This is a genomic window from Psychrobacter sp. H27 (genome assembly GCF_059072655.1).
In genome coordinates, this window is record NZ_JCACRX010000001.1 from 692,056 (window position 1) to 807,398 (window position 115,343).

86 protein-coding genes and 1 tRNA gene (1 of these 87 running past the window's edge) are annotated in these 115,343 nt (G+C 45.3%); 37 read left to right on the plus strand and 50 right to left on the minus strand.

Annotated elements, in window-relative coordinates:
* Positions 1–72: 72 nt before the first annotated feature.
* From AC5JPY_RS02680 to AC5JPY_RS02695, 4 genes are all read right to left on the minus strand, one after another.
* Positions 73–9,939: an Ig-like domain-containing protein gene (locus AC5JPY_RS02680; protein ID WP_493852020.1), complete on the minus strand. Its 9,867-nt coding sequence runs from the start codon at positions 9,937–9,939 to the stop codon at positions 73–75.
* A gap of 47 nt (positions 9,940–9,986) precedes the next feature.
* On the minus strand, positions 9,987–10,538 hold the full coding sequence (locus AC5JPY_RS02685) for a hypothetical protein (RefSeq protein WP_493852021.1): 552 nt from the start codon (positions 10,536–10,538) through the stop codon (positions 9,987–9,989).
* 1,147 nt (positions 10,539–11,685) lie between these two features.
* Positions 11,686–12,369 (minus strand): cupin domain-containing protein, encoded by a 684-nt coding sequence (locus AC5JPY_RS02690; protein WP_493852022.1) that lies wholly within the window; start codon positions 12,367–12,369, stop codon positions 11,686–11,688.
* A gap of 241 nt (positions 12,370–12,610) precedes the next feature.
* Positions 12,611–13,474 carry a universal stress protein gene (locus tag AC5JPY_RS02695; protein ID WP_493852023.1) on the minus strand — a complete coding sequence of 288 codons (864 nt, stop codon included), beginning with the start codon at positions 13,472–13,474 and terminating at the stop codon, positions 12,611–12,613.
* 236 nt (positions 13,475–13,710) lie between these two features.
* Between AC5JPY_RS02695 and AC5JPY_RS02700 the strand changes: the two genes are divergently transcribed.
* From AC5JPY_RS02700 to AC5JPY_RS02730, 7 genes are all read left to right on the plus strand, one after another.
* Positions 13,711–14,244 (plus strand): DUF2058 domain-containing protein, encoded by a 534-nt coding sequence (locus AC5JPY_RS02700; protein WP_319052171.1) that lies wholly within the window; start codon positions 13,711–13,713, stop codon positions 14,242–14,244.
* 475 nt (positions 14,245–14,719) lie between these two features.
* Positions 14,720–15,124 carry a hypothetical protein gene (locus AC5JPY_RS02705; protein ID WP_319052170.1) on the plus strand — a complete coding sequence of 135 codons (405 nt, stop codon included), beginning with the start codon at positions 14,720–14,722 and terminating at the stop codon, positions 15,122–15,124.
* 335 nt (positions 15,125–15,459) lie between these two features.
* Positions 15,460–17,556 (plus strand): dihydrolipoyl dehydrogenase family protein, encoded by a 2,097-nt coding sequence (locus AC5JPY_RS02710; RefSeq protein ID WP_493852024.1) that lies wholly within the window; start codon positions 15,460–15,462, stop codon positions 17,554–17,556.
* Positions 17,557–17,682: 126 nt separating this feature from the next.
* Positions 17,683–18,981: an ABC transporter substrate-binding protein gene (locus AC5JPY_RS02715; protein ID WP_493852025.1), complete on the plus strand. Its 1,299-nt coding sequence runs from the start codon at positions 17,683–17,685 to the stop codon at positions 18,979–18,981.
* A complete protein-coding gene (locus tag AC5JPY_RS02720; protein ID WP_493852026.1) occupies positions 18,978–20,741 on the plus strand; it encodes an ABC transporter permease in 1,764 nt (587 codons plus the stop codon). Before AC5JPY_RS02715 ends, AC5JPY_RS02720 begins: the two co-directional genes overlap by 4 nt.
* A gap of 85 nt (positions 20,742–20,826) precedes the next feature.
* Positions 20,827–21,471 (plus strand): ATP-binding cassette domain-containing protein, encoded by a 645-nt coding sequence (locus AC5JPY_RS02725; protein WP_493852027.1) that lies wholly within the window; start codon positions 20,827–20,829, stop codon positions 21,469–21,471.
* A 166-nt stretch (positions 21,472–21,637) separates the two neighbouring features.
* Positions 21,638–22,267 (plus strand): CDP-alcohol phosphatidyltransferase family protein, encoded by a 630-nt coding sequence (locus AC5JPY_RS02730; protein WP_493852028.1) that lies wholly within the window; start codon positions 21,638–21,640, stop codon positions 22,265–22,267.
* A 17-nt stretch (positions 22,268–22,284) separates the two neighbouring features.
* Here the strand turns inward: AC5JPY_RS02730 and AC5JPY_RS02735 are convergent, their stop codons facing one another.
* From AC5JPY_RS02735 to speB, 9 genes are all read right to left on the minus strand, one after another.
* Positions 22,285–22,896, minus strand: coding sequence for a TetR/AcrR family transcriptional regulator (locus tag AC5JPY_RS02735; protein WP_493852029.1), 612 nt, complete (start codon positions 22,894–22,896; stop codon positions 22,285–22,287).
* A 257-nt stretch (positions 22,897–23,153) separates the two neighbouring features.
* Positions 23,154–24,665 (minus strand): aldehyde dehydrogenase family protein, encoded by a 1,512-nt coding sequence (locus AC5JPY_RS02740; RefSeq protein ID WP_493852030.1) that lies wholly within the window; start codon positions 24,663–24,665, stop codon positions 23,154–23,156.
* Between the two features lie 152 nt (positions 24,666–24,817).
* Positions 24,818–26,224 carry a YjiH family protein gene (locus AC5JPY_RS02745; protein WP_443526374.1) on the minus strand — a complete coding sequence of 469 codons (1,407 nt, stop codon included), beginning with the start codon at positions 26,222–26,224 and terminating at the stop codon, positions 24,818–24,820.
* Positions 26,208–27,998: a D-lactate dehydrogenase gene (gene dld, locus AC5JPY_RS02750; protein ID WP_493852031.1), complete on the minus strand. Its 1,791-nt coding sequence runs from the start codon at positions 27,996–27,998 to the stop codon at positions 26,208–26,210. Before dld ends, AC5JPY_RS02745 begins: the two co-directional genes overlap by 17 nt.
* A 59-nt stretch (positions 27,999–28,057) precedes the next feature.
* Positions 28,058–29,794 carry a 5-guanidino-2-oxopentanoate decarboxylase gene (locus tag AC5JPY_RS02755; protein WP_493852032.1) on the minus strand — a complete coding sequence of 579 codons (1,737 nt, stop codon included), beginning with the start codon at positions 29,792–29,794 and terminating at the stop codon, positions 28,058–28,060.
* A gap of 140 nt (positions 29,795–29,934) precedes the next feature.
* Positions 29,935–30,678, minus strand: coding sequence for an MBL fold metallo-hydrolase (locus tag AC5JPY_RS02760; protein WP_493852033.1), 744 nt, complete (start codon positions 30,676–30,678; stop codon positions 29,935–29,937).
* A complete protein-coding gene (locus AC5JPY_RS02765) occupies positions 30,675–31,487 on the minus strand; it encodes a carbon-nitrogen hydrolase family protein (RefSeq protein ID WP_493852034.1) in 813 nt (270 codons plus the stop codon). The genes AC5JPY_RS02760 and AC5JPY_RS02765 overlap by 4 nt, the downstream gene beginning before the upstream one ends.
* Positions 31,484–32,830 carry a purine-cytosine permease family protein gene (locus AC5JPY_RS02770; RefSeq protein ID WP_493852035.1) on the minus strand — a complete coding sequence of 449 codons (1,347 nt, stop codon included), beginning with the start codon at positions 32,828–32,830 and terminating at the stop codon, positions 31,484–31,486. The genes AC5JPY_RS02765 and AC5JPY_RS02770 overlap by 4 nt, the downstream gene beginning before the upstream one ends.
* Positions 32,831–32,961: 131 nt before the next feature.
* Complete coding sequence (gene speB / locus AC5JPY_RS02775; RefSeq protein WP_493852036.1) at positions 32,962–33,930, minus strand: agmatinase; 969 nt, start codon at positions 33,928–33,930, stop codon at positions 32,962–32,964.
* Between the two features lie 250 nt (positions 33,931–34,180).
* Here speB and AC5JPY_RS02780 point away from each other — a divergent pair, with 250 nt between their 5' ends.
* Positions 34,181–35,083 (plus strand): LysR family transcriptional regulator, encoded by a 903-nt coding sequence (locus tag AC5JPY_RS02780; RefSeq protein WP_319052155.1) that lies wholly within the window; start codon positions 34,181–34,183, stop codon positions 35,081–35,083.
* A 14-nt stretch (positions 35,084–35,097) separates the two neighbouring features.
* On the opposite strand, the gene AC5JPY_RS02785 is transcribed toward AC5JPY_RS02780, so the two are convergent.
* The 3 genes from AC5JPY_RS02785 to AC5JPY_RS02795 form a co-directional block, all read right to left on the minus strand.
* Positions 35,098–36,891, minus strand: coding sequence for a potassium/proton antiporter (locus AC5JPY_RS02785; RefSeq protein WP_493852037.1), 1,794 nt, complete (start codon positions 36,889–36,891; stop codon positions 35,098–35,100).
* Positions 36,892–37,095: 204 nt separating this feature from the next.
* Complete coding sequence (locus tag AC5JPY_RS02790) at positions 37,096–37,431, minus strand: GlpM family protein (RefSeq protein WP_319052153.1); 336 nt, start codon at positions 37,429–37,431, stop codon at positions 37,096–37,098.
* 190 nt (positions 37,432–37,621) lie between these two features.
* Positions 37,622–39,292, minus strand: coding sequence for an alpha-keto acid decarboxylase family protein (locus AC5JPY_RS02795; RefSeq protein ID WP_493842966.1), 1,671 nt, complete (start codon positions 39,290–39,292; stop codon positions 37,622–37,624).
* Between the two features lie 259 nt (positions 39,293–39,551).
* Here AC5JPY_RS02795 and AC5JPY_RS02800 point away from each other — a divergent pair.
* Positions 39,552–39,626, plus strand: a tRNA-Gly gene (locus AC5JPY_RS02800).
* Between the two features lie 366 nt (positions 39,627–39,992).
* A complete protein-coding gene (locus tag AC5JPY_RS02805; protein WP_319050448.1) occupies positions 39,993–40,304 on the plus strand; it encodes a DUF1244 domain-containing protein in 312 nt (103 codons plus the stop codon).
* A gap of 75 nt (positions 40,305–40,379) precedes the next feature.
* Here the strand turns inward: AC5JPY_RS02805 and AC5JPY_RS02810 are convergent, their stop codons facing one another.
* Positions 40,380–40,823, minus strand: coding sequence for an SRPBCC family protein (locus AC5JPY_RS02810; RefSeq protein WP_443526352.1), 444 nt, complete (start codon positions 40,821–40,823; stop codon positions 40,380–40,382).
* Between the two features lie 69 nt (positions 40,824–40,892).
* A complete protein-coding gene (rluF, locus tag AC5JPY_RS02815; RefSeq protein ID WP_493852038.1) occupies positions 40,893–41,888 on the minus strand; it encodes a 23S rRNA pseudouridine(2604) synthase RluF in 996 nt (331 codons plus the stop codon).
* 444 nt (positions 41,889–42,332) lie between these two features.
* Between rluF and AC5JPY_RS02820 the strand changes: the two genes are divergently transcribed.
* Complete coding sequence (locus AC5JPY_RS02820; protein ID WP_493852039.1) at positions 42,333–43,133, plus strand: alpha/beta fold hydrolase; 801 nt, start codon at positions 42,333–42,335, stop codon at positions 43,131–43,133.
* Between the two features lie 113 nt (positions 43,134–43,246).
* On the opposite strand, the gene AC5JPY_RS02825 is transcribed toward AC5JPY_RS02820, so the two are convergent.
* The 5 genes from AC5JPY_RS02825 to AC5JPY_RS02845 form a co-directional block, all read right to left on the minus strand.
* Entirely contained in the window at positions 43,247–43,951 is a 705-nt protein-coding gene (locus AC5JPY_RS02825) for a hypothetical protein (RefSeq protein ID WP_493852040.1), read from the minus strand.
* 302 nt (positions 43,952–44,253) lie between these two features.
* A complete protein-coding gene (locus AC5JPY_RS02830; protein ID WP_493852041.1) occupies positions 44,254–45,426 on the minus strand; it encodes a CaiB/BaiF CoA transferase family protein in 1,173 nt (390 codons plus the stop codon).
* Positions 45,419–47,620 (minus strand): 3-hydroxyacyl-CoA dehydrogenase NAD-binding domain-containing protein, encoded by a 2,202-nt coding sequence (locus AC5JPY_RS02835; RefSeq protein ID WP_493852042.1) that lies wholly within the window; start codon positions 47,618–47,620, stop codon positions 45,419–45,421. The genes AC5JPY_RS02830 and AC5JPY_RS02835 overlap by 8 nt, the downstream gene beginning before the upstream one ends.
* 71 nt (positions 47,621–47,691) lie before the next feature.
* Positions 47,692–48,900: an acetyl-CoA C-acetyltransferase gene (locus AC5JPY_RS02840; RefSeq protein WP_493852043.1), complete on the minus strand. Its 1,209-nt coding sequence runs from the start codon at positions 48,898–48,900 to the stop codon at positions 47,692–47,694.
* Positions 48,901–48,956: 56 nt separating this feature from the next.
* Positions 48,957–50,108 carry an acyl-CoA dehydrogenase family protein gene (locus tag AC5JPY_RS02845; RefSeq protein WP_493852044.1) on the minus strand — a complete coding sequence of 384 codons (1,152 nt, stop codon included), beginning with the start codon at positions 50,106–50,108 and terminating at the stop codon, positions 48,957–48,959.
* 355 nt (positions 50,109–50,463) lie between these two features.
* Between AC5JPY_RS02845 and AC5JPY_RS02850 the strand changes: the two genes are divergently transcribed.
* The gene (locus tag AC5JPY_RS02850; protein WP_493852045.1) at positions 50,464–51,102 is read left to right on the plus strand and encodes a TetR/AcrR family transcriptional regulator; all 639 of its coding nucleotides are present in this window, start codon (positions 50,464–50,466) and stop codon (positions 51,100–51,102) included.
* 221 nt (positions 51,103–51,323) lie between these two features.
* Here AC5JPY_RS02850 and AC5JPY_RS02855 read toward each other — a convergent pair whose 3' ends face one another.
* Positions 51,324–51,959, minus strand: a complete 636-nt coding sequence (locus AC5JPY_RS02855; RefSeq protein ID WP_493852046.1) for a hypothetical protein — start codon at positions 51,957–51,959, stop codon at positions 51,324–51,326.
* A 563-nt stretch (positions 51,960–52,522) separates the two neighbouring features.
* Here AC5JPY_RS02855 and AC5JPY_RS02860 point away from each other — a divergent pair.
* From AC5JPY_RS02860 to AC5JPY_RS02870, 3 genes are all read left to right on the plus strand, one after another.
* Positions 52,523–53,722 (plus strand): sugar transporter, encoded by a 1,200-nt coding sequence (locus tag AC5JPY_RS02860; protein ID WP_493852047.1) that lies wholly within the window; start codon positions 52,523–52,525, stop codon positions 53,720–53,722.
* A 331-nt stretch (positions 53,723–54,053) separates the two neighbouring features.
* On the plus strand, positions 54,054–55,316 hold the full coding sequence (locus AC5JPY_RS02865) for an MFS transporter (RefSeq protein ID WP_493852048.1): 1,263 nt from the start codon (positions 54,054–54,056) through the stop codon (positions 55,314–55,316).
* 366 nt (positions 55,317–55,682) lie between these two features.
* Positions 55,683–57,566 (plus strand): autotransporter domain-containing protein, encoded by a 1,884-nt coding sequence (locus tag AC5JPY_RS02870; protein ID WP_493852049.1) that lies wholly within the window; start codon positions 55,683–55,685, stop codon positions 57,564–57,566.
* A 169-nt stretch (positions 57,567–57,735) separates the two neighbouring features.
* On the opposite strand, the gene arfB is transcribed toward AC5JPY_RS02870, so the two are convergent.
* The 6 genes from arfB to AC5JPY_RS02900 all read right to left on the minus strand — a co-directional run bounded on the left by arfB (position 57,736) and on the right by AC5JPY_RS02900 (position 63,778).
* Positions 57,736–58,149 carry an alternative ribosome rescue aminoacyl-tRNA hydrolase ArfB gene (gene arfB, locus AC5JPY_RS02875; protein WP_493852050.1) on the minus strand — a complete coding sequence of 138 codons (414 nt, stop codon included), beginning with the start codon at positions 58,147–58,149 and terminating at the stop codon, positions 57,736–57,738.
* Between the two features lie 61 nt (positions 58,150–58,210).
* Positions 58,211–59,065 (minus strand): HpcH/HpaI aldolase/citrate lyase family protein, encoded by an 855-nt coding sequence (locus AC5JPY_RS02880; RefSeq protein ID WP_493852051.1) that lies wholly within the window; start codon positions 59,063–59,065, stop codon positions 58,211–58,213.
* Positions 59,066–59,172: 107 nt separating this feature from the next.
* Entirely contained in the window at positions 59,173–59,937 is a 765-nt protein-coding gene (locus tag AC5JPY_RS02885) for an SDR family oxidoreductase (protein ID WP_493852052.1), read from the minus strand.
* A gap of 207 nt (positions 59,938–60,144) precedes the next feature.
* Positions 60,145–60,939 carry an SDR family NAD(P)-dependent oxidoreductase gene (locus AC5JPY_RS02890; protein ID WP_493852053.1) on the minus strand — a complete coding sequence of 265 codons (795 nt, stop codon included), beginning with the start codon at positions 60,937–60,939 and terminating at the stop codon, positions 60,145–60,147.
* 3 nt (positions 60,940–60,942) lie between these two features.
* Positions 60,943–61,950 (minus strand): NADP-dependent oxidoreductase, encoded by a 1,008-nt coding sequence (locus AC5JPY_RS02895; protein ID WP_493852054.1) that lies wholly within the window; start codon positions 61,948–61,950, stop codon positions 60,943–60,945.
* A gap of 22 nt (positions 61,951–61,972) precedes the next feature.
* Positions 61,973–63,778, minus strand: coding sequence for an acyl-CoA dehydrogenase family protein (locus tag AC5JPY_RS02900; RefSeq protein ID WP_493852055.1), 1,806 nt, complete (start codon positions 63,776–63,778; stop codon positions 61,973–61,975).
* 182 nt (positions 63,779–63,960) lie between these two features.
* Here AC5JPY_RS02900 and AC5JPY_RS02905 point away from each other — a divergent pair, with 182 nt between their 5' ends.
* Positions 63,961–64,983: a GlxA family transcriptional regulator gene (locus AC5JPY_RS02905; protein WP_493852056.1), complete on the plus strand. Its 1,023-nt coding sequence runs from the start codon at positions 63,961–63,963 to the stop codon at positions 64,981–64,983.
* Between the two features lie 95 nt (positions 64,984–65,078).
* Here AC5JPY_RS02905 and AC5JPY_RS02910 read toward each other — a convergent pair whose 3' ends face one another.
* Entirely contained in the window at positions 65,079–66,353 is a 1,275-nt protein-coding gene (locus AC5JPY_RS02910) for an LD-carboxypeptidase (protein WP_493852057.1), read from the minus strand.
* Positions 66,354–66,616: 263 nt separating this feature from the next.
* Here AC5JPY_RS02910 and AC5JPY_RS02915 point away from each other — a divergent pair, with 263 nt between their 5' ends.
* A complete protein-coding gene (locus AC5JPY_RS02915; RefSeq protein WP_493852058.1) occupies positions 66,617–67,129 on the plus strand; it encodes a YkvA family protein in 513 nt (170 codons plus the stop codon).
* Between the two features lie 159 nt (positions 67,130–67,288).
* Here the strand turns inward: AC5JPY_RS02915 and AC5JPY_RS02920 are convergent, their stop codons facing one another.
* Positions 67,289–67,594 (minus strand): hypothetical protein, encoded by a 306-nt coding sequence (locus AC5JPY_RS02920; RefSeq protein WP_319050473.1) that lies wholly within the window; start codon positions 67,592–67,594, stop codon positions 67,289–67,291.
* Between the two features lie 100 nt (positions 67,595–67,694).
* The gene (locus AC5JPY_RS02925) at positions 67,695–68,240 is read right to left on the minus strand and encodes a hypothetical protein (protein ID WP_493852059.1); all 546 of its coding nucleotides are present in this window, start codon (positions 68,238–68,240) and stop codon (positions 67,695–67,697) included.
* A gap of 391 nt (positions 68,241–68,631) precedes the next feature.
* Here AC5JPY_RS02925 and dnaQ point away from each other — a divergent pair, with 391 nt between their 5' ends.
* From dnaQ to nudC, 3 genes are all read left to right on the plus strand, one after another.
* Complete coding sequence (gene dnaQ / locus AC5JPY_RS02930; protein ID WP_493852060.1) at positions 68,632–70,242, plus strand: DNA polymerase III subunit epsilon; 1,611 nt, start codon at positions 68,632–68,634, stop codon at positions 70,240–70,242.
* A 259-nt stretch (positions 70,243–70,501) separates the two neighbouring features.
* Entirely contained in the window at positions 70,502–72,184 is a 1,683-nt protein-coding gene (locus AC5JPY_RS02935; RefSeq protein WP_319050476.1) for a hypothetical protein, read from the plus strand.
* A gap of 136 nt (positions 72,185–72,320) precedes the next feature.
* The gene (gene nudC, locus AC5JPY_RS02940) at positions 72,321–73,241 is read left to right on the plus strand and encodes an NAD(+) diphosphatase (protein ID WP_493852061.1); all 921 of its coding nucleotides are present in this window, start codon (positions 72,321–72,323) and stop codon (positions 73,239–73,241) included.
* Positions 73,242–73,293: 52 nt separating this feature from the next.
* Here nudC and AC5JPY_RS02945 read toward each other — a convergent pair whose 3' ends face one another.
* Complete coding sequence (locus tag AC5JPY_RS02945; protein WP_493852062.1) at positions 73,294–74,223, minus strand: DMT family transporter; 930 nt, start codon at positions 74,221–74,223, stop codon at positions 73,294–73,296.
* A gap of 93 nt (positions 74,224–74,316) precedes the next feature.
* On the opposite strand from AC5JPY_RS02945, the gene AC5JPY_RS02950 reads away from it, so the two are divergent.
* The 7 genes from AC5JPY_RS02950 (at position 74,317) to AC5JPY_RS02980 (ending at position 80,364) form a co-directional block, all read left to right on the plus strand.
* Positions 74,317–75,207, plus strand: a complete 891-nt coding sequence (locus AC5JPY_RS02950) for a LysR family transcriptional regulator (RefSeq protein ID WP_443526309.1) — start codon at positions 74,317–74,319, stop codon at positions 75,205–75,207.
* Positions 75,208–75,615: 408 nt separating this feature from the next.
* On the plus strand, positions 75,616–76,503 hold the full coding sequence (locus AC5JPY_RS02955; protein ID WP_493852063.1) for an RnfABCDGE type electron transport complex subunit B: 888 nt from the start codon (positions 75,616–75,618) through the stop codon (positions 76,501–76,503).
* 91 nt (positions 76,504–76,594) lie between these two features.
* Positions 76,595–77,290: an endonuclease III gene (gene nth / locus AC5JPY_RS02960; protein WP_319050481.1), complete on the plus strand. Its 696-nt coding sequence runs from the start codon at positions 76,595–76,597 to the stop codon at positions 77,288–77,290.
* Between the two features lie 154 nt (positions 77,291–77,444).
* Positions 77,445–78,041, plus strand: coding sequence for a DJ-1/PfpI family protein (locus AC5JPY_RS02965; protein ID WP_493852064.1), 597 nt, complete (start codon positions 77,445–77,447; stop codon positions 78,039–78,041).
* A 162-nt stretch (positions 78,042–78,203) separates the two neighbouring features.
* On the plus strand, positions 78,204–79,370 hold the full coding sequence (metK, locus tag AC5JPY_RS02970) for a methionine adenosyltransferase (protein ID WP_319050483.1): 1,167 nt from the start codon (positions 78,204–78,206) through the stop codon (positions 79,368–79,370).
* A 75-nt stretch (positions 79,371–79,445) separates the two neighbouring features.
* Positions 79,446–79,805, plus strand: coding sequence for a DUF3144 domain-containing protein (locus AC5JPY_RS02975; RefSeq protein ID WP_493852065.1), 360 nt, complete (start codon positions 79,446–79,448; stop codon positions 79,803–79,805).
* A gap of 214 nt (positions 79,806–80,019) precedes the next feature.
* Entirely contained in the window at positions 80,020–80,364 is a 345-nt protein-coding gene (locus AC5JPY_RS02980) for a hypothetical protein (RefSeq protein WP_493852066.1), read from the plus strand.
* Positions 80,365–80,493: 129 nt separating this feature from the next.
* Here AC5JPY_RS02980 and AC5JPY_RS02985 read toward each other — a convergent pair whose 3' ends face one another.
* The 8 genes from AC5JPY_RS02985 to AC5JPY_RS03020 all read right to left on the minus strand — a co-directional run bounded on the left by AC5JPY_RS02985 (position 80,494) and on the right by AC5JPY_RS03020 (position 93,214).
* A complete protein-coding gene (locus AC5JPY_RS02985; protein ID WP_493852067.1) occupies positions 80,494–82,146 on the minus strand; it encodes a BCCT family transporter in 1,653 nt (550 codons plus the stop codon).
* A gap of 229 nt (positions 82,147–82,375) precedes the next feature.
* The gene (locus AC5JPY_RS02990) at positions 82,376–84,019 is read right to left on the minus strand and encodes a BCCT family transporter (RefSeq protein WP_493852068.1); all 1,644 of its coding nucleotides are present in this window, start codon (positions 84,017–84,019) and stop codon (positions 82,376–82,378) included.
* Between the two features lie 166 nt (positions 84,020–84,185).
* Positions 84,186–85,451: a PQQ-dependent sugar dehydrogenase gene (locus AC5JPY_RS02995; protein WP_493852069.1), complete on the minus strand. Its 1,266-nt coding sequence runs from the start codon at positions 85,449–85,451 to the stop codon at positions 84,186–84,188.
* A 203-nt stretch (positions 85,452–85,654) separates the two neighbouring features.
* Positions 85,655–88,252, minus strand: coding sequence for an ATP-dependent chaperone ClpB (gene clpB, locus AC5JPY_RS03000; protein ID WP_443526300.1), 2,598 nt, complete (start codon positions 88,250–88,252; stop codon positions 85,655–85,657).
* Between the two features lie 216 nt (positions 88,253–88,468).
* Positions 88,469–89,050: a L,D-transpeptidase family protein gene (locus AC5JPY_RS03005; RefSeq protein ID WP_493852070.1), complete on the minus strand. Its 582-nt coding sequence runs from the start codon at positions 89,048–89,050 to the stop codon at positions 88,469–88,471.
* A 111-nt stretch (positions 89,051–89,161) separates the two neighbouring features.
* Positions 89,162–89,968, minus strand: a complete 807-nt coding sequence (locus tag AC5JPY_RS03010) for an SDR family NAD(P)-dependent oxidoreductase (RefSeq protein ID WP_493852071.1) — start codon at positions 89,966–89,968, stop codon at positions 89,162–89,164.
* 71 nt (positions 89,969–90,039) lie between these two features.
* Positions 90,040–91,758, minus strand: coding sequence for an AMP-binding protein (locus AC5JPY_RS03015; protein WP_493852072.1), 1,719 nt, complete (start codon positions 91,756–91,758; stop codon positions 90,040–90,042).
* A 325-nt stretch (positions 91,759–92,083) separates the two neighbouring features.
* The gene (locus AC5JPY_RS03020) at positions 92,084–93,214 is read right to left on the minus strand and encodes a DNA topoisomerase IB (protein ID WP_493852073.1); all 1,131 of its coding nucleotides are present in this window, start codon (positions 93,212–93,214) and stop codon (positions 92,084–92,086) included.
* Between the two features lie 188 nt (positions 93,215–93,402).
* Between AC5JPY_RS03020 and AC5JPY_RS03025 the strand changes: the two genes are divergently transcribed.
* Positions 93,403–93,855 (plus strand): GNAT family N-acetyltransferase, encoded by a 453-nt coding sequence (locus AC5JPY_RS03025; protein ID WP_493852074.1) that lies wholly within the window; start codon positions 93,403–93,405, stop codon positions 93,853–93,855.
* Between the two features lie 92 nt (positions 93,856–93,947).
* Here AC5JPY_RS03025 and ppnP read toward each other — a convergent pair whose 3' ends face one another.
* From ppnP to AC5JPY_RS03045, 4 genes are all read right to left on the minus strand, one after another.
* A complete protein-coding gene (ppnP, locus tag AC5JPY_RS03030) occupies positions 93,948–94,232 on the minus strand; it encodes a pyrimidine/purine nucleoside phosphorylase (protein WP_057760713.1) in 285 nt (94 codons plus the stop codon).
* Between the two features lie 77 nt (positions 94,233–94,309).
* A protein-coding gene (gene prfB / locus AC5JPY_RS03035) for a peptide chain release factor 2 (protein WP_493852075.1) occupies positions 94,310–95,405 on the minus strand; the annotation gives its coding sequence in 2 pieces (ribosomal slippage) (positions 94,310–95,332 and positions 95,334–95,405; 1,095 coding nt in all).
* Positions 95,406–95,529: 124 nt separating this feature from the next.
* Positions 95,530–96,231, minus strand: a complete 702-nt coding sequence (locus AC5JPY_RS03040) for an HAD family hydrolase (RefSeq protein ID WP_493852076.1) — start codon at positions 96,229–96,231, stop codon at positions 95,530–95,532.
* A 158-nt stretch (positions 96,232–96,389) separates the two neighbouring features.
* Positions 96,390–96,926 carry a gamma carbonic anhydrase family protein gene (locus AC5JPY_RS03045; protein ID WP_493852077.1) on the minus strand — a complete coding sequence of 179 codons (537 nt, stop codon included), beginning with the start codon at positions 96,924–96,926 and terminating at the stop codon, positions 96,390–96,392.
* Between the two features lie 262 nt (positions 96,927–97,188).
* Here AC5JPY_RS03045 and AC5JPY_RS03050 point away from each other — a divergent pair, with 262 nt between their 5' ends.
* The 8 genes from AC5JPY_RS03050 to AC5JPY_RS03085 all read left to right on the plus strand — a co-directional run bounded on the left by AC5JPY_RS03050 (position 97,189) and on the right by AC5JPY_RS03085 (position 108,994).
* A complete protein-coding gene (locus AC5JPY_RS03050; protein WP_058025191.1) occupies positions 97,189–97,737 on the plus strand; it encodes a phosphatase PAP2 family protein in 549 nt (182 codons plus the stop codon).
* A gap of 284 nt (positions 97,738–98,021) precedes the next feature.
* Positions 98,022–99,263 carry a glutamine-hydrolyzing carbamoyl-phosphate synthase small subunit gene (gene carA / locus AC5JPY_RS03055; protein WP_493852078.1) on the plus strand — a complete coding sequence of 414 codons (1,242 nt, stop codon included), beginning with the start codon at positions 98,022–98,024 and terminating at the stop codon, positions 99,261–99,263.
* A gap of 153 nt (positions 99,264–99,416) precedes the next feature.
* On the plus strand, positions 99,417–102,671 hold the full coding sequence (gene carB / locus AC5JPY_RS03060) for a carbamoyl-phosphate synthase large subunit (protein ID WP_493852079.1): 3,255 nt from the start codon (positions 99,417–99,419) through the stop codon (positions 102,669–102,671).
* 342 nt (positions 102,672–103,013) lie between these two features.
* Positions 103,014–103,490: a transcription elongation factor GreA gene (gene greA / locus AC5JPY_RS03065; RefSeq protein WP_057760725.1), complete on the plus strand. Its 477-nt coding sequence runs from the start codon at positions 103,014–103,016 to the stop codon at positions 103,488–103,490.
* 551 nt (positions 103,491–104,041) lie between these two features.
* On the plus strand, positions 104,042–104,944 hold the full coding sequence (locus AC5JPY_RS03070; protein WP_493852080.1) for a hypothetical protein: 903 nt from the start codon (positions 104,042–104,044) through the stop codon (positions 104,942–104,944).
* Between the two features lie 304 nt (positions 104,945–105,248).
* Positions 105,249–106,517 carry a putative DNA modification/repair radical SAM protein gene (locus AC5JPY_RS03075; protein WP_493852081.1) on the plus strand — a complete coding sequence of 423 codons (1,269 nt, stop codon included), beginning with the start codon at positions 105,249–105,251 and terminating at the stop codon, positions 106,515–106,517.
* Between the two features lie 90 nt (positions 106,518–106,607).
* Positions 106,608–107,480, plus strand: coding sequence for a TIGR03915 family putative DNA repair protein (locus AC5JPY_RS03080; RefSeq protein ID WP_493852082.1), 873 nt, complete (start codon positions 106,608–106,610; stop codon positions 107,478–107,480).
* A gap of 149 nt (positions 107,481–107,629) precedes the next feature.
* On the plus strand, positions 107,630–108,994 hold the full coding sequence (locus AC5JPY_RS03085) for a glycosyltransferase (protein WP_493852083.1): 1,365 nt from the start codon (positions 107,630–107,632) through the stop codon (positions 108,992–108,994).
* A 132-nt stretch (positions 108,995–109,126) separates the two neighbouring features.
* Here AC5JPY_RS03085 and AC5JPY_RS03090 read toward each other — a convergent pair whose 3' ends face one another.
* The 3 genes from AC5JPY_RS03090 to AC5JPY_RS03100 form a co-directional block, all read right to left on the minus strand.
* Entirely contained in the window at positions 109,127–110,569 is a 1,443-nt protein-coding gene (locus tag AC5JPY_RS03090; protein ID WP_493852084.1) for an APC family permease, read from the minus strand.
* 292 nt (positions 110,570–110,861) lie between these two features.
* Positions 110,862–112,121 carry a 4-aminobutyrate--2-oxoglutarate transaminase gene (gabT, locus tag AC5JPY_RS03095; RefSeq protein WP_493852085.1) on the minus strand — a complete coding sequence of 420 codons (1,260 nt, stop codon included), beginning with the start codon at positions 112,119–112,121 and terminating at the stop codon, positions 110,862–110,864.
* Between the two features lie 136 nt (positions 112,122–112,257).
* On the minus strand, positions 112,258–113,721 hold the full coding sequence (locus tag AC5JPY_RS03100; RefSeq protein WP_493852086.1) for an NAD-dependent succinate-semialdehyde dehydrogenase: 1,464 nt from the start codon (positions 113,719–113,721) through the stop codon (positions 112,258–112,260).
* A gap of 221 nt (positions 113,722–113,942) precedes the next feature.
* Here AC5JPY_RS03100 and AC5JPY_RS03105 point away from each other — a divergent pair, with 221 nt between their 5' ends.
* Positions 113,943–114,713, plus strand: coding sequence for an IclR family transcriptional regulator (locus tag AC5JPY_RS03105; protein WP_493852087.1), 771 nt, complete (start codon positions 113,943–113,945; stop codon positions 114,711–114,713).
* A gap of 50 nt (positions 114,714–114,763) precedes the next feature.
* Here the strand turns inward: AC5JPY_RS03105 and AC5JPY_RS03110 are convergent, their stop codons facing one another.
* On the minus strand, positions 114,764–115,343 hold the 3' end of the coding sequence (locus AC5JPY_RS03110; protein WP_493852722.1) for a CaiB/BaiF CoA transferase family protein. It continues 629 nt past the right edge of the window; 580 of the gene's 1,209 nt are visible here — the last part of the coding sequence; the start codon falls outside the window, past its right edge; it ends in the stop codon at positions 114,764–114,766.

Below are 115,343 nucleotides of genomic sequence, written 5' to 3' on the forward strand. Positions count from 1 at the left end.
ATCTATAAAAACGTCGTAAAAAACGCCTCCATTTTGGAAGCGTTCTGTGCATTAAAATAAGATCAGCCAGTCTTAGATAATATTGACGATGTCAGTATCAATATGAACCTGTGTCTCATTAGATGACTGCCATACGTTATACATCTCACCTTCTGAGGTAGTCTGTCCAGTATTGGTCCAACTATCACCTTCTAGATTGACTGTATCATCGTTATCACCTTTGACATAGATAGTGGCTTCAACATCTTTGTCTGCTATATTTAAAGTATTCGCACCAATACCGCTAATATCAATGATATCAGGCTGCATCATGTCAGAGAGGCTAATGATTTGACCTGAACCCTCAAAGCTTAGAGTATCGATCCCTTCGCTCGAAGTGGTTAGTAGCGTATCAGATAATTCTATAGTGTCATCGATGGCAAGTGTGAAACTTTCATCTAACGATATGCTCCGTGCAGCAAACGTTCCACTATTGGTACTGTAATCGAGCGTAATATCCAGATTTGCAGTAGAAGACTCACCATTCTCTGCAGTGATCGTATACTCAAAGCTATCTACATCACCATAAGTGCCTGTAAATGTCGCGTCAGCAACATAATTATAACTACCGTCTGGATTGATAGTAAGTGTGCCATATATACCATCAATGGCACTACCACCAACCTCGACAGGCAAACCATCTACTAATGAGACAACGGTACCAGAAGTAATCGTATCTGCACCATCAGAACCTATGTCAGTAATAACATTTCCACCTATGAAAGCACTGACTGTATCAGGCGGCGTATAGTTGGTAATGACATCAGAGGTGGTACGAATAGTAAGGCTACTTAATAATGAAGCATCTAAAAGTCCGCTACTGTTACCTAGCGTCACATAATATGTGCCACCATCTTGAAACTCTGGTAAAACTAGATCATCTGCGCTCCACCTAGCGGGCAAGACACCTGAACCCTGAAGCCAATTCTCCTGCGTAAAGGTTAGCGTAGCCTCAGAGCTGTCTTCTTCTACTCGATAGACTAAAAGATCAAAATCATTATCTCCAAGAGCCAAGAGATCAAAAAGTCCACCTAGACTCAGTGTAGCAGACCCACTGCCATCAACGGTTACTTGGCGAGTGGTATTGTCAGCCATAGTGAACGACAGCGCGTTATCAACGCTCAGTAAATCTACGTCAATGGTATCTGCGAGCACGCCGATATTGAGAAGCCCTCCCACTTCAGTACTTTGTAAAGGTGCATTGGTGGTAGATGACTCAAAACCTATATCTAATGTCACCTCATTATCGAACGCTATTGGTACAGTCGTATCAACAGTAATAGTAGCAGTCGCGGCGGTGCCCGTATTTCCAGCAGGGTCTGTTGCGGTAGCACTCAATTGCTCAGCACCCTCACCCATTGCCCTTACTTCTGCCTCATCGACATTGATACTCCAGTCACCAGCTGCGTCGACAATAGCCGTACCTAAGATATTGTTTGAGCCGTCAGTCAACGTAATTGTGTCGCCTGAAACCCCCGTACCTGTTACAGCAAAACTTGCTGCGGCTTCGGTACCATTAACAATATTGTCGCCAGCGATAGGCTCATCAATCGTTGGGGACTCTGGTGGCGTCATATCAACGACCGCATCAAGATTAATCACCAGCTCTGCTGTATCACTAATAACGCCATCAGAAACTGTATAAGTAAATGTCTCCGATTGACCTGACGACGCAAAATCACCATTTGCCGTATACGTATAGTCGCCATTTTCATCAATAACTAAGACACCATACTGACCTTGTATCGTAAACACCGTTGTACCATCGACTACCGCAGAGGTAGGTTCCGATTGGCTATCGTTACTATCGATATCAGTCAGTACTGTATCCACTGTTACCGTATCTTCGCCCAACTCACCTGAGCTCGATACATCAGGATCAATCACATTACCAGTAATGACAGTATCATCGGCATAATCAAACTCAGTTACTGTCGCTGTAATATCTGTGGTTTCAAGTAGGGTTAGGGTATTGCTAAGAAGCACAGCAGTAATGTCATCAAGTAATGGGTCTAAAACACCTAATCCTAATACATTATCTTCCAGTATATCTACTACAGCATCGAGACCTAAACCTTCATCCCCAGCCGCAGTTAATGCAATATTGAGAAGACCATTAACAGTGCCTCCTAAAACTGGACCTAATGCATTATTGATTGTGGTAAAAACAACTTCTTGGTTATCAGGACCCAGTACAACTCCTGCTTCACCCAACTCGGCTAAGGTAAGACCATTGACTAAAGCCCCTAATGCGCTCTCACTATTTCGCACCACAATAGTATATTCATCTGGTTCTAAACCAGAAACTGTCGCAGTCAATGTATCATTGCCAGTTAATCCCAATAACTCGATTCCAATAACATTACCCACCAATGGCTCACTACCAGTAGTGCCAACGTAAACAAGCTCATTGTTACTATTATAAACCTCTATATTAATTGCATCCGCTACTGTCACTAATGCCGTCTGACTAACTTCGATACTGACTGTGCCATTTGTACCTGCACTCACGGTAAAGCCAAGACTGCTATCGGCACCACCAGTACCTTCAGCAACTCCCAAAACATCTAAGTCAGATTCACTGATCGGATCATAGTACGTAACTTGCAACGCTCCTAAATCAAGATCATCCAGATCATCACGGGCAGTAAAGGTCGTATTAAGATCGAATTCGACAGCAGCACTCGGAGCACTGACATTTTCATTTGCATCTGTCACCGTAGCAACTACCGTATAGGCACCATTATCACTGATACCATCAACGCCATTTGGAATCGTGATTTCAGCAATGCCATCTCCATCATTAACATCAAGGTCAGCTGCGGTCACTTGATATTCGACGGTAATAGGGTTACCAGCATCAGGCGTCACTGTTAAGGTCACCGTGTCGCCTACAACAGTGCCAGGTGGTAGGGTCACTTGGGTTTGAACGCCATCTGCAAACTCTTCCGCATTGACACCATCAAGTGCTTCAGGAATCAATACCGCAGGTGCCGTGGTATCACCAACTGTAGCACTGTCGCTACCTATCGGACCAGCGTTCCCCGCCTGATCAGTCACATTCGCGTTAACTGTTAGTACTGCCCCTTGTTGTGGAACTTCAACCGCAAAGTTATACCCGTTGTCTAGCATATCTTGAGTAATCAAAGTCGCCATACCATCGACCGTTACAATGTCATCAACCTCAGCGTTGTCTGGTAAGATCACAGTAACCTCAACTAACCCATCGTCGTTTAAGTCAAAGCCGTTAACTAAATCATCACCATTACCAATGACCACGGTTGGTTGACCTGGCGCTGTGGTGTCAACGGTAAAGCTCACCGCGTTACTAGGCGCACTCACGTTACCAGCCGCGTCGGTTACGGTGGCGGTCACACTATACTCACCATCGGCAGTGATGCCATCGTCTGCATCATTTGCAATGGTCACGTCAGCAATACCGTTACCAGCGTTGGCATCAAGGTCATCTTCAGTCACTTCGTACTCAACGGTGATCGGATCGCCACCATCAGGGGTTACTGTCAAGGTTACTGTATCGCCTGCAACGGTGCCAGATGGCAGGGTCACTTGGGTTTGAACGCCATCTGCAAACTCTTCTGCATTGACCCCATCATCCGCTTCGTCGTCAATGACCACGACTGGTGCTGCGATAGCGGCATCTGCTTCGCCGCCAGGAGCCACGGTATCTACCGTTATGGTGGTCGCAGGAGACGCGGCACTCACGTTACCGGCAGCATCTGTAATGGTGTAGCTGATGTCATAGGTGTCATCAGCAAGTGGGGTGTCAGGCGTTAGGGTGTTATCCACTAAGGTGGCTGGTACGGCCTCGCCATCGACCAACAATGTCGGTGTGCCGTTAGCCAATTCATCATCTGGTATGACCACACCTGGGGTGTTGTCGTTGGTGATGCCATCATCAGGGATGGTTTCGGCAGGATCAAGCAAATCGCCATTGCCATCTACGTTGTCGGTGATGACTGGCGCTGCAAGCGGTGTGTCAGGCGCTGTGGTGTCAACGGTAAAGCTCACCGCGTTACTAGGCGCACTCACGTTACCAGCCGCGTCGGTTACGGTGGCGGTCACACTATACTCACCATCGGCAGTGATGCCATCGTCTGCATCATTTGCAATGGTCACGTCAGCAATACCGTTACCAGCGTTGGCATCAAGGTCATCTTCAGTCACTTCGTACTCAACGGTGATCGGATCGCCACCATCAGGGGTTACTGTCAAGGTTACTGTATCGCCTGCAACGGTGCCAGATGGCAGGGTCACTTGGGTTTGAACACCATCTGCAAACTCTTCTGCATTGACCCCATCATCCGCTTCGTCGTCAATGACCACGACTGGTGCTGCGATAGCGGCATCTGCTTCGCCGCCAGGAGCCACGGTATCTACCGTTATGGTGGTCGCAGGAGACGCGGCACTCACGTTACCGGCAGCATCTGTAATGGTGTAGCTGATGTCATAGGTGTCATCAGCAAGTGGGGTGTCAGGCGTTAGGGTGTTATCCACTAAGGTGGCTGGTACGGCCTCGCCATCGACCAACAATGTCGGTGTGCCGTTAGCCAATTCATCATCTGGTATGACCACACCTGGGGTGTTGTCGTTGGTGATGCCATCATCAGGGATGGTTTCGGCAGGATCAAGCAAATCGCCATTGCCATCTACGTTGTCGGTGATGACTGGCGCTGCAAGCGGTGTGTCAGGCGCTGTGGTGTCAACGGTAAAGCTCACCGCGTTACTAGGCGCACTCACGTTACCAGCCGCGTCGGTTACGGTGGCGGTCACACTATACTCACCATCGGCAGTGATGCCATCGTCTGCATCATTTGCAATGGTCACGTCAGCAATACCGTTACCAGCGTTGGCATCAAGGTCATCTTCAGTCACTTCGTACTCAACGGTGATCGGATCGCCACCATCAGGGGTTACTGTCAAGGTTACTGTATCGCCTGCAACGGTGCCAGATGGCAGGGTCACTTGGGTTTGAACACCATCTGCAAACTCTTCTGCATTGACCCCATCATCCGCTTCGTCGTCAATGACCACGACTGGTGCTGCGATAGCGGCATCTGCTTCGCCGCCAGGAGCCACGGTATCTACCGTTATGGTGGTCGCAGGAGACGCGGCACTCACGTTACCGGCAGCATCTGTAATGGTGTAGCTGATGTCATAGGTGTCATCAGCAAGTGGGGTGTCAGGCGTTAGGGTGTTATCCACTAAGGTGGCTGGTACGGCCTCGCCATCGACCAACAATGTCGGTGTGCCGTTAGCCAATTCATCATCTGGTATGACCACACCTGGGGTGTTGTCGTTGGTGATGCCATCATCAGGGATGGTTTCGGCAGGATCAAGCAAATCGCCATTGCCATCTACGTTGTCGGTGATGACTGGCGCTGCAAGCGGTGTGTCAGGCGCTGTGGTGTCAACGGTAAAGCTCACCGCGTTACTAGGCGCACTCACGTTACCAGCCGCGTCGGTTACGGTGGCGGTCACACTATACTCACCATCGGCAGTGATGCCATCGTCTGCATCATTTGCAATGGTCACGTCAGCAATACCGTTACCAGCGTTGGCATCAAGGTCATCTTCAGTCACTTCGTACTCAACGGTGATCGGATCGCCACCATCAGGGGTTACTGTCAAGGTTACTGTATCGCCTGCAACGGTGCCAGATGGCAGGGTCACTTGGGTTTGAACACCATCTGCAAACTCTTCTGCATTGACCCCATCATCCGCTTCGTCGTCAATGACCACGACTGGTGCTGCGATAGCGGCATCTGCTTCGCCGCCAGGAGCCACGGTATCTACCGTTATGGTGGTCGCAGGAGACGCGGCACTCACGTTACCGGCAGCATCTGTAATGGTGTAGCTGATGTCATAGGTGTCATCAGCAAGTGGGGTGTCAGGCGTTAGGGTGTTATCCACTAAGGTGGCTGGTACGGCCTCGCCATCGACCAACAATGTCGGTGTGCCGTTAGCCAATTCATCATCTGGTATGACCACACCTGGGGTGTTGTCGTTGGTGATGCCATCATCAGGGATGGTTTCGGCAGGATCAAGCAAATCGCCATTGCCATCTACGTTGTCGGTGATGACTGGCGCTGCAAGCGGTGTGTCAGGCGCTGTGGTGTCAACGGTAAAGCTCACCGCGTTACTAGGCGCACTCACGTTACCAGCCGCGTCGGTTACGGTGGCGGTCACACTATACTCACCATCGGCAGTGATGCCATCGTCTGCATCATTTGCAATGGTCACGTCAGCAATACCGTTACCAGCGTTGGCATCAAGGTCATCTTCAGTCACTTCGTACTCAACGGTGATCGGATCGCCACCATCAGGGGTTACTGTCAAGGTTACTGTATCGCCTGCAACGGTGCCAGATGGCAGGGTCACTTGGGTTTGAACACCATCTGCAAACTCTTCTGCATTGACCCCATCATCCGCTTCGTCGTCAATGACCACGACTGGTGCTGCGATAGCGGCATCTGCTTCGCCGCCAGGAGCCACGGTATCTACCGTTATGGTGGTCGCAGGAGACGCGGCACTCACGTTACCGGCAGCATCTGTAATGGTGTAGCTGATGTCATAGGTGTCATCAGCAAGTGGGGTGTCAGGCGTTAGGGTGTTATCCACTAAGGTGGCTGGTACGGCCTCGCCATCGACCAACAATGTCGGTGTGCCGTTAGCCAATTCATCATCTGGTATGACCACACCTGGGGTGTTGTCGTTGGTGATGCCATCATCAGGGATGGTTTCGGCAGGATCAAGCAAATCGCCATTGCCATCTACGTTGTCGGTGATGACTGGCGCTGCAAGCGGTGTGTCAGGCGCTGTGGTGTCAACGGTAAAGCTCACCGCGTTACTAGGCGCACTCACGTTACCAGCCGCGTCGGTTACGGTGGCGGTCACACTATACTCACCATCGGCAGTGATGCCATCGTCTGCATCATTTGCAATGGTCACGTCAGCAATACCGTTACCAGCGTTGGCATCAAGGTCATCTTCAGTCACTTCGTACTCAACGGTGATCGGATCGCCACCATCAGGGGTTACTGTCAAGGTTACTGTATCGCCTGCAACGGTGCCAGATGGCAGGGTCACTTGGGTTTGAACACCATCTGCAAACTCTTCTGCATTGACCCCATCATCCGCTTCGTCGTCAATGACCACGACTGGTGCTGCGATAGCGGCATCTGCTTCGCCGCCAGGAGCCACGGTATCTACCGTTATGGTGGTCGCAGGAGACGCGGCACTCACGTTACCGGCAGCATCTGTAATGGTGTAGCTGATGTCATAGGTGTCATCAGCAAGTGGGGTGTCAGGCGTTAGGGTGTTATCCACTAAGGTGGCTGGTACGGCCTCGCCATCGACCAACAATGTCGGTGTGCCGTTAGCCAATTCATCATCTGGTATGACCACACCTGGGGTGTTGTCGTTGGTGATGCCATCATCAGGGATGGTTTCGGCAGGATCAAGCAAATCGCCATTGCCATCTACGTTGTCGGTGATGACTGGCGCTGCAAGCGGTGTGTCAGGCGCTGTGGTGTCAACGGTAAAGCTCACCGCGTTACTAGGCGCACTCACGTTACCAGCCGCGTCGGTTACGGTGGCGGTCACACTATACTCACCATCGGCAGTGATGCCATCGTCTGCATCATTTGCAATGGTCACGTCAGCAATACCGTTACCAGCGTTGGCATCAAGGTCATCTTCAGTCACTTCGTACTCAACGGTGATCGGATCGCCACCATCAGGGGTTACTGTCAAGGTTACTGTATCGCCTGCAACGGTGCCAGATGGCAGGGTCACTTGGGTTTGAACACCATCTGCAAACTCTTCTGCATTGACCCCATCATCCGCTTCGTCGTCAATGACCACGACTGGTGCTGCGATAGCGGCATCTGCTTCGCCGCCAGGAGCCACGGTATCTACCGTTATGGTGGTCGCAGGAGACGCGGCACTCACGTTACCGGCAGCATCTGTAATGGTGTAGCTGATGTCATAGGTGTCATCAGCAAGTGGGGTGTCAGGCGTTAGGGTGTTATCCACTAAGGTGGCTGGTACGGCCTCGCCATCGACCAACAATGTCGGTGTGCCGTTAGCCAATTCATCATCTGGTATGACCACACCTGGGGTGTTGTCGTTGGTGATGCCATCATCAGGGATGGTTTCGGCAGGATCAAGCAAATCGCCATTGCCATCTACGTTGTCGGTGATGACTGGCGCTGCAAGCGGTGTGTCAGGCGCTGTGGTGTCTCGAATAGCGTTGGCCGTTACAGCAGGGGAGATATTACCAGCCGTATCTTCGATCCTGACAGAAACCTCTAATGCAGCTCCTTCCTCTGGTGCAGGTATTTCCACCTCAACATTACCAGCTTCAATATCGTCATTAGACAAAACTTTTTCGACACCGTTGACAATCACGGTATAACCAACACTCGAACTCTCTGGCAAATCAACAATAACATCTACCTGATTGCCCTCTATCTCGTCAGCTGTGATAAAGACATCTCCGTTACCGATAGCTACACCGTCTGGCGCTTCAGGCGCATCATCTGTGTCTCGAGTAGCATTAACTGTAACAGCCGTCGACTCGTTTCCAGCTATGTCTGTGATACTGGCAGTGACTTGCAGTGATTGACCTTCTAGTGGTGCATCAATAGTTACGGTTGCCATACCATTTACGATGTCATCATCGGTTATTAGCTGGTCGATACCATTAACAGTAACAGTGTCACCTACAGAAGCACTATCTGGTAAACCAATAGAGACAGTGACTTGATCATCACTAATCTCATCAGCGGTGATCAAGGCGTCACCATTACCAATATCAATACTTGGAGCATCAGGAGCATTAGTGTCGGGGGCGTTTACTGGATCAGATTCTACTGAGGTATTACCTGCCGCATCGGTAGCAATGGCATTAATCGTCTCACCATTGGCAAGCGGTGTATCAAGAGTTACCTCGTAGGCACCTGTGGTAGCATCTGCTATTGCTGTACCAATAACATTGTCATCTGCATCTAAGATGTCTACGCGACTGCCAGGCTCAGCACTACCTGTGACGGTCGTACCATCGAAAGCATCAATACTTGGGGCATCAGGGGCGGTAGTGTCAGGAGCATTTATTGGATCAGACTCTGCTGAGGTATTACCTGCCGCATCGGTAGCAATGGCGTTAATCGTCTCACCATTGGCAAGCGGTGTATCAAGAGTGACCTCGTAGACACCTGTGGTAGCATCTGCTGCTCCCGTACCAATGATATTGTCATCTGCATCTAAGATATCTACGCGACTGCCAGGCTCAGCACTACCTGTAACGGTCGTACCGTCGAAAGCATCAATACTTGGGGCATCAGGGGCGGTAGTGTCTACTTCTGAATTATCATCGTTATTATTACTACTCCCTCCTCCTAAAGCCGCTGCTGCGGCTCCTGCCCCTGCAAGACCAATGAGCCATGGTAGTACAGCAAACCCTTCAGCATCCGCTGCCCCTATCCACCAAGGACTTGAATACGCATTTCCGCCCAGAGAGTGACTTTGCACCTCGCCTACCTGCATCTCAGTAACGTAGTCAGTCACGTCACCTGTATCAGGAAGGTAATAATAGTAATTTCCATTTCCAGCAGCACCGACGAGCGCGCTGTCAATATCGTAGAACCCTTCAATAATCAGATCAGGGTTCTGGCTATTATTCTCAAAAGAAACATGTAGGTCTTTACTCACACGCTTAGTGACAATATTACTGGGCGCTCGTCCAGCTGCTACATCAAAAATCTCATAATTCGTTTTGTCAGTAGCTTGTATGACTGTGGGTATATTGTTTTGTGTGATCACAGTGTGTTCAGCAACTGTCCCTACTTGATTGTTGGCCTTAACGGTTATAGTTTTCATAGAATCATCCTTGATTAAAGAATTCTAAACTAGGTTGCAATCTAGAATCATAAGTGAATTTTGTTGTCCTTAATTTTTGATAGCGATAGCTGGATAATGGTTTGGAAGACATGCTCAGTATCACCAGTAGTGATTGACATAGCATTGATGCAACTCATGATACTGAGGTGCATAGCCTCTACGTCATCTCGTTTTACTAAGATGTTGTCAGCATGAAATTGAAAGAGATTGGGTTTGTGGCTTTTGGTTTCTTGGCTGTATGGTGTTTGACCATATATAGACTTATTCAGAACAGTAAATATACTACAGAGACCACCGATGATGGAGTGAGCCACATTTTTTAATAACATGTTCTTATCAGGTGTTGTGCGCTGGACGATAGAGGGCTTTACTTTGGGTAAGTAAACCTGCAAGTGCGGTGTTATACGAGGGATATATTGATGCTCTTTGGAACGAAGAGCGATGTTATCGGTTACTATGCTAACTAACGTTAGCGAAGGAGTAATGCTACAGGCAAACAGCATTTGAGCAGCCTTGATAATCTGGCAACCTACTAAATTGGCTGGTTTAGCCGATAATAGTACGGTTATGCTATTCATAGCAATTGACCTCCTATAGATAAATCACTTAATTTATTAACGTTTGATTTTTAAGATAAACTTTCAAAATCATTATATGTTTGTAGAAATATTATTAAAATAATCATTCTTGTTATAAAAAATATTAAGCCATAAATTTTGTACTACTGTTACCATATTAGCTTTTTATATATACATATCAACACTTATATTTTTATCTAAATGTAAACAATGTTTCAGCATGTAAAAGTCACTGCTAAGTATTTATAATCATGACAGTTCTACTCCCAAGTGAAACGCCTTCTCAAAGTAAGGAAAAATCGAGTTGACGCATTTCTAGTTACAAAATCCCTCTAAGTGCCTGTATCTTTTATGGATTTTATCATACTCAATCTGAAGTTTTCTAACTTGACACAAATATATATCCTATAATCCTCATTATAAAGCTCTTAACTTTTGATGTTTTTGATGCTATCTAGATGTGGCTAACTCTTTGTATCAGCACACTTAATCATTATAAAACTAAAAATAAGTACTGTTTATGAATACGCATAACTATTTTTAACTTCTATTAAATAATGCGAATTTTTTACAATTTTTTCTTGAAAATAAATTTTATAAATCAAATACTCATTAATATTCGGTTATTTATTCAAGATATAATCAAATCTATTTATTTCAACGAAAAGCCTATAGGATTTTTGGAATGATGCCATAAATACTAGCCGACACAAGTAGGCTACTTTCAGATGGTATTTATTCCTTGTCTGTTTTATACCTATAAGTATTTTTAAAACACTGATAGGCGTCTTAGACTATTAGTAGGGTCTGATGTGCTCAACGGCATGGGATACTATATGGATGGCTTATTTTTGCAAGACGATAGTAGGCCTATCTTATTTCAGATATTGCTGCTTGATAATTTGTGAATGTGCTGGAGTGATATTGAACAGAGCGCGAGCTAGAGAAACTGTAGTTATGACTGCAGATAGAGGGGCTGATACTACTATACGAGGAAGTGTTTTATCGACACAGAGTTATGAGTACAAAGTCGATTTTTAAGACATCGCTTGCCGTATAGTTGACACATCAAATATAGAAAATTAGTGTGTCAACTATTTTGCTCGCTGGTCGTTTATGTGGGTAATATGCTTCCAGAACGATTTTTTTAGGTATTGTCTATTTCTGAACCCACCACTTGGCTAAGGTGCCCCATCTTTAGATATATCGTAGCACCCTTTGGTCCTGCCTTGGTCTGTGCATATTTGTCTGTAGGTAGACGTATCCACCCATCACGCTGATATACTTGTCCCTCGTCTAGCAGCTCACCTGCCAACACTAACAACTCTGCACCGCCGCTGACAAGATCAGTAAATAGCAACTCGCCAGCGTCTATACGTAGCAAGCTCACCTGCTCAGTCCCATTTGAAAAAAGAGGACAGACATCACGGTTGCCTTGTCGCTGCCAATTGGTCCTATCTTGAGTGTCGATAGCCACATGATTTGATTCATCAGATGTCATTTGTCGCAGTTTAACAAAGATCACCGCGCCTTCATCGCTATAGGGTTTGTGACCTGAGTTTGGCGGGTTACGTAAGTACCACCCTGCTGGATAATGTGTGTCGTCTGCAGAAAATGTTCCTGACAGTACTAGAATCTCTTCTCCGCCCGGATGCATATGATGCGGAAAATAAGAGTTCGGTGCATAGCGCACAAGACTGGTTGCACGGGCTTTTTCTTCACCCACGCGGTCTAGCATGACACGCTCTACGCCGCTCTGAGGCGACTGTACCCATTGATGGTTTGCAGGTGTAAGGGCAGCACGGCATGAGAAATCTGCATTGATACGCATAAAGTATTCCTAGGATAATGTGAAGTTGCTGAATCACTCATCATCCAACTCAAGCGGTTATCTGGCGCGCTAGATAACCGCTTATGACAATGAATAGTGAACGATGACACTATGTGCGTAGACCATATGTGCTTAGACCAATAGCCTAGCAAAAGCTTGTGTGAGCTTAATCTAGTGTCTCGCTAATAAAGAAACAAGCAGCCTAACAAAAAAAAGCAGCAAGGACTTACTGACATACCAATTAACGCACTAAAATGACAGGTGACAACGTACTGGCTATGATTTCTGTCGTGGTGCTCCCAAGGAATAGCTGCTGCCACTTAGAGTGTCCGTAGGCACCTACCACCATAATATCGATATTATTATCCACTTGAAATGATAATAACCCATCAACAGTGTCAGCAGCAGATGAGTGATGTGCTTCAACCACAAAGCCTGCGTCCTCTAGCTCAGCCGCGGCGCCGCTCATACTTTGCTTGGCAGCCTCATTATGATTACCCACCATCACGATATGACCTTTCAAGCCTTTTAATAAAGGGCTTTTTGCTACCATCCATGCCGCTTTGATGGAGGTTTTACTCCCATCAAACGCAATCATATAGGACTTGGGTATCTCAAAGGTCTCTGAGCAGATCAGTATGGGTATGTCCGATCCACGAGCCACCGTCTCGATTTGGCTACCAATATTGATTCGGCTGTTTTTATGATCTTCACCGCGCCGTCCCATCACGATTGCACGGTTTTCTGTTTTGAAGTGTTCAATACTAGGCAACAGCTTACCGTGGCGCTGATACACGCGCACATTGACATCGGCGAAGTGATTTTGGATATGACTTTTTGCGTCTTGTACCAAGGCATTGCTATAGCTATTAACGACCTTTGCTCTTTGCTCATCTAATTGCGACAACTCTTGTAGCAAAAACTGGCGGCTGTTTACCCCTATCGCCCCTGACAAGTCACGTCTGACTGAGGCGGGTACATCGCTGACATGTAATAGCCCAACAGGTAGGTTCAGTCTGCTGGCATACCATGCTGCATAGTCACAAACTGATTCGGTCACTGCTGAGCCGTCAATACAAGCTAAAATATGCTGTGAGGTTGTCATAATCCATCCTTAGATTGTGTTATTTATTCTTATATAGCTTGGCATATACCGCCAACCTACGCCCTGTATACGTGAGAAAGCGTCAAGAACGCTATCCCTTAATTCGATGATAACCAATTTGGACGGTTTCAGCCAGTGCGTAACCACAAGCGCTACTAAAGTTTGCTACAATACCTCCTTTAGTATTTATGATTCAGCATTTAAGACTTACGTATCGTTATTTAGGTGATTAAATTATGGCAAAAAACGCCCTACAGGCTCAACTATTAAAGGCTGGATTGGTCGATAGTAAAAAAGCCAAAAAAATCAGCAAGCAAACTCAGCATGCCAAGCGTACTGGCGACTCAGAAAGTCTAGAGACCAAAAAAGCGCTGGCAGATGCCCAAGCAAAAAAGCTTGAAAAAGATCAGCAGCTCAATCAACAAAAACAGCAAGCGCTAGAAGAAAAAGCATTAAAGGCTAATATCATCCAAATGATTAAGCAGCATCAAATAGCGGATACAGATGGTGAGGTCAGCTATCAGTTCGTCGATGAGTCTAAAGTAAAGAAAATTGCTATCACACAGAAGCTGTATGATCAGATCGTAGCAGGTCATGTCGTGATCGCACGACTAGAAGACAGCTACGCCCTACTTCCTCGTCCATTGGCAGATCGCATCGATACAAAAATGGAAGGCTTCATGGTCGTGTCTAATGACACCGCTGAAGAAGTACTAGAAGAAGATGATCCTTACGCCGCTTATGTGATTCCAGACGATTTGATGTGGTAGGTATCTTTTTACTGCTGTACTGCTTAGATAAGTTTATAGTCAAAACCCCTTCATAGAATCATTGTTCTATGAAGGGGTTTTGCTATCTAGAGTCAGGTGGCGTAGACATTCGCTTACCAAACTGCTTGGAAATGCATTGTCTACAATCAAGAAAACAGCACCTATAAGTGGTTATACTTCTTTAAGCGACTATTGCTGGTTTGGTCGAAAAAAGTAACCAAGCCCTATAAATACCATATTATGAATGTATAAGCTTGAACAGTCATTCAATAACCACTACAATGCGATTTTAAGGTATTCAGCGGTAATCTTTTATTTATATTTGAGTAATCACTCAAATATATAAGTATGTCGACTATGTCTATTGACATGTAATAGCAGATATTTGCACTGTCATCATCTACGTAGATTACCTATATAGCTGTGTTTATATCGTTTTTAATTCACTTTCACCCTTTCTCAGAAGAGATCACTCATGCCAAAACACTTACCTCTCTCATTACTATTACTTCGACTGGGTGTTTTTATTGTCTTTCTTGTTTGGACACTAGACAAATTCGTAAACCCTGAGCATGCTGCCAATGTATTTGCTAAGTTTTACGCTCTAGAAAACTTGGGCACTAGTATGGTTTATGCGGTTGCTAGCTTGCAGATCATTCTCATATTGTTATTTGTCGCGGGTTTATTCAAAAAATGGACATACGGTATTATTTTATTGCTCCATGCTGCCTCGACCTTTGCCACCTTCCATCTTTATCTTCAACCCTTTGACAACTTGCTGTTCTTTGCCGCATGGCCGATGCTAGCTGCTTGCTTGGTACTGTTCTTGATGAGAGACTATGACACTTGGACACTGGGCAAAAACGCTGCTGTGGCATAATTTTTGGTTGCATCTGCTGTTAGACTCTATAATTACCAAATAATATAAATACCAGACAGCAGGTTGCAGGTCATATACTATAGTTCTGAGGTTTTACGTTTTGTCTCAGGCATACCAGTAAACCGTTCAGCGCAGTAGCTCTATACAATTACTACCATCACGTCATGACACTACTCATAGTGCAATGACGACGACTTTAGCCTTCGCCACACTATTGGGCCGGATCACTCATGATTAAGAGAATATTTTTAATACTATTAATATTGATACTAGCGGCAAGCTTTTTTTATTTTGACCTCAACCAATTACTGACGCTTGACGGCTTAAAAGGGTCGATGTCTCAGTTCAATGAGTATAAGGCACAGTCCCCGTTACTGGTTATCGGTGGGTTCTTCTTACTCTATGTAGTCGTCACTGCCCTATCCTTACCAGGCGCTGCTATTTTAACTTTAGCAGCGGGAGCACTGTTCGGCTTGGTTCAGGGCTTACTGATTGCCTCATTTGCCTCTACTATCGGTGCAACGCTCGCTTTTTTGACCTCACGTTATCTGCTGCGCGATACCATCAAGCAGCGCTTTCCTGAGCGCCTGGCAGCAATTGATAAAGGCGTTGAAAAAGAAGGCGCGTTTTACTTATTTACCTTGCGATTGGTACCGATATTTCCGTTCTTTTTGATTAATCTGTTGATGGGCGTTACCGCTATCAAGTCATGGACTTACTATTGGGTTAGCCAAATCGGTATGCTTGCTGGTACTTTTGTTTTTGTAAATGCAGGGACACAGTTGGCACAAATTGATAGTCTATCAGGGATCTTATCATTCGATTTGATCCTCTCATTTGCGCTATTGGGCTTGTTCCCATTGATCGCAAAAGGAGTGATAAATATGTTCAAAAAAAGACGCGTCTATAAGAACTACAATAAGCCCAAAACATTCGATCGCAATATGATCGTCATCGGTGCAGGTGCAGGCGGTCTAGTGACCAGCTACATCGCCGCGACCGTCAGGGCAAAAGTCACCCTGATTGAGGCAGGAGAGATGGGCGGGGACTGCTTGAACTATGGCTGTGTCCCAAGCAAGGCCATTATTAAAAGTGCAAAAGTCGCAGAGCAGATGCGTGATGGTGAGAAGTATGGTCTTGAGAACACCACGCCGCATTTTTCATTCAAAAAAGTCATGGCGCGCGTGCACGATGTCATCGCGGAGATTGCACCGCACGATAGCGTCGAGCGCTACACTGATCTGGGCGTTGAAGTTCTAAAAGGGTATGCCAAACTGATCGATCCATGGACAGTAGAGGTCACCCTCAATGATGGTGGCACTCAGACGCTCACGGCACGCACTATTGTACTTGCCACTGGTGCACGTCCCTTTGTCCCGCCGCTTCCAGGTATTGAGGAGACAGGTTATGTCACCAGCGATACTTTGTGGGAGAAATTTGCAACGCTTGATGAGACACCCAAAAAGCTCGTTGTGTTAGGTGGTGGTCCTATTGGCTCTGAGCTGGCACAAGCATTTGCGCGTCTAGGCTCAGACGTCACCCAAATCGAACGCAGCACACGTCTTATGAAAAAAGAAGATGAGGAAGTCTCCGAGTTTGCTCAAAACGCACTAGAGGCCAGCGGTGTCACGGTTTTGACATCACATCAAGCGGTTCGCTGCGAGATTCGTGATGGCAAAAAGTACATTATCGTTCAGCAGCTGGGTGATGAGGATCAAAGCAGTCAGCAAAAAGGCCTACAAGAAAATCTACAACCAGAGATGGCGCTTGAGTACGATGAGCTACTGTGTGCAGTCGGTCGTAGCGCCCGTCTTGAAGGTTATGGACTAGAAGCACTCGGTATCGAGACAGATCGTACGGTGGTTACCAATGAATACCTAGAAACGCTGTATCCTAATATTTATGCAGCAGGCGATATTGTTGGACCTTATCAGTTCACACATGTCGCCTCACATCAAGGGTGGTATGCTGCGGTCAATGGCTTGTTTGGTCACTTTAAGAAGTTCAAAGTTGATTACCGAGTGATTCCATGGACGACCTTTATTGATCCAGAAGTCGCTCGCGTGGGTTTGAACGAGCAAGAAGCAATCGATAAAGGCATTGATTTTGAAGTGACGCGCTACGACTTTGAAGAATTAGATCGTGCGATCACTGATAGCGCTGCCAAAGGCTTTATTAAAGTCATTACACCCAAAGGTAAAGACAAAATCCTAGGGGTTACGATAGTGTCCGAGCACGCTGGTGATTTGATGAGCGAATTTGTACTCGCAATGAAACATGGCTTGGGACTGAACAAAATACTTGGTACTATTCACACCTACCCAACATGGGCAGAGGGTAACAAATATGTTGCTGGCGAATGGAAACGCAACCACGCCCCTGAAACCGTATTGAACTGGTTAGAGAAATATCACACATGGCGTCGTGGTTAGCCGCCTGTATGGCCATTGAATGACCTAATTGACAAAACAAGCCTGAGATCATCTGGTTGAGCTAGGGCGCGTCCCTAATAGTTTTTATCAGCTCAACTCAGACATATAAGCATAATGGAAGCTTCAATGGACCCAACCTCTTCTCTACTGATGCTAAGACGCTTCACAAGATGCAGTGCTTATGCAGCGATGCTTGGCATTTGTATTGGTATTTCTGCCAGTACCGCATCAACCAACAGCACCACGAGTGACCAAGCGTTATCGCCATGGCAACAAATAGAGGCGCAAGGTAAGAACCAAGACGTTTATTTTTATGCGTGGGGCGGCGATCCACAGATCAATGCTTATTTACAGTGGGCGGCCAAGCAGGTTGATGATAAATATGATATCAACTTAGTCCATGTCAAACTGAGCGATACCAGTGAGGCTGTCAGCCGTGTACTCGCAGAAAAGTCAGCCAACAATAACGATCAGGGCAGTGTTGATCTGGTATGGATTAATGGCGCTAACTTTGCCACCATGAGTGAAAACTCATTGTTACTCAAGCAATGGGCAAATAAACTGCCAAATTTCTCATTAACCGATCCCAATAATAATCCGACAGTCAATTATGATTTTGGTGTACCAACCGATGGTATGGAAGCCCCTTGGGGACAGGCGTCACTAACCTTTTATTATGACAGTCTTTCTGTCAATACACCGCCGACCACCCTTGATGAACTCAGCACTTGGACAGCACAGAATCCTGGACGCTTTAGCTACCCAAAGCCGCCTGATTTTTTGGGTATGAGCTTTTTAAAATATGCGTTGGTCATGCTCCATGAGCAGCACAATGCTGAGACCGGTCAAAACACCAAAGCACAATTAAACCTGCCTGCCACTGAACAAAACACCGCGCTTGTACTAGATCCGCTATGGGCATTTTTGAATGACTTTCATCCAACGCTGTGGCGTGATGGTGAGCAGTTTTTACAGACAGGGGCACAGATGCGCCGTTTGGTCGATGATACCGAGCTGAGCTTAGCCTTTACCTTCTCAGCGCCTGAAGTGCCTGCCGCCGTCCAACGGTTTGATCTGCCCAAAAGCATACGCAGTTACGCCATGAGTGATGGTAGCTTGAGTAATACGCACTTTGTTGCCATTCCCTATAATACAAGCCACCCACAAGCCGCGCAGCTGGTCGCTAACTTTTTGATGAGTCCAGAGGCGCAGGCACATAAGCAAACCCCTGCCGTGTGGGGTGACAAAACGGTATTGGTCCAGTCGACGCTCAGTCCTGAGCAACAAGCATTGTTTGATAGTAAGCAAACACACCCAAGTGCCCTACCCTTTGACAGCATCACACGTACGGTAAGTGAACCGCATCCAAGCTGGGTAGATGCCATTATGCAAGGTTGGCAAATGCGTTACGGGGTAAGCCCATGAGTCAGGGTTTTGATAAAATGGCAAAGACGCAAGCGCGCGCCAAACCTATTGTCCTTGAGCAAACAGACTGGTTTACACGTATTGTGACGTTGAGTCCGAAACTCTTGGTTTTGATATTGATACTACCTGTATTGGGCGGTCTGATTGGTGTGGTGTTGCCTGCTTTTGGCTGGGTGCCTGCGCTCGATAGAACCACGCTTAACTTACAGGGGTTTACTGAGCTTTGGCAAACGCCAGGACTTACTCAGATGGCAGCCTTGAGCGTTGCTACTGGACTCATCAGCACCCTACTTGCTTTTATTCTCGCACTGATGATATTGGCAGCCTTTTTTAACAGTATTTGGCTACAACGTATTGAGCACTTACTAAGCCCTATCTTAGTCATCCCTCATGCCGCAGCCGCTATTGCGGTAGGGTTTTTGATTGCGCCGTCTGGGATGTTTGCAAGGCTCATCTCTCCATGGCTCAGCGGCTGGGCGTTGGCACCAAACGGTATATTGCCACATGACCCTTATGGCATCAGTATCGTATTGGGCTTGACCTTAAAAGAGCTACCATTTTTGTTATTAATGGCGTTAGGCGCGTTAGCACAGCCTGAGCTTGGTAAAAAGCTACGACAGCAATATAAAGTCGCACTCAATCTCGGCTACTACCCGATCACTGCTTTTTTTAAGGCGGTATTTCCTCTGTTATACCCTTTTTTACGTCTGCCCATATTGGCGGTACTCGCTTATGCCAGTGCAAGCGTCGAGATGCCATTGATACTCGGTCCTAACACCCCGCCCACGCTCGCCGTCTCTATCATGAACTGGTTCAATGATGTGGATTTGACCTTGCGTATAAAGGCCTCTGCTGGGGCACTATTACAGCTAGCATTGACGGCAGGACTGGTCGCTTTTTGGTTGGGCAGTGAAAAAGCCATCAAAGCGTGCTGCGGTGCTTCTTTGATAAATGGCAAACGCCGATATGCGGATACGGTATGGCAGAAAATTACTGGTGCCCTTACTGTCTTTGTTATCGGTTTTATGCTGCTCTCACTTATCGGTCTGGCATTATGGTCTATCGCTGGCTATTGGCGATTCCCAGCGATGCTACCAGAGCAGCTTGTCTGGTTGCATTTTGATAGTGCCTTTGCACAGATGGATACGCCACTTTTTAACACCTTAACTATCGGTCTTGTCAGCACTGCATTTGCGATTGTACTTGCCCTATTGTGTTTAGAAGCTGAGCAGTTGCGTGCAAGGCATCTTTCAAACTTGACCAGTTTGATTATTTACTTACCACTACTGGTGCCAAGCATTGCTTTTTTGTTTGGCTTGGTGTGGATGCAGCAATTACTCAATTACCAATCAGCATTTTTCAATGTCGCCTTTGCGCATGTATTATTTGTCTTACCTTATGTGTTTTTGTCACTTGCCAGTAGCTATCGACGTCTAGATCCTCGCTTTGCCCATGTGGCAGCCAGCCTAGGTGCAGCACCAATTAAGGTATTCTTTCAAATCAAACTGCCGCAATTGTTTGCGCCGATTTTGATTGCTATCGCACTTGGTCTAGCGATTAGTTTTGGTCAGTATCTACCAACATTACTAGCAGGCGGCGGTCGTATCGCCACAATAACGACAGAAGCAGTCACGCTCGCGAACGGTGCCAGTAGGCGCACCAGTGCCGTTTATGCCATCATACAAATGGCGCTGCCGCTCATTGGTTTTATACTGGCTTGGATATTACCAAAGTTATTTTTTAGAAGTGGCGCTCGCTAGCAGTCTGATCGTTCATAAAAACGGTCATCAAAAACAATATTCATGAAAAATATTAGTCGTTAAAAACGCACATAAAGGGTTCTCAATGCCATCAACTTTACAGATAAAAGACTTGCAGCTGTTTCGTCAAAACGAGCGATTACTCAGTATGGATGAGCATATCGCTGGTGGCGACATACTCACCGTGATGGGGCCTTCTGGTAGCGGGAAGTCAAGCTTACTGAACTGGCTGACAGGATCATTATCCAAGGATTTTACGGCAACTGGTACGGTATGGCTAAACGACCAAGACGTTACTCACCTGCCAGCGCATATGCGCGGTATTGGCGTACTGTATCAAGATGCGCTGCTGTTTTCGCATTTGTCAGTGGCAGGCAATATTGCTTTTGCGATGCCAAAAGACAATAAAAATGGTGGTAAGAAGCAACGACTCGAAAAAATAGAGCACGCGTTAGCACAAGTGGGTTTGGAAGGTATGGGAGATCGGCATCCTGATAACTTATCAGGTGGTCAACAAGCACGCGTGGCATTACTAAGGACCTTACTTGGCACGCCCAAAGCCATACTACTTGATGAGCCCTTTAGCAAGCTTGATACCCAGCTGAGAAAAGACACACGCCAGCTGGTGTTTGAGCAAATACAGACGTATAAGCTCCCTGCTATCATGGTGACACATGATGAGAGCGATGCCGAAGCAGCAGGCGGCAAAATCATTCACCTTGATCGATAGCCTTGGATATTATGCTCAAACGTCCAAACACAGTATAGTTAATCTAATTTAAGCGTGGTACAAGGCAACCGAGTGCAGATGTATGTGTCATACTTCAAGCGAGGTTAACGCTGTAACGCTTTTATATTGGATTGACTATATAAGCAAAATACAAAAGGCAGATCGCATGCTAGACAAATTTATTACGCCTATTATCAAACCGATATTGAGTCCTGTCGTCGTGATCTTGCACCAACGCGGTGTCACCGCAGATCAGTTGACAGTCGCTGGGTTCTTGATTGGGATGCTAGCATTGCCACTCATTGCCTTTGGGCTGTGGTATGGCGCACTAGCAGCCATTATTGTGAATCGACTCTTTGATGGTCTCGATGGCGCATTGGCACGTCATGCACAACAAAGCTCCAGCGCAGGTGGTTATTTGGATATTACGCTCGATTTTTTATTTTATGCAGCCGTGCCACTTGGGTTTATATTGGCCAATCCTGCACAAAACGCTATTGCAGGCGCGTTATTGCTAGCGGCGTTCATAGGAACTGGGTCGAGCTTTTTGGCATTTGCGATTGCCGCAGAAAAATTCAAATTGGATAAACCTCAGTTTAAGTACAAAAGCTTTTACTATCTAAACGGCCTCACTGAAGGCACCGAAACCATCGCGCTATTTATCGCTTTTTGTATTTGGCCACAGCATTTTGTGCTACTTGCCAGTATCTTTGCGACTGCTTGCGCGATTACGATCTTTACCCGCATCCATGGCGGCTACCACACCCTTAGGCAGTTAGAGGCTTCGAAGCGATAGAGAGGTATAATCCACTGCTAGGCTTTTAACGAATGATCGAGTCGCAGCGCTTCTATAGATGAGGCCATATCCTCAGCAAGATTATGAATCGCCGCACTATCGACATCACGCTGTGCGAATGCACGCAGACCCATGACCTCCGCCTGTAGTCGTCGTCCTAGCCTCACTGCATCAAGCTGACTGTCTATCTCACCTATCTGCTGAGCCTTTTTAAAGCACTCTATAAATCGCGTCTCCATCCCTACCAGTAGCAGCTCAACTTTCTCTAGTGCCGCCTGCTCACGAGCGCCTAGCTCTAACAAGCTTTTGACCAGCATACAAGCACGGCTCGGCAATGCTTTATCACGAATACCGCCCAGCTGCCTGATATAAGCGGCCAAACCTGATAAAGGCGTTTGATGATGGCTCAATACACGCTCAAGCTCGGTCAGTCCTAGGCGGGCATAGTATTCTAGCGCCTCTTGAAACAGGCCATCTTTACTGCCAAAAGCAGCATAAATACTCCCTGGACGCATATCGAGCGCTTGTTCGATATCTTTTAGGGAAGTGGCATGAAAGCCCTTTTGCCAAAAAAGCTGTAATGCTCGCTCCAGAGCGTCTTGACGATTATAGAGTGCGCTGCGTGACATACTATGCCCCATGTAAAAAGCCGTGACATCATATGAAAATGAGCACGGCGATAAATTTGAATGATTGCTCAATTTTATCCTGAATGAGCCCTCCAGTAAAGTTAATGCCTTTTAATAACGTTAACAACCTTGATATAGTAAACAAATTAGTCAATAGAACATAAGATGCTAATGCCCCTAGCTATCAATCACCATATAGCTAGGGGCACGGCTCTAAAGTATCTTATAGAAGCATAAGCAATCTAATCAGTGAGCATTCATTGTGTCAGCAGTACGTGCTTGCTCTTTTGGTAAGCAGATAAACCATCGCCGCCCAGCTCGCGGCCGATACCGCTTTGCTTAAATCCGCCCCAGCCCGCTTCTGGCAACACGATTTGCTGCTCATTAATCCAAAAGTGACCTGCTTGGATTTGTAGTGCCATTTCTAGCGCTACAGTCTCATCGGCACTCACGATAGTCGCTGCCAAGGCAAATTTGCTATCATTGGCTAAGCGAATGGCTTCTGACGCTTCGGTAAAAATTGTACTGACCAATACAGGACCAAACACTTCCTCTATCCATAACTGACTGGTCGTTGGCACGTCTGTATAGATGGTTGGCGTCGCAAAATATCCTGCGCTATCCATGATCTTGCCACCCGTTAAGCACGTGAGCTGCTCGGTCGTGGCAATATCAACGTATTTTTTGACTTGGTCTAGTTGCTGCTTGCTTACCAGTGGACCCATTTGCGTATCGGTATCAAAACCGTCACCGATTTGTAGATTTGTCGTTTTTACTTTTAAGGTCTCAAATAGCGACTTGGCTATACTTTGGTGAACGATCAGGCGTGAAGTTGCTGAACATATTTGACCCGCGTTAGTAAATATACCGCCAATAATCAAATCACAAGCGTGATCAATGTCAGCATCTGCGCATACCACGATGGCAGATTTTCCGCCCAGCTCTAGGCTGATGTCTTTGACGTTTTTGGCTGCTTGATTCATGACCTTTTCGCCCACCGCATTACTGCCGGTAAACGAGACTTTATCAATCCGTGGATGACTGCTCATAGCAGCGCCCACTTCAGCTGCTCCTGGTAAGATATTTACCACACCTTTGGGCAATCCTATCTGGGATAAGATGTTGCCTAACATCAGCTCTGGCAACAGTGTCACCTCAGACGGCTTTAATAATACCGTACAGCCCGCTGCTAGCGCCGGTGCTAGCTTCCAAGCTGTCGTCACCATCGGGAAGTTCCAGGGGGTAATCAGCGCACAAATACCCACAGGCGCGTACGTCTTTAGCAGCCTGATGCCCGACTCGATCGTGGATACCTCAGACCATGTGGCCTGATCGGTGATGAGATCGGCATAATAGCGATAGCAAGCAATCGCATCACCAACATCTATCTTGGCCTCCTCAATTGGCTTGCCGTTGTTTAGCACCGATAGCCCAACCAATTTATCAAACTGCTGCTCCATAGACGCTGCAATCGCGCTTAGATAACGGGCGCGTACGCTCACATCACTCTGCGACCAGCTAGTATAAGCTGCAGCAGCGGCACTGACTGCTGCATCGACATGAGCGCTAGTACATAAGCGTGTCGTTGCAATTATTTCGCCTGAGTTGGGGTCATATAGGGCATGGCTATTTTTATTATCAGAATCGGTAGTGAGGCTGTCAATAGCGATCCAGTCGCCATTAATATAAGCGGCATTTAATACCACTTCTTCTTGGGCGACCTGTTGGGCCTTTTGTCTGGTTAGGTATGTAGCGTTTGCTGTATTCATGAGTATTCTTACCTCTTATTTTTCACGGTGTTTACTTTACTGATGATGGTTATAGGCATCCTATAACTAATGGCGACCTACACACTTATATCAAAATAGCAGGACCACCAGTTGCCGTATCGTTTAGCCAAACCTCATCGTAACGTATCTGTCTAATACAATAGATGCGCCACTGAGGTAATCACTACCAAGCTAATAAGCGTACGCAGCATAAAAATAAAAAACAGCTCTAATACGTTGAGTTTGATATTTGATTTTAAGATAAGCGCACCGACTTCAGACATGTAGATAATCTGAGTGATTGAGGCCGCACCAACGATAAATCTTGTCATCTCACTCTCAATACTCTTGCCAACCAGTGCTGGCAAGTACATATCTGCAAAGCCCATAATCATAGCTGGCGCGGCTTTTGCGGCCTCCGGAATCTGCAACCATTCAAGCAATGGCACAAGTGGGGTCGCAAGCCAATTAAAGACAGGCGTGTACTCTGCTAATCCAAGACCAATGGTGCCGATAGCAAAAATAACAGGAATCAGTCCAAAGTAGATATCGAACAAGTTACCAACGCTGCGTTTGAACACATAACCCAAGCTCGGCATAGAGTGTGCACGCGTGACGGCGCGATTGATCGCCCACTGATAAGTGGTGTACTGTGCAGGAATACCTTCGTCCAGCATGCTTTTGCCAGCATGATAGGTATCGGGTTTTAGTGATAGTGGCGGTATACGCGGCATAATGATTGCAGCGATAAAACCAGTCAGCGCAATGGTTAGATAAAAGTAGACAAAGTTATTGTCCACGCCGATGGTTTTGGCAACAACATAGGTAAAGGCGATAGAGGTCACTGAAAAGGTAGTGGCGATGATGGCTGCTTCACGCTGACTATAAAAGCTCTTATCATACTGCTGCATGGTGACCAGCAAACCAATAGACGCCGCTCCAAACCAAGAAGACATGGCATCGACAGCTGAGCGACCCGGCAATTTAAACAGCTTTATAAAAATCTTACTGGCTAAGGTGCCCAAAAACTCCATCAAACCAAAGTCAGTCAAAAATGGCAGTGATAAAATGGCAAAGAAAAACAACGGAATGAGGATAGGAATCAAATCTTCAAAAATGACGCCGCCGGTATTACGATTGATAATAAATTCAGGACCGATCTGTAGATAAATCATCCACACAAATAGCATACCCAAAAATCGGGTGGTCAGCCAAAACCAATCAACATCAAAAAGATTTTTTATCAGTGAGTCTTCAGGCAGATTGGGTTTTAGCACCTTGACTGCCAGCGCGCCCAGCGCAGAAATGGTCACAATTGCCATGGCAATATAAACCACAAACCCGCCTAATACTGCTTGCAACGTATCGGTTAACACGCCCAATAAAATCGTGACCTTACCATCCCACTCAAACGGTATGATAAATAGGGCAATACCCAATGCTGAGAACAATAGAAATTTCCACATTGCTGCGCGCCACTGCCCTGCCTGCGGCGTTTCTGGGTCGACAGTATTGTTCCCTAAAATCGGCTGCTGCGATTTATCAATAGCATTCGTCATTTAACTTCTCCTTAATGGGCGATGATCGCCAGTTTTTCCATTTTTCTGTCTGACCGATACCTGGATTTAACGAGTTGGTTGGATCCAGTTTTTTATAAAATTGCTTTAATTCAGACTTTGCGGGATACATGTGCCCGACATTATGTTCAGCAGGATATTCAATATGACGCTGGTCATAAAATGCTAAGAGCTCTTCCTTGAACTGCTTGGCATTAGTAGTTGGGTGTAACAAGTAATCTTGATGCAGGACATGACAAAAAAAATGTCCCAGATAAAAGGTTTTGCTGACTTGTTTTTGTAAGTATTCAGGTAGAGTCTCGTCCCAATCTACAGCATTTCTAGGTAAGGCAATGTCGGTCGATAACAGCTCGCCAAATTCGTTTTGATTTAAATTGTGATAACGGAACATAGCAGCCGTGGCGGCGCTGCGAAAAACCAATAGCGCTTGTGATTCAGTTTCTGTACACGTATGTACTGTGCCTTGATACTGCTGCATGTGGTGTTGCAAAAACGCTTGTGCAGTGGCAATGTTATTGTCATTATTTTTGCTACGGTTACTATCGATGCCATTTGCCACCTTAATAATCAAATGGTACTGATATGAGCGCGCTTGTGTGCTCAACGAGGCAGGTAATGATGGCGGCATAACCCTAGAGGTCAGTTGCAGTACCCGATCAGGCAACGTCTTTGGCAGATGCCACTTGTCCAGATAATAGCCAATAGTTGCTTGCAGTCGATACAGCGACCCTATCTTGCTAGTAGGTAGTTTGCGCATACTTAGACAAGTGTCACGACCATAATCTAGCGTAATATCGTTGTAGTCTTTATGCATATATTCCGCCAAGACAGGCAGAGCCAGCTCGCTTTTTAACCACTGCTGCCTGAGTGCCGTCAAAGTATCTGCATCATCGGACGAAATATAAAAGGTTTGCTCTTGCTTGGGTTTGGCAAATGTCGCCACTCTAACCGCAAATATAATAACCTTGCCCGCTGAACCAGATGCTTCATATAGACCGCTCGCATCATTATTAAATCTAGCTGGCGTATTCGCGTCGCAATCACGCACTTTATGTTGATAGTGCTGGTTGCAGGCTTTACCGCTCGTACTATCTGACTGTTTTTGAAACCTGCCTGTTTGCAGGTTCTCAAGTATCTCTTCTGGATGCGTGCCCAGATCCAGCCCTAAATGATTGATCAGCTCAAATACTCCTGAAGCACTGCGTCTGGCAAATAACGCCATCTCAGTATAGGCAGGGCCACGCTGTACCAGCATACCGCCTGAGCTATTGCAGATACCGCCTATCACTGACGCCCCAACACAGCTAGAGCCCAGTACAGAATGTGGCTCACGCCCTAATGGCGCAAGCGTGGTCTCTAACTGCTGCAAAGTAGCGGCTGGCAAAGCAACCAACTCTGCTGCATCATTGAGCAAGTGCACGCCGCCCAATAACCGCATAGATATCACGACTAGTGGTCGATCATACTCTCCATTTGGGGTTGAGCCACCTGTCAATCCTGTATTGGCCGCTTGCGCGATAACAACAATGTCAGCCGCGGCACAGATATTAATAGCGCGCCATAGTGCCACAAGTGAGGGCGGTGTCACAACAGCCACGGTAGCATCCGTCACCGCCTCAATCGCCCCTTGCACATAGGGCTGCTGCTGGCTGCGGCTGGTCAACACATTGCTCACGCCAACCACAGCCGTCAATTCTGCTAACAAGCGCGGTATTCGCTTCTGTCTATTTTCCGACAAGTTGTTGGCATTTGGCATTATTGACGTACTTCCTTGAACAATCAGTTTTATTATTAGTAGCGCTAATATTGATAGCGTTAGCTAAAATAAGTGACAGTTTTCCCCATTTCTTTTAAAAACTCATCCGCTTCATCAATCTCATAGATGATTGGCTGCTTGCCTTTGATGTCTGATTGCAACGACTCTAACAGCTGTTGCTTATCGGTAATTCTGCGATAACCAGCGCCAAACCCTGCAGCTAATGGCTCAAAGTTTGGTGTTTTGATATTGACACCGATCAGTGGTAGACCACCCTCTTCCATATAACGACGAATCTCACCATAGCCTTGGTTGTTCCACAGCAGGACAATCAATGGCAGTTCAAGCTCGGCGGCACAAATAAGTTCCGCAATGGTAAATTGAATACCACCATCTCCGATTAAGCTGACAACTGGTAGGTTTGAACCAACCATAGCCCCGATCGCAGCGGGCAAACCATAACCTAGCGTGCCAAAACCCGTTGAGGAGTTAAACCATTTGCGCGGTGCCAATGCTTCAAAACCAAGGTTGCCGCTATAGACAGGCTGGGTTGAGTCGCCCACAAAAATCACGCCCTCTACCTCATCCCGAATCAGTTTTAGCAAGGCATTTTGACCGGCAAAGTCTGGGGTTGTCTCTTCTATGAGCGCTTGTTTTGCAGCATTCACTCGTGACAATGCCTGATGGTCAAATACCTGCCCGTTTGATATCCGAGTTTCTAAACGATTGCATAGACCACTGACAGCCATCTGTGCGTCAGACAATACCGCGATATCCGCTATAAACGGACGCTGCAATTGCTCAGCATCGCAGTCGATACGCACTAGTGTGCCATTGATTTTGAACTCACCATTAAAGAACACATCGTAATCGGTTTCACCAAGCTCCGTACCAATGGCGAGCACCCAATCTGCCTCTGTAATCACCGCTCGACCCGCGTCTAATGACTGGTTACTGCCTAGACTTAACGGATGGCTAGGTGGCAGTAATCCTTTAGCATTGATGGTCAAAAACGTAGGCACATCGATCAGCTCTGCCAGTTGTTGCGCATCGTGATCGACATCGACGCAGCCACCGCCGTAAAGCAGCACTGGGTTTTTTGCGGTTTTTAATGACTCGATAATCAGATCCAATTGCGCAGGGTTTGGCAGTGGTCTTGTCACTTGTGGCTGGGTAAAGCTGTTCTTGTCAGCTTGGCTATTAGCTACACCCTTTATACTAGGCGGCTTGGCAACATGGCTGGCATCAGCGGTAATAACATCAATAGGCAGCTGAATATGGACTGGTCCTGGACGTGCGCCATTAAATAACGCAAAAGCTTCGGCGATAACTTTGGGTAATGACTCAGGCTGCCAGATGGTTTTGCTCGTGAGCGCCACCTTACTGACCATGCCCTGCTGATCGTGCAACTCATGCAAGTGCCCCTCCCCGCTTCCCGTGTCTTTGATTTTATTGACACTAGAGATCACCAGCATCGGTATAGAGTCAGCCAATGCCTGCGCCATCGCCGTCATGATGTTGGTCATGCCAGGACCCGTGATGATGAAGCACACACCGATCTTGCCAGAAGCACGGTAATAACCATCAGCCATAAACCCAGCGCCTTGCTCGTGACGCGGGGTCACATGACGAATATTGGTATTAGGTAGACCGCGATACAGCTCTACTGTGTGTACCCCCGGTATGCCAAAGACGGTCTCTACTCCATAGTATTCTAGCCACTGGACGAGCAACTCGCCGCAGGTTAGAGGCTGGGTGTCAAATGCTGAAAGAGATGTTTGTGTCAATTGGGTCATGAGTCAGTCATCCTAAAAATTTAATAAGTATTAAGTTAGATGTTTTATTTGAAATAGCTTTTTATTTAGCGTCGTTATTTTTTTAGTAGCTATTTATTTTGAATAGCAATTTGTTTTAGATTCTAGCTAAATGCAATAAATCACAAATCATGATGGCGTAACCAGTCATCAATCATCACATGCAAACGCTTGCCTGAAAAACTGGGAAAGTGACCGCCATGGACGACTCGTACAGGCAGCGCATTGAGACGGCGCATGCTTTTGGCATAGTCAGCCATGTCGCTGTGCCATGTATCTTCTATCAATGGACCGTCATAGATAAGATCGCCAGAAATGAGCGTTTTGCTGGCCGCTTCCCATAAAGCAATGCCACCTGGTGAATGACCCGGCGTATGAATCACCTCAAACTGCCGATTACCCAGATCGATCATATCGCCATCTTCTAATGTCATAATTTTGGCAGGTGCAGCAATTTTGTAGCCGCAATGAGCGTAAGGCTCGGGCGGTAGCGCATCAAACATCTCGTCATTGACAAACATATCTGCCAACGTACGGGCATTGTCTGGCTCAGCGAGAATATGCGCTTCAGCAGAATGCACGTGACAGCAGTCAAACTCGCTGGCAGCACCAATGTGATCAAAATGCGTATGACTGGCAACGCCCACGATATCGCGATCCGTGAGTAAAGCGACATGACGACGCAGCGGTACTGCCCCTAATCCGAAATCGACTAATAAATCGCGCTGACTCCCGCGCACGTGCCACAGATTGCAGCGAAAAAACGGCTTAATCCACGGCTCATCGATGAGCGTAATACCATCGCTATGCGCGGTGGTGCGATACCAGTTCTCTGGATTGATACGCGCTAGTGATTGTTCACTCATAAGTTAGCTCCATTAGAGATATCCAAGCGGCTGAGATTTAAGTCACTGGTATTTAAGTCACTAAGATAATCTTGGTGCGTACGGCTTTCATCAATACGGGCAAGATCGATATCAACGATCATCGTGCCAGCCGCTAAGCCAAGTCTGCCGAGCACCTCACCATCTGGACCAGCGACGATGCTATTGCCACAGTACTGAAGATTACCTTCCTCACCCGAGCGGTTGATACAAGCGACAAAGCATTGATTGTCCATGGCACGAGCGCGTATTTGGAGCACCTGACGCTTTGCATTTGGCAGCATATTGGCCGTCGGTGACAGGATAATTTGTGCCCCTGCTTGTGCCAACTCTCTTGCCACTTCTGGGAATTCGTTGTCATAACAAATCATCAAACCCAATTTACCAAATCGCGTATCGACGACGCAGGACTTTTTGCCTGCTGTAAAAAACTGGTGTTCGCGATCCCACAAATAGCGCTTATCATAAGTCGCAAGATGCTTGCCGTTATCATCTATCAAGATGGCAACATTACTCAGCTCGCTATTAGGTCGGCGCTCAGCAAGCCCAAATAACACATGCAATTGGTATTTATTAGCAAGTCTCGCCACCTCAGTGACAATGGGGCCATCGATCGCTTCCGCTAAATCATCAAGGCGCTCAAAGATGTTGTAGCCTGTAAATGCAAGCTCTGGTAGTGCGATCAGATTGACTTTTGCCTCCACAGCAAGGCGGCAAAGCGACTCTAGTGCGTCTAGGTTGGCGACTGGTTCAGCCCATAAAGGATTGGTTTGAGCCATCATCAGTTTCATAATGCGCCCTCCTCTTGAGCTGCAGTGACAGCATCACTCTGACGGGTAAACAACGTCGCACCTAACCAGTAGAGACCACCTGTAATGATAAAGACAGGTAATGATGCACCAAATGACGGCGGCGCAATCAATGTCCAGTAAGCTGCTAAAGCCGCACCAATCACGTAAGCTGCAATCGCAATCTTTGCAGTAGGACGTCCCAATTGATGTGTGGCGTCAAGTAGCTTTGCCGTATAGCCTTCTTTACTAACAAGGTAATAATCGACAATCATGACTGAAAATGCGGGGATAAATAGCGCGCCTACGATCAGCAGGAAGTTTTGGAATTGATCCAAAATACCCGGAATTAGCGCGCCAAAAATAGTGACCAAGCCAATGATAAGGGCAGGCTTCCAAAAGCTCATATTAGGTTTAATGTTCATACAAGAAAGCGTTGCGCTATAGACTGCCATGACATTGGTGGTCATGACCGAGAAGAAAATAACCAAGGCGGCTGGCAGGCCAAAACCAAAGTCAGCAAGCAAGCGCGTCGGATCATAAGTCTGCTCCATGCCATACATGATAGAGAGACCTGAGATGGTCGCGCCCAACCCCATGGCAACGATGGCTGCCACAATATAGCCAAAATACGTACCCCATATGGCAACTTTTGGGGATTTACAATTGCGATTATAATCGGCGGCAGACGACATCCACGAAAATGCTGTGGCGATGACAATATCAAAGGCAATACCTAAGGTAATACCATTACGCGACTCAACAGGCATCTCAAACAGTCTTGAGACATCGTAATGTTGATTTAGCTGATAAAGCACTATAACGGTAAGCGCAGCCATTGCCAATGCAGCCCAGCGTTCAACCAGCTCGATGCCAAGGTGACCACGTAGCACGATGAGCACTACGACGGTCTCGCATAAAATAACAAACAGTGGCAGATTGCTATAACCTGTAGTGGCTTCGATTGCGTAGTCCAGACTCATACCAGCCAGCAACGCTTGAATACAACTCCACGCAATCAGTACCCCCATATTCACTAACGAGATCAACTGACTACCAACAGGACCATAAGCACGGCGCGTCAGTGCCATCGAAGGCAGTCCGGTACGCTGACCCATCAAACCCACCAATAGCAGCGGGATCGCCCCAATCAATGAACCAATGAGCACGGTAGTGATAGCCGTACTAAACCGTAGGTCAGGTACGAGTAGCATGCCCGTCAAAATAGTCGTCACCACAATATTGGCGCCAAACCATAACGCAAACGTACCAATCGAGCCTAAACTGTGTCCAGCCTCATTTGGAGAGAGCGTGTCTTGACCAAAAAACGAAGAGGATTTACTCATTGGGGTCTTCCTTAACCAAATTGCATTCATACCAGCTGCTCAAAAACGCTGATAACCATGTCCTTGTCTACTCACATACCCTATTCGGATAGCTGTCCTATGTGCTAACTCTAGCCAATAAGCGTCTGCTTTTAGTAGACGGCTTTTACCTTATCGTCATAGCGTACGCCTGGTAAGATACATAGCATCTCAAACAGTAAGTTCGCAGCCAGTACAGAGGTGTTGCCAAATGGATCATACGGTGGTGATACTTCGACCAAGTCGCCACCGACCACATCAAGACCGCGCATGCCGCGAATGATTTCGATGCCTTGCGTGGAGGTCAAACCACCGATCTCAGCCGTGCCCGTACCCGGCGCAAACGCAGGGTCAATACCATCAATATCAAAACTTAAATAAACAGGACCATCGCCGAGATTTTCGCGTACTTCTGCCATGAGTGGCGCAAGCGACTTATACCAGCACTCTTCAGCAGGCACGACGCGAAATCCTTGCTGGGTTGACCAGTCAAACTCTTCGGCGCTATAACCTGTACCGCGCAAGCCAATTTGTACCACACGGTTGCCATCGATGAGGTTCTCTTCGACAGCGCGGCGGAACGGTGTGCCATGAGCGATTTTTTCGCCAAACATGTCGTCGTTGATATCAGCATGAGCATCGATATGCACCATACCGACAGGGCCGTGTTTTTTGGCAAGTGCACGCAAGATAGGTAGTGCAATGGTATGATCGCCGCCCAGCGTGAGCGGAATGGCACCATGCTTAACGATTTTTTCTGAATAGAATTTTTCGATGATATCAACGCTTTTTAGCAGGTTGAATGTATTGATAGGCACATCGCCGATATCAGCCACTTGTAGTGACTCGAAGGGAGCCGCACGCGTGGCGACGTTATAAGGGCGAATCATTCTTGACTCATCACGAATCTGTCTAGGACCCAATCTAGCACCGCTACGGTTCGAGGCGCCAATATCTAGAGGCACACCAACGAATGCCACATCTAACCCTTCGGCATCAGCCTGAGTTGGCAGACGCATCATAGAAGCGAAACCGCCAAATCTTGGCATGTCGTTACCGCTTAATGGTTGATTGAATGTCATAAGTTACTTCCTTGTCTGTTTTGTTTATATACACAATTTGCTACATACGATTGACAATACATAAATATAAGGGAAGGAACCATGGTAAAATTTAGAAGTAAACTTTTGGTTTTTCGTAGTAAAGTGTCTTTATCGGTTATTAACAGAAGTGTAGAAGCGATAATACTGATCAGATACCAGCGGCTAAAAAGATACATCGTCGAGGCAGGACAACGTTAAGACAGTACGTCATTGAAAAAAGGAATCGATTTTGATATTAGATGAGCTGATAAAAATAGACATCAAAACACTACGTAGCTTTATGGCTATCGTGGAGTGCCAAGGCGTGACTGCCGCTCAATCACGTTTGAGTGTCACAACCTCGGTGATCAGTGGTCATCTCACTCATTTAGAAGATCGTTTGGGCATGACATTATGTCACCGTGGTCGAGCAGGGTTTAAGCTAACGGAGGACGGTGCGGCGGTCTATGAGGCATGTTTGGGTTTTACCGAATCAGTCGCAAGTTTTCAGCATCAGCTGCATTACATTAAGCAATTAGATTCAGTACACGGTGGCCATATCAGGCTGTGCTTGATTGATCAGATGCCCAAGTTTTTTTATGACGCGCTTAGACAGCGTCTTGCCAGCAGCTACCGTGATAACCCACTGATTCACTTTTCTATCGACGTACAAAGTCCTGAGAGCATGTTAGAAAAGCTCGTAAGTAACGAGAGCGATATCGGTGTGGGTTATTTTGGCAGCTTTCCACCGTTACTGACATTTCAACCAGCATTTGTTGAAAAGCAAGTGGTCTGCTGCGGACGCGAGCATAGGCTTTTTTATAACTCAGATGATTTGACACTTGAGGATTTAGAGCAAAATTATCCATGGATAAAAAGAGGCTATGTGGTTGAACATCATATTAATCACATCCGACCCAAAACCTTGAGCGCCACCACTTACCATATGGAGGCGACGGCGCAGCTTATCCTTGCAGGCCATCATGTTGGCTACTTACCGCGTGATCTGGCGAGGCGTTACGAAGGTATGGGACTGATGAAAATACTCCTACTCAATGAAGCAAGCTACGACGTCGAGCATCACTGGGCGTACCGGGAAAACCAGCCCAAGCAAGCAGCTGACTTCTTAAACAAGATGATGAACTTGCTATAAAAATAGGATGACTATCACATCTCTGTAGTAGACGGTTGTTGGTGCTTTAGGCCGATACTTCTTAGCTTACCTTTATCACCCACTTCTTTTATGATCAACGACCACTCGTCATTTACCACAATGGTATCGCCTGATACTGGTGCGGTACCTAAGTGTGATGTCACATACTCGGCGACCGTCTGCTCCCACATGTCATCTTGGCTATTGGCATCTGTCTTTTTCAGCTTTTTTACTAGGGTATCGGACGCCATAACTTCTGCAAAAAATGGTAAATCACCGAGCTTAACACTGGGAGATAGTAGCCAATCGCCATAAAAATCATCAATCGCCTTACGATCTAGAGTCGTATCATTGAAAATTTTGGCGATTTTACTCGCATGATTGCCTCTCATGGCATACCAGACGCTATCGCCAAATTTTAGCTTTGTGTTTTCGTCCACCACAACAATTTGCTGTCCCCGCACTAGTGCAAAGATGCTGATCTCATCGGGGTTGATGCTTCTAGATATTCCCATAGGATGACGGCCAATGGCAAATGCGCCTGATTGCGCTTCAAACTCGTATAAAGTAATACTCGCCTTATCTGATACCCAGACCTCGTGTTCTTCTTTGGGATCTTTATTGGTCGGAATACGTACCTTAAACAAATTTGCCATAGTAGGAATGGTCGTGCCTTGTAATATGAGCGACAACACCACAACCCCAAACGCAATATCAAACAGCATAAAGGCATTATCTATACCCGCCATAACAGGCAAAATAGCAAGGGTAATAGGTACCGCACCGCGCAGTCCGACCCAAGAGATAAATCCAATCTCGCGGTCTTTAAACTTGAATGGCTTCACACTCGTATAGACCGCGATAGGACGGGCAACAAATATCATAAAGACCGCTATCGCCACCGAATAATGCCAGACATTAAGGACGTTTGATGGCGTGACCAATAGCCCCAATACCACAAATAGTACCGCTTGTGATAGCCAAGCAAAGCTGTCCATCACGCGCATCACATGCTCGGTTGAGCGTACCTTGTGATTGCCTATTAGCACCCCTGTCAGATACACTGCCAAAAACCCACTACCGCCAATCAAGTTGGTCGCGGCAAACACTGCCAAGCCTGCTGATAGTATCAAAATGGCATACATACCCTCTGCCAGATGTATCTTGGGCAATAGCCGAGATAATAAATAACCAAAGATCAAGCCCATTCCCAAGCCAAAGCCTAACTGCTCCAACAGTAAAACTAAAAAACCAAAAACCGTCTGCCCAGCGGGATCAACGTTCAAGGCAATGAGACCTGTTACCAATAATATAGCCAAGGGATCATTGGCACCAGACTCTAACTCGAGCGTGGCTTGGACACGATCGTTGAGCTTGACGCCGCCGTTACGCAGTAGAGAGAATACCGCTGCCGCATCGGTCGAGCCCACAATCGCCGCCATCAATAGACCAAAACGCCAATCGACATCGAGTAGCCATGTGACAAACACCCCGAGCACCAGCACGGTGATCAGCACGCCCCATGTCGCTAAGGTAATCGCAGGTTTTAGACCGACCCGAAATGATTTAAAGGACGTACGCAAACCACCGTCTAATAGAATACAGGCGAGCGCTGCTTGACCCACAAAGTTGGCAATCCCATATTGAGAAAACTCAATACCCAAGATACCCTGCTCACCTGCCAGCATACCGACGATTAAAAATAGTAATAGCAATGGCACACCTAAGCGTGCCGACAATGTGCTCGCCATGATACTGGCAAAGATTAGCACTGACCCTACAAGGTATAGGATATTTAAGGTATCCATTTTTGAAGCCCTATTTTTATCGTTGTTATATTAGTATGTGGTGCAGCATAATAGTAATCGATTGCCAAAATATTTGCGTTATTCCACTGTGAGCAAACATCACGCCAGATAATTCTAGATCATGAGCCTTCTGCTTGCCTATCTATACTTCCTCTATCTTATCCAGCACCCCTATTCTCACAGAATGCTCTCTATCATAAAACTCTACGTCTGAATATACTGCCATGCTAATACCAAAATTGCCGCTGCAATCAGCCAAGCGACGACGCCTAATAGAAGTGCTTTATACAGTCCGATATAACTGATGCTAAAAAATACGGCAAAGGTATAAATCAGGTGCGGTATGACCCCCAGCATACTAAATATCAACGCGACCTTTAAATCTGCGGGACTACGCTCAGTACCAACAATAAAGTGACTGATCAATGTAAATGTAGGAAACAGTGGCGCAAGTGCTGCCAAATAAAAGAACCGAGTTTGTGCAAATAATTGAATAGCCAGTACCATCAACGCACCAATAAGCATTTTTAACCAAATCACGACGGGGTTATCTCCTATTGAATATAAAGGCCAAACGTAGCCCAATCAGCCATGATACTAGAGTCTACAAATTGACATAAGAGGCATCGCTGATTAATTGACTAGTGTGATAAAAAAATGCAAAAAACCCCATTTAGCCATGTTACTAAATGGGGTTTTCGCTTTTATTAAGTAAGCTTTTACAAGTTACTTAATCCTTCTTTGGTTTTAGTGCGGCGCTAATATCGGCTAGCAATGGCGGAATATCATGCTTATCAGCGATGACTTCTATCATTACGAGCTTATCGGTAGTCGCGGCAGCTTTATTTAAAGCCGCTTTTAGCTCGCCTGCTGTTTCTGCTTTGAGCAATACACTATTCGCTTCAGTGGCGCCAAACGCTTTTGGCATGATCTGCCAATCGCATTTAGGAATATCGTTGTAGTATTGGTTCTCGCCATGGATGGCGCGCTCCACCGTATAACCATCGTTATTGATTAGGACGATTACTGGATTGATACGCTCTTGAATCATAACCGCCAGTTCTTGGATAGTAAGTAGTGCTGAACCATCACCAATCAATAAAACACTGCGCTTATCTGGCGAGGCAACCGCTGCACCTAAGCTGGCTGGCAACGTATAGCCGATCGACCCCCACATTGGCTGCCCATATGACGTCACGCCCTCTGGCAGACGCACATCACTGATACCAAAGTATGCTGTTCCTTGCTCAGAGAACACTAGATTATTACGATCTAAGCAATCAGCAATGATATGCCATAGGTCGTCTTGGCGAATCGCCTCATTATCCCCGCCTTTTTGTTCATGCGGCTTAACTGGCTCACAGAATGGTTTTGGTACGATATTGATGCCAGAGGTCATGACTTCATGCAAGGCCTGTAACGCATCTTGCAAGGCAATCGGTGCAAAGTTCTTTCCACTGATAGAAGCACGCTCATAATGCAAGTCGACTACTATACTCTCGTCAATATCTTGGCTAAATCCTGCGGTAGTGGTGTCCGTATATTGCACCCCTACTTTTATGAGACATTCGCAGTTTTCTACCGCATCTTTGACAATAGGACGTGAGGCAACACCTGCATAAGTCCCAGCCCAGCGATCGCTGTTTTCATCAAGTAAGGTCTTACCCCAAGACAGCGTGGTATAAGGAATATCGGTGTCAGCGATTAACGCTTTGAGCTGTGGTTGTAAGCCCAAACGATGCACCATCAGATCTGCCATTAGTGTGGTGGTCTTATTTGGCAAGAATTCTGTTAGCGCTTGCTTAAAGTCCGATAATGCCGCTTGACTGGTGATATCTTCTTGACTATCGATCAGCTTGGTCGTTGGTGGATAGATAGGCTGACGCGCGACGTCTGGTGAAAGCAGTAGGTAACCTGGACGATGCTTTTTGAGAATCAGTCGAATGACTCTATCAATTTCTGAGGCGGCATTTTCAGGGGTAATCTGCGCTCGTGCTACCGTCACAGGCTCGACCATCTTAATAAAATGATTGAATACGCCATCGCCCAGCGAATGATGAATACGGCGCTTTGAATCTTGCAAAGCGGTGCTTGGTGCCCCTACGATATGCAATACAGGCGCGTACTCGGCAAAAGAACCTGCCGTCGCATTAATAGCGGATAACTCCCCTACGCCAAAAGTCGTCACCATAGCGGCAAACCCACGCTCGCGTGCATAGCCGTCGGCCGCATAGCCTGCATTTAGCTCATTGGTGTTACCTACCCAGCGTAGCTTATCAGAGGCAAGTACATTGTCCAAAAAAGTTAAGTTAAAATCACCTGGTACGCCAAATATCTCAGAAGCACCTGCTTCTGCAACACGATCAAACAAATAATCAGCGATGGTATACTGTTGACTCATTTTTTATCCCTATGACTTATCTTTATAAGTATTGATAACTGTGAATGTAATTAAAGCGAAATTATAAAATGCGTTCCAGCTTATTTATATATGCAAAGCTTTTGGAATACATATTATAATAAACCGTTATAACATACATTTGTGGGCAGAGGACATGCCTATTTTAATAACTTTAATTTTTTTCGTCATAGGTGTTGACACCCAAAGAAAACTGCGTATAATACGCCTTCATCAACTGACGATAGTTAATTGATAATTAGCGGGAATAGCTCAGTGGTAGAGCATAACCTTGCCAAGGTTGGGGTCGAGAGTTCGAATCTCTTTTCCCGCTCCAAATATGGCTTGAAAGAGCACTAAAACCCTCATTTCTTACATAAGAAATGAGGGTTTTTTTTGTCTCATTTTTGGCGATTGTAGCGATTTTTAGTATGGACTAAACAATCCAGTTGCTACACAAATAGGGCTACTAAAGAAAATCACCGTGAATAGAACGTAACCATTTCAAGCTAACTTTTTAAAGCGGAAATCTCATTTCAACTATTAAAGTTATATTATAATTAGAAAGCTTTAAGCTGATAAACGGCTGCTATGATTGAGTTTATTTTGCGCGTTTTTGATACACCAACACAGGTTGCGCAATGTTTATATCATTAGTATCATCTAGTTTTAAAATAGCTCACCGACAATTAGGGAAAACCTTATGGCAAAACTAGAATCAAATATCGAATTAGAAGCTGCGGCATTTCGTCGCTTATTGGCGCATTTGGATGAGCGTAAAGATGTACAAAATATCGAGCTGATGAATCTTGCTGATTTTTGTCGTAATTGCTTGTCTAAATGGTATAAAGCTGCAGGTGAAGAGCGTGGTATTGACATCGACTACGAAGATGCGCGCGAGCTCGTTTATGGGATGCCTTACGCTGAGTGGAAAGAGAAGTATCAACAAAAAGCCACGCCAGAGCAGTTAGCGCGCTTTAATGAGATTGAAGCTGCCAAGAACAAAACCAATTAAAGCCAACGGGTAGCGGCTCAAATAAAACAGCCACTACCCGTAAGTTACATCAGACGAGCTCATATGACTACTAGATTAGCGGTTTTCTATAGATTTGAGTATACTACTAAACCCTATGGTTCCTTGTTTTTGCATTTGACGGTCGAATAGACGACCAACTAGTGGCAATGGTACCGTCAATCGACCCTCAGATACCCACGTCACGTGTGTGGTGCCATCACCCAAGTCTTTTAGGTCAATGACGCCTTTGTCGTGTCGCATCTTGATAGGTTTAGATTTTTCGATTTGGTATTGCATATGAGTAGGACGCTCAAACGCTGTAATTCGCTCCCAAAACTTAACGGGTCCTGTCTTAATGGTGCGTAAAGCGCCAACGCCATTACGCTCCTCATCACCTTCAGTGACTAACTTAGCTACTCCTACCGCTTTAAATGATCCATAGCTCGCATGGTCACTCAAGGCTTCAAAAACGTCATCGATTGGTTTTTTGACAATACGCTCTACTTTTATTTTAAACATAATAGTGTCTCGTTAAGGTTAGAATTATTTAGCTTACTGGCATTTCAAAATAAGTAAAGCAATCAGATGTTAACGTGAAGAGCGCTTAGCCCCGCGACCTTTTGAGGGACGCTTACCGTTTGTAGTGGGCTTACCATTGCCGCCAGCATTCTTGCCGCGACCAGTGGGACGTCCATCTCTGCCTTTAGACCCTGCGGGCTTTCTGGCATCATCCTTGGCATGTTTGTTACGCCCTTTTGAAGCGCCCGCCGATTTTGAAGATGGTTTTGACTTGGATGAGGTATCGTTATAAGGCTTTTTTCTTGGTGCTTTACGAGATTTTTTGCCTGAATGATTATCTTGTGACGAAGATTTTTCTACAGCTTTAAGCAAATCAGTTAACTCCTTTGGCGTGAGGTCTCGCCAATCGCCTACAGGGAGTCCTTTCAGACTGACATTCATAACTCGTGTACGTTCAAGCTTGACGACGTCATAACCAAAATGCTCACACATACGGCGAATTTGGCGGTTCAGACCTTGAATGAGTGTGATATTGAATATGTTGGGCGCAACCTTAGTTACGGGGCATTTTTTCGTCATTTTGCCTAGCATCGGCACGCCACCTGCTAGCCCTTCAATAAAGCTGTCCGTTATCGGCTTATTGACCGTAACCAGATATTCTTTTTCGTGGTTGTTACCAGCACGCAATACTTTATTGACCAGATCACCATTGTTGGTCAAAAAGATCAGTCCTTGAGAGTCTTTGTCCAGTCGACCAATAGGGAAAATACGAACCCCATGTCTAACAAAATCGACAATATTGTTTTTCTCAGAGCTTTCTGTCGTGCTCACGATACCCACGGGCTTATTCAAAGCGATAAATACAAAATCATCAGGCTCTCGCGGCTCAATCAACTGTCCGTTTACTTTTACGGTATCGCCAGCGACCACTTGATCACCGACCGCCGCACGCTTGCCATTGATGTATACGTTACCCTGCTCCACAAAGCGGTCAGCGTCACGCCGTGAGCAAATACCACTTTCACTGATATATTTATTTAGACGAGTCGAGGAAGCGTTAAACATAAAGCACCGTTTTACCTGATAAGAAGTATTTTTACTAAGAAAGTCTACATTGAATGGGACGTCCATAACGAGACTGCTGACATTATATAGGAAATCCAGTAACCCTTTGAGCAGAGATGGGCAAAAACCTAGAAATATATACAGAGTCGTGTAATCGTAAATAGCGGTAAGGTGACTTATTAATGATAGCGACTCTCAGACAGGCGTATACGGAGTCATTCGTAGTGTACCTTTTATAATGACAATGGTACTGATGCAACCCATCAACTTTGATGCTTACTTCAGTAAAAGACTACCTTACCATTCATCGCTTTCAATGACCAAAGAACTCTGATACAAATAATAAGGTTAAAGGATTAACACAGATATCACACAACGTAGATATGACGCCCTATTTATTATGCGTGTTATCAGACTCAATAGTGTTCACACAAGGAAAAGATCATGCCAAATATTAATGTCAACGGAACCACCCTGTTCTATAGCGATGATGGTCCCAAAGATGCACCAGTATTGGTACTAAGTCACTCGCTATTTTTTGATCACAAAATGTTTGTTCATCAGATAGAACAGTTATCTAAAACCATTCGCATTATAAGTTATGACGATCGAGATCAAGGTCGAAGTGCGCGTTCAGAGCTTGTAAGCGTTAATATGGATACCCACACCAACGATGCTATCGCCTTGATTGAAGCACTTGAACTAGGACCTTGTTTCTTCGCTGGTAACTCTATGGGCGGATTTATTGCGCTACGTTTAGCCGCTCGCCGTCCAGATTTATTAAAGGGTTGTATTGTACTTGGATCTAGCGGAGAGCTTGAGTACAAACTAGCCGATTTTTCACCTTTGGTAGAAGGATTAAGTGCACAAGGTACTGAGCCATTTATAGACACACTTATGTACATAATGTTTGGCGATGATTACTTGGCAAATGCCTCTCGAGCAAGCGAGCGTGAGTACTGGCGCGAACATATGCTAAAGCTAGAACCAGACATTGCGCGTAGTGCCGATGGCGTTATTCATCGTACGGGTATACTAGATGAGATTGAGGGCTGTCAGGTACCTATGCTGGTATTGGCAGGTGAGCAAGACCATGCGTATGAAGTACCTCTGTCAGAAAATATTGTTAAAAAGGTAGCAGATGGCAAAATGTTTGTCATTCCAAAGGCCGGTCACTCGGTAGCACTTGAGCAGCCAGAAATCGTTAATAATTTTATTGCCGATTTTATCTCAGCACATTCGTAATGATATGAGAGGCACTTAACCATAGCAATCAAAGGGCGCTTTAGATCTATAATCTAGAGCGCCCTTTTATGGTGTGCCAAATGACTACTCATCTTACAAGATAGTGCTTCACCCTACTCGGCATCATCTAAAAGCCTATTTAACTCATCTACCATGGCATCATCTATGATGCTGTTTTCTACATAGCTGACCATTTCATCTATAGTTGTCAGGTCCATTGCACGAATACCTAACTCAGCCAGTTGCTTATTGATAGACGCTAAGCTGTCGTTGTCTTCAGCCTCATCTAACAAGTCTTCTTCGAATCGACCTCTAACGAACCAATACATCTTTTCGAGTACCGTGTCTTTTTTGGTCAATGTAGAATAGCCATCACCGTAGATAAATAGATTGAAATGATAAGGTATCTCTACATCATTAATAAAAAATTTACGCTGGCACTCTAACGTGTAGGCTTGGATCTCTTCACCTTCCGCACTATCCGCGCTTGTATCGTCTTCGTCATATTCAATCGCTTCCTCTACCAACCCGCCCAGCAGTTGATAGTCGCCTACTTTGATTTTGTGATTATAAATAATAGCAGAGTCTGCGATTGCATCGAAAATAATAGCACTAACATCTAACGTATGATTATCAATATCATAAAATGCTTTGAGCGCTGGCAGAAACTCTGTCAGCTTATCTTCGGGTACTTGAATAAGGAACTGCTGCTCATATATTTTGATCATATCTTCAGGAGCATAGGTATTGGCAGTATCGTTCTCATTTCTACCAGTAGGTTGCAAAGGTAGGAAATTATATGGGTTATTTGTGGTCATTCAGAACGGCCTTTTTGCTTAAGTTAATGTGTTGAATGTCTGTATTTCTCAGTCTCTAAGAGCCTTTGAACGTGATACTATTTTTCAGTACCGTAAGAATTTAGGACTTATGAGTGTATTGTCTCTTATTCAGACAATTTTAGATAGACAGTTATAAATATACACGTTCAATCACTTTACTTTAGACAGGCAGTCTAAATGGTACAGACTAAAGAGACGATACTAGCCAGCAGCGGCTTGGTATCGCCTTCAATTACTAATCCAACTTTCACTTTTCGCTAAAGCTACCTACATACTAGTCGTTAATAGATTCGCTGCCACCCAGGCGTTGTATGATGCTCGTCTTGATGTGCAAATAATGGATGCGCTTTAGCTTCATATAAATTCAATACAGGCGTCACACAGACATCCGTTGCTGCAAATACGCCCTGCCAATGCTCAAGCGTCTGACTGGCAAATGTCTCCGCCATTGTTTTGGTGGCTGTTTGACTTTCAGGCGTAGTTGGCATGACCCCAAGCTGCCAATGTATGTCTTTAAGGGCAGGCAAATCCAAAACCTCGCATAAACCTTGCCAAAATTTTAGCTCCAATGCACCAACGGCCATATAGCGTAGGTCAGCGGTTTGGTACAGTCGGTAACATGGCAATGCGCCACCTAAAAAATCGTGCTGCGGCATAGGCGGCGTTGCTGAAGTATCACCTGACAAACGATTGATTAACTTGCCGGTTACCTTTGGCATGACCATATGATTATAAAGGCTATGCGTCATACTAATAGCAATATGTCGTCCTTTGCCGGTACGCTGGGCGGCAAACACAGCAGCCAGTAGCGCAATCACTGCTGTATCACTACCACCTGCCAAGTCCGCAAACTGGATGTTGGGCATGGCCTGCCCGCCCTCTGCTGTTTTTAACTGATCAAGCACACCGCTCATAGCCATGAAATTGATATCGTGACCGGCCTTGTCAGACCAATGATGAGTTACTTGAGAGTTATCTTTTAAGTGGGCGTCTTCTAAGTAAGCACCTTCTAGATGCACACCTTCTTTTCCGTGAGACTCTTCTTTTGTGTCTTTGCCTGCCACACCATAACCAGTAATCGACACCATGACTAGCTTTGGGTTGATAGTATGAAGCGTCTTGGCATCTAGTCCGATGTCCGCAAGGATACCTGGACGAAAGCTGTCTAGCATCACGTCAGCATTTTTAAGATGTGCTTTTATACTATCTATCGCTTTAGAATCATGAAAGTCATGCTTCTCAGTCGTCTTACCATGGTTTAAAGCCGCAAATAGCTCACCAAACACGCGAGCAGGATCGCCTTGTTTGGGTTCTATTTTGAGGATGTCTGCCCCTAGATCTGCAAGCAGGCGCGTGGCAAAGGGCCCTGGTAGGTTACGAGTCAAATCGACGACTCGTAACCCTTGTAGACAATCTGCCATTTGACCATGATTTGATACATGTACATCAGTCATCAGAGAACGCCTCGCCTTTGGCTGCCATGTCTAACAATATCTGGGCAGGCTCGAATCGTTCGCCGTATTTGGCCGCCAGCTCGCGACTACGCTTGACGAACTCACTGACACCCATTGCATTGATAAACTGTAGCGTCCCGCCGTGCTGTGGGGCAAACCCCCAGCCAAAGATAGACCCTATATTGGTATCGGCGACCGAGCGTACGACGTTTTCTTCATAGCATCTCGCAGATTCATTGGCTTGAATAAACATTAAGCGATCAACTAGGTCCTGCTGTGAGGGTTGCTCTGACTGTGGTGGATACAAGTTGATAAGCTCAGGCCATAAATGCTTATTACCGTTTTCTGGATAATCATAGAACCCTTTGCCATTTTTTTTGCCTTCGCGCCCATGCTCATTGACCAGTGTCTTTAGTATCTCGTAAGAAAGGCGCACAGTGACAGATTTGCCTTCGGCTGCCATATCCACCTGCTGCTGCTCGCTGACATGTAACGCTAGACTCAGTGACACTTCATCTTGCAATGCCAGGGGCGGCATAGGCATGCCCGTTCTTAATCCAGCGACTTCGATACTACGCGGATGGACACCCTCGCCCAGCATCGCGATGCCCTCTGATACATAGGTACCAAATACTCTGGAAGTATAAAATCCATGGCTGTCATTGACGACGATAGGCGTTTTGCCGATTTGCAAAACATAATCGAACGCTTTGGCGAGCGTCACATCGTCGGTTTGCGCGCCTACGATGATTTCGACCAGTGGCATCTTGTCTACTGGTGAGAAAAAATGCAGACCAATAAATTGATTTGGACGAGTGCTGGCTTTTGCCAGTCCTGTAATAGGTAACGTTGAGGTATTAGACGCATAAATAGCTGTGCTTGGAATCACTGCCTCACTCTGCTGGGTACACTTGGCTTTGATTTCTCGGTTTTCAAATACTGCTTCGATGATGAGATCACAATCAGCCAAATCATCGTAAGAGACGGTTGGCGTGATACGTGTTAAGAGGGTTTGCTTTTTCTCTTCGGTAGCGCGCTTTCGGCTGATGGCTTTATCCAAAATGTTAGCAGAATACGCTTTGCCTTTTTCAGCATTCGCAATATCTGTATCCAATAGCACGACATCTATACCTGCTTTAGCAGTGACATAAGCGATGCCTGCGCCCATCATACCAGCCCCTAAGATACCGACTTTTTTGGTCGGTGTCCGCTCAAACCCTTGAGGGCGAGACTGACCTTTCTTGATATTATTCAGCTGCGTCCATAGGGTGTTGATCATGTTTTTTGATTCAGTCGACAGCACACAAGCGGCAAAATAACGCGACTCAATTTCAAGTCCCGTATCGATATCTACCAAACAGCCCTCAAACACACAAGACATAATATGAGTAATCGCTGGATAGTTGCCGTGAGATTTTTGATTGGCCATAGCTGGGGCGATGGAGAATATAGGCACCACTTTGGGGTGTTTGCTATCACCACCAGGGATTTTAAAGCCTTTCTTATCCCATGGCTGCTGCACGCTTAGATTATTTTGAATCCAGTCCTTAGCCTGCACCAGCATATCTGCATGATCGATAGCTGTCGCATCAATCAGACCGATGTCTTTCGCCGCAGCGACGCGCAACTCTTTGCCTTGCGTCATCAGCTCTAGTGCCACTTGAATACCGACCAATCGCGGCAAGCGCTGCGTACCGCCGCCGCCCGGCAGCAAGCCCAATTTCACCTCAGGTAGACCAAGCTTAGCCTTCGGCGTATCAATGGCAATGCGATAATGACAGGCAAGCGCCAACTCTAAACCACCGCCCAGCGCCGTTCCCGTCATCGCAGCGACCACAGGCTTGCCTGAGGTTTCAAGCTGACGCAAACTCCCTTTGAGCGCTTCAGTTAATATAAATGCTTGCTCTGCTGTCTCGATCTTACCCAATTGGTCGATATCTGCGCCAACTACAAAGGTGTCTTTGGCAGAAGTGAGAATCAAGCCTTTGGCTGAGTCATCATTGATAACGCTATCGACCATTGTGGCGAACGACTCCGTAAAACCGTCACCGATGACATTCATTTTGCGTTTGCTTTGGTCAATTGTAACGGTGACGATGCCATCGTCATCACGCTGGGCGGAGAAGTTTTCTAATGCTTTAATGACTGTCACGCTATCTGTTGTCTGGTTAGCTGCCTGGTTGTTTGTCATCATTTTTATCCCTTAAATGATTCTTTATCTATTGTTTTTTGCCTACTTGTTTTTCATTTTATTTGAGAAAGAAGTTAAACGCGCTCGATGATGGTGGCAATGCCCATACCACCGCCCACACATAGCGTGATCATGGCGGTCTTGAGGTCACGGCGCTCTAACTCATCGAGGACGGTCGTCATTAGCATCGCACCCGTTGCCCCAAGCGGATGACCCATGGATATTGCACCACCATTAACATTGACAATATCAAGCGAGATTCCAAAATCATCAGCGGTATTCATCGGGACAGCAGCGAATGCTTCGTTGATTTCCCACAGGTCTATATCAGAGGCTTGCATGCCCGCTTTATCGAGGGCTTTTTGGCAAGCTGGCGTTGGACCTGTCAGCATGATGGCAGGTTCTGAGCCAATAACTGATGCCATCGTGATTTTGGCGCGTGGTTTTAGACCTGCTTTTTGACCAGCAGCAGCACTACCGACCAAACAAATCGCGGCCCCATCAACGATGCCTGAAGAGTTGCCCGCATGATGCACATGGTTGACGGTTTCAATCGTGGTATATCGGTCCAATATCACGCTATCAAAACCCATCTTGCCTGGCATAACAAAGGAAGGTTTAAGACCCGCTAAAGTCTCGACATTGGTATTAGGGCGGATGGTTTCATCTTTATCCAGTAGCATCATACCGTTGAGATCGGTGACAGGGACGACAGATTTGTCGTAATAGCCCTTCTCCCATGCCTGTGCAGCGCGGCGATGCGACTCGGTGGCAAAAGCATCGACATCACTACGACTAAAGCCTTTGAGCGTTGCGATGGTGTCTGCACCCACGCCTTGCGGTACGAAATGCGTCGCGTCATTGACGCGTGGATCCATGTACCAAGCGCCGCCATCAGAGCCCATCGGCACGCGGCTCATGGACTCAACGCCGCCCGCCACCACCATATCCTCCATTCCTGACATGACTTTAGCAGCCGCCAAATTGATAGACTCTAGACCAGAGGCACAAAAGCGAGACAAGGTTACTCCAGCCACACTTTGTGCCCAACCAGCATCAATGACGGCAATACGTGCAATATCCGAGCCTTGTTCACCCACTGGCGTCACGCAGCCAAGCACAACATCGTCGACCAGACTGGTATCCAAGTTGTGTCGTTGTTGCATCTCCTTTAATAGAGTACGCGTTAGCCAAATCGGTGATGCCTGATATAAGGAGCCGTCCTTTTTTCCTTTGCCACGTGGCGTACGGATAGCATCGTAAATATATGCAGTCTCAGTCATAAAAAATCCTTTTTTATTTTTAAATAAACCATCATTTCAATCAATAAGCGACACGCCTACATAAAGCGTGAAGCCAGCTCTTTCATAATCTCATTGGTACCGCCATAGATTTTTTGTACGCGGGCATCAGCGTATAGACGTGCGATAGGATATTCTGTCATATAGCCATAGCCACCAAACAGCTGTACACATTCATCCAGCACTTCACATTGTTTTTCGGTAACCCAGTATTTGATCAGTGATGCATGCGGTACAGATAGTTTATTCTCAAGCATGGCATCTACTGCCGCGTCACACATGCTGCTAGCAGCAAGATAATCGGCATAGCACTCTGCCATCTTGAAGCGGGTATTCTGAAACTTCCAGATGGGCTTGCCAAAAGCTTCGCGACCTTTTACATAATCTAGGGTCAAGTTGATCGCTAGCTTCATCGACCCAATACCTGATAACGCAATGATCAGACGCTCACGTGGCAACTCCTGCATCATTTGTATAAAACCCATACCTTCTACCGTACCTAAGAGGTTGGTTTGTGGCACACGTACATTACTAAAGAACAGCTCTGAGGTATCTTGCGACGTCAGACCAATCTTATCGAGATTGCGTCCACGCTCAAACCCTTCTACTTTATCGGTTTCTACGATAATAAGAGAAACGCCTTGTGCGCCTTTTTCACGGTCTGTTTTGCAGGCTAACAAAATCAGATTGGCATGCTGACCGTTGGTGATAAAAGTCTTTGAACCATTAATGATGTAGTCATCACCGTCTTTTACTGCATAGGTTTTGATGTTTTGTAAATCAGACCCTGTACCAGGTTCGGTCATAGCGATGGCGCCAATGTATTCGCCTGTTGCCATCTTGGGTAGCCATGTTTGTTTTTGTTCCTCAGTACCGTGGTCTAAAATATAGGGCGCGACGATACCTGAGTGCACCATGCCGCCAAATCCTGACTGATTGGCCTCAGTCTGTGCGTAGATAAGCGCCGCCTCATGACCAAAATCACCACCGCCGCCACCATACTCGCTTGGTATCGCCGCACACAGAAACCCCATTTCTCCCGCCTCTTCCCACGCATCGCGATCAATCATGCCGTTTTTGCGCCACTGCTCGTCTTTGGGATCCCAAGATTGAAACATTTTTAGGGCACTGTCGTGCACCATCTGATGCTCTTCGGTCATCCAGTTCGGAGTGAATTTTTCGATACTCATAATGTCTATCCTTGACAAGGTTAAGTGAACAACAACGATATCTACGTTATTTTAGTAAAGAGACAAATTACGGTAATTTATATTACCATTAGCTATAGGCTATAAATTCATTGTATTTGCTGATAACTGAGTCTTATACTAGGTGATGAAAAATAAATTCGCAATCAAATGAGTAAAAATGGTAATTATCGTTACTCATTAAGTATAGATAAAATAGGCTTTTATCAATCAGGCTATATCATCAGATATCTAGCAAGTGCTATGCATGAGATAGACCATGACTTAACGTAGTGATAAATAATCGATGCTGAATAGGTAGTGATAAACAGGCAGTGATAAATAAGGAATGATAAGTATGACCGTCGCCAATCAGTTAGATGATGCCAACCCAACTCGAGCTCTAGCCTCTCTATCCGATATGCGGCCTGCAACTTTGGAGAAAATTGAGAAGGCGGTTCGTCAAGATTTTGCAGGATTTGACGCAAATGAGGTAACGATGGCACAGATTGCAAAATCTGCAAATGTCTCATTGCAAACGCTCTACAAGTACTTCGGCGACAAACAAACGCTGTTTTATACCATTATGGATATTGTGCTGGGCAGATTGGCTGCTCGTATCATGGATCATCTGCAAGGTATTGATAGCGTCCAAGATCGTCTGCGAAAAACGCTGTGGGTGTGTTTTGACTTTGTCGACTCGCACCCAGATGCAGTGATGGTGCTCTCATCTGTATCGGCATCACGGATACGTAATATCGCAATCTACGAAAACAAAGAGCTGATCGGGGCGTTTTTGGCGGTACTAGAAGATGGGCAAAATCGTGGGGTACTCAATGATACCGTTCCCTTACATATACTCTTCGATGTGTTTATGGGCTTTATCAGTCGTCTTGGACTCATGCATACCATTCGCCAAACAGAGACACCCATAAATGCAGAGTTTGATGCACTATTCACTATTTTGTGGCGTGCTATCTCTAAACCTGAGGTTTAATATGATACTTGTACAACGATTCTTATGCCTCAATGTTTAGCACAAGAAGGTATTCAACACACTAACCGTAATTAAAAAAACCAAAAAGCCCCACGACAAAGTGAGGCTTTTTTCTGTCTTTTAAAATTTTTTATTTTTTGAAACTATTTGTCTTTTAAAATCAATCTGATTATTCAGTCAATATAACTAATCAGTTAAGCTGATTGTATATTCACAGTATTTCAGATGCTACTAGATTTCGGCAATCCGTACTCTATATGTTCGATCCTGTGATTGGGTTTCTCGATAGTCAGCTGATAACTTTTTATAACCCCATCATATGGCAAATGGCTCTCATACTGCTGATAGTGCTCACAGATACACTCTTCAATCGCTGACTTACGTGCAGCATCGTCTAATTTGGCAAAACCATTAGGCAGATATACTTGCGCAAAACGCGACGCTGCATCGCGAGACATCCAGTTTGTGCTACTGACAAAGGTAAAACCCACATCGGCACGCAAGCTATATTTGGGTAGTGTATTGGAATGGTTCGCTACATCATCCTTAATCTGAGCGATGTCTTCTGCGAATGGCTGATACGGTATCTCAAGCACAGCGAACAGTGCTACCAAAAATTCATCTGCCGTAAAGTATTTATCCATATAGCTGCCATCGAGTCCGAGGTGCTTGTTCGATAGCACATGGCGCAGGCGGTCATAGGCGGGTATGGTGTGTTTGAGAGGATAGCCCATTTGCTTGACGATATCTTGCGGGCGCAGCTCAAGCGACTCTATTTGATTAATTATATACTGCGCTAGAGAATGGCGTGGATGATAACGACGGGTATATTTAGATGGATTAGTAATGTGGCTCATGATATTGAACACCTTAGACTCCTGTAACTCCGACAAAAAAGGTTGAGATATGCCAATTAGGCAAAAAATCAGGCACAAATGAGGGTGTCGGAGTACAGGCTCATGCGCTTTACCAGAGTTGTTTTATATCGTGCTGGAAGTTGCAAGGTTTGAATGCTGTCACAAGGTTTGCCTCATGATCGGTCAGTCAAAACTGTTAAACCCACGATAGATCGTTCAACGATGATAGCACATCAGATGACAGAAAATAAATACTGATATGTTTACTTATTTTGCAAATATCAGCAGCTGCTGTTTTGGGTTATAAGTATGTCTTAATATTCGTTATGGTACGTTGCCTCATCCATCCAAATGATAGAATTAAAGCGCTCTAATATCATTGCCCAATAGCGCTGTATGCCATGCACTCCTTTAGCAAAGTCTACGTAACATCTCTTATCAGAAAACACCTATGACAATCCTCTTTGACTTGCTATCTTGCACCGCGACCCTTGTATTACCAAATGTCTGCCCCACCTTGAGTTATCACTCGTAGTATTAGCACCTGCTTTGTATTGGATCTTATGACACATAACCTTGAGGCCAGCGCAAACGCTCGCCGAACTCAGTATTTTCAAGTATTTTTGATGGGCGTTAGTGCCTTCATTATGAACACTACAGAATTCGTTCCTGTGGCACTGCTCAGTGATATTGCCCAAGACTTCTCTATCACTACGGCGGAGACGGGATGGATGCTGACACTCTATGCTTGGATTGTCGCAGCGATGTCATTACCGCTGATGCTACTGACCAGCCGATTTGAGCGCAAACGACTGCTGTTGGGAATTTTTGCGGTATTCATCGCCAGTCATGTGCTGTCTGTATTTGCATGGAGTTTTGACGTGCTGCTCATTAGCCGCGTCGGTATTGCACTATCGCATGCGATATTTTGGTCCATCACAGCAGCTATTGCCATACGCGTGGCTCCTGAAGGCAAAAAAGCGTTGGCACTCAGTGTACTGGCGACTGGCACTTCATTGGCAATGGTATTGGGTGTGCCGCTAGGTCGCTTGGTCGGTCAATGGTTCGGTTGGCGCGCCACTTTTGGCGGTATTGGTTTCATTGCGCTGGTGGTATTTGTGCTACAGGCGAGGCTTTTGCCCACGCTGCCCAGTATGTTTGAGGGGTCTTTTAGAAAAATTCCAGAATTACTCAAAAACCCACTATTGGTCTGCTTATATTTGCTTATCTTATTGGTCTTTACCGCCCACTATACGGCGTATTCTTATATAGAGCCGTTTATGCGTCAGGTTGGTGACATCAGCGAAAACGCAGCGACTTTTGTGTTGCTGCTGTTTGGCGCGGCAGGTATTTTGGGCAGTATTATATTTAGTCGTTGGGGCGATAGGTTCAATACTCAGTTGATGCTGATGTCGACGATATTGATACTGGTAGCGATGTTGACACTATTGTTTGTCGTGACCTCAGTATGGGCGCTTAGTATCAACGCCATACTGTGGGGTACGGCGCTCATGCTACTGATCATCTCGATGCAGGCCAAAGTCATCATGGTGGATGTCAACGCCCAAGACATGCTCATGTCGATGTTCTCAGGTATTATTAATCTGGGAATCGGTACGGGTGCGCTATTTGGCGGTTATGCTGTCACCCACATCTCGCTGTCTAGCGTCGGCTATGCGGGTGCTGCGATTGCCAGTCTTGCGCTACTTCTCATGCTATTTATGATAAAACGTTTTCCTGAGCTGAGTCGGCGACTGGGTTAATCAAAAACACTATCAAAAGATAGTCATTAAAAAATAGCAGTAAACATGCCAGCCATATAAACGGGCTGGTATTTTTTTTGTCATTGTCTCTTAGTTCATTGCAAGAATTTACTTAAACTTTCATTGAACGAACGTTCACGTATCGTTATACTGATTTCTATTGGACAAAAGCATGCTTAATCGATAAGCATACTTAATAAAAGATCGACAAGGATTGAGCACACAAGGATGCGTGTAAAATGAATGACACTAAAAACAGGGACGCTGTCGTCTACGCTCTGCCTTTAACGGCATTGAATATTGCCAATTTTCAGCTTGTTGGAGGTTGGTGATGTCGAACGGATCAAATCAACGAGAGAACCAGAACAGCACCGCACCGCTTAGACTAGGCAATGTGCATTATGCTTGGATCGTCGCTATGACTGGGTCTGTGGCAATGTTCTGCGGACTAGGATTGGGGCGATTTGCCTTCGGTATGCTATTGCCCTCTATGTCATCTTCTTTGGGGCTGAATTACACCCAAAGTGGCCTATTGGGATTTACCAACCTAATAGGCTATCTCGTCGCCGTACTTCTGAGTCCATTAGTGCTACCGCGACTTGGCACTCGCAATACTGCGACAGCCAGTCTGCTCCTTATTGCAGTTTCTATGCTTGGTATGGCTTTTACGACAGGGTTTCCGGCATTATGTGCACTCTATGTGCTGACAGGTATCGGTAGCGGCGGTGTGGTTTTACCAATGATGAGCGTCATGTCACATTGGTTTTTTCCATCGCATCGCGGACTTGCCTTAGGACTCGTCATGGCAGGCCCGGGATTTGGCATTATACTATCAGGTTTTGTGGTACCCAAACTTGTGCCCCTTTTAGGCCTACTATCCTGGCAGGCAGGCTGGCTCATTTTTGCTGTTATCAACGTGGTAGTGGCTTTGCTGACTTTTACTTTGATTCGCAACCATCCAGATGATGTGAGGCAAGACCCTTTTGGACGCACCCCTACCTCACCTGTCAAAAACAAAAAAAAGCTAGAACGCAGCAATATCAAGCTACTCGTACATTTGGGTATCATCTTTGCGATTTATGGTGCCACTTATATGGTTTACGTCACCTTTATCGTCACTAGCATGGTCGGCGCTTATCAACTGAGCGAGGCGACTGCTGGTGGCATTTGGGCATGGATTGGACTGCTTAGCATGTTTTCAGGCATGTTGTTTGGTTGGATCTCTGACCACATTGGCAGACGCCTTGGTCTTGCCTTGGCTTTTTTCTTCTTGGCTATCGCTTATCTGTTGGTCGGACTCACTGATTGGCAGTTAGGGCTGTATTTATCAATTGCCTTGTTTGGCATAGTGGTGTGGAGTGTTCCTGTCATCATGGCTGCCTCTGCAGGCGATTATTTTGGAGCGGCAGCCGCAGCAAGTGCGCTCGCGGCACTGACGTTTGCTTTTTCAGGTGGACAGGCGCTTGGACCTGTGCTGGCAGGTTATCTTGCAGAGATTACTGGGGACTTTAGTATCAGCTATCTACTATCTGGCATCGCAGCTTTTGTGGCACTTGGACTGTCTCTGTTGTTGCGTCCACAAAAATCAACTTGAGACTGCTATACGTACACTGATACTCCTAGCTATACGGGCACTGTTTTTGATAGCGCTTTTTCTGTAATGCCTTATATATCGCACTACTCTCTACGCTATGTATGATTAGAAATGTGTTGGGTTAAATATAGAGATGGCTCAGTTAAAATAGCTGATCTAAAAAGTTGCAATCTCCATATGCATCATATACTTACCGCTTCTCTATAATAGAGGACCATAATTAATTGCTACAGATTTTTTAAAGCTTTGCAACTGATATTTTGACCGCTATGTTCTTTTATTTTTGCTATCAAAAGGATTGATAGCTTGCCCAAAAGCGGTTACACTCGGCTGACAAACTATTACATTTACGACAAGGAAGTCGCTATGTCTCGTCATACCCTTCTCCCCGCAGTCAGTCAGACTACGCTCAAAACGCTCACCAAAAGCATGTTAGCCATTACGCTATGTACAGCAGGATTTGCTCACGCTAATGATTATAGTAGCGTGACTTTTTTTGGTGATAGCTTGACCGATGGCGGCTACTTTAGCCAAGTTGTGCCAGGTCCTGCTCAGTTCACTACTAACCCTGATAATACCTGGGCGACCTCATTTGCTGAACAGCTAGGTACAACTGCTACTCCTGTTGTTTTTGGTAGTCCTCAAACTGGTAATAACTATGCTATTGGTGGTGCAAGAGCAGGCGAAGATGAAGTGTTCCCTGGTGGTGTTCCCATTGCTTCTGCCAATAGCCAAGTCAGTAATTACTTAGCTGATAACAACGTCGATCCTAATGGACTCTATGTCGTTTGGGCAGGGGCAAATGATTTGCTGGCGGCGGGTGAAGACTCTGATAATGCTCAAGCTACCATACTAGGCGCAGTAGCCAGCCAGATTGATACGATTAATACTCTAAAGGATAATGGCGCAAACTACATTTTAGTGCCTAATATTCCTGATGTTGGCCTGACGCCTAGATTTCTTCCAGATCCAAGTTTAGAAGGACAAGAGCTCGCAGACGCTTTAGCCGCCCAAGGGGCTGCAACTGGCGCAACTGGTCTATATAATCAATTTATGCTCAGTGGCGTGGCGGGTACTGGGGCTAATATCATACCCCTAGATATGTTTAGCTTGTCACGAGAAATCATTGCATCACCTGCTCAGTATGGCTTTACCAATGTTACTGATGAAGCCTGCGGTGACAATAATAGCTCTCTAACTTGTGGACCTGATGATCTTGTAGAGGTAAACGCCAACGAAAACTACTTCTTCGCTGATGGTATCCACCCCACAGGACGCACGCATCAATTGATTGCCGATTATGCAAATGCGGTTGTCACGGCACCAAGTCTAATAGGCGTTTTACCTCATATTGCGACGACCACTGGACTGGCAACCAATGAGCGCTTGCAGTCACACATCAATCAAGTCCAAAATAGCGCGCAAAAACCTGCCCGTGCTCTATGGGCAGTCGGTGAAGTTGCCAATCAAGAGATTGCAGGGTTTGACGGTGACAATAACACTCAGGTATTGCTTGGTGTAGATTTTGCTCATCCAAACTCAGCCAACGCGGTGACAGGTTTATATGGCCATATCACCCAAAAAGACTTTGAAGACTCCGATGTCGGTACTGGTTTGAGTGACATTGATCTTGGAGAGGTTGGTTTTGGTGTCTACCATAGCAACAACCTTGGCGGTTTGCAGCTCAATGGTGCTGCAGGGTTTGGCAACATGGATGTCGATGTCACACGTAATGTCACACTTGGTGGCAACCGACAACAGTTTGAGTCAAATGCTGATGGCAAGCGCTTCTATGCTAATGTACAGGCAGGCTACCCTATGCAAGTCAGTCGCATTGCCATCACCCCTTATATCGGTGCGACAGCGAGCCGCGTAAAAATCGACGGACTCAAAGAAAAAGAGATGTCTGGCATCGCCATGCAGTTCGATGAACAAAAATACTCTACGACATATGGCAAGCTTGGGCTGAAAGCCAATCATACTTTGATGGAAAACCTCAACGTATTTGGTGATATTCATTATCGAAAGCAGCTGAGTGACAATCGCGATGCGGTGACTGCACGTTTGAATACGCTACCGAACATCAGCTTTGAGACGCCTACGATCGAAACTGATGATGATAACGTTGCTATGACACTTGGCCTGTCTAGAAGCTTTGGCTTGTTGAACGCCAATGCTGGCGTCACACACTCACAAGGTGATGATGACGACTCAACCAGCTTATTTGTTGGTCTTAGCGGTGCATTCTAAACAACTAGCGAATCTGTAATAATGGATTGCGGTATAGGTGATAACTAATCTCCTATACCGATTTTCATTTTAAAATACCTATAATAGCTTTTACCGCGTAATATCTTCTAATGCAATTATCTTCTACTGAAAATATGTCTTAACAACAAAATCTAATATAGCAAACCTTCTAAAAATCCACTTTACCGCGTAAGGCTTTTGTTTTACCACGCTGGGTTTTTTGGTCTACGCGTTTGCGTTTGGCATTTCTACTAGGCTTGGTCGGTTTTCTGGTTTTATTGACGTAAGTGGCTTTTGTGATAAAGCTCTGCAGTCGCTCAAATGCGTCAATCTTATTACGCTCTTGCGTACGAAACTGCTGCGCTTTTATGATGAGCACACCTTCTTTGGTGATGCGGCTATCTTTGCTGTCTAGCAATCGCCGCTTGTATTCGTCGCTCAGACTTGAGGAATGAATATCAAAACGCAGATGAATGGCAGAGGATACTTTGTTGACATTCTGCCCGCCTGCACCTTGTGCGCGTATCGCACTGATTTCAACCTCGTTGTCATTGAGGCTGATACGGTTGTTGATAAATATCATAGTATGCTTTTATAAAGTATGGATAGATGTCATCCATGATATCGTATTATAGATTTGCCTGCTACTTTGCCAGTAGCTGGTTCAATAGTTGACGACTGCGTGCAATCACTGGTGCATCCACCATTTCTCCCTCTATTTTGAACACTGCCCGCCCGCTGCGCTCGTACTCATCCACCACACGCTGAGCAAAGGATAGCACCTCAGCTGCTGGCCGTAATGCCTGCTGGACGACATCCACTTGTTTGGGATGAATACATAGCATTCCTGATAGGCCCATCTGTGACCAGAGCTGCACTCGCGCGCTCAGCCCTATTTCATCTTTAAAATCAGGATAAATAGTATCGATAGGCGGTGACAACTGATGTACTGTTGACGTTAGAATGAGTTGATAACGAATCTGATTGGCGATAGTATCCGCAGCAGCTGTCCCTACTTGCACCTGCAGATCATTACACAAATCTAAAAACCCATAGCTAAATGCCACTAACCCAACTGCCTTTGCCATGCTATCGATTTGGTATAACCCAACAGCACTCTCAATCAATGCGATGACAGGTAAGCTTGTGACCTGATGTACACTATTAATGTCTTCTGCTTTCTCAGCTTTGGCTAATACCACACCTGCTAAGTGTGGCATTAGCTGACACAGTACAACATCTTTGAAGAACGCTTCACTGCCTGCCTTGTTGATACGTACCCAAATCGGCTGATAACCTGCACTATTATGATATTGCCGTAATGATTCACGTGCGAATGCTTTATCCTCTGGAGCTACCGCATCTTCTAAATCTACAATGACCGCATCTGCACCACTAGTAAAGGCTTTGTCTACTCTATCGATTCGAGTCGCTGGTACAAACAACCATGTTTTGTTTTGAGAAATGGCATGTACACGGTCATTGTTCATCGATCCCATACTGCACTCCTTTTATAGTTCATCAAAAATTGAATGAGAAAAACCGCATGAGCATTAGTCTCATACGGTTTTCGATAGTAACAATCTTTTGACTGACGTCATGTTAATTAAGCCAGCATACCACCATCGACAACAATAGTTGCACCAGTCGTATAGCTTGAAGCATCCGATACCAGATACAGTACTGTACCTGCCATCTCATCAGGGTCAGCCACACGTCCGAGCGGAATCGAGTGTAATGCCATTTTCAAGACTTTATCGTTAGTCGTCAAGGCCGAGGCAAATTTGGTATCGGTCAAGCCTGGCAATAACGCATTGACACGGATATTGAGTGGACCACATTCTTTGGCAAATGCTTTGGTCATACTAATGACTGCGGCTTTGGTGATTGAATAGATCCCTTGCTTGTCCCCTGCTACTAAGCCGTTGACGGATGCTGTGTTTAAAATCACACCGCCGCCCTGCTCTTTCATCATTTTGCCAGCAGCCGTTGACATAAAGAAGTAACCACGAATATTCACTTCAACGGTTTTGTCAAAAGCGGCTAAATCTGTGTCTAAGATATGACCATAGTATGGGTTGGCTGCGGCGTTATTGACCAAAATATCGATTTGACCAAACTCGCTTTTGATATGTGCAAACGTCGCGTCGATTTGCTCCATATCGCCCACATGACAAGCAAAAGCGCTTGCTTTATGACCATCAGCGACAATGCTATCGGCGACTGCTTGGCAAGCGTCGATTTTGCGACTAGAGACGATGACATGCGCGCCTCTAGAAGCCAGTAAGCGTGCAATAGATTCACCAATACCACGGCTAGCGCCAGTTACTAGGGCAACCTTGCCTGTTAAATCAAATAAATCTTTCATCATTATTCCTTATATTTTTAGATATTTTATACGTGTGAGATTCACTGCTATACATAACTGTTATACCTATTAGTAGCTAAAGTCATTTAGTTACTGAGCTTGTATGTTTGAGCTTATATATTCAAGCCTCATTCACTGAACGCAGATAATCGCTGTCATACATAACAGCGATTATTGAGCACTGATGAGCAAACCACAAGCGCTCAACGATTACGCTAGCATACCACCATCTAGGGTGAATGCATGACCGTTCATAAAGCTACTCTCATCACTAGCAAGCCACGCAATCGCACTAGAGATCTCGTCAACGTTTCCTAAGCGGCGCAGTGGACTCGCTTTGATAGTTGCTTGCTGCGTACGCTCATCCATAGACGCCATAGTATTGCGTACCATGGGCGTATCGATGAAGCTTGGGCAGACCGCATTAAAACGAATATTGGCGCGAGCGTATTCATGGGCTGCTGATTTGGTGAGACCCATAACTCCGTGTTTGGCAGCACTATAAGCTGAAATCATAGGTGCTGAGCGTAGACCTGCAATAGATGCTACGTTAATCACATGGCCACCGCCACTTGGTAACATACACTTAACCGCGGCACGCATACAGTGCCAAACGCCTTTTAGGTTTACAGCAATATTACGATCAAAATCATCATCACTCAGCTCATGCATCGGTGATGGCTTATGATCGATGCCAGCATTGTTTACCACCACGTCTAGACCACCAAGCGTTTCCATAGCAAAGTCAAACAACGCGCGCACTTCATCACCGCTAGTCACATCTACTTTTTTGAAGACAATACTATTGCCAGCGTCTTGACCTTGCTGCGCAACAGCAGCGCCCATCTCTTCTGCCATATCTCCGATGACCACTTTTGCGCCGCGACTGGCTAACAGCAATGCACTTGCGGCACCAATTCCTGAGGCACCACCCGTTATCAAAACTCGCTTTCCAGCTACATTACTAGCTACGTCTGATGCAATTCCATTTGTATTTGGTGTCATGATCTATCCCTCTACCTTAAGTACTAGTTTGCCGAAGTTTTCACCGTTAAAGAGCATCATAAGCGTATCAGGGAACGTCTCGATACCCTCAACAATATGGTCTTTTACTTTCATATCGCCTGACTGAATCCAGCCAGCAATTTCTTTCATAGCGATTGGATATTCTTTGATATTATCGAACACCACGATGCCTTCCATACGAGCACGATTGACCAATAATGACAGATAGTTCGATGGCCCTTTTACTTCTGTGGTGTTGTTATATTGGCTAATGGCACCACAAATAACGATACGAGCATGTAGGTTAATTTTGGTCAGCACATCATTTAAAATATCACCGCCAACGTTGTCAAAATAGACATCAACGCCATTTGGACAGGTTTTCTTCAGTGCTTTTTTTACGTCTTCGTTTTTGTAATCAATCGTCGCATCAAACCCAAGCTCATCGACTAAGAATTTGCATTTCTCAGCACCACCTGCGATACCAACGACGCGGCAGCCTTTAATCTTGGCAATTTGACCGACCAAGCTACCAACGGCACCAGCGGCACCTGATACCACTACCGTCTCACCTGCTTTTGGCTGACCCGTCTTTAGCAGACCAAAATACCCTGTCATACCTGGCATACCGAGCACGCCCAGGTAATAGGACAACGGCGCTAGGTTGGGATAGACTTTGTGCAAACCAGTACCATCACTTACCGCATACGACTGCACGCCATTATGTCCTGCCACATAGTCACCGACAGCGAACTTTTCATGTTTGCTCTCGATCACTTCACCGACCGTACCACCGCGCATCACATCACCAATCTGTACCGGCTCGATATAGGATTTTGCATCATTTAGCCAGCCGCGCATAGCAGGGTCGATAGAAATATAGTCAATTCTAATCAGTAATTGACCGTCACTGATAGTCGGTATTTCTGTTTCGGTATAATCCCAAGTCTCAGCGCTTGGTGCACCAACAGGTCTTGCTTTTAGGCGCCATTGTTTGTTTATCGTTGTCATGTCTCTTTCCTTAGAGTTGTTCTTAGAACCAATCCGCTTGCATATCAGTACAAACAGCGTTGGTGTTGGTTAAAATCTCGATATCACGCTTGATTAATGGCAGCTCCCAATCTATGAAATACTTAGCGGCTTGTATCTTGCCCTTATAAAAGTTCTGCTGCTCAGTATCTTGGGTAGTGCTTAATAGCTGCTCAGCCTTACTGGCTTGGCGAATCCAAATCCAGCTCAATACGATTGAGGCAAAGATATTCATCAATGCTTGGGCATTACCAGTAAGCGTTAATGCGTCTTCTGTCTGCAACACTTTGCTTAGATGTACCAGCACTTCGTGTAGATGACCCATATAAGGTGTCAGTTTACCTGCAAGCGCTGCACTCTCAGGCGTGGTGATGCTCTCTAGGTCTTGGGTGATTTCACGCTTTAGGATTTGAATACCCAAACCACCTTTTTGCCACAACTTACGAAATGACAAATCTAAGGCCTGTACACCATTTGTGCCTTCATGAATCGGATTTAGGCGATTGTCACGCCAAAACTGCTCAGCATGATATTCACGCGTATAGCCTGCGCCGCCCAACACTTGGATACCCAAATCATTAGCTTTAGGACCATACTCAGATGGCCATGCTTTTAGTACTGGCGTGAGAAGATCTAACAATTCGGTTAGCTCATTTTTTAGCGTTTCGTCTGCACAGGTATTGATACGGTCGATTAGGTTTGAACCGTATAGGCAGAGAGAAATACCACCCTCAGAATAAGCTTTTTGTGCCAGTAGCATGCGTTTTACATCGCCGTGCTGAATGATAGCAGTCGCATCATCTTCAGGCTTGTTATTCGGTGCAATCCGACCTTGGGTACGGTCTTTGGCATAATCTAGCGAATACTGATAGCCGCGATAGCCGATCATCGACGCACCAAAACCAACAGCGATACGCGCCTCATTCATCATCTTAAACATATAACGTAGGCCAAAGTGCTCATCACCAATCAGATAACCATAGCACTCGCCTTCATCACCGAAGCTCAATGCCGTAGAAGTCGCCCCTCTATACCCAAGCTTATGAATCAGTCCTGTCAGATGCACATCGTTACGCTCGCCAACAGACAAGTCATCGTTCAAGCGATATTTCGGTACGGCAAATAAAGAGATGCCTTTGACCCCGCCTGGACCGCCTGGGATTTTGGCCAATACCAAATGCACGATATTGTCAGACAGTTCGTGATCGCCGCCTGAGATATAAATTTTGCTACCTTTGACTCGATATGAGCCGTCGTCTTGTTTGACTGCGGTGGTCTTGATATCAGCAAGTGATGAACCAGCATGTGGCTCTGTCAGCGCCATGGTTCCAGTGAACTCACCTGTTAGCATACGCGGCATAAAGGCAGCTTTGATCTCTTCGCTAGCAAAATGGGAGATAACGTTGATTGCGGCAGTGGTCAAAAATGGATAAGCCGTTGTCGACGGGTTTGCTGCCATAAAGTAGCCTGCCACGGCAGTCATGACGGTTTCAGGCAATTGCATGCCACCATCTTCGAAACTATAACGACCGGCGATAAAGCCAGATTCGCGAAACGCATCAAAAGCAACTTTGACATCGCTTATCATGCTGACTTTTTTGCCATCGAACTGCGGCTCGTCTTTGTCTGCAATATGATTGTGCGGCAAAAACAAATCGGTTGCGATTTTGTTTGCGGTCTCTAATACTGCGTCAAACGTCTCGCGGCTATGTTCTGAAAACTTTGAGTGCTCGGTGAGTGTCTCAGTACCTAGTACGTCATACAACTGGAACGGTAACTCAAAATCATTGAGGAGGGTATCTGCTGCCATAGTATTCTCGCTAACGAATTAAATGTGGTTATCAATTGATATTAATCTAATTTAACCTGCCTCCGTATTGTCATTTATGACATAATTATGGTCAAATAAGACAGATATGGCGTACACAGTTGGACAAAAACACCAACCAAACGGCTGTTTTGGTACATATATCAATGGAGAATTAGTGACTGATGCCTTACTTCAAACCTTTTAAAATGATTATCCTCGGCTTCGATGGCGTACTTGGTAGTGTCCTCTCTGGCGCATTGGATTTATTTTCGTTTACAGGCGTCAGCTGGCAACGGTTCTCAAATGAGTCTGTAGAGCCTCGGTTTAACGTGCAGATAGCAAGTCTAGGCGGCGGGGATATCAGATGTAGTAACCGTTTGATCATGCAAGCTCACTGCGATATTCAAGATGTGACAGAGTGCGATTTATTGCTCGTCCCTACTATTGGAGATTCTATTGACAAAGTATTGACGCAAAACAGCGAGCTGCTGCCACACCTAGTGCGGCTTGCAAATACCAATGCTGATATTGCGAGTAATTGTAGCGGGGCGTTTTTTTTGGCAAAGGCAGGATTATTGGACCACAAGGTAGCCACCACTCATTGGGGCTATGCCAACAAATTTAAAGCAGATTTTCCACTGGTCGATTTGCAAGAAAACCAGTTTGTCACACAGTCAAGAAGTCAGTCGAGTACTCAATCAGGCAATATATTCTGTGCGGCAGGTGGTAGTGCTTTTTATGACCTAGGGCTTTTACTAATAGAGCGCTACTGTGGCCGTGAGATGTCTACGCAAGTGGCAAAGACCCAAATTATCGATAGTAAAAGAGGCAGTCAAAACAGCTATACCAATGTGACTTTGCACAAACCACATTCGGATCATTTGATTAAACAAGTCCAAGACTACATAGAAGAAAACTTCCGCCAACCGTTACAGATTAGTAGCCTAGCTGCCATGGTCAACATCACACCGCGGACGTTGAACAGACGCTTTCAGTCTTGCGTCGCGATGCGACCGATTGAGTATATTCAGGCTGTCAGAATCGAACAGGCCAAACGCTTACTAGAATTGGGTGATGTCTCAATAAAATCACTGGCCTATCAAGTTGGTTATGAGGACATCTCGTCATTTACCCGACTATTTAAACGTGCAACAGAGCTCACCCCCAAAGAATATCAAGATAAGTTCTCGCGACTGGCGATTTAGTAATGCTAATGACTATTGGTTTAAAGTTAGTAGTGAGAGACTAATGCCCAATGCTTAGTATAAATACTAAGTACTTAGTGCTGAGCGCTCAAGGTTTAAGCAGGCTGCCATAAGCCCTCTACATGAATAGCGTCAGCCTTGATAGTTGGATAGTCGCTAAATGCCAACTGATAGCCACCATCTGTATCAGGGCTGAGCTGGCACGTGGCACCAAGTGGGAAGCTGTGCTTTTGACCGATATGACCAAAACGCATACCACTATAAACCGGCAATCCTGTTAGTTCATGCAATTGGCGAATGACTGTGGCAACATCATAGCGCTTGTCATAACTGTCCTCGCCTGCACCAGACAACGCCCCAAATACAATCGCTTGTTGATGTTTAAAGACACCTGCTAGGTACAAATCATACAACATACGCTCAATACGATATGCCTGCTCCCCCACGTCTTCTAAGAACACAATACCACCATCAATGTGAGGCAGATACTCACTACCTGCCAATGCAGATACCACGCTCAAATTACCACCCCAGATAGTACCCGTTATTGGTTTTGGCTCACCGCTAGCTAAGATACTAGGCAAATTCTGACTGGTCAAAGATGCGTCTTGTATGCTGATGGTTAAGCGAGGATTGATTAGCGCTTCGGCAAACTGCCGACAACTGACGTGGTCGGGCGCTGATTTGCCAAACTCACTATAGAGCATGGGGGCCGCCAGCGAGCTCATTGACCCTTTTGCCAGTAATGCACACTGAAGAGCTGTCACATCGCTAAACCCTGCGAGTATCGTGCCGCGCTCTTTTGTGATACGCCCAAGTGTTACCCAATCAACCATGGGCAATAGTCGCATCGCACCATAACCACCGCGGACACCAAGTAGGAGTTTTGGTGCCGCTATCGCACCAGTGGCTATATTTTGAAAGTCACTTGCCCGCTGAGAGTCTGTACCCGAAAAGCGCAAATACTGACGATTGGTAATGGTAGGGTTGTTTACCTTAAACCCAGCACAAGCCATACGATCCAATGCCAACTGGTTGCGATCGCTACTGCCGCCCACATTGGAGCTGGCAAAAATTCGTGTCTCAATGGTTGGGGTAATACAGCGCGTTTGGGTTAGTGACGACTGTGAGGGTAATGATGGCTGCTCACCCGATAATGCCATCGGTAAATCATCTTTGGTCAGCTGCGATATATTATTAGCATCGGCAGTACTCGCGGCAAGTACTTGAGAGATGCCTTGAGTCGCTAATGCTGCTGTGCCTGCACCGATACCCACGTGACGCAAAAACTGCCGGCGGTTTAATCTGGTGCTGATACTAGTCGCTAGTTTTGAGCGCTCATTTTTAGCTAATAGAGTGTTTGAACCCATACGTTACTACTGCCTATATACTTTTATTTTTGTTGTTTATCTATGCTGTGCGATTTTGTACTGATATATATTTATCGCAAGACATACTTATGTCCATACCCGTTACTATAGTCGTGCGCTCATATTGTAACGTATCTCACCAGCAGCCAAGTTGCCCAACCTTTACCTATATTTACTTTTTCGCTACCGAGACACACAATATAGGTCGATTGGATTTGTTACTGTAAATACGAATTCATCGAAAATAATAAAAGGCAAAATTTATGTTTAATAAAAAAACAGACAAAAACAAAGCGCTTGACTCTAATTTGGAATATTTACTCAGTAAAGAAAGCAAACTAAAAGAAAAGCTAGAAGACAGCGGATACCTTGAACCTTTTAGTGATGATCTAATGCTATTTATGAGTCTTGTCAAAGATTATTATAAAGGTGATTACCGTAAAATTCCTTTTAAGACCATTTCAGCTGGCGTTGTTGGTGCGATATATACGCTAAACCCAATTGATTTGATTCCTGATTCTATTCCATTCATCGGTCATATCGATGATGCACTGGTACTTAGATTTTGCTTAAAACAAGCCAAAAAAGATCTGCAAAAATACAAAGAATGGAAGCAAGAACAATCAGATGCCAAAGCTAAATCAGAGGCCAAAAAATACGCCGATAAAAATAGTAACGATGAGGCTGGTACTGATAAAGAAACTAACAGTGATAAGAAAGATGGTGACAAGAAAGACAGTGATGAAAACAGCGCCGACCTAAAAAAAGCCTCATAACTGTTAATCAATTAATCCAAGCAATCAACCGATCAAGTTTTACAGCGTACTAAACGCTTATAAGACTGTAGTATCGAATAAGCTGATAAACCAAAGCCACGACCGTTCATCTAAGATTCGGTCGTGGCTTTTTGCTGCCAGCCCACCTACTGGCATGCTTTAATCAGGGACATCGTATCTCGCTTTCTCTGGATTGAGTCCGAACGAATAGACAAAGGTCGCCACCAAACTATTGATAATAATAAAAGGTAAATCAATCAAAGCATGACCAAGTGCATAACGACCAATCAACCACGAAACAATGAGCATAATGATAAAAAACCCACCCAAATATGCCAAAATAGCAGGGTGCTTTAGATTATAGGGCTGTTCAGGTGTCGGCTGTTTTTCTAATACATAGGTTCTTATCGCCCAACCCGCTGCATAAGAAAACCCGCCTAACACGACATAACTGAAAAAATTCATATTGCTTAACTCTAATGGTATGACTGTTTATAGCAAAATACGGTTTTAAGATACGATCTAAAAATACTGTCTTTAATCAATAATGCTGATGGAAACCGTTTTAGATACTCTCATTGACATTATCGATAATAATATCAGCATGGGGATTGCCTAAAATATCCGTATTGATATCATCACACTCTACTCGGTAGATAGTGTTGGCACCTCGGTAAATATAAGACAAGTACTCACTGTCTAACAGCGGGTCGATATTTGCATAGGAGGACTTGACATGGGCCAGTACCAGCACTCGATCAGGACGACCAATGACTGCATCGACATTATCGGGATCAATAGAGAAAAACTGCGGTATATTACTATTGTCAATCACCTCTAATGTCTCAGGATTATCCCAAACACGTTTGGCTGTGGCCGGCTCTTTCATCTGCATCACCCAAGCGCCTTCTTGTTGACTAACCTTTATCTGGGCAGGCTCGTCTTGGCTCACGGTATAGCAACCCTCAAAGACAGACAGGTCTGTCGCAACCTCACTATCTGCTTGAGTACTGCTATCATTACAAGCACTCAAAAAGAGCGCGCTACTGGCAGTCACACTGAGCATCAGATACGTCAGTCTTTTATAAGAAATGTTTGAGCGTAAGGACATAATAGGGTTACCCTGCAGTTATGTATTAGAAGCTGTCTTTGAGCGAATCATTATTGCATAATCATCAAAGCAACGTTGTCAAAGCAGTACCAAGGAGCCATCTAGAATCAGTTACCTATAACTGGTTCTAGGTAACTTGATTTCGCTACTTTTTGCTATGGCGCTTTTGTGTGATGTTGCTGGCAGTACGCTAATGTTATTTTAACAGAAAACAATCAGGTTACTATTATGTTGTGAGTAGACAGAAGGGTTTTGCGATTTTGTGCGTGGTGATTGCCCCTATTTATTATAGATTTGCTATACTCACAACGTCAGCACTTGGTACATATAGCATGAACAAGATGCTTTAGCACAATGCTATGCCCATCCTTTATCAGGTCAATATTCTTTTATGTCAGACAACGGTAGTAACCCTATGCCATCCATCACAGACAATGCGACCAATCCACTAGCCGCCAAAGCAAATACCACCGTCGCCTATACTGATGGCGCCTGCAAAGGTAATCCTGGCGCTGGCGGTTGGGGCGCGCATCTCATATTCAGTGATGGCAATACACAAGACCTATATGGCGGCGATAAAGAAACCACCAACAACCGCATGGAGCTAATGGGTGCGATACAGGCCCTAACTCATAGTCCGCATGAGCAGAGGCTTGAGATTTGGACAGACTCCAGTTATGTCCAAAAAGGCATCACCGAATGGATTGAAGGTTGGAAGAAAAAAGGCTGGAAAACAGCCAGCAAAAAGCCCGTCGCGAACAAAGACCTATGGCAGCAACTAGATAAACTGTGCCAGATGCGCGATGTGAGCTGGCACTGGGTCAAAGGTCATGCTGGACATGCAGGTAACGAAAAAGCAGATGAGCTGGCAAATTTAGGAGTCACATCAAATAGCGGTCATACAGCAATAGCCGAATCGGACAGCACTAAAAAAAAAGACCACGTGACGTCTGTTAAGACCCAGAACTCATCTAATGATGATTGGCTGAAGTTCGACCCATTGGGTTTAGATATGGCAGACGATGAGTATGAAGAAGACATATTAGAGGATGAGTCGCAGGTTTATGACTCCCATCAAGCTACTACCACAAATAAAGATGATCGTGCGCTGGCTACGCATCATCACAGCAATATCAACACCAATACCCCGACGATTATCAATGATATGCCAGAGGTCAAAACATCTATGACTGATACCACCATAAATAGCGAAACGATGAGTATAGATCCTGATGCTCCTAAGTTTGATGGGGATACGAGCCGTGCCAACCCTCATTTCAAACCGCTGCTACCAAAACCAATACATCGTCATGAGGCAGATCGCCAGCTCATTATGGATACGGAGACCACAGGACTTGATGCCCTAAAAGGTGACCGAGTCATTGAAGTGGGTATCGTAGAGATGGTTGGACGTAAATTCACTGGTGAGAAACTACACGTCTACATCAACCCGCAGCGCGGTATGGATGAGGAAGTCATTCGTATTCATGGTATCTCTGAGGCATTCTTGACCGATAAGCCTACTTTTGATCAAGTGGCACAGGCCTTATATGATTTCATGGATGGCGCTGAGATTATCGCTCATAACGCCACGTTTGATATGAACTTCTTAAATATGGAGTTTGCGAAAGTTGGTTTGAATGACTTTGCCAATCGGGTACAAGTCACTGACTCTTTGGTCATGGCAAAGCAGCAATACCCAGGGCAAAAAAACACCCTAGATGCCCTAGTGCGTCGCCTAAACGTTGGCAAGCAAGACCGTACCTTTCACGGTGCCTTACTGGATTCAGAGATTTTAGCCGAAGTGTATTTGGCAATGACAGGTGGACAGGTCACCCTCGCCATTGAAGAGGACACTCAAGCAGATGGTGGACAGACCGCTCATGCAAATTTCGCTGATTTGGCAAATTTATTGCTAGCATCATCTACAGACGAGACCGCCAATCAAAGCTGGTATAGCGCTTTGGCAGAAGACTACCCTGCACTCAACGCCAATCTCTAGCTGATGTCTAGTTGACGTTTGGCAGCTGATGGTCGTTAACTCAGCGCAAACAAATATAGGCAGTCAAGTGCCGAAGCACGATGCATACTGTAAACAAAATTGTCTAATATTCTGTTGCCGTCGACTGACTCCACATCGACAATTGTACAATATAGTCTTGATTATTATTAAATAAAACGTTAAAACATCACTAACAACTATTTTATAATTCGAATTTATACCATTGTTATTCTCATCAGTACATTATGGAAAAATACTTATGGACCAGTCTGCGCAAATGAAGTTAACCGCCCCTACGCTTAGTGTTACTGATTTTAATCTACCCTCCCTTCATTTGTTGCATGATGAGGTTGTCGCCACACTTAAGGATACTGAGATTCACTTAAGTGAGTTCAACGACGATAACAGTCAAGCCCCTTTATTATTAGACTCTATTGGTGTCCTAAAACAGCTGTCCCGTATTTTTAAACTGATCTCTTTAGTCGGTGCAGAGCTGTTGAACGATGCCATCGTTGATGGTCTACAGCGTCTTTATGATAGTGGCGATAATAATGATGTCGATCTAATCATGGATCTATCAGAAGCCATCATGACGTTGGATCGCTATATCGAGTTTGTCCTACTAACTGAATCGGTAGAGCCGACTTTATTATTACCCGTGGTCAACAAGCTTAATGCTCACGGGCAGAAACCGCCTATGGTGGTCGAAGACTTTGCTGCCTTTGGCAGCAGTAGCGTCATTATCGCCAATCCGGAACAAAATTTCGAACCGCTCAGCTCACTTAATTTGGATACAGAACTACTCACTGATGCGTATCGCAGTGGTCTTGGAGTAGCGCTACTGAATCAAGATGGCGATATCGATGCCAACGAGCAGCAAAGACTCGATGCGATGAGCGCTGCCTGTGCATTGATAGCGTCACAGACCAATAGTTTATTTTGGCAAGCAGCGACGACTGCTGTTACTGATCTTGCAGCGGTTATGCCATTAAGTTTGAGCCAAAAACATACGTTAATTTATTTAGAGCAGCAATTTCACAGCTATTTACCAGTGATGGACACACGCTTTGCTGATTTGGTTAGCTTTGCCTGCCAGCGTGATAGCGCAGCGGCACAGCACTTGCGTGAGCAGTATGCAAGTAACCATTTAGAAGGTACTCAGCTTGATGAAATGAAGCGTTTCTTGTTTGGTCCCAATCGCGCGCTTACCGATACCTTAAATACTATTATTCAAACGCAGATTGGTTCGATCAAAGAAAATGTGGACAGCTATGCACGTGGTGACTCGATCAATCCAATCGATATGCATACCGCACAGATAATCGAAGCTTTGACTGAGCTTAGCTCAGCGCTACGTCTGCTTGGACTGTCAAATGCTGCCAATAGCCTTAGCACCGCAGCAGACGCTGTCAGTCATTGGCAAGCGCCGTCACCAGATGATTTTGACCATTTATTATTGGCATTAATGCATGCAGAGAACGCAGCCATTGCAATGGCAGAGATGCATACACCAGGGGCGATTTATCTACCGCTAAACAACCCTCACATCTCATTGCATCAGCTCAATACAGCCAACGATACGTTGATACAAGAGAGTCGTACTGCTATCGCAAGTGTCGAGCAAGCCATCAATGACTACTTGGCAGAGCCTGAGCGTGATATGTTAAATATTCAAAACGTCCCTGGCATGATGCGTCAAGTCGCAGGTGCAGTACGCTTCTTACAGCTGCCTACTCCTGCTAGTATGCTGAGTCAATTGGCTAACTATATCGAGCAACGTATAGAAAGCGAACGACGCATTGAAGACAGCACATTGGCCTGCATCGCTGATGTCATTATGGCCGTCGATCATCATTTAGATGGCTTTGAGAATAACCGTCCTGTTAGCAAGCAAGCCCTTGATATTGGTCAGCAAAGCCTGAGCCACTTACTTGCTGCGTGATAAAGTGGTCTGAATGTCATGGTTATAACGTTACCGCCATGACATTTATCTTAACTATCATCGATAAGATCATTTACTTTAAATAAGTCTGTATCTAAGCCGATGCAGGTTTATCTCAAACTGTTTGGAAAACTTTATGGCACATGCTTTCGTACTGAGTGGCGACACTGTTCTATGTCGTCAAATGCCAGATGGCTGGTGGCCGTGGCAAATTGAACTGCCCTCAAGTCGCAATAACTCAGATGAGCCTGGTTATCAGGTTGGTCATATCACGCTACACGAAAGCCTGTCGCCGCATCATTGGCTGTCCAACAGTACTGCTGATAACGAAGACGCTCAAACCTTTACTGCCCAAGCAACAACTGCCATGACTTATGATTATGCAGTCGCGCACGGCGTAACGCTGCCTATCATCGCTGAAAGCAGTGATAGTGTATTTGTTCCTTATCGCCAGCTGATGACACATTTGCCAGTTGCTTTGTCAGATCAGATTAGCCAAGCCATACAACTATTGAGCTGGCAAGCAGATACACAATTTTGTAGTCGCTGCGCTAGCCCTACGGTGCATGCCAACCAAGGCGAACGTGCTATGGTTTGTCCTATATGTAGGCTGCGCCAGTATCCTCGCGTACAGCCGTGCGTCATTACTGCTATTACTCGCCCAAACCCAGTGACCGGCGAGCTACAAATCCTATTGGCTCATCACCATCGCCATGGACAGCAAAAACTGCCACCCATGTATGGTTTGATCGCAGGATTCGTAGAAGTTGGAGAGAGTCTAGAGCATGCAGTCGTCCGCGAAGTGGCAGAAGAGGTGCATATTAGCGTTTCAGACATCCGCTATGTGAGCAGTCAACCATGGCCGTTTCCCTCCAACTTAATGCTAGGGTTTCGCGCGTCTTATGCCGATGGTGATATCATCATTCAAGAAGAAGAGTTATCACATGCTGACTTTTTTGATCTATCTAATCTACCCAGAATCCCGCCAAAAGGTAGCATCGCTCGAGATTTGATCGATCAAATTGCTACCGAGCAAGGCGTCTTACTATTAGATTAGAATGCGCTGATATCAGCGTGATGCTGCATTATATTGGGAGTTCTGTAGTGGCTCATGCATTGCGCAAGCCCACACGCTGATACTGCCACTCTACCAGTCTAGGTATCAACAATCCTGCAATCACGATCGCCATGCCTAACAATTGCAAAGCAGTCACTTGCTGACCATAAGCAAACGCGGTGAGCGCGGCAAATACAGGTACAAAATTGAAAAATAGAGAGGCATTGGTAGCGCCTACTTGCTTAACACCAGAAATCCATAGTAGATAGCCACCAACCGTACCAAAGATACCAATGAACATCAGGTCACCAAAGACACTGCGACTGATCGCTAGGCTCTCTTGTATAGGGTGCACATCTGCGCTAAACAGCACCATAAGTGAGATCACTCCAAGCCCTGATAACATACCAACCAAAGTATAAGGAATCATTGGCATCCAGCTACTGATACCTTGGGTCAGATAGGTATATAGACTCCAGCACAACATGCCCAAAAAGATAATTTGATCACCATGATTGAACTCAAACCCTAATAGTTTGGCAAATGCGCCATCGGTCAGTACCAGTAATACCCCAGAGAGACAGACCACCAAACTAAACAATGCGCCTCTCGTAGGGAACTGACGCTGTGCCACAGAACCAATCAAAGAAGTAACCAACGGGCTCAGCGCCATAATCAAGGCGCCGTTGTTGGCATTGGTCTGCGCCAGGCCTGTGAATAGCCCCAAGTTTAAGCCGCCAACACCGATGATAGAGACACCAATCGCCCATGCCCATTGTTTTGGTGTGAGCGTTGGCAGTGGCATGTGCTTGTATTTTGCATAGAGGTACAGACATACCGAGGCAATACCAAAACGCCATACGACCAAAGTCAAGGCATTGACCTCATTCAAAGCGTGTTTGCCAACGGGAAAACTTGCGCCCCAAAAGAACGTGCACAGTAGCAAACACAATACGGCGGTGGTATTCGCTGAACGGCTCATATGACTTCCAAAAAACTTGCGAAAAGATAAGCACCAGTGTATATATTTTAAATACGGTATAAACAAGCAATAACGAGAGCATAGATTCCGAATATGAAATTTAACTACTCCCTTGACGATATGCGCAGCTTTTGTGCGGTTGTACGCTATGGCAGCTTTCGCCAAGCCTCAGTGATGCTTGATATGCCACTATCCACCTTGAGCCGCCGCATTGCCAAATTAGAGACCGATCTGGGACTGAGATTGCTAAATCGTGATGCACATCGTGTTCAGCTGACCCATGCAGGGCAACAATATTATAAAAGCAGTGCTCATCTCTTTGACGAGCTAGAAAATATCGCATCTTGCTTGCTACAAGATAAAGACCAAGCCAAAGGTACTATCAGAATCAGCGCCCCTGTCAACTTTGGTAGTGATATTTTAGCGCCGCATTTCAACGCCTTTTTGAAGCAATATCCAGATATCAACTTAGATTTACGTTTGTCCAATCAAACCATTGATATTGATGCGCAGGCAATTGATATTGCTTTTCGTATTGGTGAGCATAGTGCCGATCATTGGATTGGACGACAGTTGACCCATATTCGTTTTATGATTTGTGCCGCTAGCAATATCGATGTGTCTGATATTCAAGTGCCTAGCGATTTGGCGAAGTATCCTACGGTACTGTGCACGCCTATGTCGACTTGGCATCTACAACATCGTATGACTGGAGAAGTACACACCTACCAGCCCATGAACGATGTACGTCTAAGGGTTGATAATATCAGCCTATTAACTGGAGCTATTGCTGATGGTATCGGTCTAGGCTTTATTCCTGATTATGATGCAAATCCTTTGATTAACTCAGGCAGTTTGCAGTGGGTACTACCTGAATGGAACAATCAGCCAAGAGGCTGCCAGATGCTCTATCGTGACCGTGATAACATGCCTCATCGTATGCATTTATTAATTGATTTTATCCTTAAACGTTTTGGCAAATAAGCGCTACGCAAACACTCGTTTTGTAATACCTATTAGCATTATTAGGTTTGAGCCGATGGCATTAAATTATCATCGTTAGGTTTGGGCTTATACTTTTTGAGGATGCTGTGGCTTTAAGGCAGTGCTGTTTTTTTGGTAATGCTGTCTTTTTAATGTTGCTATCTTGGTATTTGATCATGATGTTTTACGACTGCAAATATGTTAATCTTTTGCGGCGCAAGACAAGAGCGATTATTATAGATTGTGTAGATAAACCGTATAGATAGACTGGTTAGCTATTAAACGTATGATACTGCTAGTTAGACCTGTGATATGTCTATAGCACATCCGGCAAGTCGTTACTTATCTAACTATTGATTCCTATCAGTGACACTACTGATAATGACTGACATTAAGGCCAGTAATACCATGTCTCAGACCGACGACTATCCGCAAGCAGTATCACGTGTCGCTCAACATGCTGAGCAGACACGCTTGGTAGACTTACCGATTTTGTTTAAATCACTACATATCGATACCCTGCCCGCTGAGATACAGACAAAAATTGCACGCGTGGATGCTTGTCTACCGCAAACACAATGCGGACTTTGTGAGCATCCAGACGGATGCTTGCCGTATGCAGCTGCTATCGTATTAGAGGGAGAGGCGTACAACAAATGCGTGCCTGGTGGTCAGCCAGTGACTGACGCGATTGCTCAGACGATTGGGGTAGACACTCAGAGCCATGCCCTGAACGCTGCGCCATCACAGTGGCCGATAGATATGACATCTGGTCGTCCAACAGAGGTTCGTGCGGTCATCCGTGAGGACGACTGTATTGGCTGCACCAAGTGTATCCCAGCGTGCCCAGTCGACGCTATTGTCGGTACGGGCAAACACATGCATACGATCTTTACCGATTTGTGTACGGGCTGCGAGCTGTGTATCGCGCCCTGCCCTGTCGACTGCATCGATCTAGTCACTATTGATCGCGAAGTATCTGCACCTGAAAGACTGGCCGAGCAAGAAGATTTGAGACAGCGCTACCACACGCATCTCAAACGTGTGACAGAGCAATTGGCTGATACCAGCAATAGCAGACCTGTGGTCAGTATGGTCGAGGCCAAACTGAATAATGCAGCGAGCCAGTCTCTAAACATCAGCGAAGCACAAGCAAAAAACACCATTGCAGCTGCCAAACTACGTACCAAAATCAAAAAGTTAGAGAAACAGCTTAGCGTCCGTGCTAATGACAAAAAGCAAGTAGAGCTTGAGGCGCTACAAGCAGAACTCGACTCACTGCAAGTAGCCCTATGATTACGTGATTGATACCTTAATAAGCAATATAACTGGTCTCACTATCATATAATTTTGCATACTCACTTCATTAGATAATAGCCATAACACCATGAGTAAAACGGTCAAACATAAGACAGCTGATACCCCACCTTCACGGCGAATGCCCAACCGCGATGTGCGTCCATTCTTCGAAAAGTTAGAAGCGGCCATCGATGAGCCCGTCACTGAACTGCATTATAAAAGTAACTTTGAGCTGCTGATTGCGGTCATTTTATCCGCACAGGCTACCGATGTGAGCGTTAATATTGCCACTCAGCAACTATATCCTGTGGCAAATACACCTGAGGCGATACTCGCGCTAGGTGAAGAGGGTCTCAAATCTTATATCAAAAATATTGGTTTATACAATGCCAAGGCCAAAAACGTCATCAAAACCTGCCGCGATTTGATTGAGAAATTCAATAGCACCGTCCCTGATAATCGCAAAGATTTAGAATCACTAGCCGGCGTTGGGCGTAAAACCGCCAATGTGGTGTTGAACACGGCCTTTGGTCAACCCACCATGGCGGTTGATACGCATATTTTTCGGGTGGGTAATCGTACCGGTCTTGCTACTGGTAAAAACGTGCTAATCGTCGAAAATAAACTGGTTGAACGTATACCCGATGACTTCATAGTTGACGCCCATCATTATCTTATTTTACACGGGCGCTATACCTGTCAAGCACGCACACCCAAATGCGGTGCTTGCCCTGTCTATGAGGAGTGCATGTTCAAAGACAAAGCTAAATTTTTAGAACTATAATGACCATTGATTGTTTGCCGTTTGATCACTGTGTTTTACTTTTATGGACCGATAAAGTATTGATAGTGTGATGACATGTCATGATATGGTGTGACAAGCTGCCATAATACGATAGCTGTACTTTATAAGAGATACTTTCAAATAAGGGTGCCACATGCGTACGATTACCGCGCTAGTGTTCGATGATTTTGAGACCTTGGATTTATTCGGACCCGTTGAGATGTTTGGGAGCTTGCCTGAGCATTATCGTATCCAATTTACCTCAATGGCTGGTGGCATCATCCGCAGTAAGCATGACGTACCTATGCAAACAGTCACTGTCAGCGAATTAGCCTGTCAGACGGATATTGTTTTGGTACCAGGCGGGTTTGGTACACGCCAGCTAGTCTACGATTCATCCTTTTTGCAAACGCTAACAACTCTCACTGATGAGGCTGATTGGGTACTGAGCGTCTGTACTGGTAGCGCCTTATTGGCAAAAAGCGGTGTGTTAAATGGCAAGCGAGCAACCTCTAATAAAATGGCATGGCAATGGGTGACTTGTCAGTCGGATCAAGTGAATTGGATCAAGCAAGCACGCTGGGTCATTGATGGTAAGTTTTATACCTCATCAGGGGTTAGCGCAGGCATGGATATGGCACTTGGTTTTATCGCTGATAGACATGGCGTCGAGAAAGCCTACCAAGTGGCGCAACATACTGAATTTCGTTGGCAAGAAAATAGCGACATTGATGACTTTTACCGCCCTTAATCCATTACCAGTTACCTCACAACACCATACATTGCTAGAGTTTTACCTCGATACACGGTAAAATATGCTAATTTTTTGATTCGTTTTCGTCTTTCATTTTTCTATACATTTAATAATGACTGAGTTTGTCGACTACAGTCCCTGCAATTAAGCGACCCCATTATGCGTGAATACAACTTATTTACCTCAGAATCTGTGAGCGAAGGTCATCCTGATAAAATGGCTGACCAAATATCAGACGCTATCCTCGATGCTATCTTACGTGAAGACCTACATGCCCGCGTAGCTTGCGAAACCCTAGTAAAAACAGGCGCGGTCATCCTTGCTGGCGAAATCACCACAACAGCAAACATCGATTTAGAGCGTCTGGTTCGCGATACGGTTAATGGTATTGGCTATCATCATTCAGATTTAGGGTTTGATGGCGAGACTTGTGCCGTCATCAACATGCTGGGCAAGCAGTCTCCTGAGATCGCTCAAGGTGTCGATCGTAGCGATCCTGAAGAGCAAGGTGCAGGCGATCAGGGCTTAATGTTCGGTTATGCCAGTAATGAAACTGACGTATTGATGCCCGCCCCTATCGAATACGCTCACCGTCTGATGGAGCGTCAGTCTGAGCTGCGCCGTGCAGGCGATCTGCCTTGGTTGCGCCCCGATGCTAAAGCACAGGTCACTCTAAAATACGATGGCAATCGTCCTGTCGCTATCGATGCAGTCGTTCTATCGACACAGCATGACCCAAGTATCTCGCAATCAGATCTACAAGAAGCGGTGATGGAGTCTATTATCAAGCAAGTACTACCAGCCGATCTGTTACATGCTGGTACACGCTATCATATCAACCCAACAGGCAAATTTGTGATTGGTGGTCCTGTGGGTGATGCGGGTCTAACGGGTCGTAAAATCATTGTTGATACATACGGCGGTATGGCACGTCATGGTGGCGGTGCATTCAGTGGTAAAGATCCTTCAAAAGTAGATCGCAGCGCCGCTTATGCGGTACGTTATGTGGCGAAGAACATCGTCGCCGCTGGTCTTGCTGATCGCTGTGAGATACAAGTCAGTTACGCCATTGGTGTGGCTGAGCCAACCTCTATCTCAGTCAATACTTTTGGGACGAATAAAATCAGCAACGATGAGATCATCCGCCTGATTCGTACCCATTTTGACTTGCGCCCATATGGCATCACTCGTATGTTGAACTTACTACAACCTATGTATCAGCAAACGTCTACCTTTGGACATTTTGGTCGTCAAGGCTCAGAGACTGCCTTTACGTGGGAAAAAACAGACAAAGCTGACATCTTAAAAGCTGACGCTGGATTATAAGCGTCACTGCTTTAGAGTCTTTATAACCCATTTTATATACTAAAAATTACCGACACTTATTACTAGGAGCAGCTTATGTCTCAAGACAATATTCAAGATGGTAACACTCAAGACAGCAATGTCGAAATCACTCCTGAAATGCAGGCGTTTTATCAGCGTGCTGACGCCATTATCGGCATCGCAAACAGTCAATTAGGCCCTGATGCTCATTCAGGACAAGTAGGCGCTTCTCTATTGTATGCAGCTGCTCGCTATAGCGCATCAGTTGCTTCTATTGGCTTTGTCAAAGGCGATGATTTTGCCAAAGAAAAAGACGATATTGTTGAGTTTTATGTTAAACAGTATCGCCAGATGCTAAGCGACAACTTGACAGATTATGCGCAAAACTTCGATAAGTATGTGCAGTTAAACCAAGATGATAAGCCAGCTGAATAAGTAGATCTTATCCTCTTAGGAACTTATATCTAAGCATGGCAGCAGTAACCGTCTTTATCAAATAAAAACCCAAGCTCATTAGGCTTGGGTTTTTTGTGAAAGATTATTGAGTAGATAACTATAGATTGGCTATTATATGATTTAGCAGTCTCACTATATAGCTCATAGGCGATAACAGGACGCTATTGGACGACATAAACAAGGAATTATCCTCATGCAACATAACCTACCTCAATTACCACTATCAGCATTCGTTAACCCGTTTAAGTCATCATGGCTTATTTTGTCCCTCGCTCTTACATCGGTACTAATACTAACAGGTTGTAGCTATATTCCTGATAGCGTTACCCCTATTCAGTCAGGCACGAATAATATTGAAAATACGCTTACCCAGTGCCCAGCTTCTCCCTCTAACAAAACCATGTGCACCATGCAATATGAGCCTGTCTGCGTGAAGACTCAAACAGGCTCAGTGATAAGCTACCGTACTGCGGGCAATGCCTGTTCGGCATGCAACCTACCTGAAGCCATCGGTTATACAGAAGGCGAGTGTCATTAACCATTAGGGCATTATTAGTAGCAACATCTACTCAAGCACACATAAAAATACCCAACTGTCATAAGCTGGGTATTTTTATGGCGGCGAAGACTAATGGCACCATTAACATTAAAACATTCGATCTAAGAATTAAACTTCTTTTTCGATGGCTGGTGGTCCTTTTAACAACTCTTCGTCACGGAACTCATTGGCAGAGTTGTGCTCTGCTGACTCTTCGGTAGTGAACCACTGCTGATTGCGATACAGTATCAAACGATCTCGGCTCAGGCCACGTAATAAAGAATACATCATCACGACGATCACAATAGCGAACGGGAAACCTGAGACAATAGAGGCGGCTTGTAGTGCACTCAGTCCACCTGCTGCTAATAGTACTGCAGCGATAACGCCTTCAGAGCCTGCCCAAAACAAACGCTGAATTTTTGGTGGGTTGGTATCGCCACCTGATGTCAACATATCGATAACGAAACTGGCTGAATCTGATGACGTGACAAACCACAACACAATCATCACTACGATAAGTAGATTGACCGCGTTAGTGACTGGGTAAGACTCCATCAACTTAAAGATAGCGCTACCTGTATCTGCTTGTACCGCCTCGATAAGTCCTGGACTAGCAATACTGGGATCTGCTGCTGCCATAAGTTCCATATTTACTGCAGAACCACCAAATGCGGTAAACCATAAAAATAAAATCGTGACAGGGATGAACAACACTCCTAACATGAACTCACGAATGGTGCGTCCTCGAGAGATACGGGCAATAAATACCCCAACGAATGGTGACCAGCTAATCCACCATGCCCAATAAAATATCGTCCAAGAGGACTGCCAGTTTTCTTCGCCCTTATAAGACTCTGTCCAAAGACCTAACGGTACAATTTGATGCAAATAATTACCAATATTCTCTATCAGACTATTAAAAATAAATTGAGTTGGTCCAAAAATAATCACAAAACTCAGTAATATGATAGTGAATAATATATTAATATCACTTAGGCGTTTGATACCTTTATCAAGTCCTACAAACAGAGACAACCCTGCTAGCATCGTGATAATACCTATCAAGATAATCTGCACCGTAATACTATTAGGAATACCAAATAAGGTCTCAAGACCTGAATTGATCTGTAGGACACCAAGACCTAACGTCGTGACTACCCCAAACATCGTACCGAATACCGCTAGTGTATCTACCGTATGACCCCAACCACCGTAGATCTTTTTACCCAACATTGGATACAAGGTTGAGCGTATAGCCAGTGGTAAGCCTACCCGGTAATGGAAATATGCCAGTGATAGCGCGACCATGCCATAAAGCCCCCATACATGAAAACAGTAATGAAGGAACGAGATGTTCATCGCTTGTTTTGCTGCAGCAACAGTTTCTGGTTCTCCTAACGGCGGTGCCATAAAGTGATACAGTGGCTCAGCGGTACCCCAGTATAGCAGCCCAATACCGATGCCTGCCGAAAACAACATACCAACCCAAGAAACAAGATTGTACGCAGGTCTCTCGTTTTGATGACCAAGCCTGATATCGCCATAACGACTAAATATCATATAAATACTCATGACCAATGTTAAATTGACCACGACAATAAAGAACCAACCAAAGCGCAAAGAGACAAATGCTTTTGCTTGATTGAACACTATCTCTGCTTGCTCGTTGAATAACGCGCCAAAGATAATAAAAGCAAGTATCAATATTGCTGACGTCAAAAATACAGGTTTGCTTACCCGCGGAAAAGGGCCTACTCGGCCAACTTTTACATGATCCATAGGTATTCCCCCAAAAAAAAGTGCGTAACCATACCAAGGTATGAGCCAATTATCAAATATAACACTCAAAAAACAGTCGCTAATGTATAGGTATGGTATCGACACTTTGGTAGCTGTTTTAACTGGGGTTCATTTATTCTAAATAATCCTCATTTGTAGACACCAATAAAAAAGCCCCAATTTATTGAATTGGGGCTTCTCTGAACAACCTGAATAACGACTTTACTGCTTAGTCACCTTTTACAATCTTAGGTGGACCTTTGAGTAAATGCTCATCGACGAACTCGTTAGCAGAGTTATGATCTGCTGACTCATCTGTGATAAATTGCTGCTGCGCACGGTATAGAATCAGACGATCTCGGCTGAGCCCGCGCAGTAACGCATACATAATGACAAATATCACTAGAGCAAACGGTAAGCCTGCGACGATAGCTGCCGCCTGTAGGGCAGAAAGTCCGCCAGCTGCTAACAATATAGCCGCGATAATGCCTTCTGTCGTTGCCCAAAACAAACGCTGAATTTTTGGTGGATTGGTATCACCACCAGCTGTCAGCATATCGATAACAAAACTGGCTGAATCCGATGAGGTCACAAACCATAGCATGATCATAACCACAATCAATAGCGTGATAGGTTTTGCCAACGGATAGTACTCAACCAATTTAAAGATAGCACTACCACTGTCTGCTTGTACCGCTTCGACCAACCCTGGGCTGATACCTGTCACAGCAGAAGCAAGCTCCATGTGAATAGCAACGCCGCCAAAAGTCGTAAACCAGAAGAACAAGATAAGCATTGGGATTAACAATACGCCAAGCGTAAATTCACGAATGGTACGACCACGAGAAATACGGGCGATAAAGATACCAACGAATGGTGCCCAGCTAACCCACCATGCCCAATAGAACACTGTCCAGCCGCTCTGCCAATCCGTTTCGCTATAAGACTCGCCCCATGTACCTAGTGGTACAATCGCGGTCAGATAGTTACCGATGTTTTCGATAAAGCTATCAAAGATAAATAGCGTTGGTCCTAAAATAACCATAAACGCGAGCAATACAACTGTAAAACCGATGTTGATGTCACTAAGACGCTTGATACCTTTGTCCAGACCCATCATAACGGAAGCCGCTGCTAGCGCTGTGATGAAGGCAATCAAGCCAAACTGTACTGTCAGACTATTTGGCGTACCAAACAGCTTTTCTAGTCCGGAGTTGATCTGCATGACGCCAAGTCCGAGCGAGGTAACCACCCCAAACATCGTACCGAACACAGCCAAGATATCAACAGTGTGACCCCATAGGCCATAAATTCTTTTACCCAGTAAAGGATACAAAGTGGAGCGAATCGATAACGGTAGACCGCGGCGGAAATGGAAATAGGCCAACGACAGCGCTACGATTGTATAGATTGCCCAAGCATGTAGTCCCCAATGCATAAACGAGATATTCATCGCTTGCTTGGCTGCTTCTACTGTCTCAGCCTCACCCATCGGCGGTGCCATAAAGTGATACAACGGCTCCGCTGTACCCCAATATACTAGGCCAATACCGATACCTGCAGAGAATAACATACCAATCCAAGAAAACAGATTGTACTGTGGTCGCTCCGTTTGGTTACCAAGCCTAATATCGCCGTAGCGACTCATTGCCAAGTAAACACAAAGTATAAGCGCGACGTTGACTAATATAATAAATAGCCAACCGAACTTATCAGTAATAAAGTTCTGTAAAAAACTAAAGACAGCCCCTGCTGTTTCGGTGAAAAGCGCACCGAAAATAATAAATCCAATAATCAACAGTGACGATGTAATAAACACAGGTTTGCTCACCCGTGGAAAAGGCCCCAATCTACCTACTTTTACTTCTTCCATGTGCAAGTCTCAAAATTCAAGGAATATTACCTTAACAAAATAGGCTTTAACTATCAATCAATTACAAAATAAAACTTGATAAAACCTTTTGTTTATTCTAAAAGATTTGATGCTTATTTTAGAATAACTACATAAAATCATAACCATAAATCATCTAATCCAATGACTATTTAGGCATTAATCTGAGTAGTTGTCCGCCATCACCATCCTCTAGCGCCCACACTTGCCCATCGACTGCCATCACGCTACGAATACGCTCACCCATATCATAACGATAACGCTCAGTAGCACTATTATCTTCATTGACACGCACTACGATAAGCGCCTTCGAGGACAAGCCACTGATCAAAAAATCACCTTGCAATGCTGGGAAGTCGTTATGGCTACCAGCAGTATATAGACTGAGTGAAGATGGTGAGATAACAGGCGTCCATGTAATTTTAGGCATCTCAAAATCAGGACGAGTGTCATGGTCTGGGATTGGTGTACCTGAATAATTGCGACCATTTGAGACAATCGGCCAGCCGTAGTTCTTTCCTTTTTCAATCAGATTAAATTCATCACCACCCTTTGGCCCCATCTCATTGGCCCAAAGCCTGCCATTTTCATCAAATCTAATGCCAAGTACATTGCGATTGCCCATTGTCCAGAACTGAGAGGCAATGTCATTGCTGTCACTGACAAATGGATTGTCCTTTGGCACAGAACCATCAGCATAAAGTCTAATGATTTTACCCAAATTCATGCTCATATCTTGTGCTGGTTCTTTGTCTTGGCGTTCGCCTGAGCTGATATATAGATAACGTCCATCCGGCGAAAATAGCAATCGATGACTATAATGCCCTTGTCCTGTCACTTTTGGAAACTGCTCCCAAATGGGCGTGATAGATTGTAGTGTGGGCGTATTAGTATCTAGTCCTGCGAGCGTCGCCTTAATAACTTTTGCACCAAATGTATTGCTCTCACTTCCCGTCCCTGCTTCTGCATAGCTTAGATACACAGCATTAGAAGTCGCAAAGTCTGGGGCTAGTATAATGTCTCCTAAACCACCTTGCCCACCATAAGCAACTTCAGGTACGCCTCCGACCTGTGTTTTGCTACCTGTTGCGGTATCCACAATGAATAACTCGCCTGTTTTTTGGGTGACCAGTAGCTGTGGCGATTTGTTGGTGGTACTGGGTAGTGCGGCCATGGCCCAAGGCTCATCAAATGTGGCCACTGACTTTGTTGTAAACTCAGGCTTTTCTAGACTGACCTGAGCATCGCTTACCTGCATATCCGCTTTAGGCACTTGCACTTCTTTATACTCTGTCACTTTGTTGCTGGTGTTTACTGTTGAAGAGTTAGAGCAAGCTGCAGTACTGAACAGTAAAGCTGCGATTACTAGTGGCAATGCTAAAGGTTTATTAATACGCTCGATATGAGTTGTCATTGTTTTTCCTCTTTATTAGGTTTGCGCTTATATTGCTAGTCATTTATTTATAGCACAGTCCTGATAGTTAAGAGAGATTTAAAACGTAAAAGAATCGTAGCGTAAAATAATTGTCTAAACGAAAAACCCCTTACCTACGATTGTAGATAAAGGGTTGATTTAGCGCACATAATGAGGTCAAACAAGCGTCAACGTTAAAGTGATTAGCTCATTCTTAGCTTGTCAAAAGTCAGCTTGTCATCTGCGCCAACATCAACTTTGATGATATCACCCGCAACGAAATCGCCCGCCAGTAGCTTCAATGACAAAGGGTTTTCGATCTCTTGCTGGATGGCACGTTTGAGTGGGCGCGCGCCATAAACTGGATCATACCCTACTGCCACCAATTTATTCATCGCATCGGCTGATAGCTCAATATCCATCTCACGCTCTTGAATGCGCTGACGCAAGCGATCTAATTGAATGTCGGCAATACCTGCCATCTGCGACATACCAAGCGGATGGAAGACCACAATTTCATCAATACGGTTGACGAACTCTGGACGGAAATGCTGCCCAACCGAATCCATCACTTCTGCCTTGATATCATCGTAGCTCTCACCTACCATCTCTTGAATCTTATGCGACCCTAAGTTACTGGTCATGATAATCACGGTGTTTTTGAAGTCTATCACCCGTCCTTGTGAGTCAGTCAAGCGACCATCATCCAGCACTTGCAGTAAGATATTAAACACATCGGGATGGGCTTTTTCCACTTCATCGAAGAGTATAACGCTATACGGTTTGCGGCGTACCGCTTCCGTCAATGTGCCGCCCTCTTCGTAACCGACATAACCTGGAGGCGCACCAACTAGGCGGCTGACGCTATGTTTTTCCATATATTCACTCATGTCGATACGTACTATCGCCTCTTCAGAGTCAAATAGGAAGTTTGCCAGTGATTTGGTGAGCTCAGTTTTACCAACACCCGTAGGTCCCAAGAACAAGAACGAACCAGAAGGACGATTGGGGTCAGACAAGCCCGCACGGCTACGACGTACCGCGTTTGCAACGGCTTCGACCGCTTCGTTCTGACCGATGACCCGCTCATGGAGCTTTTCTTCCATGGCTATCATCTTATCACGCTCACCTTGCATCATTTTGCTGACTGGAATGCCCGTTGCCGCTGCCACGACTTCTGCGATTTCGTTGTCTGTTACCTTATTCCGTAGTAATTTGACACCGCTACCTTCACCTGTCTGCTCTTTTTGCTCAGCCAAGTCAGACTCATGGATACGACGCTCAAGCTGCGGAATAGTTTCGTATTGCAGCTTACTCATGGTCTCGTAGTCGCCTTCACGGCTGGCTTTATCATAGGCGATACGGGCTTTGTCCAGCTCGTCTTTGAGCTGCTGACTGCCTTTGACCAATGCCTTCTCTGCTTGCCAAACCTCATTGAGATCAGCATACTCTTTTTCCAATTCAGCTATTTGGGCATCGAGCACTTTTCGCTCGGCCTGTGCACCAGCGTCTTCTTCATTTTTGAGCACTTCACGCTGCATTTTTAACTGAATGAGGCGGCTATCGAGCTTACCTAATGACTCAGGCTTGCTGTCCATCTCCATACGCAGACGACTGGCTGCTTCATCAATCAAGTCAATCGCCTTATCTGGCAACTTGCGATCGGTGATATAGCGATGACTCATACGTGCTGCTGCGATGATGGCACTGTCTTGAATATCGACGCCGTGATGCAGCTCGTAACGCTCTTTTAGACCGCGTAATATCGCGATGGTATCTTCGACCGTTGGCTCATCAACCAAAACCTTTTGAAAACGACGCTCAAGAGCAGCATCTTTTTCGATATACTTACGGTACTCGTCCAGCGTCGTAGCTCCAACACAATGCAGCTCACCGCGTGCCAGTGCTGGCTTTAGCATATTACCTGCATCCATCGCGCCTTCTGATTTGCCCGCACCGACCATCGTATGTAGCTCATCGATGAACAAGATGACGTTACCTTCTTGCTTCGCTAAGTCACTCAATACGCTTTTGAGTCGTTCTTCGAACTCACCGCGGAATTTTGCCCCTGCAATGAGCGCCCCTAGATCTAACGACAGCACTTCTTTGCGGCGCAGACCCTCTGGTACGTCACCATTAATGATTTTTTGTGCCAATCCTTCTACGATGGCGGTTTTACCGACACCTGGTTCACCGATGAGTACAGGGTTGTTTTTGGTACGGCGCGACAGTACCTGAATAGTACGGCGAATCTCTTCGTCACGACCGATTACTGGATCAAGTTTACCCAGCTCTGCTTGTTCAGTCAGATTGATCGTATATTTATTGAGTGCATCGCGCTGATCTTCTGCGTTTTGGTTATTGACCGTATCATCACCGCGTAGCTGCTCAATGACCGCTTTTAGTTTGCTAGCCGTTACGCCGGCACTTTCAAATATCTTTTTGGTTTCGCCTTGCTCAGCGAGTGCCAACATCACCCATTCAGTCGCGATAAAATCATCGCCTTCTTTTTGAGCCTGACGATCTGCCAAGTTCAAGATTTTAACCGAGTTTGGGTTTAGATTGACGTCACCTGTCGGTTCCGAAATAGTCGCCTGATTGTCTAATGCCTTGGCAACGCCATTTTTTAGCGCTGGAATAGAAGCACCCGCTTGCTGACAGATAGATAAATTAGACTCATCTTGCAGTAGTACGCCAAGCAAATGCACAGGATCGATACCGGTATGATCGCGACCTAACGCTAGGCTCTGTGCTTCTTGAATGGCGGACTGCAGTTTTTGAGTGAATTTCTCAAATCTCATATGTATATCCTTTTATAATTCGTATTATCAGAGGTCATTTTAGACGCTAGTGCCCTCTGTTATCTGTCATTTATATAAGGTATATATACAATTATTTCAAGACAGTTACGCCATAAAACCTTACTAAAAACAATGATATTTAAAATAGGGAAAAACTATCCTTTATAAAGCATCAATTTATACTTACATCTTATAATTATCATAAACTTAAACCGTTTACTCAACGATTTCAATCACCGTACCAACCTTAACGGCTGCCATAATGGTATCCATCTCGTCATTGGTAACCGCGATACAACCATCAGTCCAATCGCGGCTTTGGTTCAACCAGCTCAAATGTCCAAAGCCATTCATTTGTCCATGAATCATGATATCGCCGCCTGGGCTGACGCCTAGCGACTTTGCGTGTGCTTTGTCCGCAGCATTTGGATAGCTAATATGAATGGAACGATACGCAATAGAGTTCTCATTTTTATAATCTAAGGTATAAATCCCTGTCGGCGTACGCTGATCGCCTTCCTGCTGTTTATGACCAACTGGGCTGTCGCCAAGCGCAATACGGTATGACCGTATGACATTGCCACGCTCCATGAGCTGTAAGACACGATCTGATTTATCCACAAAAACTTTATCAATAACTGTCGAGGATGGCATAGGATCATTGGATGTTGATGGACTTTCACTATAGGCAATAGCGCTAGTGCTCGCAAAGGAAATGAGGCTAATACTGATAAGTATTAGCAACGAGTGCGGATATGATTCGCTTAATTGGTAAGATTTTTTGCAAAAAAATGACATGAAACTTGATCCTTATCATTAACTCTCAAGAGTAATTAATAATACTGTATCAAAGAATCATGCCATATTATGTAGATCAATTTTGTGTGAAAATAATGAAAGCAACAAGAGCTAGACCATACGAATGGCACCATCTAAGCGAATGACTTCACCATTTAGATAGGCATTATCAATAATATGGGTCACCAATTTGGCAAACTCATTGGGAGCGCCCAAACGTTTAGGATAAGGTACGCCCGCCTCCAACTGTTCGCGGGCTTTTTCTGGAATAGATTCCATCATCGGCGTAGCGAAGACACCCGGTGCGATAGTCATCACGCGTATACCGTGACGAGCCAGCTCGCGAGCAAGTGGTAAAGTTAATCCAACCACGCCTGCCTTGGACGATGAGTAACTGGCTTGGCCCACTTGACCATCAAAGGCGGCGATAGATGCCGTATTGATAATAATACCTTGATCCGCATTTTTTCCTATATGGTTCTTTTCTGCATTGGCATCTGTAGCGCTGTCACTGGCCAAACGCTTGGCGATACTCGCTGCGACCAAACGGGCAACATTGAATGAACCGACCAAATTAATGTTGACCCCGCGGCTAAATGCCTCAAGATCTGCCGGGTTGTTATCACGATCTAGAAGCTTTTGTACGACTACGATGCCCGCACAGTTGATTGAGCCTTGTAAGCCGCCGAAAGCTGACTCTGCCAGCTCAACCGCTAATTGCACTTCATCACCGTTGGTGATATCACAACGCACAAAACGTGCGCTATCACCTAGCTCGGCAACCAATGCTTGCCCTGCTGACTTATTCAGGTCAGCGATGACGACGTTACCACCTTGATCGACAATAGCCCGAGCCACTGACTCGCCCAAACCTGATGCACCGCCTGTGACCAAAAAGCTGTTTTGTTTAACTTGCATGATTATTCCTTTAGATTTTGCTTCTTATTAGATACTTTTCTATTAAATTTATAGACGCTTTATCAACTCATTCATGCAGCAGACAGACTACGTAGCAAAAAGCGTTGAATCTTACCACTTGGCGTTTTGGGCAGTTCTGTCACAAACTCAACCTCACGCGGATACGCATGAGTAGATAAGCGTTTGCGTACCAGCTCTTGGATTTCTTTGGCGATTTGCTCACTGCCTTCGACACCGTCTTTTAGCACCACATAAGACTTGATGGTATGACCACGCACTTCATCCGGCACGCCCACGGCCGCAGATTCTGCAACGGCGTCATGCTCTAATACGGTGTTTTCGACATCCGTAGGTCCGACGCGGTAACCTGCGGTAATAATAATGTCATCATCACGGCCTGAGAACCAGTAACTACCGTCACTATGACGCTCGACCACATCGCCTGTTAGATAGTAATCCTCTACAAAGGCTTGTTTTTCATTCCAGCTATAACCACGGAAATAGAACGCAGGCGACTGACTGACCACGACTGCTAACTGTCCTTGCTCACCATCTGGCAGTACAGTCATATCATCACCTAATACCACTAACGTATGACCTGGTAGTGCCATTCCCATTGACCCCACTGGAGACTCGTGCGTTAACGCATGATGCGCACAGCAAGTCATGCCAGTTTCTGTTTGCCCATATTGATCTTTTACCTGACAGTCTAGATAAGTTTCGACCCAGTTGACCACTTCGGTGTTCAGTGTCTCCCCTGCTGAGTTGGCGCAGCGCAAAGACAGCTTGGCATTGGTATCAAGGTCAACGTCATTGTTGTCTTTATTATCAAATACGCCGCTAGATTTCATCATTCGAAATGCCGTCGGTGAAGAGGCTAAATTGGTAATCTTGTGACGTACCATAAAATCACGGGTATTAGTCGCGTCAAATCCTGCCTCATTAAAATAAGTGGCGATGCCCAGTAGCAGAGGCCCTGTAATGGCATAGTACAAGCCATATGCCCAGCCTGGATCTGCCATGTTCCAATATTGATCATCTTCGCGTAGATCGATGGCATAACGCATATATAGGTAAAAAGCAGGTAATGCGGCTAACGGAACGCTGACGCCTTTTGATTTACCAACCGTGCCTGAGGTAAACATTTGCAAAAATGGCGCATCCGTATCGAGCATCACTGGTTCGATCGTTTGCGACTGCACTGCCATAGACTGGCTGTAATGATCGTCACCCCACGTCTGAGCATCTTCTATACTGCCGACCAATACCATTTTGGTTTGCTCAGCCAAATCTTCAAACTTGCTGCGATTTTCTAAGTTAGTAAAAACGACTTTGGTATCGGCTTTATCCATCCGATATTTGATTGAGTCATAACCAAAAGCAGTAAATAGCGGCTGATATACGGCTCCGATACGCCATGTTGCCAATACAACGGTTAGCAGCTCGGGCGTGCGCGGTAGCATAGTCGCTACTTTGTCGCCCGCTTTTACCCCATACGACTGTAGTAAGTTAGCGATTTGAGCACTTGCTTTGTCAAGCTCACCAAAACTCATGCGTGTTATGTTGCCTGCTGTGTCTTCGTGTACTAACGCAGCATTGTCAGCGCGGCCATCGCGTACATGGCGACCACAGCAAGCCATATAAGCATTTAAACGATCATCCACATGCTCGCCAAATATTTCTGACAGCAGTGTATCCATATCAAAATTATTATAGTAATCGGTATAGTTTTTTGGTGTGACGGTAGTATCTGTATCAATATTCGTCGGAGTTTGAGAGGGGGTGTTCATAAGCTAATCCTTTAGCAATATCAGGTCACTGGTAAAATGGTGAAATAGTAAAATGGGATTGTATGATTGCAAAACGGCCACATCCTATAGACCGTTTCATAGGTTCGTATTTATCATGCTCTATTAGTAACGCATTTTTACGTTTATTTCAATACATAACGTATCATTTTTATTTTATAGAAATAGAGATAATCTATAACTAATTATCATTAATTCGTTATAAATCCGCAAAGACACCTACAATCAATAGCCAAAGTACTGCCACATATTTTCAATTTCCTATTAAAGAATTAACACTTCAATATTATTGTCTAAAACCTCACACTTAAACATCAGCTCTTAAAAACCCTAATAACGCTTTCTCTTCACAGCTTTGGTATTTCTTAGTTCGACCGCGGCGCGCTTGTTTGTAAGTTTCAAAAAACTGTCCTGCCAAAAAACGCTCAATGACAATGGGATGAATATAAGAGGCACGGCATACGGTCGGCGTGTTGCCCAGCTCTGCTGCCACACTTTTTACCATATCAGTAACTAATTGCTGTCGCTCAGTGCTTTCTGGTGCACTGGCTAGTATGCTAGCGCCTGCAGACGTTTGTAGCTCATCATATAGGTAGCTTGCTGCAAGTACACTTGCCATCCATGTGCGAAAATCCTTTGCGCTGTACAGTTTACTTTCGCAGTCCATGCCGCACGTATGCATCCGTAAGTAGTCATTGATATCACTACTGTCAACGACTTGCTTATGACCGTTGTCATTTAAGTATTTGAATATTTGATAACCTGGCAGTTCAGAACATGCTTGCACGATGTCAATCAATCGCTCATCTTGCAGCTCAATATGATGCTCTTTTGCACTTTTTCCGACGAAATCAAACGCCAGTCCATTGTCGGTTTCACTAACATGCTTACTACGTAACGTACTTAGACCATAGCTTTTATTTTGTTTGGCGTAGCGGCTATTACCAATACGAATCAAAGTGGTCTCTAGCAATTTAACAACGGCAGCAAGCACATTGGTGCGTGACAGCGACTCTGCTTCCAAATCTGCCTCCACCTGCGCGCGTAGATTGGGCAGTGCCTCTGCAAATCCTATCATCGCATCAAACTTTGCTTGGTCACGGATGTTGTTCCATGACGGATGATACAGATACTGTTTGCGCGATTTTTCGTCTCGCCCTGTTGATTGCAGATGGCCTCGTTCGTCTTGGCATATCCACACCTCTGACCACATAGGCGGTATCACCAATGCATCAAAACGCTGACGCAATGCTTTGTCTTTGACCGTGTTGCCTGTTGCATCACGATAAGTAAAGCCGCGACCCCAACGTCTACGCTCGTAGCCTGGTTCATTGTCACTCACATAACGCAAATTAGCGCGGCGTGCGAGATGCTCGTAATCATAACGCACATCTTTGGTCATTGTCTGCTGGCTAGTCTGTAATTTTGCCTTTGTCATAAACCTATATACCTTTGAGAATTCATGGTTTTAGCATAATTAATGACGGTAGTTTTTGCTGTTTATTTGGCACAGACAAAGTGTAATGCTGTGTAAAATAAAGCAGTGATAAAAATAGGGATAAGGGTTCTAAGTGCTGTACTTTTGAGGCATAATTCAGCATTACTCACGACTTAAGTTTATAAAAAATGAACCATTCACCTGTGAAAATAAAGCCACTCGCTCTCGCCGATCACGATCTTTGGGCGCACTTATGGCAAAACTATCTGACATTTTATGAAACCAATTTGCCATCAAGCACGACGGAGACGACGTGGCGCAATCTGCTTGATGATGACGTCTCTGTTTATGGATTTGGGGCGTGGAGGGATGGTATTTTGGTAGGCATTACCCATGTGGTACTGCATCCCAACACATGGAATACTAACGCGTGTTGTTACTTAGAAGATTTATATGTCGCGAATAATGTCCGTGGTCAAGGCGTAGGACGTGCATTGATTGAACATGTATACTCCTTTGCTAAGGATAAGGACTGCAACCGTGTCTACTGGACGACACAAGAAAGCAACACCACCGCTCGTAAACTCTATGATGCCATTGCGACTCAGACAGATATGGTTCAGTACCGTAAGGACTTATAAAGAGTGAGCTAGAGAATGAAATGCCCACAAAAAACGCCAAGCATCAAATACTTGGCTTTTTTCGTTTTGATACTGCTATAACTTAGAAGTCGTTATTTACCATATACACATAGATAAGCGGTTTCGACGTCTACTTTTACTTGGAACTTCTGATTAGCTTCAACGGTAAACTGCTCGCCAGCGTTAAACGTTTGCCACTCATCACTCTCTGGTAATTTTACGGTCAATGCACCGCTCACCACGCTCATGGTTTCAAATTCACTGGTGCCAAACTCATACTCACCAATTTCCATGACGCCGACAGTCGCAGGCTTGGTAGCCGTTTGAAAAGCAATAGAAGTCACTTTATCATCAAAATAATTATTAACGCTTGGCATAATTTTCCTTAATTAAATATTGGTTACTATTTCAATTAGTTACTATTTTAAAACGGCTGCTTATTTAAAACAGCCTTTTACAGTCCTGCTTTTAGACTCGCTTCGATAAACTGATCGAGGTCACCATCTAGCACCGCACCAGTGTTAAAGGTTTCAACACCCGTACGCAAGTCTTTGATACGTGAGTCATCGAGCACGTATGAGCGAATTTGACTGCCCCAGCCGACGTCAGACTTGCCATCTTCTACCGCTTGCTGCGATTCCATACGTTTTTGCATTTCCAGCTCATAGAGCTTAGCACGTAGCATTTTCATCGCCGTGGCTTTGTTACCATGTTGACTACGCTCATTCTGACAGGTCACTACCACACCTGATGGCTCATGGGTAATACGTACCGCAGAATCTGTCGTGTTTACGTGCTGACCACCCGCCCCAGATGAACGATAGGTATCGATACGCAAATCTGCTGGATTGATATCAATCTCGACGTTGTCATCAATCTCAGGCGAGACAAACACCGCAGCAAACGAGGTATGACGACCATTATTACTATCAAATGGTGATTTACGCACTAAACGGTGAACGCCAATCTCGGTACGCAACCAACCAAACGCATAATCGCCTTTGATCTCAATGGTTGCCGACTTAATACCAGCCACGCTACCTGATGACACTTCAATCACATCTACTTTGAAGCCATGTGATTCTGCCCAGCGTGTATACATGCGCAGCAGCATTTCAGCCCAATCTTGCGCTTCAGTACCGCCACTGCCTGACTGAATATCCAAGTAGCAGTTATTTGGATCCATCTCACCGCTAAACATTCGGCGGAATTCTAAATCAGCAACACGTTTCTCAGCGCTATCTAGCTCGCTCTGCACATCGGCTAGCAATGACTCATCTTCTGCTTCGACTGCCAACTCTAGCATGGCAGACGCATCTTCTAATGTCGTCTCAAGTGACACTACCACATCGATGACACCATCAAGGTGACTTTTTTCTTTATTAATCTTGGTCGCGCGCTCTGGATCATTCCATAGCTCGGGGTTTTCTAACTCTAAATTAACTTCTTCTAAGCGTTCTTGCTTACCATCGAAGTCAAAGATACCTCCGCAAATCCTGCCCACGCTCTGATAAATCTTTAATTTGCTCTTGATACGGATTGATTTCCATAAATGTTCCTGTTTTTCTAAAAAAATAAATAATGAATGTGGCGCTATTTTAAATGAGATTGATGCTAAATGGTTCGCTAATTAACGCTATTGCTAATGTTGCTACTATTACTAGCTTAAATAATCTAAATTGACCAATCTTCTACTGCCCAGCGATGTGCCAAAGCATGCGCATGTAACGCATCATCAGGTGATACGCAAACGGCCACATCAGCCCATTCGAGTAACGGAATATCATTTTTGGAATCTGAATACGCATACGTTTTTTCAAAGGTGATGCCAGAGGTTTGCTGTTTATTTAGCCATTTATCTAAATGGTATATTTTGCCCGCTTGGAAGTTTGGTCTGTCAGTTAGCTTACCTGTATAGCGATTGTCTTTGATCTCTAATGGCGTTGCCAATACATTGGCTTCTTCCACGCCAAAACGCTTGGCAATAGCCGATACCACAAAATCATTGGTCGCAGAAATAATCACCACATCGTGCCCTTGCTCAATGTGCTGGCACAACGCTTCCATCGCTTTTGGGCGAATATGTGGCTCGATTTCGCTTTTAATATAGTCTTCTCTTAGCTCATCAAGTCTATCAAGCGGCAGACTGCTCAAAAACTGCGCGACGAATTCATTGTACTCTGTCGCGTCTAGCGTACCTTCAATATAGTCATTATAAAATTTCTGATTGGCAGTGCGGTACTGCGCCTCATCGACAAGGTCATGCTTTACGATATACTCACCCCAGAGATAATCGCTATCGACATCAAGTAATGTATGATCTAAATCAAATAATGCCAGTTGTTTTTGTTGTGTTTGTGCTTGATTTGCCTGCATGGTGAGACCTTATCGTTGGTTGCGAAAAAATATGAATTATTTAATAAAATTGGGTACAGTTATCTACTAAGGCTGACCGTATTAATTGAACAGTCTATCAATGAAATAAGTATGCACCCTATCGTCTATCTATTTAAACTTAGCTCGTTTACTTACCCTTAGTCAGGCATCGCTATTTCTGTTAAGCCTGTTTTAAATTTCTGGCAACGCTCAGCATAATGTAGCGCTGACATTTTTAGCATCGCTGCTTGCTCATCTGTCAGCGTCTTGACTACTTTTGCAGGCGCGCCCATCACTAGCGAGTTATCAGGAATCACCTGACCTTCAGTAATTAAGGCTTTCGCCCCTATCAGACAGTTTTTACCGATTTTGACATTGTTAAGTACCACAGCGCCAATGCCAATCAAGCTATTATCACCGACTTCACAGCCGTGTAGCATTGCCAGATGGCCGATGGTAACATAATTGCCGACTGTGACCTTTATGCCTGCATCGGTATGAATCACACTATTTTCTTGCACATTACTATAGTCGCCGATATGAATACGATCGTTATCGCCGCGTATCACCGCACCAAACCAAACATTGGCCTGATGACCCAAATACACATCACCGATTACTTGTGCTGAATCAGCCACCCAACCATTGAAGGGTACGGCAAACTCAGGGGTTTTGTCTAAATATTTAAATATCATCGTTTTTCCTTAGTAAGGATAATGTTATTTTGGAGTAAGTCATTGGTTATACCACGATCATTTTTATGCTTATTTGATTCGCATGTCAAAGAACCATCTCACTTTGGACCATAGCCATAAAAAATATATTTTACAGTATACAATCCCATTTAATACCTTATCGTGTGTCCACTTTATAGTACAATTAGCAAGGCCAACATTCTCATTTTGCTATCGTAGCGCCTGCCCTAACAAGTACCGCTACCCTACTAAGGACGCATCCATGCTTCGCGAAACACACGTACCTATTATCTTGTTGGCAAGTAGTGTGATCATCACCGCGCCCAGTTATGCTGAAGATACCTCAAGTTTGGAGAGAGCCGGTGACATTGTTGCGGTTGCCATACCTGCCATTGCTTATGGCAGCACGCATTATATGAATGATAAAGAGGGACGTCAGCAATTTTATCAATCATTTGCTACCAATCTTGCCGTGACCTATGCTGTGAAGTCAACCATTAATAAAGAGCGCCCTGACCATAGCGACAATGACTCCTTCCCATCAGGACATACTTCTTTGGCATTTCAGGGCGCAAGCTTCATTCATAAACGCTATGGATTAGAATATAGTATTCCAGCTTATGTTGGCGCAACTTTTGTAGGTTATAGCCGTGTTAAAGCGGAAAAACATGATGTGGCTGATGTATTTGCTGGTGCAGCACTAGGGGTTGCCAGTAGTATGTATTTGACCAAAAGCTATAACGATCAGCTTCTCATCACAACCAATCTTGCGCCTGACTATTACGGGCTGTCTGTCCACTACCAGTTTTAATCACTCAGTTTGCCCTTGATACTAGCCATAAGTTACTATTTTGTATATAATACGCAAAATCTGTGCCTAAGCGAGCGGACATGATGCAAGTTACCTATTCACTATCTAGTGGGTTTTGTAGTTTTCATCAATAATGTCTTCTCGCTTTTTTGTGGAAAATTTTTGTGTATCGCCCTTTTTTTACTTTTATATGACAACAGTCAAATGCCGTAAATAAAAGGATACGGAGCAATTTTAGTCCAACAAAATATGATGGCACTCACCAATAACAGCGGAGGCAATCCTTGAATTCATCGGCAGAAATACAAGCAATTTTGGCACTAGCAGACGGTACAATCTTTCGCGGTGTCAGTATCGGCAGCCTAGGTCATCGTATTGGTGAAGTGGTATTTAACACAGCCATGACAGGGTATCAAGAAATCCTAACCGATCCAAGTTATGCCCGCCAGCTGGTGACTTTGACTTACCCTCACATCGGTAATACAGGCACCAATAGCGAGGACACAGAATCTGGCAATGGTCACAAAGTATGGGCAGACGGTCTTATCATCCGTGATGCCACCATGGCAACCTCTAACTTCCGTAACTCAGAGTCACTTAGCGACTATTTACAGCGTAATGAGACAGTGGCTATCGCTGAAATTGATACGCGTCAGCTAACACGTCTATTACGTGATAAAGGTGCACAGAACGGCTGTATCATGACCGCATCAGATGGTGAGACTATCAGTAGCGACGATGAGCAAAAAGCGATTGAGTTAGCGAAAGGCTTTGCAGGTCTAAAAGGCATGGACTTGGCAAAAGAATGCTGTACTAAAGAGAACTTCGAGTGGACAGCAGGTACCTGGGATTTATCAGACACCCTACTCAACCGTGATATTCATGGTAGTCATGATAGCGGTACTGGCGGCTTCTTTAAGCAACTTGGCACTCACATCGATTCTAAATACAACGTCGTTGCTTATGACTTCGGTAGCAAAACAAACATCCTGCGCATGCTCGTCGACCGCGGTTGTCACGTGACGGTTGTACCAGCACAGACCCCTATCGCAGACGTGCTAGCGATGAATCCAGATGGCATCTTCTTATCAAACGGCCCTGGTGATCCTGCAGCTTGTGATTACGCTATCGATGCGGTACGTCACATCATTGAACAAACTGACGTCCCAACGTTTGGCATCTGCTTAGGCCATCAGCTGATTGGTCTAGCAAGCGGCGCAAATACCATCAAAATGAAAACTGGCCATCATGGTGCCAACCATCCAGTACAAGACTTAGCGACTGGTACGGTTATGATTACCAGTCAGAACCACGGCTTTGCGGTTGATGAAGACACGCTACCTGACAACGTTAAATCTACTCATCGCTCATTATTCGATGGTACTAACCAAGGTATCGAGTTGACCGATAAGCCTGTATTTAGCTTCCAAGGTCACCCAGAAGCCAGCCCTGGTCCACATGACTGCGCGCCATTGTTTGATAAGTTTGCGGATATGATGGAAGCATCTAAAACTGCCCAAGCGTAAACGGTTGATTATAACTACATAATAAGTAAACGCTTGAATCGTCCATAGCGCTTCAAGCGGCACTAAATAAAGCACTGCAAGTATCAAACGCCTTGAGCGTTACTAAAAATAAAGATTACTCAAATTATCACCCAAACGAAGGTAGCTCTAACTATGCCAAAACGTACCGACATAAAAAGCATTCTTATCATTGGCGCAGGCCCTATCGTCATCGGCCAAGCATGTGAGTTTGACTATTCAGGCGCACAGGCGTGTAAAGCACTAAAAGAAGAAGGCTACCGCGTCATCTTGGTCAACTCAAACCCTGCGACCATCATGACTGACCCTGTCATGGCTGACGCGACCTATATCGAGCCGATTACTTGGCAGACCGTTGAGCAAATCATTGCCAAAGAACGTCCAGATGCAATCTTGCCAACGATGGGCGGACAGACAGCTCTAAACTGTGCGCTAGAGCTAGACAAGCACGGCGTATTGACCAAGTATAACTGCGAGTTGATTGGCGCGACCAAAGACTCAATCGAGATGGCAGAAGACCGCAACTTGTTTGATAAAGCCATGAAGCGTATCGGCCTTGAGTGCCCTCGCGCTGAAACCGCTGAAACCATGGAAGAAGCCTTTGCTACTCAAGAAAAAATGGGCTATCCGTGTATTATTCGTCCATCATTCACGATGGGTGGTTCAGGCGGCGGTATCGCCTATAACCGCGATGAGTTCATTGAAATCTGTGAGCGCGGTTTTGATTTGTCTCCAAACCATCAATTATTGATCGATGAATCATTGATTGGTTGGAAAGAATACGAGATGGAAGTGGTTCGTGACAAAAACGACAACTGCATCATCATCTGCGCTATCGAAAACTTTGACCCAATGGGCGTGCATACCGGTGACTCAATCACCGTTGCGCCAGCACAGACCTTGACGGACAAAGAATACCAAATCATGCGTAATGCGTCATTAGCAGTACTGCGTGAGATCGGTGTAGAAACTGGCGGCTCAAACGTACAGTTCGGTATCAACCCTGATACTGGTCGCATGGTGGTCATCGAGATGAACCCACGCGTGTCACGCTCGTCTGCCCTAGCCTCAAAAGCCACTGGCTTCCCGATTGCCAAAATCGCAGCGAAACTAGCCATTGGTTACACGCTAGACGAATTGCAAAACGACATCACTGGTGGCAAAACGCCAGCCAGTTTTGAGCCTGCACTTGATTATGTCGTGACCAAGATACCTCGTTTTAACTTCGAAAAATTCCCACAAGCAGACAACATCCTATCGACTCAGATGAAATCGGTCGGTGAAGTGATGGCGATTGGTCGTAACTTCCAAGAGTCTATGCAAAAAGCATTGCGCGGTATGGAAACAGGTGCGGATGGCTTTGACGAGCAAATTGACTTGTCAAAAGTAAGTGCCGAAAAAGCGCGTAGCGAAATCATTAACCGCCTAACCATTCCAACACCTGAGCGTATCTACTACGTTGCTGATGCATTCCGCGTCGGTATGAGTGTCGATGAAGTGTTTAACTTTACCAAGATTGACCCATGGTTCTTGGTACAGATCGAAGACATCGTCAAAACAGAAGCTACCGTAAAATCACTTGGTTTTGGCGGCTTGAACGAGAAAAATCTACGTAGCTTTAAACGTAAAGGCTTATCAGATTTGCGCTTGGCTAAATTGCTTGGCATCTCACAGAAGCAGCTACGCAAAAAGCGCTGGGATCTAAACGTCTATCCAGTCTATAAGCGTGTAGATACCTGTGCAGCAGAGTTTGCTACTAGCACTGCTTATATGTACTCGACCTACGATAGCGAATGTGAAGCAAACCCAACAGACAAAAAGAAAATCATGGTTATCGGCGGTGGCCCTAACCGTATCGGCCAAGGTATTGAGTTTGACTACTGCTGTGTACATGCAGCGCTTGCCATGCGTGAAGATGGTTACGAGACCATCATGGTCAACTGTAACCCTGAAACGGTTTCAACCGATTATGACACTTCTGACCGTCTATACTTTGAGCCAATCACGTTAGAAGACGTGTTAGAGATCGTTCGTATCGAAAACCCTGATGGCGTGATTGTCCAGTTCGGTGGTCAAACGCCATTGAAACTTGCTCGTGCACTAGAGTCAGCAGGCGTTAAAATCATCGGTACTAGCCCAGATGCAATCGACCGTGCCGAAGATCGTGAACGCTTCCAGCACATGATTCAGCAGCTGAATTTAGTACAGCCATCAAACGCTCTAGCGACCAGCTTAGAAGACGGCTTGGTTAAAGCAAAAGATGTAGGCTATCCATTGGTTGTACGTCCATCTTATGTACTAGGTGGCCGCGCGATGGAAATCGTCTACAACGAAGACGAGCTAAGACATTACCTACGTACTGCGGTACAAGCATCGAACGAAGCGCCTGTCCTACTAGATCGTTTCTTAGATGATGCTATCGAAGTCGACGTAGACTGTGTATGTGATGGTACTGATGTCGTCATCGGCGGTATCATGCAACATATCGAACAGGCTGGTGTCCACTCAGGTGACTCAGCATGCTCACTACCACCATACTCACTGTCTAAAGAGCTATGTGATGTGATGCGTGCACAGACGGTCGCCATGGCAAAAGAGCTAGGTGTTATCGGTCTGATGAACGTACAGTTCGCAGTAAAAGGTGAAACGGTATATATCCTAGAAGTGAACCCACGTGCTGCACGTACAGTACCGTTTGTCTCTAAGTGTATCGGTACTTCGTTAGCACAGGTTGCAGCGCGCTGTATGGCTGGTACTTCGCTTAAAGACCAAGGTTTTACCACTGAAATCGTTCCAGCATTCTATGCGGTCAAAGAAGCGGTATTCCCATTCGCCAAGTTCCCAGGTGTTGACCCAATCTTGAGTCCTGAGATGAAATCAACGGGCGAAGTTATGGGCGTGGGCAAAACCTTTGGCGAAGCATTCTACAAGGCCATTATCGGTAGTAATGAGCGTCTGCCAGGTCTACCGACTGAAGGCGAGACAAAAACGGTCTTTATCTCAGTTCGTGATAGTGACAAAGCCCAAATTGCTCCGATTGCTCGTCAGCTTGCAGACTTTGGCTTTAAGATTGTCTCGACCACTGGCACGCAAAAAGTACTGAGCGACGCTGGTATCGAATGTCAGCAAATCAACAAGGTCACTGAAGGTCGCCCGCATATCGTTGACGCCTTGAAAAACGGCAAAATTGACCTTATCATCAACACAACTGAAGGCAAGCAGGCACAAGAGGACTCGTTCTCTATTCGCCGCAGTGCGCTACAGGGCAAGGTATTCTATGTCACCACGTTAGGTGCAGCCGATGCGGTTTGTAAATCTTACGCGATTGACTTACCGTTTGATGTCTATAAGTTACAAGATTTGCATGAGCAAGCAAAGTCTATTGGCTAGTTCTATTGACTTGGTAGAATAATTTCAGTAGATTAAGCATAACCATTAGGCTTGCCTAATCGCTCACAAAGGCATCGCTAAATACAACCGAGCGCTGCCAGAGAGCGACACCTTTATCATGATAGACCCAAAAGCATAGTGGCAATATTGCGACTATGCTTTTTATTACGTAAGCTTAAGCGTGGCTATGCTTAAATTGAGGTGAGATACACTCATAAATGATAGTCAGCTTACTTATTACGACGTCTTAATTATCATTCTTTTATATTTTATATCCATTGCAACAGCACTGACACCATCTCATTATGAGGTGGTGTGGTGTTATTGGTTTAAGGAAAAAACATGCAACGTTACCCAATGACTCCGCAAGGACATGCGGCTTTAGAAGCCGAATTAAAACAGTTAAAAAGTGTCGACCGTCCACGTATCACAGCATCGATTGCTGAAGCACGTGAACATGGCGATCTAAAAGAGAACGCTGAATACCATGCTGCTCGCGAGCAACAAGGGTTTTGTGAAGCACGTATCCGTGATATCGAAGCCAAACTTGGTGGCGCTCAAGTCATCGATCCTTCAACACTACCAAAAGAAGGTCGTATTGTCTTTGGTGTCAGCGTCGTGATCGAAAACATGGACACTGAAGAAGAAAAGCAGTACAAAATCGTTGGTGATGATGAGGCTGATTTTAAAGCAGGTAAAATCTCAGTCAACTCACCAATCGCGCGCGGTCTGATTGGTAAGTTTGAAGGCGATGAAGTACGCATCGAAACCCCAAAAGGTGTGGTTGAATACGAAGTCATGAAAGTTATCTACGATTAATCATACGCTCTGAATGGCAGGCAATTTAAGCAGTACATTATTAGTTAAGGCTTTATACTGCCAGACAATAAACATTTACTTTGTAAGTAGCCGCTCGATTCAATTGTAGACATTTTTCATCATCATAGATGCGATTTTCGATCTAGTGCATGTCCTCAATGCAACCCATGTCATAACGAAAAATGACATTACGCATTGATAGCATTTATACCGCTTTGGTTACACAATGCAGCTTTTATACATGATTTGTTTTGGCGCATAATTATTTGAGTTTATGAGTGCGCCATTATTGTGATATTGAGCATCGTTGATATTGAACACAGTCGACGCTACGTCACATCTATGAGCTTTCGAATAAGTTCATACTGCGTTGCTCATTACTCAAGATAATGATGGTCTGATCATAGACACCGGCTATCGTCAGTACTGATACCCTCGTTATTTGGCATACTTTGTGGTGTCAATTGGCGGGGGTTTCGCTTATCTGGGCATTATTTATTGCTGCTTTACTTACTGCTACTTTGTTTATTGATACTGCTAAGGAGTCTATTATGACCATGAGAACTTATATACCAACAGCGCTAACCAACACTGTATCTGCCATATTCGCAGGTACGATACTTGCCGCCTCTTCAGCACATGCTGCGCCTGAAATCGCTATCAGCTCATCTGCAGGCAGTAGTACCACGGTGGTTGAGCAATACTCCAATGGTCAAACAGCCACTATCACGGCAACACCAAACGGCATCACGATGCAAGATGGTATGCCTTATGCGGTGACGCAGGTCACAAACGTGCCACGCTATGTCGTTCGCCAAGGTGCCAACAGCGCAGTCATCACTCAAGGTAGCACGACGGTGACAAGCGTACCCGTGACCAATCGGATGACCAACAGTGTTACTAAAGTAGATGTCATCGCCACACCTATCAATACCGTGACACAAGTATTACCTGTAACCAGAGCCACTCAGCTACCAGTCATAAACGCGCCAGCGACAACCGTCATTACCAATCAGCCTACAACGAGTCAAGTAACTACGACTACCTTAGACACCCTGCAGTTGACCCCTACGTTTAGTACGCCTGGTGTCGTAAACGCGAACACCAAAGTGATGAAAATCATGAAAAATGGTACTGGCCGTGAAGTCGCTGTGCCTGCCAATCATATTGCTCCAGGTGATGTCATTGAATATCACACCACCTATACCAATACCACAGCGCAGCCCGTTAATGATATTAATGCTATGATCTCACTCCCTAGCGGCGTGCAGTTGGTATCGTTGAATAGCCCGCTACCGACACTTGCCACCATTGGCGGCGACACCTATCAAACCATCCAGCAAGTTGGCAATACGGTCACCATACAAGAAAATTACTCTGGTTTGAAATGGAACTTGGCAAACCTTAATGCCAATGGCAATCAAACCGTTGTCATACGTGCGAAGGTTCAGTAAGTATCTGCCTCGACTATAGCGTATGTTTTTTATACGTATCGCTCTAAAACAGGTCTTGAATGTTCAAGACCTGTTTTAATATATGACTCTTCTAATATTGGCATGGTATAACTGGCTCTTAATCCTCTTTCCATAATTTACATCAATCAGTATTGATAATTATACCCATCACCTCCCTCCTAATCCCATTGTCGTATACGACACTATCTGTCGTGTTGTTTCATTAATTTTCCTATTAATACAATGACTTAATACATATTTTGGTAAAATAGTCGTTCATTAATTAATTGGTAATAACCGACTTATGGCAAACATCAATTATGAAAGATTACAGGGCAAACTTAATATTTTGGCCGATGCAGCAAAATACGATGTGTCTTGCTCATCCTCGGCTGGTACGCGTAAAAATCAAGGCGGCGGTTTAGGCGATGCCTCAGCCACTGGTATTTGCCACAGCTATACCGAAGACGGTCGCTGCGTCAGCTTGCTAAAGATTCTGTTGACCAACCACTGCATTTATGACTGTGCGTATTGCACCTCACGTAAAAGCAACGACACCCCGCGTGCGGCGTTTAGTGTCGAAGAAGTCGTGGACTTGACCATGCAGTTTTATCGTCGCAACTATATCGAAGGGCTGTTCCTGAGCTCTGGTATCTTCAAAAATGGCGACTATACGATGGAGCGACTAGTCGAAGTTGCCAAACTCCTACGTACTCGTGAGCGTTTCAACGGTTATATTCATCTAAAGACCATACCTGGTGCATCAAAGGAACTGCTGCTAGAGGCAGGACTCTATGCTGACCGACTGAGCGTCAATATCGAGATTCCGACCAAATCAGGATTGGCTTTGCTTGCGCCAGAAAAATCACATGAGCAATTAAAAGCGCCGATGGAAACGGTTAAAGAAGAGATTATCACTATCCGTGAGAGTCGTAAAACCCACAAAAAAGCACCTAAATTTACGCCCGCAGGTCAGACCAGTCAAATGATTGTTGGGGCGAGTAATGAGACCGACTTACAGGTGATACGGCTATCCAGTCATTTTTATAAAACCTATGATCTAAAGCGTGTCTACTATTCAGGTTATGTACCGATGCTCTCTGACAACCGATTGCCTGCAATTGGTACTCCTGTGCCTATGGTGCGAGAGAACCGCCTATATCAAGCAGACTGGTTAATGCGTTTTTATGGGTTTGGCGCGCACGAGATTGTCGAGCCAGAGTCACCATTCTTGGATTTAGATTGTGATCCAAAACTGGCTTGGGCGATACGTCATCGCGAGCATTTCCCAGTCAATATTCAAACAGCGACTTATGAGATGATTGTACGTATACCAGGTATCGGTACCAAAACTGCCAAGAAAATTGTGAAGGCGCGTCGGTTTAACCAATTGACCCTACATCACCTAAAAAAGATGGGCGCTGCGGTCAACCGTGCCAAATACTTTATCGCCACCACTGGCAAGAACGAGCATTTGGCTCACTTGACGCGCGATAATTTTCGTCAATATGTACTGGCACAAACACAGACCAAGTTTAAAGATCAACGTAGCGGACAGTTGGCTTTGTTTTAGATAGTGTTTGCTAAAAAAATAGCCTTTCCGCTACGGTATTTATGATGGTTATTTGCGATAACTATTTACCATAAAAATGTAGGACCAACCATGTCAGCACTTATGCAAAACGACGCTTACGCTATCGGTCAGTTAACGCCTAGTATCGTGCTATATGAACCAAGTTTTGAGGGGTGGCTCAGTGCGGTATTTTATGTCTATGCCAACCGATTGCAAAACGACATTTCATTAAAGCTCACCGCTCAAGACTGTTATGTGCCTTCCTTAATAGCGCAAGCGACTAGCGTTGCTATGGATGAAGGCAACGCTGAGCGCGTGTTGGTAAAGCTAAATACGTTGCTAGGACGCTCTGGTATGCGCAATCTTTTATGGGGGTTCTTGTCGGAGAAGGATGATATCGGTACGACGTTGTTTCGTGTGGTCAAGTATGCCATCGATTACCCTAGCCGTCAGATCATACAAGATTTAGGTCATTTAGACGTTCTAGAGTTAGCACAAACGGTCAAGTCGGTCGGGCGCGAAAAGCATCGTATGGAGGCATTTGTACGCTTTGAGCACACGACTGATGATATCTATTTTGCGCGGGTCGAACCTGACTTTAATGTATTGCCACTGATCGGAGAGCATTTTCGCCAACGTTATCAAGATCAACACTGGGCAATCTATGATCTGACGCGTGGTTATGGCATTTATTATGATAAAAGTAATAGCACGCCTACTCGCCCTGCACCGCTACAGACCATTACTGATCTTGACGATGCTGTACTACGCAATCCTGCCAGTATTCATAGCCCTGATGAGCAGCGCTATCAAAAATTTTGGCAGGGTTATTTTACCAACGTCAATATCAAAGAGCGCAAAAACTCCAAGCTACATAGACAGTATCTCCCGCAGCGCTATTGGAAGTACTTGAGCGAGAAGCAAGTACTGCCCAATGCTGAACATTTACAAAAGCGTCGTTAGTAAGTTTTAGCGTGTCAGCCAAGACAGGCATACTGATATATCTTGAGAAACCAAACCTCTGAGTCATCTTTGTATCTTGATGGTTGAGTTTTAATCGCTTTTAACTGACAATAGCAGCTCAATATTCTTAACCGGTGACCAACGCTATTATGAAGATTATGCGCTTACTGTCGTCTTTGAAGCATGATGAATCCGAGCGCGGTATTTTTCACCTTGGGCGTGCATTGGTCAAAAACGAGCATACCTCTATCATCGTCTCTAGTGCAGATGAGAGCAATGATCTGGTCAGACGGCTCAAGCGCGATGGTAATATCTATCATCAGCTACATATGAATAAAAAGTCTTGGTTGTCATTGCTGCAAGTCTCAGCACTACGGCACCTGATCGAAAAGTATGAACCTGATGTTATTCATATACATTCGCGTACCCCTGCATGGATACTGCATTTAGCGCTGCGACGTGCACGAGTTAAGCATTTCCCAAAGCTGGTCTCCACCATGTATGGGTTCTACCCCATCAATAAGTACTCCCAAGCGCTACTCAATGTCGATACCATTATTACCGTATCTGATAGTGTCACCCAATACCTACACAAAGGCCTGCGCCGAGAAGATGTAGACCCAAAAAAAGTCGTACGTATCCATCGCGGCATTGATACTCGACGTTATCCTTATCGGCACAATCCTTCGGTCTATTGGCTACGTCATACGTTTGCCGAATATCCTGAGCTTGAGCATAAGAAGTGGCTCGTTTTTCCAACAGTTATCGGAAATGAGTATGGTCAAGAGTGGCTGATTGATATTTTGGGCAACCTGCAAGAGCAGTTTCCCAATATTCATGTCATTATTATGGATGATGATTATAGAGATGGTGATGTCATTCATGAAGACTTTCGTCAGCGTACCAATAGCTTGGGACTCTCTGAACGTATTACCTATGTGGGCAGCAAGCGTAATGATATGCGCGAATGGCTCTCAGCCGCCAACATCGTTATGGCGCTTGCCAACGAACCTGAATCAATTGGTATCAACGCCCTACAAGCGATCCACTTGGGCACACCTGTGATTGGTTGGGATCAGGCAGCCTTTAGTGAAATCCTACAACCGCTCTATCCGCAAGGACTGGTCAAAAAACACAATGCTAACTCGTTATGCAAAGCTGTACGCAATCAGTTAGAGAGTGTGACTCGTCCTGAAATGACCAACCAATTCACGATGCGTGAGATGATCGAAAAAACGCTTGCAGTCTATCAAAGCTTACATGAGGCGGCGATAGCAGAAGAGCAAGCCAGAGCCGATGCAATCGCCGTACGGCGAATCAAAAAAGCCCTTAAAAAACCTGCCGTTGGTGCAGCGGTGAAGCATGTCGAGCCTATTCCTAAGCGCCCTAAAGTCAAACTGATCAAGAAAAAATCATATACAGCTGAAGCAGATGCAGTAGAAGCAAATAAAGTAGAAGCGTCGTCGAAAGTAGACATAAACCCAGAAGTCCTTAAAGACGATGAGAAGTCATAAGCTGATCATGATAGTGTCCTTACGCACAAACTCATTTATAATGATTTTAAGAGACATGGTTATTTAATTGAGTAAACTAAAAAAGCCTAACGTTTGACGTTAGGCTTTTTTATATAGCGAATTCAGATACAACTAGTTTTTATATGGGTTTTCTTTTAGCCACTGCTGGTTAGCAATTTTTAGTTCATGTAGTTCATGATCCATGATCTCTTTACTCTTGCCAGGGTTTTTCATAGTAGCATAGCCATATAATGCAGCCCCTAAAACTGTCCAGCCAAGGAAGATCCACCACTCAATAGCGACGAGTGCTGACGGCATACCTGGTAAGTAGAGTGCCAGCATACCCAGACTAAGCAGAATAGTAATGACGCCAACCAATTTACCCGCTGGTACTTTAAACGGACGTACCATATTAGGCTCGCGGTAACGCAGCACTAAGAATGAAAGCGCCACACAAGTATAGGCGATGACGATACCGAATCCGCCCGCATCCACAATCCATACGAGCATTTTACGACCAAAGAGTGGCGCTAGTGTTGCAAGGCCACCGATCAACAAGATGGCATTGACTGGGGTGTTGTACTTAGGATGCAGTTTGCATAAGAACTGCGGTAGCATATGCGTTTTACCCATCGCATATAGCAGACGACTACCACCGATAAGAAACGCGTTCCAGCTTGACAAGATACCAAGTACACCGCCAATAACCAGTAGCGTACCTGCCCATTTACCATTCCAAGCATTGGTCATCGCATCAGCGGTTGCCAATGTTGAGTCTTGCGCTTGTAGTAGTGGCAAGGTTTTGCCCACACTCCAGGCGACAGCAACGTACCAAAGCACGGCGATGATAATAGACACAATCAAGAACTTGCCGATATTTGGACGAGATAGATTGATTTCTTCTGCGGCTTGCGGAATGACGTCGAAGCCCACAAACAAAAACGGTACCATTACCATTACCGTCATGATGCCGCCTATACCACCGATAAAGTTAGGCGCTTGTACGGTAGTAGAGGTCTCAGTATTAAACAATAATGCCCCAACGAACAGTAATATACCGACAAGAAAAATACCTACGACGGCCAGCTTTTGAAACCAAGCACTGACTTCTAAACCGCGTATATTGAGCCATGTGACAATCACTGAGCCGAGCATACCGACAGCGACCCATGTAGCATAGACATCCCAGCCAGCGATATTCCAGAGATAGCCTTGGCTATAATTTGGAATGATATACTCAACAACGGTAGGCAATGCGACCGCCTCAAAAGCCACGACAGAGAAATAACCGAATAAAATACTCCATGAACAAATAAAGGAAATGTTTACTCCCAAGGCACGGTGGGTATATGTATGCTCACCTCCCGTGATAGGCATGGATGCAGCCAACTCAGCATAGGTCACACCGATGAGCACAACGACCAAACCACCGATTAAAAAGGCACTGATGGCCCCCCATATGCCTGCCGAGATGATCCAACTGCCTGCCAGTACTACCCAGCCCCAACCAACCATCGCACCGAATGCCAGTGCAATGATGTCAAAAACACCTAACGATTTTTTTAATTCAGACATAACCTACTCCTTGTCTGTGTGTCATCCGTGTACGCCTTTTATAGCTACACTATTTCGATTTATTGGGATAAACCCATCATATTTACTGGTTTGCCCAGACCTTATCGTTTGATATTTTCTAATATTCAAAAAACAAAAACGGCGTCTTGACTGGCAAGACGCCGTTCAGAAACACACCATAAGTGAGTGCTACGAGGGCAGCCTTGCCGTTATCTTAAATATAACTTTTTGACCAAAATCCGTGTTTTGTCAAAAGCGATCCATCGCTACAGTAAATGACACTCGGTAACTATTAAGCCGTTAGGATATCTTTGATGATATCAAGACCTTCTTGTAGCACTTCATCTTCAACCGTCAATGGCACCATGACGCGAATGGCATTGCCATACATACCACAAGACGCTAATAGTAGACCTTTTTCAAATGATTTTGCTTTTAGATTGGTAGCGGCTGCGGCATCAGGCTTGCCTTCGCTATCAATCAATTCAAACGCTAGCATAGCGCCTTTATAGCGGATATGACCGATACTGCTTAGGTTCAAACCTTTTAAGAACTCAGCGATGGTATCGCCAATCTCCACACTACGCTCTAGTAGGTTTTCTTCTTCAATCACATCCATGACAGCAAGCGCAGCCACACAGGCGAGTGGGTTACCAGAGTACGTACCACCCAAACCGCCAACTTGCGGGGCATCCATGATATCAGCACGGCCGATGACCGCAGAGATAGGATAACCACCTGCCAAACTCTTTGCAGCGGTCATCAAGTCAGGCTCAACGCCTAGCTGCTCAGTGGCAAACAACGTACCTGTACGGGCAAAACCACACTGTACTTCATCAAAAATAAGCACGATGCCATGCTCATCACAGATTTCGCGTAGTGCCTTGGCAAATGATGGTGTCACCTGATGGAAACCGCCCTCGCCTTGGACTGGCTCAACAATCATTGCGGCCACTTCGCTAGGGTCGATATCTGCTTGGAAGATCATATCAAGGCTATGTAGCGCTTGCGCTTCTGTCACATTCAACTCTTCTGCAGGGAACAGCGCATGGAACACAGGTCCTGGCATTGGGCCGAAGTTCTTTTTGTATGGTAGTACTTTACCAGTCAAGCTCATGCACATCATCGTGCGACCATGCCAGCCACCGACAAAAGAAATTACGCCTGGACGACGGGTTTTAGCACGCGCAATCTTGATGCAGTTTTCGACCGCTTCTGCGCCAGTGGTCAAAAAGAATGCCTTGGTATCGCCGCTGATTGGCGCTTTTTCGCACAGCTTTTCTGCCAAATCCACATAGCACTCATAGTTGATCATTTGCGCCGCAGTGTGCGTAAATTTGTCGAGCTGCTCATGCACACGCTGGGTGATTTTTGGATGGCTGTGACCAGTATTCAATACTGAGATACCACCGACAAAGTCGATATAACGCTTGCCTTCGATGTCCCAAATTTCTGAGTTCTTTGCACGTTCTGCAAAGATAGGAAAGGCAACCCCAAGTCCTGTTGGTAAAACAGCTTTGCGGCGCTCAAGTAATGATTGATTGGTAGTCATGGGAATGTCCTTTTCTGTGTTCGTAACATAGATGCCATCTAGGGATTGGCGGTTTGTAGTAAGGGGTGACTTAATTCATACGTGTTGACTATCGAATGGCACCTTTTTCACGGCACCAAAGATATTCAAAACTTTGTTAGCTGATATCAGAGCACCAGTATTTGGTCGTGATATAGTCTTCGATACCGTATTTTGAGCCTTCACGGCCAAAGCCAGATTGCTTCACACCGCCAAATGGGGCAACTTCTGTAGAAATCAAACCAGTGTTGTGGCCGATGATGCCGTACTCCAGACCTTCGGTCACGCGCCATGAGCGGGCATAGTCACTACTATAAAAGTAAGCGGCCAAGCCATAAATCGTATCGTTAGCAGCACGGATAACTTCTGCATCGTCTTTGAATGTGAAGATTGTCGCGATTGGTCCAAAGATTTCTTCAGACGCAATGTCCATATCACTGCTGATATCAGTGATCACGGTTGGGTTATACGTCAGTTCTGAGGCGTCATTGACACTACCGCCAGTAACCAGTTTGGCACCTTTGTCTAGAGCATCCTTGAGCAGGGCTTGTACTTTATCCAATGCTTTTTGGTTGATTAGCGGGCCAATATCGACGCCCTCTTCCAAGCCATTGCCCACTTTTAGCGCAGCGACTTTTTTGACAAAAATCTCTAAGAACTCATCTTTGATACTGTCCTGCACGTAGACACGGTTGGCGCACACACAGGTCTGACCTGCATTACGATATTTGGAAGCGATGAGACCTGCAGCAGCTTTTTCAAGATCGGCATCATCAAAAACGATAAATGGCGCGTTGCCACCCAGCTCTAGTGACAGCTTTTTAATCGTTGGTGCACATTGCGCCATCAGCGTACGACCGACTTCTGTCGAGCCAGTGAATGACAGCTTATGAATACGAGCGTCGCCCGTTAGGATTTCGCCAATGGTTGATGATTTACCTGTCACGATTTGTAGTACGCCTGCAGGAATACCTGCTTGCTCTGCTAATGCACCCAAAGCTAATGCTGAGAACGGTGTCTCGGTGGCAGGTTTGACGATAATCGTACAGCCTGCTGCCATTGCGGGTGCAACCTTACGTGTGATCATTGCTGCTGGGAAGTTCCAAGGAGTGATAGCGGCGCAAACACCGACTGGCTGCTTGAGCACAACGTGGCGAAGCTGGGTACTGTTGGCAGGAATGACATCACCATAAACGCGCTTGCCTTCCTCGCTAAACCAGCGAATAAAGCTATTGGCATAGCCAATCTCGCCACGTGACTCAGTGAGCGGCTTGCCTTGCTCAGCGGTCATGATGATTGCAAGATCTTCTTTATTGGCATCGATAAGATCTGCCCACTTTTGTAGCAACTCTGAGCGTTCTTTGGCAGTTTTTGCAGCCCACTCTGCTTGTACTTCATGGGCATAAGCAACGGCTTCATCGACATCGTCAGTCGTGAGACTAGGTACTGTACCGATGAGCTCGTCGTTGAAAGGATTGTTGACATCGAGTGAGGCGTTATCGCTAGCAGCATGCCAGCCGTCTTTGATGAAACAAGATTGTTTGAGTAAGTCTGGATTTGATAACTGTAGCGTATTTGACATATTGACGCTCCTTGTCATATAGGTGGTATGGTTATAAGAATGGATATAATCGTGAGTAGTAAATACTTATTGATAAATTTATTATTGTTCAATATACTGAACACTTATTCTATATACGAGACGTCATTATAAGAACGATAAGACGCGATTTGCAACCTTTAATCTCATTATTTTAATAATTACCTTGTATTTTTCTTTTATTTCACTGTTATAGGTTACTTATGAACTCAACTGCCGTGCCTGCATTAGACAAAACGTTTCAGATTTTGGATTTGATTACCGATAGCTCACAGCCACTCACTGCGGCTCATATCGCAAAAGAGCTTGGGCTACCGCGCAGCTCCACCCACAATATTTTGCAGAGTCTGCTGACCAAGCATGTCATCTATAAAGATACTGACAGCCGCTTTCACCTTGGCTCTTATTTGATGTATTGGGCAGGTAAGTATGAGCAGCAGCAGGGTGTTGTACAGCTATTTAAAGATTTGATTGTGCAGTATCCAGTGCTCCTTCAGCACACGGTCACGTTGTCAAAGCTGGATTTGGGAGAAGTGGTGTTTTTGGCTTGTCATGAATCACCCGCCCCGCTTGGCTTTACGTTTCGTGCCGGTGTGCGCGTGCCTGCGGTATTCTCAGCAACAGGCAAAGCCATGCTATCTACATTGTCTATGGACAGTATCAAGTCATTGTATGAAGAAAAGTTTCCGGTACCTATGACTCAGCATGGGGTCAATAATTTTGCGGACTTATCCGCTGAGCTTGAGGCAATTCAAGAGAGTCGAATATCACTCGATGATGGGCAACTGCGTGATGGGATGTATTGTTTGGGTACTTATATCCGCAATGCGTCAGGTACAGCGGTTGCCGGTATGGCAGTGAGTTTTTTGCAAGGAGAGTATGAGTCTAAACGGTCTGAGGTCAGTGCGGTACTGATTGAATTGGCAGAGCAAATTGAGCAGTGCTTGGGCTTTAATCCTAACGCTGAAAGATAGCATTAGGATTGAATATCGGTGCAAAACTAAAAACAATCTAAAAAATGCTATTAAACAATACCGTCGGCTTTTAGCTTAGCAATCACCTCACTGTCATAACCCAAATCAGTAAGTGTGCTATCAGTATGTTCGCTTAACTGCGGTGGCGGCGTACGATAGCTAACAGGTGAGGCAGATAGCTTGATAGGATTGCCAAGGGCGCGTACTGGACTGCCCTGCTGAGCAAAATCAACCACCATCTCTCGTGCTTGTGCTTGCGGCATGGCCAGTGCTTCAGCGACATTATGTATGGCGCCGCACGGAATACCCGCCTGATCCAGCACCTCTAGCCAGTAAGTGCGCGGTTGCTTAGCGAATTGCTGAGTCAACTCACTGCACAGCAGTTCGCGATTGGCGACGCGTTGGGGGTTGGTCGCAAAACGCTTATCAGTATGCCAATCAACTGCGATCACATCGCACAGTTTGGCAAACTGACGGTCATTGCCGCAAGCTAGGATAAAGTGCTGCTCACCCTGACCGGCAAACACCTGATACGGCACGATATTGGGATGCTGATTGCCCAGTCTTGGCGGTATCTTATCTGATGCCAGATGATTCATACCGACATTGGCTAGCATAGACAGCGCACTG

Excerpts from the sequence above, each read along its gene's own strand:
- AC5JPY_RS02680 (WP_493852020.1), bottom strand. The coding sequence starts at position 9,939 with ATGAAAACTATAACCGTTAAGGCCAACAATCAAGTAGGGACAGTTGCT.
- AC5JPY_RS02685 (WP_493852021.1), bottom strand. The coding sequence starts at position 10,538 with ATGAATAGCATAACCGTACTATTATCGGCTAAACCAGCCAATTTAGTA.
- AC5JPY_RS02690 (WP_493852022.1), bottom strand. The coding sequence starts at position 12,369 with ATGCGTATCAATGCAGATTTCTCATGCCGTGCTGCCCTTACACCTGCA.
- AC5JPY_RS02695 (WP_493852023.1), bottom strand. The coding sequence starts at position 13,474 with ATGACAACCTCACAGCATATTTTAGCTTGTATTGACGGCTCAGCAGTG.
- AC5JPY_RS02700 (WP_319052171.1), top strand. The coding sequence starts at position 13,711 with ATGGCAAAAAACGCCCTACAGGCTCAACTATTAAAGGCTGGATTGGTC.
- AC5JPY_RS02705 (WP_319052170.1), top strand. The coding sequence starts at position 14,720 with ATGCCAAAACACTTACCTCTCTCATTACTATTACTTCGACTGGGTGTT.
- AC5JPY_RS02710 (WP_493852024.1), top strand. The coding sequence starts at position 15,460 with ATGTCTCAGTTCAATGAGTATAAGGCACAGTCCCCGTTACTGGTTATC.
- AC5JPY_RS02715 (WP_493852025.1), top strand. The coding sequence starts at position 17,683 with ATGGACCCAACCTCTTCTCTACTGATGCTAAGACGCTTCACAAGATGC.
- AC5JPY_RS02720 (WP_493852026.1), top strand. The coding sequence starts at position 18,978 with ATGAGTCAGGGTTTTGATAAAATGGCAAAGACGCAAGCGCGCGCCAAA.
- AC5JPY_RS02725 (WP_493852027.1), top strand. The coding sequence starts at position 20,827 with ATGCCATCAACTTTACAGATAAAAGACTTGCAGCTGTTTCGTCAAAAC.
- AC5JPY_RS02730 (WP_493852028.1), top strand. The coding sequence starts at position 21,638 with ATGCTAGACAAATTTATTACGCCTATTATCAAACCGATATTGAGTCCT.
- AC5JPY_RS02735 (WP_493852029.1), bottom strand. The coding sequence starts at position 22,896 with ATGTCACGCAGCGCACTCTATAATCGTCAAGACGCTCTGGAGCGAGCA.
- AC5JPY_RS02740 (WP_493852030.1), bottom strand. The coding sequence starts at position 24,665 with ATGAATACAGCAAACGCTACATACCTAACCAGACAAAAGGCCCAACAG.
- AC5JPY_RS02745 (WP_443526374.1), bottom strand. The coding sequence starts at position 26,224 with ATGACGAATGCTATTGATAAATCGCAGCAGCCGATTTTAGGGAACAAT.
- dld (WP_493852031.1), bottom strand. The coding sequence starts at position 27,998 with ATGCCAAATGCCAACAACTTGTCGGAAAATAGACAGAAGCGAATACCG.
- AC5JPY_RS02755 (WP_493852032.1), bottom strand. The coding sequence starts at position 29,794 with ATGACCCAATTGACACAAACATCTCTTTCAGCATTTGACACCCAGCCT.
- AC5JPY_RS02760 (WP_493852033.1), bottom strand. The coding sequence starts at position 30,678 with ATGAGTGAACAATCACTAGCGCGTATCAATCCAGAGAACTGGTATCGC.
- AC5JPY_RS02765 (WP_493852034.1), bottom strand. The coding sequence starts at position 31,487 with ATGAAACTGATGATGGCTCAAACCAATCCTTTATGGGCTGAACCAGTC.
- AC5JPY_RS02770 (WP_493852035.1), bottom strand. The coding sequence starts at position 32,830 with ATGAGTAAATCCTCTTCGTTTTTTGGTCAAGACACGCTCTCTCCAAAT.
- speB (WP_493852036.1), bottom strand. The coding sequence starts at position 33,930 with ATGACATTCAATCAACCATTAAGCGGTAACGACATGCCAAGATTTGGC.
- AC5JPY_RS02785 (WP_493852037.1), bottom strand. The coding sequence starts at position 36,891 with ATGGATACCTTAAATATCCTATACCTTGTAGGGTCAGTGCTAATCTTT.
- AC5JPY_RS02795 (WP_493842966.1), bottom strand. The coding sequence starts at position 39,292 with ATGAGTCAACAGTATACCATCGCTGATTATTTGTTTGATCGTGTTGCA.
- AC5JPY_RS02805 (WP_319050448.1), top strand. The coding sequence starts at position 39,993 with ATGGCAAAACTAGAATCAAATATCGAATTAGAAGCTGCGGCATTTCGT.
- AC5JPY_RS02810 (WP_443526352.1), bottom strand. The coding sequence starts at position 40,823 with ATGTTTAAAATAAAAGTAGAGCGTATTGTCAAAAAACCAATCGATGAC.
- rluF (WP_493852038.1), bottom strand. The coding sequence starts at position 41,888 with ATGTTTAACGCTTCCTCGACTCGTCTAAATAAATATATCAGTGAAAGT.
- AC5JPY_RS02820 (WP_493852039.1), top strand. The coding sequence starts at position 42,333 with ATGCCAAATATTAATGTCAACGGAACCACCCTGTTCTATAGCGATGAT.
- AC5JPY_RS02825 (WP_493852040.1), bottom strand. The coding sequence starts at position 43,951 with ATGACCACAAATAACCCATATAATTTCCTACCTTTGCAACCTACTGGT.
- AC5JPY_RS02830 (WP_493852041.1), bottom strand. The coding sequence starts at position 45,426 with ATGACTGATGTACATGTATCAAATCATGGTCAAATGGCAGATTGTCTA.
- AC5JPY_RS02835 (WP_493852042.1), bottom strand. The coding sequence starts at position 47,620 with ATGATGACAAACAACCAGGCAGCTAACCAGACAACAGATAGCGTGACA.
- AC5JPY_RS02840 (WP_493852043.1), bottom strand. The coding sequence starts at position 48,900 with ATGACTGAGACTGCATATATTTACGATGCTATCCGTACGCCACGTGGC.
- AC5JPY_RS02845 (WP_493852044.1), bottom strand. The coding sequence starts at position 50,108 with ATGAGTATCGAAAAATTCACTCCGAACTGGATGACCGAAGAGCATCAG.
- AC5JPY_RS02850 (WP_493852045.1), top strand. The coding sequence starts at position 50,464 with ATGACCGTCGCCAATCAGTTAGATGATGCCAACCCAACTCGAGCTCTA.
- AC5JPY_RS02855 (WP_493852046.1), bottom strand. The coding sequence starts at position 51,959 with ATGAGCCACATTACTAATCCATCTAAATATACCCGTCGTTATCATCCA.
- AC5JPY_RS02860 (WP_493852047.1), top strand. The coding sequence starts at position 52,523 with ATGACACATAACCTTGAGGCCAGCGCAAACGCTCGCCGAACTCAGTAT.
- AC5JPY_RS02865 (WP_493852048.1), top strand. The coding sequence starts at position 54,054 with ATGTCGAACGGATCAAATCAACGAGAGAACCAGAACAGCACCGCACCG.
- AC5JPY_RS02870 (WP_493852049.1), top strand. The coding sequence starts at position 55,683 with ATGTCTCGTCATACCCTTCTCCCCGCAGTCAGTCAGACTACGCTCAAA.
- arfB (WP_493852050.1), bottom strand. The coding sequence starts at position 58,149 with ATGATATTTATCAACAACCGTATCAGCCTCAATGACAACGAGGTTGAA.
- AC5JPY_RS02880 (WP_493852051.1), bottom strand. The coding sequence starts at position 59,065 with ATGGGATCGATGAACAATGACCGTGTACATGCCATTTCTCAAAACAAA.
- AC5JPY_RS02885 (WP_493852052.1), bottom strand. The coding sequence starts at position 59,937 with ATGATGAAAGATTTATTTGATTTAACAGGCAAGGTTGCCCTAGTAACT.
- AC5JPY_RS02890 (WP_493852053.1), bottom strand. The coding sequence starts at position 60,939 with ATGACACCAAATACAAATGGAATTGCATCAGACGTAGCTAGTAATGTA.
- AC5JPY_RS02895 (WP_493852054.1), bottom strand. The coding sequence starts at position 61,950 with ATGACAACGATAAACAAACAATGGCGCCTAAAAGCAAGACCTGTTGGT.
- AC5JPY_RS02900 (WP_493852055.1), bottom strand. The coding sequence starts at position 63,778 with ATGGCAGCAGATACCCTCCTCAATGATTTTGAGTTACCGTTCCAGTTG.
- AC5JPY_RS02905 (WP_493852056.1), top strand. The coding sequence starts at position 63,961 with ATGCCTTACTTCAAACCTTTTAAAATGATTATCCTCGGCTTCGATGGC.
- AC5JPY_RS02910 (WP_493852057.1), bottom strand. The coding sequence starts at position 66,353 with ATGGGTTCAAACACTCTATTAGCTAAAAATGAGCGCTCAAAACTAGCG.
- AC5JPY_RS02915 (WP_493852058.1), top strand. The coding sequence starts at position 66,617 with ATGTTTAATAAAAAAACAGACAAAAACAAAGCGCTTGACTCTAATTTG.
- AC5JPY_RS02920 (WP_319050473.1), bottom strand. The coding sequence starts at position 67,594 with ATGAATTTTTTCAGTTATGTCGTGTTAGGCGGGTTTTCTTATGCAGCG.
- AC5JPY_RS02925 (WP_493852059.1), bottom strand. The coding sequence starts at position 68,240 with ATGTCCTTACGCTCAAACATTTCTTATAAAAGACTGACGTATCTGATG.
- dnaQ (WP_493852060.1), top strand. The coding sequence starts at position 68,632 with ATGTCAGACAACGGTAGTAACCCTATGCCATCCATCACAGACAATGCG.
- AC5JPY_RS02935 (WP_319050476.1), top strand. The coding sequence starts at position 70,502 with ATGGACCAGTCTGCGCAAATGAAGTTAACCGCCCCTACGCTTAGTGTT.
- nudC (WP_493852061.1), top strand. The coding sequence starts at position 72,321 with ATGGCACATGCTTTCGTACTGAGTGGCGACACTGTTCTATGTCGTCAA.
- AC5JPY_RS02945 (WP_493852062.1), bottom strand. The coding sequence starts at position 74,223 with ATGAGCCGTTCAGCGAATACCACCGCCGTATTGTGTTTGCTACTGTGC.
- AC5JPY_RS02950 (WP_443526309.1), top strand. The coding sequence starts at position 74,317 with ATGAAATTTAACTACTCCCTTGACGATATGCGCAGCTTTTGTGCGGTT.
- AC5JPY_RS02955 (WP_493852063.1), top strand. The coding sequence starts at position 75,616 with ATGTCTCAGACCGACGACTATCCGCAAGCAGTATCACGTGTCGCTCAA.
- nth (WP_319050481.1), top strand. The coding sequence starts at position 76,595 with ATGAGTAAAACGGTCAAACATAAGACAGCTGATACCCCACCTTCACGG.
- AC5JPY_RS02965 (WP_493852064.1), top strand. The coding sequence starts at position 77,445 with ATGCGTACGATTACCGCGCTAGTGTTCGATGATTTTGAGACCTTGGAT.
- metK (WP_319050483.1), top strand. The coding sequence starts at position 78,204 with ATGCGTGAATACAACTTATTTACCTCAGAATCTGTGAGCGAAGGTCAT.
- AC5JPY_RS02975 (WP_493852065.1), top strand. The coding sequence starts at position 79,446 with ATGTCTCAAGACAATATTCAAGATGGTAACACTCAAGACAGCAATGTC.
- AC5JPY_RS02980 (WP_493852066.1), top strand. The coding sequence starts at position 80,020 with ATGCAACATAACCTACCTCAATTACCACTATCAGCATTCGTTAACCCG.
- AC5JPY_RS02985 (WP_493852067.1), bottom strand. The coding sequence starts at position 82,146 with ATGGATCATGTAAAAGTTGGCCGAGTAGGCCCTTTTCCGCGGGTAAGC.
- AC5JPY_RS02990 (WP_493852068.1), bottom strand. The coding sequence starts at position 84,019 with ATGGAAGAAGTAAAAGTAGGTAGATTGGGGCCTTTTCCACGGGTGAGC.
- AC5JPY_RS02995 (WP_493852069.1), bottom strand. The coding sequence starts at position 85,451 with ATGACAACTCATATCGAGCGTATTAATAAACCTTTAGCATTGCCACTA.
- clpB (WP_443526300.1), bottom strand. The coding sequence starts at position 88,252 with ATGAGATTTGAGAAATTCACTCAAAAACTGCAGTCCGCCATTCAAGAA.
- AC5JPY_RS03005 (WP_493852070.1), bottom strand. The coding sequence starts at position 89,050 with ATGTCATTTTTTTGCAAAAAATCTTACCAATTAAGCGAATCATATCCG.
- AC5JPY_RS03010 (WP_493852071.1), bottom strand. The coding sequence starts at position 89,968 with ATGCAAGTTAAACAAAACAGCTTTTTGGTCACAGGCGGTGCATCAGGT.
- AC5JPY_RS03015 (WP_493852072.1), bottom strand. The coding sequence starts at position 91,758 with ATGAACACCCCCTCTCAAACTCCGACGAATATTGATACAGATACTACC.
- AC5JPY_RS03020 (WP_493852073.1), bottom strand. The coding sequence starts at position 93,214 with ATGACAAAGGCAAAATTACAGACTAGCCAGCAGACAATGACCAAAGAT.
- AC5JPY_RS03025 (WP_493852074.1), top strand. The coding sequence starts at position 93,403 with ATGAACCATTCACCTGTGAAAATAAAGCCACTCGCTCTCGCCGATCAC.
- ppnP (WP_057760713.1), bottom strand. The coding sequence starts at position 94,232 with ATGCCAAGCGTTAATAATTATTTTGATGATAAAGTGACTTCTATTGCT.
- AC5JPY_RS03040 (WP_493852076.1), bottom strand. The coding sequence starts at position 96,231 with ATGCAGGCAAATCAAGCACAAACACAACAAAAACAACTGGCATTATTT.
- AC5JPY_RS03045 (WP_493852077.1), bottom strand. The coding sequence starts at position 96,926 with ATGATATTTAAATATTTAGACAAAACCCCTGAGTTTGCCGTACCCTTC.
- AC5JPY_RS03050 (WP_058025191.1), top strand. The coding sequence starts at position 97,189 with ATGCTTCGCGAAACACACGTACCTATTATCTTGTTGGCAAGTAGTGTG.
- carB (WP_493852079.1), top strand. The coding sequence starts at position 99,417 with ATGCCAAAACGTACCGACATAAAAAGCATTCTTATCATTGGCGCAGGC.
- greA (WP_057760725.1), top strand. The coding sequence starts at position 103,014 with ATGCAACGTTACCCAATGACTCCGCAAGGACATGCGGCTTTAGAAGCC.
- AC5JPY_RS03070 (WP_493852080.1), top strand. The coding sequence starts at position 104,042 with ATGACCATGAGAACTTATATACCAACAGCGCTAACCAACACTGTATCT.
- AC5JPY_RS03075 (WP_493852081.1), top strand. The coding sequence starts at position 105,249 with ATGGCAAACATCAATTATGAAAGATTACAGGGCAAACTTAATATTTTG.
- AC5JPY_RS03080 (WP_493852082.1), top strand. The coding sequence starts at position 106,608 with ATGTCAGCACTTATGCAAAACGACGCTTACGCTATCGGTCAGTTAACG.
- AC5JPY_RS03085 (WP_493852083.1), top strand. The coding sequence starts at position 107,630 with ATGAAGATTATGCGCTTACTGTCGTCTTTGAAGCATGATGAATCCGAG.
- AC5JPY_RS03090 (WP_493852084.1), bottom strand. The coding sequence starts at position 110,569 with ATGTCTGAATTAAAAAAATCGTTAGGTGTTTTTGACATCATTGCACTG.
- gabT (WP_493852085.1), bottom strand. The coding sequence starts at position 112,121 with ATGACTACCAATCAATCATTACTTGAGCGCCGCAAAGCTGTTTTACCA.
- AC5JPY_RS03100 (WP_493852086.1), bottom strand. The coding sequence starts at position 113,721 with ATGTCAAATACGCTACAGTTATCAAATCCAGACTTACTCAAACAATCT.
- AC5JPY_RS03105 (WP_493852087.1), top strand. The coding sequence starts at position 113,943 with ATGAACTCAACTGCCGTGCCTGCATTAGACAAAACGTTTCAGATTTTG.